The organism is Sphingobium chlorophenolicum (assembly GCF_000722875.1).
Taxonomy (GTDB): Bacteria; Pseudomonadota; Alphaproteobacteria; order Sphingomonadales; family Sphingomonadaceae; genus Sphingobium; species Sphingobium chlorophenolicum.
Genome location: NZ_JFHR01000009.1, coordinates 55,290 through 145,111 on the forward strand (window position 1 = coordinate 55,290; position 89,822 = coordinate 145,111).

Annotated in this window: 85 protein-coding genes, 1 tRNA gene and 1 riboswitch (1 of these 87 only partly in view); of the genes, 31 read left to right on the forward strand and 55 right to left on the reverse strand. The window is 65.6% G+C overall.

Annotated elements, in window-relative coordinates; all coding sequences use genetic code 11:
- The 4 genes in view from BV95_RS05450 to paoA are tightly spaced (at most 52 nt apart) and all read right to left on the reverse strand, a layout consistent with a single transcriptional unit that may run on beyond the window.
- Positions 1-690, reverse strand: the beginning of a protein-coding gene (locus BV95_RS05450) for a TonB-dependent receptor plug domain-containing protein (protein WP_037448445.1). It extends 1,344 nt beyond the left edge of the window; 690 of the gene's 2,034 nt are visible here — the first part of the coding sequence; it begins with the start codon at positions 688-690; its stop codon lies off the left edge, out of view.
- Positions 691-742: 52 nt separating this feature from the next.
- A complete protein-coding gene (gene paoC / locus BV95_RS05455; protein ID WP_037448448.1) occupies positions 743-2,950 on the reverse strand; it encodes an aldehyde oxidoreductase molybdenum-binding subunit PaoC in 2,208 nt (735 codons plus the stop codon).
- Positions 2,951-2,953: 3 nt separating this feature from the next.
- Positions 2,954-3,901, reverse strand: a complete 948-nt coding sequence (locus BV95_RS05460) for an FAD binding domain-containing protein (protein WP_037448451.1) — start codon at positions 3,899-3,901, stop codon at positions 2,954-2,956.
- A complete protein-coding gene (paoA, locus tag BV95_RS05465; protein ID WP_037448454.1) occupies positions 3,898-4,536 on the reverse strand; it encodes an aldehyde dehydrogenase iron-sulfur subunit PaoA in 639 nt (212 codons plus the stop codon). Before paoA ends, BV95_RS05460 begins: the two co-directional genes overlap by 4 nt.
- A 246-nt stretch (positions 4,537-4,782) precedes the next feature.
- Between paoA and BV95_RS05470 the strand changes: the two genes are divergently transcribed.
- Positions 4,783-4,857, forward strand: a tRNA-Gly gene (locus BV95_RS05470).
- A gap of 156 nt (positions 4,858-5,013) precedes the next feature.
- Here BV95_RS05470 and thiC read toward each other — a convergent pair.
- Positions 5,014-6,882: a phosphomethylpyrimidine synthase ThiC gene (gene thiC / locus BV95_RS05475; RefSeq protein WP_037448458.1), complete on the reverse strand. Its 1,869-nt coding sequence runs from the start codon at positions 6,880-6,882 to the stop codon at positions 5,014-5,016.
- Positions 6,883-6,893: 11 nt separating this feature from the next.
- The gene (locus BV95_RS05480; RefSeq protein WP_037448461.1) at positions 6,894-7,301 is read right to left on the reverse strand and encodes a DUF2065 domain-containing protein; all 408 of its coding nucleotides are present in this window, start codon (positions 7,299-7,301) and stop codon (positions 6,894-6,896) included.
- A 56-nt stretch (positions 7,302-7,357) separates the two neighbouring features.
- A riboswitch (TPP riboswitch) is annotated at positions 7,358-7,468 on the reverse strand.
- Between the two features lie 84 nt (positions 7,469-7,552).
- Here BV95_RS05480 and BV95_RS05485 point away from each other — a divergent pair.
- Complete coding sequence (locus BV95_RS05485; protein ID WP_037448464.1) at positions 7,553-7,849, forward strand: hypothetical protein; 297 nt, start codon at positions 7,553-7,555, stop codon at positions 7,847-7,849.
- Between the two features lie 169 nt (positions 7,850-8,018).
- Here BV95_RS05485 and BV95_RS05490 read toward each other — a convergent pair whose 3' ends face one another.
- Positions 8,019-9,389 (reverse strand): cytochrome P450, encoded by a 1,371-nt coding sequence (locus BV95_RS05490; protein ID WP_037448467.1) that lies wholly within the window; start codon positions 9,387-9,389, stop codon positions 8,019-8,021.
- Positions 9,386-10,513: a hypothetical protein gene (locus BV95_RS05495; RefSeq protein ID WP_037448470.1), complete on the reverse strand. Its 1,128-nt coding sequence runs from the start codon at positions 10,511-10,513 to the stop codon at positions 9,386-9,388. The genes BV95_RS05490 and BV95_RS05495 overlap by 4 nt, the downstream gene beginning before the upstream one ends.
- A 22-nt stretch (positions 10,514-10,535) precedes the next feature.
- On the opposite strand from BV95_RS05495, the gene BV95_RS05500 reads away from it, so the two are divergent.
- Both BV95_RS05500 and kdsA read left to right on the forward strand, forming a co-directional pair.
- On the forward strand, positions 10,536-10,829 hold the full coding sequence (locus tag BV95_RS05500; protein ID WP_037448473.1) for a hypothetical protein: 294 nt from the start codon (positions 10,536-10,538) through the stop codon (positions 10,827-10,829).
- Between the two features lie 5 nt (positions 10,830-10,834).
- Complete coding sequence (gene kdsA / locus BV95_RS05505; protein ID WP_037448657.1) at positions 10,835-11,656, forward strand: 3-deoxy-8-phosphooctulonate synthase; 822 nt, start codon at positions 10,835-10,837, stop codon at positions 11,654-11,656.
- A gap of 111 nt (positions 11,657-11,767) precedes the next feature.
- Here kdsA and BV95_RS05510 read toward each other — a convergent pair whose 3' ends face one another.
- The 3 genes from BV95_RS05510 to BV95_RS05520 all read right to left on the reverse strand — a co-directional run bounded on the left by BV95_RS05510 (position 11,768) and on the right by BV95_RS05520 (position 16,426).
- Positions 11,768-13,033 carry a glutamate-5-semialdehyde dehydrogenase gene (locus BV95_RS05510; RefSeq protein ID WP_037448475.1) on the reverse strand — a complete coding sequence of 422 codons (1,266 nt, stop codon included), beginning with the start codon at positions 13,031-13,033 and terminating at the stop codon, positions 11,768-11,770.
- A 263-nt stretch (positions 13,034-13,296) separates the two neighbouring features.
- Positions 13,297-13,941, reverse strand: coding sequence for a class I SAM-dependent methyltransferase (locus BV95_RS05515; RefSeq protein WP_037448478.1), 645 nt, complete (start codon positions 13,939-13,941; stop codon positions 13,297-13,299).
- Between the two features lie 193 nt (positions 13,942-14,134).
- A complete protein-coding gene (locus BV95_RS05520) occupies positions 14,135-16,426 on the reverse strand; it encodes a CDC48 family AAA ATPase (RefSeq protein WP_037448482.1) in 2,292 nt (763 codons plus the stop codon).
- Between the two features lie 337 nt (positions 16,427-16,763).
- Here BV95_RS05520 and BV95_RS05525 point away from each other — a divergent pair, with 337 nt between their 5' ends.
- A complete protein-coding gene (locus BV95_RS05525; RefSeq protein ID WP_037448486.1) occupies positions 16,764-17,645 on the forward strand; it encodes a LysR substrate-binding domain-containing protein in 882 nt (293 codons plus the stop codon).
- Between the two features lie 77 nt (positions 17,646-17,722).
- Positions 17,723-18,886 (forward strand): GGDEF domain-containing protein, encoded by a 1,164-nt coding sequence (locus BV95_RS05530; protein ID WP_037448489.1) that lies wholly within the window; start codon positions 17,723-17,725, stop codon positions 18,884-18,886.
- A gap of 43 nt (positions 18,887-18,929) precedes the next feature.
- Here the strand turns inward: BV95_RS05530 and BV95_RS05535 are convergent, their stop codons facing one another.
- Complete coding sequence (locus tag BV95_RS05535) at positions 18,930-19,601, reverse strand: glutathione S-transferase family protein (RefSeq protein ID WP_037448492.1); 672 nt, start codon at positions 19,599-19,601, stop codon at positions 18,930-18,932.
- Between the two features lie 182 nt (positions 19,602-19,783).
- Between BV95_RS05535 and acs the strand changes: the two genes are divergently transcribed.
- Complete coding sequence (gene acs, locus BV95_RS05540; protein WP_037448495.1) at positions 19,784-21,727, forward strand: acetate--CoA ligase; 1,944 nt, start codon at positions 19,784-19,786, stop codon at positions 21,725-21,727.
- 47 nt (positions 21,728-21,774) lie between these two features.
- On the opposite strand, the gene BV95_RS05545 is transcribed toward acs, so the two are convergent.
- On the reverse strand, positions 21,775-22,983 hold the full coding sequence (locus BV95_RS05545) for a UbiH/UbiF/VisC/COQ6 family ubiquinone biosynthesis hydroxylase (RefSeq protein WP_037448498.1): 1,209 nt from the start codon (positions 22,981-22,983) through the stop codon (positions 21,775-21,777).
- 162 nt (positions 22,984-23,145) lie between these two features.
- Positions 23,146-24,237: a branched-chain amino acid aminotransferase gene (locus tag BV95_RS05550; RefSeq protein WP_037448501.1), complete on the reverse strand. Its 1,092-nt coding sequence runs from the start codon at positions 24,235-24,237 to the stop codon at positions 23,146-23,148.
- Between the two features lie 155 nt (positions 24,238-24,392).
- On the opposite strand from BV95_RS05550, the gene BV95_RS05555 reads away from it, so the two are divergent.
- Both BV95_RS05555 and BV95_RS05560 read left to right on the forward strand, forming a co-directional pair.
- Positions 24,393-25,409 carry a threonine aldolase family protein gene (locus BV95_RS05555; RefSeq protein WP_037448504.1) on the forward strand — a complete coding sequence of 339 codons (1,017 nt, stop codon included), beginning with the start codon at positions 24,393-24,395 and terminating at the stop codon, positions 25,407-25,409.
- Positions 25,406-26,290: a DMT family transporter gene (locus BV95_RS05560; RefSeq protein WP_037448507.1), complete on the forward strand. Its 885-nt coding sequence runs from the start codon at positions 25,406-25,408 to the stop codon at positions 26,288-26,290. The genes BV95_RS05555 and BV95_RS05560 overlap by 4 nt, the downstream gene beginning before the upstream one ends.
- 98 nt (positions 26,291-26,388) lie before the next feature.
- On the opposite strand, the gene BV95_RS24260 is transcribed toward BV95_RS05560, so the two are convergent.
- The 12 genes from BV95_RS24260 to BV95_RS05615 all read right to left on the reverse strand — a co-directional run bounded on the left by BV95_RS24260 (position 26,389) and on the right by BV95_RS05615 (position 34,805).
- The gene (locus BV95_RS24260; RefSeq protein WP_169804650.1) at positions 26,389-26,544 is read right to left on the reverse strand and encodes a hypothetical protein; all 156 of its coding nucleotides are present in this window, start codon (positions 26,542-26,544) and stop codon (positions 26,389-26,391) included.
- Between the two features lie 90 nt (positions 26,545-26,634).
- Positions 26,635-27,432, reverse strand: coding sequence for a Rossmann-fold NAD(P)-binding domain-containing protein (locus BV95_RS05565; protein ID WP_037448509.1), 798 nt, complete (start codon positions 27,430-27,432; stop codon positions 26,635-26,637).
- A gap of 13 nt (positions 27,433-27,445) precedes the next feature.
- Positions 27,446-27,805: a HesB/IscA family protein gene (locus BV95_RS05570; protein ID WP_037448511.1), complete on the reverse strand. Its 360-nt coding sequence runs from the start codon at positions 27,803-27,805 to the stop codon at positions 27,446-27,448.
- Positions 27,805-28,257, reverse strand: coding sequence for an SUF system Fe-S cluster assembly protein (locus BV95_RS05575; RefSeq protein ID WP_037448513.1), 453 nt, complete (start codon positions 28,255-28,257; stop codon positions 27,805-27,807). Before BV95_RS05575 ends, BV95_RS05570 begins: the two co-directional genes overlap by 1 nt.
- Positions 28,254-29,468, reverse strand: coding sequence for an aminotransferase class V-fold PLP-dependent enzyme (locus tag BV95_RS05580; RefSeq protein WP_037448515.1), 1,215 nt, complete (start codon positions 29,466-29,468; stop codon positions 28,254-28,256). Before BV95_RS05580 ends, BV95_RS05575 begins: the two co-directional genes overlap by 4 nt.
- The gene (locus tag BV95_RS05585) at positions 29,465-30,217 is read right to left on the reverse strand and encodes a SufD family Fe-S cluster assembly protein (protein WP_037448517.1); all 753 of its coding nucleotides are present in this window, start codon (positions 30,215-30,217) and stop codon (positions 29,465-29,467) included. Before BV95_RS05585 ends, BV95_RS05580 begins: the two co-directional genes overlap by 4 nt.
- The gene (gene sufC / locus BV95_RS05590; RefSeq protein ID WP_037448520.1) at positions 30,214-30,960 is read right to left on the reverse strand and encodes a Fe-S cluster assembly ATPase SufC; all 747 of its coding nucleotides are present in this window, start codon (positions 30,958-30,960) and stop codon (positions 30,214-30,216) included. The genes BV95_RS05585 and sufC overlap by 4 nt, the downstream gene beginning before the upstream one ends.
- A 16-nt stretch (positions 30,961-30,976) precedes the next feature.
- A complete protein-coding gene (locus tag BV95_RS05595) occupies positions 30,977-31,432 on the reverse strand; it encodes a hypothetical protein (protein WP_037448521.1) in 456 nt (151 codons plus the stop codon).
- Positions 31,429-31,824 carry an endonuclease domain-containing protein gene (locus BV95_RS05600; protein WP_255265406.1) on the reverse strand — a complete coding sequence of 132 codons (396 nt, stop codon included), beginning with the start codon at positions 31,822-31,824 and terminating at the stop codon, positions 31,429-31,431. The genes BV95_RS05595 and BV95_RS05600 overlap by 4 nt, the downstream gene beginning before the upstream one ends.
- 98 nt (positions 31,825-31,922) lie before the next feature.
- Positions 31,923-33,407: a Fe-S cluster assembly protein SufB gene (sufB, locus tag BV95_RS05605; protein WP_037448526.1), complete on the reverse strand. Its 1,485-nt coding sequence runs from the start codon at positions 33,405-33,407 to the stop codon at positions 31,923-31,925.
- On the reverse strand, positions 33,404-33,868 hold the full coding sequence (locus tag BV95_RS05610) for an RrF2 family transcriptional regulator (protein WP_037448528.1): 465 nt from the start codon (positions 33,866-33,868) through the stop codon (positions 33,404-33,406). Before BV95_RS05610 ends, sufB begins: the two co-directional genes overlap by 4 nt.
- A gap of 106 nt (positions 33,869-33,974) precedes the next feature.
- Complete coding sequence (locus tag BV95_RS05615) at positions 33,975-34,805, reverse strand: helix-turn-helix domain-containing protein (RefSeq protein ID WP_037448660.1); 831 nt, start codon at positions 34,803-34,805, stop codon at positions 33,975-33,977.
- A gap of 477 nt (positions 34,806-35,282) precedes the next feature.
- On the opposite strand from BV95_RS05615, the gene BV95_RS05620 reads away from it, so the two are divergent.
- A complete protein-coding gene (locus BV95_RS05620; protein WP_037448663.1) occupies positions 35,283-36,332 on the forward strand; it encodes a quinone-dependent dihydroorotate dehydrogenase in 1,050 nt (349 codons plus the stop codon).
- 48 nt (positions 36,333-36,380) lie between these two features.
- A complete protein-coding gene (gene ggt / locus BV95_RS05625) occupies positions 36,381-38,081 on the forward strand; it encodes a gamma-glutamyltransferase (protein ID WP_037448530.1) in 1,701 nt (566 codons plus the stop codon).
- 117 nt (positions 38,082-38,198) lie between these two features.
- Here the strand turns inward: ggt and BV95_RS05630 are convergent, their stop codons facing one another.
- The 8 genes from BV95_RS05630 to BV95_RS24265 form a co-directional block, all read right to left on the reverse strand.
- Complete coding sequence (locus BV95_RS05630) at positions 38,199-38,693, reverse strand: hypothetical protein (protein WP_037448533.1); 495 nt, start codon at positions 38,691-38,693, stop codon at positions 38,199-38,201.
- A gap of 64 nt (positions 38,694-38,757) precedes the next feature.
- Positions 38,758-39,180, reverse strand: coding sequence for a SufE family protein (locus BV95_RS05635; RefSeq protein WP_409372078.1), 423 nt, complete (start codon positions 39,178-39,180; stop codon positions 38,758-38,760).
- Positions 39,181-39,303: 123 nt separating this feature from the next.
- Positions 39,304-39,537, reverse strand: coding sequence for a hypothetical protein (locus tag BV95_RS05640; RefSeq protein ID WP_037448535.1), 234 nt, complete (start codon positions 39,535-39,537; stop codon positions 39,304-39,306).
- 31 nt (positions 39,538-39,568) lie between these two features.
- A complete protein-coding gene (locus tag BV95_RS05645; protein ID WP_037448538.1) occupies positions 39,569-39,820 on the reverse strand; it encodes a hypothetical protein in 252 nt (83 codons plus the stop codon).
- Between the two features lie 136 nt (positions 39,821-39,956).
- The gene (pspC, locus tag BV95_RS05650; protein WP_013847961.1) at positions 39,957-40,331 is read right to left on the reverse strand and encodes an envelope stress response membrane protein PspC; all 375 of its coding nucleotides are present in this window, start codon (positions 40,329-40,331) and stop codon (positions 39,957-39,959) included.
- Position 40,332: 1 nt separating this feature from the next.
- Positions 40,333-40,599, reverse strand: a complete 267-nt coding sequence (pspB, locus tag BV95_RS05655; RefSeq protein WP_037448541.1) for an envelope stress response membrane protein PspB — start codon at positions 40,597-40,599, stop codon at positions 40,333-40,335.
- 3 nt (positions 40,600-40,602) lie between these two features.
- The gene (pspA, locus tag BV95_RS05660) at positions 40,603-41,271 is read right to left on the reverse strand and encodes a phage shock protein PspA (RefSeq protein ID WP_037448544.1); all 669 of its coding nucleotides are present in this window, start codon (positions 41,269-41,271) and stop codon (positions 40,603-40,605) included.
- Positions 41,272-41,309: 38 nt separating this feature from the next.
- Entirely contained in the window at positions 41,310-41,474 is a 165-nt protein-coding gene (locus BV95_RS24265) for a hypothetical protein (protein ID WP_169804649.1), read from the reverse strand.
- A 174-nt stretch (positions 41,475-41,648) separates the two neighbouring features.
- On the opposite strand from BV95_RS24265, the gene pspF reads away from it, so the two are divergent.
- Complete coding sequence (pspF, locus tag BV95_RS05670; protein ID WP_037448548.1) at positions 41,649-42,665, forward strand: phage shock protein operon transcriptional activator; 1,017 nt, start codon at positions 41,649-41,651, stop codon at positions 42,663-42,665.
- 103 nt (positions 42,666-42,768) lie between these two features.
- On the opposite strand, the gene BV95_RS05675 is transcribed toward pspF, so the two are convergent.
- Entirely contained in the window at positions 42,769-43,647 is an 879-nt protein-coding gene (locus BV95_RS05675; RefSeq protein ID WP_037448550.1) for a 3-hydroxybutyryl-CoA dehydrogenase, read from the reverse strand.
- 182 nt (positions 43,648-43,829) lie between these two features.
- Here BV95_RS05675 and BV95_RS05680 point away from each other — a divergent pair, with 182 nt between their 5' ends.
- The 6 genes from BV95_RS05680 to pal all read left to right on the forward strand — a co-directional run bounded on the left by BV95_RS05680 (position 43,830) and on the right by pal (position 48,594).
- Positions 43,830-44,300, forward strand: a complete 471-nt coding sequence (locus BV95_RS05680) for a YbgC/FadM family acyl-CoA thioesterase (protein WP_037448669.1) — start codon at positions 43,830-43,832, stop codon at positions 44,298-44,300.
- Positions 44,297-45,016, forward strand: coding sequence for a protein TolQ (gene tolQ, locus BV95_RS05685; protein WP_037448553.1), 720 nt, complete (start codon positions 44,297-44,299; stop codon positions 45,014-45,016). The genes BV95_RS05680 and tolQ overlap by 4 nt, the downstream gene beginning before the upstream one ends.
- A 112-nt stretch (positions 45,017-45,128) precedes the next feature.
- A complete protein-coding gene (gene tolR, locus BV95_RS05690; protein ID WP_037448556.1) occupies positions 45,129-45,590 on the forward strand; it encodes a protein TolR in 462 nt (153 codons plus the stop codon).
- A gap of 18 nt (positions 45,591-45,608) precedes the next feature.
- Complete coding sequence (locus BV95_RS05695; protein WP_037448559.1) at positions 45,609-46,523, forward strand: cell envelope integrity/translocation protein TolA; 915 nt, start codon at positions 45,609-45,611, stop codon at positions 46,521-46,523.
- Positions 46,520-47,869 (forward strand): Tol-Pal system beta propeller repeat protein TolB, encoded by a 1,350-nt coding sequence (gene tolB / locus BV95_RS05700; protein WP_051749625.1) that lies wholly within the window; start codon positions 46,520-46,522, stop codon positions 47,867-47,869. Before BV95_RS05695 ends, tolB begins: the two co-directional genes overlap by 4 nt.
- 215 nt (positions 47,870-48,084) lie before the next feature.
- Positions 48,085-48,594 carry a peptidoglycan-associated lipoprotein Pal gene (gene pal, locus BV95_RS05705; RefSeq protein WP_013847972.1) on the forward strand — a complete coding sequence of 170 codons (510 nt, stop codon included), beginning with the start codon at positions 48,085-48,087 and terminating at the stop codon, positions 48,592-48,594.
- 180 nt (positions 48,595-48,774) lie between these two features.
- On the opposite strand, the gene BV95_RS05710 is transcribed toward pal, so the two are convergent.
- The 7 genes from BV95_RS05710 to BV95_RS05740 all read right to left on the reverse strand — a co-directional run bounded on the left by BV95_RS05710 (position 48,775) and on the right by BV95_RS05740 (position 57,272).
- Entirely contained in the window at positions 48,775-50,148 is a 1,374-nt protein-coding gene (locus BV95_RS05710; RefSeq protein WP_081873287.1) for an efflux transporter outer membrane subunit, read from the reverse strand.
- A gap of 70 nt (positions 50,149-50,218) precedes the next feature.
- A complete protein-coding gene (locus tag BV95_RS05715) occupies positions 50,219-51,121 on the reverse strand; it encodes an efflux RND transporter periplasmic adaptor subunit (protein ID WP_037448565.1) in 903 nt (300 codons plus the stop codon).
- Complete coding sequence (locus tag BV95_RS05720) at positions 51,118-51,333, reverse strand: DUF1656 domain-containing protein (RefSeq protein ID WP_037448568.1); 216 nt, start codon at positions 51,331-51,333, stop codon at positions 51,118-51,120. The genes BV95_RS05715 and BV95_RS05720 overlap by 4 nt, the downstream gene beginning before the upstream one ends.
- Entirely contained in the window at positions 51,330-53,390 is a 2,061-nt protein-coding gene (locus BV95_RS05725) for an FUSC family protein (RefSeq protein ID WP_037448571.1), read from the reverse strand. The genes BV95_RS05720 and BV95_RS05725 overlap by 4 nt, the downstream gene beginning before the upstream one ends.
- 1 nt (position 53,391) lies before the next feature.
- Positions 53,392-53,841: a MarR family winged helix-turn-helix transcriptional regulator gene (locus BV95_RS05730; protein WP_037448573.1), complete on the reverse strand. Its 450-nt coding sequence runs from the start codon at positions 53,839-53,841 to the stop codon at positions 53,392-53,394.
- A gap of 234 nt (positions 53,842-54,075) precedes the next feature.
- Complete coding sequence (locus BV95_RS05735) at positions 54,076-54,378, reverse strand: hypothetical protein (protein WP_037448576.1); 303 nt, start codon at positions 54,376-54,378, stop codon at positions 54,076-54,078.
- Between the two features lie 23 nt (positions 54,379-54,401).
- Positions 54,402-57,272, reverse strand: coding sequence for a M16 family metallopeptidase (locus BV95_RS05740; protein ID WP_037448579.1), 2,871 nt, complete (start codon positions 57,270-57,272; stop codon positions 54,402-54,404).
- Positions 57,273-57,534: 262 nt separating this feature from the next.
- Here BV95_RS05740 and BV95_RS05745 point away from each other — a divergent pair, with 262 nt between their 5' ends.
- Positions 57,535-59,169: a M28 family metallopeptidase gene (locus BV95_RS05745; RefSeq protein WP_037448582.1), complete on the forward strand. Its 1,635-nt coding sequence runs from the start codon at positions 57,535-57,537 to the stop codon at positions 59,167-59,169.
- 103 nt (positions 59,170-59,272) lie between these two features.
- The gene (gene clpB / locus BV95_RS05750; protein ID WP_037448585.1) at positions 59,273-61,852 is read left to right on the forward strand and encodes an ATP-dependent chaperone ClpB; all 2,580 of its coding nucleotides are present in this window, start codon (positions 59,273-59,275) and stop codon (positions 61,850-61,852) included.
- Between the two features lie 104 nt (positions 61,853-61,956).
- Here the strand turns inward: clpB and BV95_RS05755 are convergent, their stop codons facing one another.
- From BV95_RS05755 to xseA, 4 genes are all read right to left on the reverse strand, one after another.
- Positions 61,957-65,241 carry a TonB-dependent receptor gene (locus BV95_RS05755; RefSeq protein WP_156028577.1) on the reverse strand — a complete coding sequence of 1,095 codons (3,285 nt, stop codon included), beginning with the start codon at positions 65,239-65,241 and terminating at the stop codon, positions 61,957-61,959.
- 136 nt (positions 65,242-65,377) lie between these two features.
- On the reverse strand, positions 65,378-66,205 hold the full coding sequence (locus tag BV95_RS05760) for a M23 family metallopeptidase (RefSeq protein ID WP_037448590.1): 828 nt from the start codon (positions 66,203-66,205) through the stop codon (positions 65,378-65,380).
- Positions 66,206-66,220: 15 nt separating this feature from the next.
- The gene (locus tag BV95_RS05765; protein ID WP_037448592.1) at positions 66,221-66,430 is read right to left on the reverse strand and encodes a DUF2093 domain-containing protein; all 210 of its coding nucleotides are present in this window, start codon (positions 66,428-66,430) and stop codon (positions 66,221-66,223) included.
- Between the two features lie 31 nt (positions 66,431-66,461).
- Positions 66,462-67,961 (reverse strand): exodeoxyribonuclease VII large subunit, encoded by a 1,500-nt coding sequence (gene xseA / locus BV95_RS05770; protein WP_037448594.1) that lies wholly within the window; start codon positions 67,959-67,961, stop codon positions 66,462-66,464.
- Positions 67,962-67,968: 7 nt separating this feature from the next.
- Here xseA and purD point away from each other — a divergent pair, with 7 nt between their 5' ends.
- Together purD and BV95_RS05780 are read left to right on the forward strand one after the other, a co-directional pair.
- Entirely contained in the window at positions 67,969-69,252 is a 1,284-nt protein-coding gene (gene purD, locus BV95_RS05775) for a phosphoribosylamine--glycine ligase (protein ID WP_037448596.1), read from the forward strand.
- Between the two features lie 64 nt (positions 69,253-69,316).
- On the forward strand, positions 69,317-69,805 hold the full coding sequence (locus BV95_RS05780; RefSeq protein ID WP_037448597.1) for a hypothetical protein: 489 nt from the start codon (positions 69,317-69,319) through the stop codon (positions 69,803-69,805).
- 135 nt (positions 69,806-69,940) lie between these two features.
- Here BV95_RS05780 and BV95_RS05785 read toward each other — a convergent pair whose 3' ends face one another.
- Genes BV95_RS05785 through BV95_RS05800 form a run of 4 tightly spaced genes read right to left on the reverse strand, consistent with a single transcriptional unit; the run spans position 69,941 to position 74,102 of the window.
- Entirely contained in the window at positions 69,941-70,738 is a 798-nt protein-coding gene (locus tag BV95_RS05785; protein WP_013848001.1) for an inositol monophosphatase family protein, read from the reverse strand.
- Positions 70,725-72,071 (reverse strand): TldD/PmbA family protein, encoded by a 1,347-nt coding sequence (locus BV95_RS05790; RefSeq protein ID WP_037448598.1) that lies wholly within the window; start codon positions 72,069-72,071, stop codon positions 70,725-70,727. Before BV95_RS05790 ends, BV95_RS05785 begins: the two co-directional genes overlap by 14 nt.
- Positions 72,072-72,118: 47 nt before the next feature.
- Positions 72,119-73,045, reverse strand: a complete 927-nt coding sequence (gene nudC / locus BV95_RS05795) for an NAD(+) diphosphatase (RefSeq protein WP_037448600.1) — start codon at positions 73,043-73,045, stop codon at positions 72,119-72,121.
- Positions 73,032-74,102: an A/G-specific adenine glycosylase gene (locus BV95_RS05800; RefSeq protein ID WP_037448603.1), complete on the reverse strand. Its 1,071-nt coding sequence runs from the start codon at positions 74,100-74,102 to the stop codon at positions 73,032-73,034. Before BV95_RS05800 ends, nudC begins: the two co-directional genes overlap by 14 nt.
- 26 nt (positions 74,103-74,128) lie before the next feature.
- Between BV95_RS05800 and BV95_RS05805 the strand changes: the two genes are divergently transcribed.
- From BV95_RS05805 to smc, 4 genes are all read left to right on the forward strand, one after another.
- Positions 74,129-74,671, forward strand: coding sequence for a DUF721 domain-containing protein (locus BV95_RS05805; RefSeq protein WP_037448605.1), 543 nt, complete (start codon positions 74,129-74,131; stop codon positions 74,669-74,671).
- Between the two features lie 262 nt (positions 74,672-74,933).
- Positions 74,934-75,593, forward strand: coding sequence for a DsbA family protein (locus tag BV95_RS05810; protein WP_037448608.1), 660 nt, complete (start codon positions 74,934-74,936; stop codon positions 75,591-75,593).
- 46 nt (positions 75,594-75,639) lie between these two features.
- Positions 75,640-76,374: a thioredoxin domain-containing protein gene (locus BV95_RS05815; protein ID WP_037448613.1), complete on the forward strand. Its 735-nt coding sequence runs from the start codon at positions 75,640-75,642 to the stop codon at positions 76,372-76,374.
- A gap of 84 nt (positions 76,375-76,458) precedes the next feature.
- Positions 76,459-79,902 carry a chromosome segregation protein SMC gene (gene smc, locus BV95_RS05820; RefSeq protein WP_037448616.1) on the forward strand — a complete coding sequence of 1,148 codons (3,444 nt, stop codon included), beginning with the start codon at positions 76,459-76,461 and terminating at the stop codon, positions 79,900-79,902.
- A gap of 92 nt (positions 79,903-79,994) precedes the next feature.
- Here the strand turns inward: smc and BV95_RS05825 are convergent, their stop codons facing one another.
- A complete protein-coding gene (locus BV95_RS05825) occupies positions 79,995-81,452 on the reverse strand; it encodes a phospholipase D-like domain-containing protein (RefSeq protein WP_037448619.1) in 1,458 nt (485 codons plus the stop codon).
- The gene (ubiA, locus tag BV95_RS05830; protein WP_037448623.1) at positions 81,449-82,351 is read right to left on the reverse strand and encodes a 4-hydroxybenzoate octaprenyltransferase; all 903 of its coding nucleotides are present in this window, start codon (positions 82,349-82,351) and stop codon (positions 81,449-81,451) included. The genes BV95_RS05825 and ubiA overlap by 4 nt, the downstream gene beginning before the upstream one ends.
- A 100-nt stretch (positions 82,352-82,451) precedes the next feature.
- On the opposite strand from ubiA, the gene BV95_RS05835 reads away from it, so the two are divergent.
- Positions 82,452-83,198: a 16S rRNA (uracil(1498)-N(3))-methyltransferase gene (locus tag BV95_RS05835; RefSeq protein ID WP_037448675.1), complete on the forward strand. Its 747-nt coding sequence runs from the start codon at positions 82,452-82,454 to the stop codon at positions 83,196-83,198.
- Positions 83,199-83,303: 105 nt separating this feature from the next.
- On the forward strand, positions 83,304-84,677 hold the full coding sequence (locus BV95_RS05840; protein WP_037448627.1) for a glutamate--cysteine ligase: 1,374 nt from the start codon (positions 83,304-83,306) through the stop codon (positions 84,675-84,677).
- Between the two features lie 39 nt (positions 84,678-84,716).
- On the opposite strand, the gene BV95_RS05845 is transcribed toward BV95_RS05840, so the two are convergent.
- The 3 genes from BV95_RS05845 to BV95_RS05855 form a co-directional block, all read right to left on the reverse strand.
- On the reverse strand, positions 84,717-86,003 hold the full coding sequence (locus BV95_RS05845; RefSeq protein WP_037448630.1) for a methyltransferase family protein: 1,287 nt from the start codon (positions 86,001-86,003) through the stop codon (positions 84,717-84,719).
- Between the two features lie 207 nt (positions 86,004-86,210).
- Complete coding sequence (locus tag BV95_RS05850; RefSeq protein ID WP_037448633.1) at positions 86,211-86,837, reverse strand: DUF1345 domain-containing protein; 627 nt, start codon at positions 86,835-86,837, stop codon at positions 86,211-86,213.
- Between the two features lie 42 nt (positions 86,838-86,879).
- A complete protein-coding gene (locus BV95_RS05855; protein WP_037448636.1) occupies positions 86,880-87,455 on the reverse strand; it encodes a peptidase S14 in 576 nt (191 codons plus the stop codon).
- Positions 87,456-87,595: 140 nt separating this feature from the next.
- On the opposite strand from BV95_RS05855, the gene ruvA reads away from it, so the two are divergent.
- From ruvA to ruvB, 3 genes are all read left to right on the forward strand, one after another.
- The gene (gene ruvA, locus BV95_RS05860) at positions 87,596-88,204 is read left to right on the forward strand and encodes a Holliday junction branch migration protein RuvA (RefSeq protein ID WP_037448638.1); all 609 of its coding nucleotides are present in this window, start codon (positions 87,596-87,598) and stop codon (positions 88,202-88,204) included.
- A 78-nt stretch (positions 88,205-88,282) separates the two neighbouring features.
- Positions 88,283-88,609, forward strand: coding sequence for a GIY-YIG nuclease family protein (locus tag BV95_RS05865; protein WP_037448678.1), 327 nt, complete (start codon positions 88,283-88,285; stop codon positions 88,607-88,609).
- A gap of 37 nt (positions 88,610-88,646) precedes the next feature.
- Entirely contained in the window at positions 88,647-89,666 is a 1,020-nt protein-coding gene (ruvB, locus tag BV95_RS05870; RefSeq protein WP_037448640.1) for a Holliday junction branch migration DNA helicase RuvB, read from the forward strand.
- Positions 89,667-89,822: the final 156 nt, after the last annotated feature.

The window sequence follows — 89,822 nt, forward strand, 5'->3', positions numbered from 1 at the left end:
CAAATTGGTGGACCAGCCGTCATAGGCGGCAGGCGCGGTGGCGGCGACCCGCTGGTCCTTCGGCGTGGTCTGGAAACCGTCGCCCCGGTCCCAGCGGCCTGAAAGCGAAACATAGCCGCCGCCAAGGTCCGGGGTCAGGCTGGCGGACAGTTCGGTAGCATCCCTGCTGCCGTAGAAGGCGCTGGCGGCGAAGGCCGGAAGCTGGTCGCGGGTGGCGCTGGCCAGTTCGATGGTCCCCGCCACCGCGCCCGCGCCGAACGCCCCTATCCCGCCGCCGCGCGTCACACGCACCACCGACAGGCGATCGGGCACCAGTGCGCTGAAGGGGATATAGCCGAAAAAGGGATCGGCCATCGGCACGCCGTCGAGCAGCACCAGCGTCCGGCTCGACGCATTGCCGCCCAGCGCGCGCAGCGTGGCCCCCTGCGCCGAAGGATTGGCGGATCGGCTGTCGGAGCGGCGAAACTGCTGGAATCCCGCCATGTCGCCCAGCACGCTTTCGATCCGGCCCGATGCGCTGTTGGTCAGCCGATCCCGGTCGATGATCACCGATCCATAGGCCGGGGTGCCCGGAGGCAGGGAAAGCCCCTCCCCCGTCACGACGATGCGGGCCGGGTCGGGCGCTTCCGCCTCGGCGGCGGCGACCGTCGGCAGCGCAGCCAGAACCAGTGACAGCGGAAGATATTTCATGACGCCCTTTCCCTATCTTTGGGAGAGGGACTAGGGACGCCGCCTGAGAAGTTCAAGCGACCCTTTGCGCCGCCAATATCTTGTCGATGGTCAGGGGATAATCGCGCAGCCGCACCCCCGTCGCGTTGTAGATCGCGTTGGCGACTGCCGCCCCCGCCCCGCAAATGCCCAGTTCGCCGACGCCCTTCGCCTTCATGGGCGAGCTTTTGTCGTCCAGTTCGTCGATGAACAGCACGTCCTGCTGCGGGATGTCGGCATGCACCGGCACCAGATATTCGGCCATGTCGTGATTGACGAAGAAACCGAAACGGGTGTCGACGCTCAGTTCCTCCATCAGCGCCGCGCCCACGCCCATGGTCATCGCGCCGATTACCTGGCTGCGCGCCGATTTGGGGTTGAGGATGCGCCCGGCGGCAAAGGCCCCGCCCATGCGGCGAACGCGCACCTCCGCGGTGTCGATGTCCACGCCCACTTCGCAGAAATGCGCGCCGAAGGTCGCCTGCGCATAGCGTTTGTCGAGGTCGCCAAATTCCATGCTGTCCTCCGCCCACAGGCCCTCCCGACCCGCCAGCGTAGCCAGCGGCTGGGACTGGTTGCCCAGGCGTATCAGCCCATCCTCGAACAGCGCCTTGTCCGCCGGGAAGCCCGCCTTTTCCGCCAGTTTGGCGCGCAGGGCCATGGCGGCGGCATAGACGCCCGCCGTGGAACTGTTCGCGCCCCACTGGCCGCCCGACCCGGCGGATACGGGGAAGCGGCTATCGCCCAGACGCACGGTCACGGCCTCCAGCGGAACGCCCATCATTTCCGCCGCGGTCTGGGCGATGATGGTGTAGCTGCCGGTGCCGATGTCGGTCATGTCGGTTTCGACGATGACATGCCCCTCGGCATCAACGCCGATGCGCGCGCCCGATTTGCCCACCAGATTGTTGCGGAAGGCGGACGCCACGCCCATGCCGACCAGCCAGCGCCCGTCGCGCACCTGCCCCGGCTTGGGATTACGGCGGTTCCAGCCGAAACGTTCCGCGCCTTCACGCAGGCATTCGATCAGCTTGCGGCTGGAAAAGGGGCGCTGCGGTCCGGCTTCCGGGTCATATTGCACATCGTTGCGGATGCGCAGTTCGACCGGATCGACGCCGCAGGCCTCCGCCAGTTCGTCCATCGCGACTTCCAGCGCGAGCAGGCCCACCGCCTCCCCAGGGGCGCGCATGGCGTTGCCCTCCGGCAGGTCGAGCGTCGACAGGCGGTGCGTCGTCAGCCTGTTCGGCCCCCGATAGAGCAGGCGCGTCTGCTGCGCCGCCGTTTCCGCGCCGCCGCCGGGCAAGTCGCCCGACCAGACCTCATGGGCGATGGCGTCGATCACGCCCTGCTTGTCGGCGCCGATGCGGATGCGCTGGATGGTGGCGGGCCGATGGACGGTGTTGTTGGGGATTTGCGGCCGGGCGATGGCGACCTTGACCGGGCGGCCGATCATGCGCGAACCCAGCGCCGCCAGCAGCGCGTCGGCGCGCACCCACAGCTTCGCGCCGAAGCCGCCGCCGATATAGGGCGAGACGAGGCGGATATTTTCCGGCGGGATTTTCAGCGTCTTCGCCATCTCGCCCACGCTCCAGGCGATCATCTGGTTCGATGTCCACAGCGTGAGCTTGTCGCCGTTCCAGGCGGCGGTGGTCGCATGCGGCTCCATCATCGCATGGCTCTGGTCGGGCGTGGTGTAGCTTTGGTCGATCTTCACCGCCGCCTTGGCGAAACCGGCCTCGAAATCGCCGGTCTTGGTGTCGGCGGGGCCGCCGAAGCCGGGCGGGGGCGGAACGCCCTTGTCCCGCTCCGCCGCCAGGTCGAAGCGGCCCTGTTCGGGCGCATAGTCGATGCGGACCAGCCGGGCGGCGTCGCGGGCGTTTTCCAGCGTGTCCGCGATCACCAGCGCCACCGCCTGCTCATAATGTTCGATCTGCGGGCCGCCGAGCAGATGGGCGGTGTTGAAATTGCCCTTGCCGAGCGGTCCCGCATTCTGGTGCGTGACGATGCCCAGAACGCCGGGCGCGGCCTCGGCGGCGCGCAGATCGATGGCGCCGATCCGCCCCTTGGCGATGGCCGATCCCACGATCCAGCCATAGGCGGCGTTGGGCGCGGCGTCGTGCCGTTCATAGGCATAGGGGGCGGTGCCGGTGACCTTGGCGGGGCCGTCGATCCGGTCATGGGGAATGCCGATGACGCGGCCCCGGTCGATGGGATTAGTGGTGGCTGGCGTGTCGAACTTCATGGCTCAGGCCCCCTTCTGACGGTAGAGCGAGGCGAGGGTGCGGGCGGTCAATTGCTGCTTGAACGCGTTTTGCGCGGTGGGCCGCGCGCCGCTCAGCGCCGCCTCCGCAACCGCCGCAGCGCCGGAGGGAGCCGCCGCGTCGGCGGCATCGGTGCGCCATGGCTTGGCCCCTATGCCGCCGAAAGCGAAGCGCGACCGGCCATCCTTTCCGAACACCGCCGCGACGGACACCAGCGCGAAGGCATAGGAGGCCCGGTCGCGCACCTTGCGATAGACATGGGTGCCGCCCAACGGCTTGGGCAGGGTGACGGAGGTGATGAGTTCGCCGGGTTTCAGCGCATTTTCGATATGCGGAGTCTCGCCGGGCAGCAGGTGGAAGTCCGCGATCGGGATGGACCGGCGGCCTCCGTCGGCGCCCACCGCGTCGACCTGCGCGTCCAGCAGGCGAAGCGCCACCGCCATGTCGGACGGGTGCTGCGCGATGCAGGCGTCGCTGGTGCCCAGGATCGCCAGGCTGCGGCTCATGCCCTTGATCGCGCCGCAGCCGCTGCCGGGTTGGCGCTTGTTGCAGGGCATGCGCGTGTCGTAGAAATAGGGGCAACGAGTGCGCTGGAGCAGGTTGCCGCCCGTCGTCGCCTTGTTGCGAAGCTGTCCCGAAGCGCCCGCCAGCAAGGCGCGGCTCAGCACCGCATAATCGCGGCGCACGGTCTTGTCGGCGGCCAGATCGGTATTGCGGACCATCGCCCCGATTTTCAGGCCGCCTTCCGCGGTCGGCTCGATACGGTCGAGGCCGAGATGATTGACGTCGATCAGATGGGTCGGCGTCTCGATCTGGAGCTTCATCAGGTCGAGCAGATTGGTGCCGCCCGCGATGAAGCGCGCGCCCTGGGTGGCGGCGGTCTTCGCCGCCTCCTCGACGCTGGCGGCGCGGCTGTAGGTGAAGGGCCTCATGCCTTATCCTCCCCTGCAACCTCGCGGATCGCCGCGACGATGTTGGGATAGGCGGCGCAGCGGCAGATATTGCCGCTCATCCGCTCGCGCACCTCACTGTCCGAAAAGGCGACGCGGTCGAGATCTTCGGTGGCATGGCTGGGGATGCCCGCCTCAATCTCCTCCAGAACCGCCACCGCCGAGCAGATCTGGCCCGGCGTGCAATAGCCGCATTGATAGCCGTCATGGGTGATGAAGGCGCGCTGCATCGGATGGAGCTTTTCGGGCGTGCCGAGTCCCTCGATAGTGGTCACATGATCGCCTTCATGCATAACGGCCAGGGTGAGGCAGCTATTGATCCGCCGTCCCTCCACGATCACCGTGCAGGCGCCGCACTGGCCATGGTCGCAGCCTTTCTTGGTGCCGGTCAGGTGCAGATGCTCGCGCAGGGCATCGAGCAGGGTGGTGCGGGGGTCGAGTTGCAGATGCACCTCGCGGCCATTCACGGTCAGTCCTACGGCGTTCATCCGGGCCTGTTCCTTCTGGCGTCCCGGACGGCCGGGGGCGGCGGCCTGCGCCTCGCCCAGCACGGGAATGGCGACGGCGGCAGCGGCGCTGCCCTGCAAAAGGCCGCGACGCGACAACGGTTCCGGCATGCGATGCTACTCCTTTGCCCCTCCGAACGAAGTGGAGGCGATGACATCCATCGTTGCATAGATCTGATCGGCGAAAGAGTAGCAGATGGCCACGCCAAGCCAAGATGCAAGATTGCGCGCCCTTCTTACGCAAAAAGGGATCAGGCGGAAAAAAATGATTTTGTGCAAATTCTCCCTTGCCGAGGTAGGAAGCCGCTGCTAGTTGCCCCCCACCCGCCGAGAGGGACACTTCCTCCGGCCGCCAGAGCGGGCGTAGCTCAGGGGTAGAGCACAACCTTGCCAAGGTTGGGGTCGAGGGTTCGAATCCCTTCGCCCGCTCCAGATTTCCAGAAATCAGCAGAAAAATAGCCCTGAGGGGCCGCGATGCGTCGGACCGATGGTCCTGATGCCAGCCGCCGACAGGCTCTGTGACCGACGCAGCGCGTGGCGGGAGCCGGATGGCCCCCGCCACGCGTCGGACATTATTGGACGGTCGCCTCAATCATGTTCGCGGTCGCCAGCTCCCATATAAAGTTCACGACCGGTTTGATGATAGAGGGCGCTCATTTCGGCCATGCCCTTTTCCGCTTCCTCTTCGGTCGTGGCCGCGATGAAGCTATCCGCAGGCTGGTTCTGCTTCGCCGCGAAGTCGCGCACCTCCTGCGTGATCTTCATCGAGCAGAATTTCGGACCGCACATGGAGCAGAAATGCGCGCTCTTCGCGCCCTCCGCCGGGAGCGTCTGGTCGTGATATTTCTCCGCCGTGTCGGGGTCGAGCGACAGGTTGAACTGGTCGCGCCAGCGGAATTCGAAACGGGCGCGGGATAGCGCATCGTCGCGGACCTTGGCGGCGGGATGGCCTTTCGCCAGATCGGCGGCGTGGGCGGCGAGCTTGTAGGTCACCACGCCCACCTTCACGTCGTCGCGGTCGGGCAGGCCCAGATGCTCCTTGGGCGTGACGTAGCAAAGCATCGCCGTGCCGTACCAGCCGATCATCGCCGCGCCGATGCCGGACGTGATATGGTCATAGCCCGGTGCGATGTCGGTGGTGAGCGGCCCAAGCGTGTAGAAGGGCGCTTCGCCGCAGGCCTCAAGCTGCTTGTCCATATTCTGCTTGATCTTGTGCATGGGCACATGGCCCGGCCCTTCGATCATCACCTGCACATCCTGATCCCAGGCGCGCTTGGTGAGTTCGCCCAGCGTGTAGAGTTCGGCGAACTGCGCCTCGTCATTGGCGTCGGCGATGGAGCCGGGACGCAAGCCGTCGCCCAGCGAATAGGCGATGTCATAGGCCTTCATGATCTCGGTGATCTCGTCGAAATGCTCGTAGAGGAAGCTTTCCTTGTGGTGCGCGAGGCACCATTTCGCCATGATCGACCCGCCGCGCGAGACGATGCCGGTGACGCGCTTGGCCGTCATCGGGATATAGGGCAGGCGCACGCCCGCATGGATGGTGAAATAGTCGACGCCCTGCTCGGCCTGCTCGATCAGCGTGTCGCGGAAGATTTCCCAGGTCAGTTCCTCGGCAATGCCGCCGACCTTCTCCAGCGCCTGATAGATAGGCACGGTGCCGATGGGCACGGGCGAGTTGCGCATGATCCATTCGCGGGTGTCGTGGATGTTGCGGCCGGTGGACAGGTCCATGACCGTGTCGGCGCCCCAGCGGATCGACCAGACCAGCTTGTCGACTTCGGACGCCACGTCGGAGGCGACGGCGCTGTTGCCGATATTGGCGTTGATCTTCACCAGGAAATTGCGGCCGATGGCCATCGGCTCCGATTCCGGGTGGTTGATGTTGGACGGGATGATGGCCCGGCCACGTGCCACTTCCTCGCGGACGAATTCGGGCGTCACATAGTCGGGGATTTCCGCGCCCCAGTCATGGCCGTCGCGGACATATTCGGCCAGACGGGCGCGGCCGAGATTCTCGCGCTCCGCCACATATTCCATCTCCGGCGTGATGATGCCGCGGCGGGCATAGTGCATCTGGCTGACATTGGCCCCCGCCTTGGCGCGGAGGGGCCGCTTGATGGTGTTGGGGAAGGGCTGGACGCCGCCGCTGCGGTCGGGGCCTTTCAGCCCATTATCCTCCGGCTGGATGGCGCGGGCGTCATATTCCTCCACATCGCCCCGGCCGATAATCCAGTCCCGGCGCAGCGCGGGCAGGCCCGCCATGATGTCGATGCGGGCGTTGGGATCGGTGTAGGGACCGGATGTGTCGTAGACGCGGACCGGCGCTTCGCCGCTGCCGGGTTCCAGATCGATCTCGCGCATGGCGACCTTGAGCGGGCCGACATGGATCTTGCGGCTGCCCCGGATGGGGCCGGTGGTGACGCGCATTTCGGTGCGAGCTGGGACGTCGGCCATTTGGGTTCCTTTCAGGCGATGACGGTGGCGCGGCCCGTAAGGCCGGCGAGGAAGAGGAGGATGCCGAGGACGATGCTGAGGATCGCCCAGGCGCGGGTGAAGTTGAGGGACCAGCGGCCGATCCGGAGAAGCGGACCGGGAATGGCGAGCAGCAGCGCGCCTTCGATCAGCGCTACATAGCCGATGGCCGAAATGATGATGGACAGCGGATCGCGCCAGATGCTGTGGATCAGCACCAATGCCGCGCCGACCGCGAAAACCGGGAAGCCCAGCGCCATGACCTGCCCCGGCGAGCGGTCCAGATCGTCCATCATCTGCCGCCAGCGCTGCGGCGCGGTGAGGCCGCCTATGCCGACGACGATCATATAGAGGCCGATGGCTTCGGCCAGACGCAGGGTCAGAACGGAGATCGTGTCCATGTCGTGCCGTCCTTCTCTTGCGCTCTGGGGCGGAGGACGGGCCCGGGCTGCCGAATGCGAACAGGCCGTTCCCTCCCTACGCCGGTCTTATCCGGATCAGGTTCAGCGGGTCGCGGCCACGTCAGCCGCCTCTCAACCGTCTGTGGACGGTCCCCCGGGGATGGCTTTGCGTGTAGCCGATGCCGGGCGCGAGCGGAAGCCCCGTTGTCGCGCTGGACAGTTGGCGGGCTTTTCCGCTTTAGTGGCATGCGATGAAGCATCCCGATCTGTCGACGAAGGAAGGGCGCAAGGCGCACCGGCATGAGATGCGCATGGTGGCGGTCAGGCCGCGCCGCTGGGGATTGTGGCTGCTGACGGCCGGGTTTCTGCTGCTGCTGACGCCCTCCGCGCTAAATGTGCATAGCCTGTTCGGGCTTTGGCCGCCGATGCTGGGAGCGCTGTGCATCATCGTGGGCGTGCCGCTGCTGGTGATGAGTGTGGTGCTGAAGCGGCGCTATCTGCGACAGAGGGTGGCGGGGCAAGCCATGGTGGGGCGGATCAAGGGGTGAGAGGCTTGGAAATCCTCCCTACGCGAAGCGTGGGGAGGGGGACCGCTCGCGAAGCGAGTGGTGGAGGGGAAGATTCGGAGGTCGTGCCCCATTCCCCTCCACCAGCCTTCGGCCGGTCCCCCTCCCCATCTCTCGATGGGGAGGAATAGGAGAGGTTCGCCTCACCCTTTCAGCCCACCGCCTCGAACATCAGCTTCATCCCCGTCCTCGGCCGGATCGTCAGGCGGCTGATCGGTTCCGGCTTGAACCTCTCCGGCACCGACAGGCGATAGCGGCGGACCACCGAGGCGATCACCGTCATCACCTCCTGCTGCGCGAAGCCCGCCCCCACGCACACGCGCGGCCCGCGGCCGAAGGGGAACCAGGCCTGCTTCACCATCTCCGCATTGGCGGGGTCTTCGAAGCGGGCGGGGTCGAAGCTGTGCGGGCAGGCCCAGTTGTCTTTGTTGCGCTGGGTGAGCCACGGCGCGACGACCAGCATCGCGCCTTCCTCCAACTGCTTGTCGCGCATCGGCATCGGGCAGGTCACTTCGCGGGGGAAGAAGGCGACCGGCGGGTAGAGGCGCAACGTCTCGCGGAAGATGTTGCGGATCGCGCCCATATCCTTGAGCATCGACGCGGCGAGCGGCGCATCCCCGGCGATTTGCGACACTTCGGCGCGGGCGGCGCTCTGGATATGGCTGCATTCCGCCAGCATGTAGAGCGCCCAGGTCATGGTGCTGGCCGACGTCTCATGACCGGCGAGGAAGACGGTCGAGACCTGATCCATCACCTGTTGCAGGGTGAAGGGATCGCCGGTTTCCGGATGCTTCGCCTCGATCAGCGACTGGAGTATGTCGCGATGCGGGGCTTCGCCGCGTTGATGGAAGCCCTCATAACGGGTCTCGACAATGGGGCGGAAGACATCGTGGATCGCCTTGGCAGGATTGAGCGACCGCTTCTCGAACCAGCGCGCCGGAAAGCCATAGAGGCGCAGCATCGAGGCGCTGTGAGCGAGCCGCTGGAACTTGCCGAAGGCGGTGTGAATGATGTTGGAACGGCGTTCGTCCAGCGCTTCGGAGAAGAGCGTGCGGAAGATGATGTCGGCGGCGACATGGGTCATCATCGGGTCGATATCGACCGGCTTGCCCCTGTCCGCCGCATCGAGCCGGGCGAGCAGGTCGTCGGCGGCGGCCACCATCAGCGGCATGGAGCGGTTGAGCGCGGTATGGGCGAAGGCCGGGTTCACCATGGCGCGCTGGCTTTCCCAATCCTCCCCATTGGCGGAAAAGACCGAGTTGCCGATCAGCGGCGACAGGTTGCGGACCAGCTCGCGATGCTTGGGATAGGCCGTGCCGCCGCGCAATATCTGGTCCACCAGCGGCAGTTCGTTGGCGATATACATGGTCTGGCCGGGCATGCGGATTTCGCCCAGCTTCATCGTATAGCTTTTCTCGAACAGCACATGAATCCAGCTATGCCAGCCGCGCAGGAAGCGCTTCATCAGGCCGCGCTTGGTCCGGGGCGGTTCGGGATAAGGGGGGGTGAAGGGCTGCGTCACGGGATCGTCCTGAACTGCGCTATGGCTTCGTCTATGGTGCGGCGGCCTGCGGTCAGGCTGACATAATCCACCGGCGAGAGGCGGTCGCCCACGCGCAGATAGTCGAAATGCGCCTCATATTTGTTCGACCAGCCGCCATGATAATTTTCCGGATCGTAGAAGAGGTGGAAGCGCGGCGAGAGCAGGTCCACACGGGCTACGCATCGGTCCGAGACGAGGTGGACCGGATGCACGCCATGATAGGCCGCGCCGTCCGGCGGTGCGGAAAAGTCGACCAGGCGGAAGGGCTTGTCGTCCAGCGCCTTTAGGTCCGCATGATACCAGCGGGCGTCCTTGCGCAGCGCGATGACGGGAACCACCTGGCCCAGCGTCAGGACGGTGAAATTGGCAGGCAAAGGCCTGTTCCCGCGCAGTTCGAGGATGCGGCGCAGCACGCTCATCGCATAGATGGTGCCGTTGCTGTGGGAGGCGAAGATCAACTCGTCCCAGGAGCCGTCCATTTCCTTCACGATGCGGGCGGCGAACTGGTCGAGGCGGGCCTCCATCTCCGCGCCGGGGCCGTCGGCGGCGACGCTGTGGTTATATGCCATGAAGCGCAGCAGCCAGGGCACGATCAGCTTGTCGAGCAGGCGGCCGGAGAAAAGCGCGCTGATGCCGATGCCGATCAGCGCCGCAGCCCAGAAAGGCATCAGCGGCGAGAGCGTCAGCGCGGGGATCAGCGCCAGAAGCAGCGGGATCAGCACCGCCAGCACGGGCGGATAGAGGATGGTGATGACCGGCCCCGGACGCAGTTTGCGCATCCGCAGAAACTGCATGTGCCGGGCATGGGCGCTGTAGGTGGCGATGGAGCGCCACGCCAGCAGCAGCGGATTGCGAATCCAGACCTTGCCGACCAGATCCTCCCAGCGGAGGAATTCATAGTCGGTCTCCACCCCGGCACTGTGGTTGGTGACGGTCCAGCGGGCGGACGAGGCCGGGCCGGAGCGGCGGGCGCTCACCTCCACCCGTTCGCCCGACAGCCGCGTGTAGCTTTCCGCCTGCTCGCGATACATCTGGTGGTAGAAACGCACCCCGCGCGGGTCGAATCCGCCGAGATAGAAGAGTTTGCGCTTGAACTTTTCCATGGCCCCTGTTCCACATCGGGCCATGACGACACCCGAACGCGACTACTGCTATTTCATAGACCACCGCAAATACAACCGAAACATCGGCTGTCGGCGCCATGACAATGCCTATGGCATCAATGGCGGCGGCAGCGAGCGGGACCGGTGGCGGGCGGACCTGGCCTTTTATCGCCATATGAAGGGGGAAGGCGATCCGATGGCCCTGCCTTCGCTGCTGGCCTGCCTGTGTTTCGGGTGGTTCTGCTGGAATTATCACCCCGGCAAGGGGCTGTGGCGGGGGCAGCTCTTGCGCCGCTTCGTGAAAGCGCCGAAGTGAACAGCATGACCAGACATGTTTCCATCGGGCCGGTTACGGTGGGCAACGATTTGCCCTTCGTCCTGATCTCCGGCCCATGCCAGATCGAGAGCCGCGATCACGCGATGATGATGGCGGAAAAGCTGTCCGGCGCGGCGGCGAAGGCCGGGGTGCCGTTCATCTTCAAATCCTCCTTCGACAAGGCGAACCGGACCTCCGTATCGGGCCAGCGGGGCGTGGGGATCGATGCGGGACTGGCGGTATTGGCGGAGGTGAAGGCGGCGTTCGGCTGCCCGGTGCTGACCGACGTGCATGAGGCCGGGCAGGTCGAGGCGGCGGCAGAAGCTGTCGATATCCTGCAGATTCCCGCCTTTCTGTGCCGCCAGACCGATCTGCTGCTGGCGGCGGGGCGGACCGGCGCGGTGGTCAATGTGAAGAAGGGGCAGTTTCTGGCCCCTTGGGACATGGCGGCGGTGGCGCAGAAGGTCGCGTCGACCGGCAATGAGCGGATATTGCTGACGGAGCGCGGGGCGAGCTTCGGCTATAATACGCTGGTCAGCGACATGCGGGCGCTGCCGGTGATGGCGCAGACCGGCTATCCGGTGGTGTTCGACGCCACCCATTCGGTACAGCAGCCGGGCGGGTTGGGATCGGCTTCGGGCGGGCAACGGGAATTCGCGCCGGTGCTGGCGCGAAGCGCCGTTGCGGCGGGCGTGGCGGCGGTGTTTGCCGAGGCGCATGACGATCCGGACAACGCGCCCTCGGACGGACCGGTGATGCTGCCCATCGAATGGGTCGGGCCGCTGCTGGAGAAGCTGAAGACCATCGATGAGGTGGTGAAGGGGTAAGCGAGCCAATCCCCTCCCCGTTCGGGCTGAGCCTGTCGAAGCCCTTTTCTTCTTGAAGAGAAGAGCAGCCCTTCGACAAGCTCAGGGCGAACGGAGGTGGGGTTGGGCCGGTTAAGGCCGCGCTTGGCCCGTTCCGCGTACCAGCCATTTGTAGGTGGTGAGGCCTTCCAGCGCCACCGGTCCCCGCGCATGAAGGCGTCCCGTCGAAATGCCGATCTCCGCGCCCAGTCCGAACTCGCCACCGTCCGCGAATTGGGTGGAGGCGTTCCACATCACGATGGCGCTGTCGACCGCGTTCAGGAAACGCCCCGCCCGCTCGGCATCCTCGGTGATGATCGCATCGGTATGGTGGCTGGCATGGGCGGCGATATGGGCGAGCGCTTCGTCCAGCCCATCCACGATCCGCACCGATACGATGGCGTCGAGATATTCGGTATCCCAATCCTCGTCCGACGCGGCCACGACGCGGCCGTCCAATGCCTGCACAGCTTCATCGCCGCGCACTTCGCATTTTGCGTCGAGCAGCGCCTTCACGATGGCGGGCGCCTGCGCGAAGCCCTTGTCGATCAGCACCGTCTCGGTCGCGCCGCAAATGCCGGTGCGGCGCATCTTGGCGTTCACCACCAGCTTCTGCGCCATGTCCGGATCGGCCGCGCCGTCGACATAGCTGTGGTTGATGCCGTCCAGATGGGCGAGCACGGGCACCCGCGCCTCTTCCTGCACGCGGGCGACCAGGCTCTTGCCGCCGCGGGGCACGATCAGGTCGATGAACTCGGCGGCTTTCAGCAGCGCGCCCACGGCGGCGCGGTCCGTGGTGGGGACCAGTTGCACCGCGTCGGCGGGCAGGCCGGCAGCGGCGATGCCCTCCGCCATGGCGGCGTGGATGGCGCGGTTGCTTTCCTTCGCCTCGCTGCCGCCGCGCAGGATCACGGCGTTCCCGGCGCGCAGGCAGAGCGCAGCCGCATCGGCGGTCACATTGGGGCGGCTTTCATAGATGATGCCGATCACGCCCAGCGGCACGCGGACGCGGGAAAGCTCCATGCCGTTGGGGCGGACCAACCTGTCGATCACGCTGCCCAGCGGATTGACGAGGGTCGCCACCTGATCGACGCCAGCCGCAGTCGCGAGGACGCGGTCCTCGTCCAGCTTCAGCCGGTCGAGCATCGCGGGCGACAGGCCGTTGGCGGCGGCATTTTCCATGTCGCGGGCATTGGCGGCGATGATCTGCGGCGCCTGATCCCGCAACGCCTGCGCGGCGCGGCGCAGCCCGTCGATCTTCTGCGCGTCGCTGGCGGTGGAAAGCTGCGCCGCCGCGGCGCGGGCGCGCGCGCCCATGGTCGCGATCAGCATTTCAGGAGTCTGGGTCAGGTCGTTCATCAACTATCTCGCCGTGTTTCGCGCCGGGGCTTATCATGAAGCGGGTCAAAGCGAAACCGTCGTTGCGGATGCGACAGGACGGATGCCGACAACCGGGCCATGGGTCGCAATATGGCCCGGCTGCCAGCAGGCAGAAGGAACTGCCTATTCCGAACGCCTAGCGACCCGCCCAGGCCGACGCATACCCCAAACAGGGTATAGGCGCGCCAAAGCCGTAAAAAATTCCCATAAAATATAGTTAATTCAAAGGTTAAGAGAAACGATCAGGCCGCTTGGGCCAGGATTTGCCGCTTCATCGCGACGAACATCCGGCAGGGCGGAATATTGCGCCATTCGACCCGCTCCCTGATCTCCTCGAACAGGGGGGAGAGCAGGCGGCGCATATAGCCGGAATATTGATAGACTAGGAAAGCCCCGCCATCCTTCAGGACCGAGCGGGTTTCGGCACAGATCGCCTCCCCCACGCCATCGGGCAGGGTGGAGAAGGGTATGCCGGACAGGACATAATCCGCCTGGGCATAGCCCGATTCCTTGATGAAACGGCGGACGTCGGCGGCGGAACCGTGGACGATGCGCAGCCGGGGATCGGCGATCTCCGCCTCCAGATAGGCGACGAAATCGAGATTGAGGTCGATCGCGAGCAGGGTCGCGTCAGGATGCAGCCGGTCGAGAATAGGCCGCGTGAAAGTACCGACGCCCGGCCCATATTCCACGAACAGCCGGGTCCGCTGCCAATCCACGCCGTCCAGCATGCTGTCGACGAGCTTTTGGGAGGACGGGATGACCGACCCGATCATGCCCGGATGCTTGATGAACTGCCGGAGGAACATGCTCCACTGGCCCAGGAAAGTGGTGGACCGTTTTCCGGGGTGGACCCGATTTTTCTTCTTCAAAGGAATGGAGGCCATTCATTCTCGCCTGTCTGCCTTGCCCGTCGACTCGCAAAAATCGCACGGGCATGCAAGCGCCTTCGCGGTGGAGGGGTGAAATCGATGGAGTTAAGCGCCACGTGTTCCTGTGAAGGCAGGAACCTAGCTCCAACGTCGGAACTGGGTTCCTGCCTTCGCAGGAACACTGTGCGCGGGGGGAGGGACCGTCGGATCAATCCTTACCGCGCGCCCGCAACATGCCGGGCGCGACGAAGCCGATAGGATCGACCTGCATCACGCTCTGCTTCAGCGTCGCCTGGATCTGCTCATATTCGCGCTCCATTTCCGGCGTGACGGAGGCGCGGGTGTCCTCCAGCGCGGCTTCGAAATGGGCCTGCGTCACCTTGTCCACCGACAGCGACTGGCGCAGGGCGATCAGACCGGCGCGCCGAACCAGATCCTCCAGATCGGCGCCGGTGAAACGCTCGGTGCGCTCCGCCAGCAGGTCCAGATCAACATCGTCGGCCAGCGGCATCTTGCCGGTATGGATGGACAATATGCGCCTGCGCCCGGCCTGATCGGGCACCGGGACATAGATCAGCTCATCGAACCGCCCCGGCCGCAGCAGCGCCGGATCGATCAGCGTCGGCCGGTTGGTCGCGCCGATGACGACGACTGACTGCAATTCCTCCAGCCCGTCCATCTCGGCCAGGATGGTGTTCACCACCCGCTCCGTCACCTGCGGCTCGCCAAGGCCCCCGCCGCGCGCCGGAACCAGACTGTCCAGTTCGTCGATGAAGATGACCGTCGGCGCCACCTGCCTTGCGCGGGCGAAGAGGCGGGCGATCTGCTGTTCGCTTTCCCCATACCATTTGCTGAGCAGGTCGGATGATTTGGTAGCGATGAAATTGGCCTGCGCCTCCCGCGCCACGGCCTTGGCCAGCAAGGTCTTGCCGGTGCCGGGCGGGCCGTAGAGCAGGAAGCCCTTGGCCGGGCGGATGCCGATGCGGCGGAAGGCGTCCGGGTCTTTGAGCGGCAGTTCCACCCCTTCCTTCAAACGCATCTGCGCGTCGTCCAGCCCGCCGATATCGGCCCAGCCGATGTTCGGCGCCTGCACCATCACCTCGCGCATGGCGGAGGGCTGGACGCGCTTGATCGCGGCCATGAAATCCTCCCGCGTGACGGACAGTTCCTCCAGCACGTCGGGCGGAATCGTCCCTTCCTCCAGATTGAGGCGCGGCATGAAGCGGCGCACCGCCTCTATCGCCGCCTCGCGGGTCAGCGCGGCAAGATCGGCACCGACGAAACCATAGGTCATGCGGGCGAGTTCGCTCAGGTCCACCTTGTCGCCGGTGGGCATGCCGCGAGTGTGGATGCCCAATATCTCACGCCGCCCGCGCTCGTCGGGCACGCCGACGATGATCTCCCGGTCGAACCGGCCGGGACGGCGCAGCGCCTCGTCAATCGCTTCCGGACGGTTGGTGGCCGCGATGACGACCAAATTGGTGCGCGGTTCCAGCCCGTCCATCAGCGTCAGCAACTGCGCGACCAGACGCTTTTCCGTCTCGCCGGTCACATTGCCGCGCTTGGGCGCGATGGAATCGATTTCGTCGATGAAGAGGATCGACGGGGCAGCCTTGGCGGCGGCTTCGAAAATCTCGCGCAGCTGCTTTTCCGACTCGCCATAGGCCGAACCCATGATCTCCGGCCCGTTGATCAGGAAGAATTCCGCTTCAGATTCATTGGCGACGGCGCGGGCCAGCCGGGTCTTGCCGGTGCCGGGCGAACCGTGGAGCAGCACGCCCTTGGGCGGATCGACGCCCAGCCGTTCGAACAGTTCAGGATAGCGCAGCGGCAGTTCCACCATCTCCCGCAATTGGTCGATGGCGTCGGCCATGCCGCCGACATCGTCATAGGTGACGTCGGCCCGGCGCGATTCACGCGGCTCCTCATATTCAGCGCGCAGTTCGACTTCGGTATCGGCGTCGATATGGACAACGCCCTTCGGCACGGTCGACACTACCACCAGCCGGATTTCCTGCAACGCATAGGCGGGCGCGGCCAGCATCTGGCGCAATTGTGGCGGCATGTCGCCGGGGGGAACCTGCTGCTGCCCGGACGTGGCGACGATATCGCCGGATGCCAGCGGCCGCTGGAAGAAGACGCGCTTCAACGCTTCGGGATTGCCCTGCAGCCGCAGATTATTTTGTGCAGGCGCGAAGACGACGCGCTGAGCGGGGCGGGGATCGACCTTCCGAATCGCCACGAAGTCGCCCGATCCGACCCCGGCATTGGCGCGCTGAAGCCCGTCGAGGCGCAGGACGTCCAGCCCCTCATCCTCCTTATAGGGCCGCACCACGCGGGCGGGGGTGGAGCGCTTTCCAACGATCTCTATCACATCGCCTTCGACCAGATGGAGTTCCGCCATCACCGCCAGCGGCAGCCGCGCAAGGCCGCGCCCCGCATCCTCCGGCCGGGCGTTGGCCACCTGTATCCTGCGTCCTGCGGTTTCTTCTTCGGCCACTTCGCCTTCCCCGTTCTTGTCGCTGCGTAACGAGATAGGGAACGTCCGGGCCGAACGAAAGGGGCCAAAGGGAAGCCCGGACCGAATAAAAAAAGGGCCGACCCGAAGGCCAGCCCGAAAGTTTTAGGAGAGGATGCCTGAAAGGCCTTTCCTATGTGCAGTGCGGCATGTATTTTCGCAAGTGCGAAAAGAATCGAGGAGTTGCAATTTTTGCATCTTGCCAACCGCCCCTTTTTACTGCTCAGTGGAACAAGGATGCTTGAAAGCGGGGTTGCGCGGCGTTTTGAGAAGAAGCAATGACGCGTCGCGGCGGTCCGGCCAGATGAATTGACGATTTATGCGTAGATTGCCGCCCCTTACGGCCCTGGAGGCCTTTGTGCAGGTTGCGCGCCTTGGATCGGTCAAGGCGGCTGCGGAGGAACTTGCGCTCTCGACTCCGGCGCTCAGCCGCCGGGTGCAGGCGCTGGAGCGGTTCATCGGCCGCCCCCTGTTCGACCGCAAGCATCAGGCGTTGGAGATCAACGCCGACGGGCAGCGATTGCTGGACGACATCGCCCCGGCGCTGGATTCGCTGAGCCAGGCGCTGGAGAATATCCAGAGCGGCGGCAACCAGTTGCGCCTGCGGCTGGCGGTCATGCCGCTGTTCGCGACGCAGCGGCTGTTCCCCCATCTGGGGGCGCTGCGCCAGCGGCATCCGCAGCTTCATATCGATATCGAAACAACCCCTTATGCCGTGGCGCGGCTGGGCGAAGGTCTAGACGCCGCCATCGTGCTGGCGAAGGATATCGACCCGGCGCTCTACGCCCATGAACTGGACCGCGACGAGGTCTATCTGATCGGACGCAAGGCGTTGCTGGAGGCGCCAAACGCGCTGACGTCGCCGCAGGAACTGGCCAATCACACCATATTGCTCCATCGCGACATGGCGCTGGCCTTCGAAGCGTGGAAGGAAGCGGCGGGCCTGCCCGACCTGCAACCGCTGGCGATCGACAATTATGATTCGGGCCAATTGATGCTGGAGGCGGCGGCCCAGGGGCTGGGCGTCGCCATATTGCATGCCAGCCATTATAATGAGGCACAGGATTCCCGCCTGGTCCGGCTGTTTCCGGAAAGCCGCGTCGAAAGCCCCTATCGCTATTATTTCGTTTGCCGCCCCCGCGCATTGCAGACCCGCGCCGTGCGCATCTTCCGCGACTGGCTGATCGGCGCGGATATATAATAGTGTCCGATCAACGCCTTGGCGCTTTTCGTTCGGCCCTTTCTTAACCTTGTTTCGCAGCCGTCGTTATAGCGGACATGACTGGGGCAACATCTTCCGCAAACGCGCAACATGGTCTGACCGACCGCCTGGCCCGCTGGGCCCGCGGCTTTTCGGGCAAGGCCGATCATGAGGACATGGACGAACCGGAGCAGCAGCAGCGCGCCCGCGCGGGCAGCGCGGCCAACCGGGAAATCGTCCGGCGGCGCAAGCTGTACGAGGATATCGGCGATTTCCTCTTCGCCCATGATCTGGACCTGACGCCGCTCAATTTCGGCGTGGCCCATGATTATCTGACCGGATCGCATATCGGCGTGGAAAAGGCCGTGAAGGCGGTGCTGGCGGAACGTGGCAAGATCACCAACGGCTGGATCGAAAATGTCGCCGCCGACCAGCGCAATGATGAGGTCACGCCCGAAGCGCTCGCCTCCATGCTCGACAAGGTCGAGGAGAATCTGTCGCAATTCACCGGCCTGATGACGGAATCGCGCAATTCGGCCAAGGATTATGGCGCGGCGTTGCAGGAAGAGGTGAAGGGGCTGGCCGCCAGCGCGGAAAATCAGCCGGTACTGGCGCGCCTGGTCTCGCTGACCCGATCGATGGTGGAAAAGACCCGCCAGGTCGAAGGCCAGCTACGCGACAATCAGAAGCAGACGCAATTGCTGAAATCCAACCTGGAAAGCGCGCGCCGCGCCGCCGAGCACGACCATCTGACCGGCCTGCCCAATCGCCGCGCCTTCGAAGGCACACTGCGCGAGGAACTGGAAATGGCGCATAAGGAAGGGCAGTCGCTGGCCGTAGCCTTTTGCGACATCGATCATTTCAAGGTGATCAACGATACCCACGGCCATGATACCGGCGACCGGGTGCTGAAATTCGTCGCCGGGCTGCTGGCCAAGGCGAGCAACGACCAATGCCATGTCGCCCGCCACGGCGGCGAGGAATTCGTCATGCTGTTCCGCGGCAAGACGGCGGCGGAGGCCTGCGAGGCGGTCGACAGCGTGCGGCAGGACCTGTCCACCCGCAGCCTGGTCAACCGGTCCAACGGGGAACGGATGGAGCGGGTGAGCTTTTCCGCCGGGGTCGCCAATGTGCTGGCCTATGAAGACCCCCGCGCCGCGTTGAAGGCGGCGGACCGGGCGCTCTATCTGGCCAAGGAACATGGCCGCAACCGGGTCTATCTGGCGGCCGAACTGGATTGAACCCTCACCTCCCCCTCCCGCTTGCGGGAGGGGGATTATCGTTTCAAAAATCCGGCTTTTCATAATGGGGCGGCGGGGTGATCACCTCCATCCGCTCCGACAGCAGGGGCCGGAAGGACGGGCGCGACTTGAAGCCCGCATACCAGCGCTTCACCGTCTCATGCCCGGCCCAGTCGATGCCGCCCAGATAGTCGGCCACCGACAGATGCGCCGCCGCCGCTATGTCGGCCAGACTAAGCGTCGGCCCCGCCATCCAGCTACGATGATCCAGCAGATAGTCCATATAATCCATATGGACGTTGGCCCGCTTCATCGCTTCCCGCAGCACGCGGGCATCCGGCGGCGCGCGCTCTATCAGGCGCTTCTTCATCCGCTCGTGCAGCAACGGGCCGACGACGTCGCCATAAAAATTCTGGTCGAAAAAGGCGGTCAGCCGCCGCACCTCCGCCCGACCCGCCGCCGTGCCGGAGATCAGCGGGAATTTCTCCACCGTCTCCTCGAAATATTCGCAGATCGCCTGACTGTCGATCAGGGTGTTGCCCTTTTCCTCATCCACCATCACCGGCGTCGTGCCGGCGGGGTTGAGGTCCAGAAATTCGTCCCGCGCCTCCCACGGCGATTCGCGCACCAGATCATAGCCCACGCCCTTTTCACCGAGCAGCAGACGAACCTTGCGCGAAAAGGGACAGAGCGGAAATTGGAAAAGTTGCCACATATTCCTTCCCTGTTAGGGCCAGCATGGCCATGCGAAAAGCGGCAAATGGCATGATCCCGCTTAATTCCGGGCCGATGATGGCGGAAACCCGGACGGAGCAGGAACGATCCCATCTTCCGGTCGCCGCTCCTTGGTTCTAGGAAGACTGGCAGGCGAGGATTTCGCACAGGAAAGGATGCCGCATGTCTGACGATTTTTTCCCGGTTCCTGGGGAATGGGCGGCATCCGCCCTGTTCGACCGGGATGGGCGCGCGGCAGATTATGAGCGATCGATCCGGAACGCCGACGCCTATTGGCTGGAACAGGCGAAGCGGCTCGACTGGGTGAATTTTCCGAGCCGAACCAATGAAAGCAGCTTCCACGAAGCCGATTTCGGGGTGAAATGGTTCGCCGACGGCGTGCTGAACGTCAGCGCCAACTGCATCGACCGACATCTGGCGACAAGGGGCGACCAGACGGCGATCCTCTGGGAACCCGACGCGCCGGAGGAAGAACCGCGCCGCTACAGCTATGCAGAGGTGCATGAGCAGGTCTGCCGCTTCGCCAATGTGCTGAAGGGCGCGGGCGCGAAGAAGGGCGACCGCATCACTGTCTACATGCCGATGATTCCGGAGGCCGCCTTTGCCCTGCTCGCCTGCGCGCGGATCGGGGCGATCCACAGCGTCGTGTTCGGCGGCTTTTCGCCCGAAGCGCTGGCGGGGCGGATCGTCGACTGCGATTCGACGCTGGTGATCACCGCCGATGAGGGCCGCCGCGCCGGCAAGAAGGTGCCGCTGAAGGCCAATGTCGACGCGGCGCTGAAGGAATGTCCCAGCGTCCGCAAGGTCGTCGTCGTCCAGGCGACCGGCGGCGCCATCGCGATGGAGGAAGGCCGCGACCTGTGGCTGCATGAGGAAGCGGCCGGGGTTTCAGCCGACTGTCCGCCCGAACCGATGAACGCGGAAGACCCGCTGTTCATCCTCTACACGTCCGGTTCGACCGGCAAGCCCAAGGGCGTGCTGCACACGACCGGCGGCTATCTGCTCTGGGCCAGCCTGACGCATGAGCTTTGCTTCGATTACCGGCCGGGCGACATCTACTGGTGCGCGGCGGATATCGGCTGGGTCACGGGGCATAGCTATATCGTCTACGGGCCGCTGGCGAACGGCGCGACCACATTGATGTATGAGGGCGTGCCCAACTATCCGACGCCCAGCCGCATCTGGGAAGTGGTGGACCGGCATCAGGTGCAGACCATCTTCACCGCCCCCACCGCATTGCGTGCACTGATGAAGGAAGGGGACGATTTCGTGACCCGCACCAGCCGCAAATCGCTGCGCCTGCTGGGCACGGTGGGCGAGCCGATCAATCCGGAGGCATGGCGCTGGTATCATCATGTCGTCGGCGAGGATCGCTGCCCGATCATCGACACCTGGTGGCAGACGGAAACGGGCGCGGCGATGATCGCGCCCATGCCGGGCGCGACCGACCTCAAGCCCGGCTCCGCCACCCTGCCGATGCCCGGCGTGGTGCCGCAGATCGTGGATGCGGAGGGCAAGGTGCTGGACGGCGCGGCGGAGGGCAATCTGGTCATCGCGCAAAGCTGGCCGGGGCAGATGCGCACCGTCTGGGGCGATCATGAGCGTTTCTTCCAGACCTATTTCACCACCTTCCCCGGCAAATACACCACCGGTGACGGGGCGCGGCGGGATGCGGACGGCTATTATTGGATCACGGGCCGCGTCGACGACGTCATCAACGTGTCCGGCCACCGCATGGGCACAGCGGAGGTCGAAAGCGCGCTGGTGCTGCATGAGGCGGTGGCGGAGGCGGCGGTGGTCGGCTTCCCGCACGACATCAAGGGGCAGGGCATCTACGCCTATGTGACTCTGAACAGCGGCGAGGAACCGAGCGAAGACTTGCGCAAGGCGCTGGTCGCCTGGGTGCGCGGCGAAATCGGGCCGATCGCGACGCCCGATGTCATCCAGTTCGCGCCCGGCCTGCCCAAGACCCGCTCCGGCAAGATCATGCGCCGCATCCTGCGCAAAATCGCGGAGGGCGAGGTGTCGGCCCAGGCGCTGGGCGATACCAGCACCCTTGCCGATCCGTCGGTGGTGGATAATCTGGTCGCCAATCGTCAGGGGTGAGGGCATTTCCCCCTCCCGCCTGCGGGAGGGGAATGGCTTGGATCGGCCTAAACCATTTCACCCATCAGCAAGCGCGGCAGCGCGCCGGATTGTCCCCGCGCCTCCGCCATGAAGCGGTTCTTGAGCAGCGACGTGCGCTGCACCGCCGCCAGCCCGGCGCGTCGGACCAGCGAAGGAATGCGTCCCGGCACGTCGAACAGCCGGACCAGCCCGTCCATCGCCACGCTGGTCATCATCGCGTCCAGCCCGCGCCAGCGCTGATAGCGCGCCAGCAACTGCGCATCGCCCGGATCGAGACCGAGCCGCATGCCCTCCACCAGCACCTCCACCAGCGCGGCGACATCGCGGAAACCAAGGTTGAGGCCCTGCCCGGCAATCGGATGGATCGCATGGGCGCTGTCCCCGACCAGCGCGAGCCGCGTGTCGGTGATCCGCGCCGCATGGTGGAAACCGAGCGGATAGCTGGAGCGCGGCCCGGCCAGCGCGATCTCGCCCAGGAAGCCGCCCATGCGCTTCTGCGCCTCCGCCAGCCAGGCGCGTTCGGACAGTTTGAGCATCGCCGGGGCCTGCTCCGTCGGCACGGTCCAGACGATGGCCGAACGGGTGCCCGGCAGCATCGGCAGCAGCGCGAAGGGGCCGCCGGGGTAGAATATCTCATAGGCCGTATTGGCGTGCGGCACTTCATGGTCGATGGCCGTCACCATCGCGACATGCTTGTAGTTCCAGCGCGTGGTGCGGATGCCCGCCGCTTCGCGGGTCGGGCTGTTGCGGCCCTCCGCCGCGATCAGCAGCGCGCCGTGGATCGTCTCCCCGCTGGCCAGGGTCAGCGTCACGCCGCCGGCGTGGCGGTCCACATGCAGCGCCCGGTCAGGCTGGAAACGGGTGAGATTCTCCGCCTTTTCCGCCGTCTGCGCCAAAGCGACGCGCAGGTCGCGATTGGGGAACATGATCCCCATCACACCGTCGTCCGCGTCCGGCGCGAAGTCGAGCGCGCCCGGTTCCAGCCCGTCGCTGACCCAGATGCGGTCGATGGGGCAACCCTTGCCGTCCAGATGGTCGGCCACGCCTATCGCCGACAGCATGGCGTGGCTGGTCGAACTGATGGCCGAAACCCGCCCGTCGAAACCGGCGGCAGTAGTCTCCACCGGATTGGCAGGATCGATCACGGCGCAGCGCACGCCATGGCCGGAAAGCGCGATGCCAAGGGTCAGACCGACCAGGCCAGCACCCAAAATGACGACGTCGAAGCGTTGCATGGCGGCGGTTCTAGGCGCTCACGAGGAGATTGGGAAGGGTATCCCATCCCCGTTCGCCCTGAGCTTGTCGAAGGGCTTTACTTCTTTTCTCAGCGCAACGCTTGAAAAGAAAAGTAATGGGTTTCGACAAGCTCAACCCGAACGGGGGAGAGGGCGCGATTATTAAATTTTCCGCACCCAGTTCGCCGGATCGGCCACCGTGCCGCGCTGGATGCCGGTCAGGTCGGCGCGCAGCCCTTCGGTCACAATGCCGCCGTCGCCATTGCCGATGGTGAAGTCGCCATTGACGCTCTTCACCGTGCCGATGGCGGTCACGACCGCCGCCGTGCCGCAGGCGAAGGCTTCGCGCAGCTTGCCGCTGGCGGCGTCGGCGCGCCACTGGGCGAAGCTGTACAGTTCCTCGCGCACCTCATGCCCCTTGGCGCGGGCGAGCGAGATGATGCTGTTGCGGGTGATGCCCGGCAGGATCGTGCCGGACAACGGCGGGGTAACGATCGACCCGTCGTCCATCACGAAGAAGACGTTCATGCCGCCCAGTTCCTCGACCCACTTGTTCTCGGCAGCATCAAGGAAGACGACCTGATCGCAACCATGCTGGATCGCTTCCTTCTGCGCCACCAGCGAAGCCGCATAGTTGCCGCCGCACTTGGCCGCGCCGGTGCCGCCCCGCGCGGCGCGGGTGAAATGTTCCGACACCCAGAGCGTGACCGCCTTCTTGCCGCCCTTGAAATAAGCGCCCGCAGGCGAAGCGATGACGCAGAAAATATATTCGTTCGCCGGACGCACGCCCAGGAAGGTCTCACTCGCGAACATGAAGGGGCGCAGATAGAGGCTGCCCTCGCCGCCCGGAATCCAGTCGGCATCGGTATTCACCAGCAATTCGACCGCTTCCAGGAACAACTCTTCGGGCAGGACAGGCATCGCCATGCGCTCGGCCGATTCGGCGAAGCGACGGGCATTTTCCTCCGGCCGGAACATGGCGATGCTGCCGTCCCCCAGTCGATAGGCCTTCATGCCTTCGAAGATTTCCTGCGCATAATGCAGCACGGCGCAGGCGGGATCGAGCTGGAACGGTTCGCGGGGACCGATGGCGTGGCTGTGCCAGCCCTGCCCCTCCGTATAGCGAATCGTCACCATATGGTCGGTGAAGAGCTTTCCGAAGCCGGGGTCCGCCAGCAACACGGCGCGCTGGTCAGCCGGTACGGCCTTGCCGCTGCGGGTGACGGTGAAGCGCGATGTCTGCTGGACGTCCATGACGAAAAACTCCTTTGGGTTGGACGGGGCCGCCTATGTCACAGTTGGCGGCGCGAAACAATCGGTCAATATTACTGACCCATATGCATTGCCATAGCCGATCCGATCCGGGTGGCATCTTGGCGCTGGAATGCGGCGCGGCTATCCTCTGTTCCATGCACTTTTTTTCCGACAATGCGACGCCGGTCTGCCCGGAGGTCATGGCCGCGATCATGGCCGCCGACCGGGCCGACCATGGCTATGACGGCGATGACTGGAGCGCCCGGCTGAACGGGGCCTTTTCCGACCTGTTCGGGACGGACGCGACAGCGCTGTGGATCGCGACCGGGACAGCGGCGAACAGCATCGCGCTGGCCTGCCTCTGCCCGCCCTATGGCGGCGTGATCTGCCATGAGGAGGCGCATATCGTCGTCGACGAATGCGGCGCGCCGGGCTTCTACACCCATGGCGCGAGCCTGATGGCGCTGCCCGGAGCAGGCGCGAAACTTTCACCCGACGCCGTGACCGAACGGCTGAAGGCGATACGCCCCGATGTGCATCAGGTGCCGGCGCGGGCGATCAGCATCACCCAGGCGACCGAATATGGGCTGGCCTACACCCCCGGCGAGGTGGCGGCGCTGGGCGCCGTTGCGCGGGAGCATGGGTTGGGTTTCCATATGGACGGGGCGCGCTTCGCCAATGCGGTAGCGCATCTGGGCTGCCATCCGGGCGACGTGACCTGGCGGGCGGGGGTCGACATCCTCTCCTTCGGCTGCGTCAAGAATGGCGGGATGATCGGGGAGGCGCTGGTCTTCTTCGGCGACCGGGCGGAGGCGCGGGCGGCGGAGGCGGCTCGCTGGCGCAAGCGGGCCGGGCATCTCTTTTCCAAGGGGCGCTATCTGGCGGCGCAGTTGCTGGCGATGATGGAGGGCGACCTCTGGCTGCGCAATGCGCGGGCGGCCAATGCGGCGGCGCAGGCGCTCGCGGAGGGAGCGGCGAGGCGGTTGCTGCATCCGGTCGAGGCCAATGAGCTGTTCCTGCGGCTGAGCGAAGCGGAAAGGGCGCGGTTGCGGGCGCAGGGCTTCGATTTCTACGACTGGGGCACGGATGCGGCGCGGCTAGTCACCAACTGGTCGCAGGATGCCGCCAGCGTGCAGCCCCTGGCCGACGCGCTGAGGGCGTTGGAGAAATGAGCGAGGGCAAGGGCGTCGTCCTGCCCTTCATCCTCGTCACGCTGATCTGGAGTTCGACCTGGATCGTCATCCGCGATCAGTTGGGCAGCGTGCCGCCAAGCTGGTCGGTCTGCTACCGCTTCCTGCTGGCGGGGGTGGCCATGGCGATCTTCGCCAAGGCACGCCGCGTGCCGTTGAACATCGGTGGCCGGGGGCTGGTCTTTGCCGGGCTGCTGGGGGTGGCGCAGTTCGTGATGAACTTCAACTTCGTCTATCGCGCAGAGCATTTTCTGACATCCGGCGTGGTGGCGGTGGTCTATGCGATGCTGCTGATCCCCAACAGCATCCTCGCCTATCTCTTCTTCCGCCAACCGGTGGGCCGGGCGTTCGTCGCGGGGTCGGTGGTGGCGGTCGCGGGAATCGCGCTGATGCTGGCGCATGAGGCGGCGAGCGTGCGGTCGGACGGTGTGCTGCTAGGCGCGGCCTTGGCAGTCGCCGGGCTGTTGAGCGCGTCGGTCGCCAATGTGATGCAGGGGATGGAGATCGCCCGGCGGCTGCCGATGGTGGCGGTGCTCGCATGGGCGATGCTGATCGGCGCGGCGGTGGATGGGCTGTTCGCCTGGGTCACGGTCGGGCCGCCGGTAGTGGAGGCGCGGTGGAGCTATCTGGCCGGGATCGCATGGCTGGGGCTGGCGGGTTCGGTCGTGACCTTCCCGCTTTATTTCCGGCTGATCCAGAGGATGGGCGCGGGACGGGCGGCCTATACCAGCGTGCTGATCCCGGTGATCGCGATGCTGATCTCCACGCTGGCGGAGGGTTATCGCTGGACCGCGCTGGCGGGTGCCGGTGCGCTGCTGGCGATGGCAGGGATGGTCGTGGCGCTGCGGACCAAGCAGGTTTAGGCGCGACGTGCTCCTGCAAAGGCAGGAGCCCAGTTCAGACGGCGGGACTGGGCTCCTGCCTTCGCAGGAGCACGGTATCTATTGGTGCGGGATAATCCTTAACGGCGCATGCCCTGCTGGTAGAGGCGCTTCGCCGCATTCACCCGGTCGATCAGGCTGGCGAGCGGGACCGGGGCGGAGACGGCGCGTTCGGGCAGGGTCAGACCGTTGATGCGCTGACCCAAGACGGTGAAGGCGTGATCGAAACGGTCCATCTCTTTAGTCCCCGAAAGCTGACAGGACAGCCATCGGACAGGGATGGTTAAGAAGACGTTAGCGATATCCTGGCTTTGCGGCAGGCCGAGTCAGAGGCAGGCGGGCAACCCCTCGCGATAGGTTGGATATCGGGGGGACCAGCCCAGCAAGCGCTTGGCCCGACCGTTCGCGACGCGCCGGTTTTCTGCATAGAAGGACTGCGCCATGGGCGTGAGCTGCGCCTCTTCAAGCGTCAGGAGCGGCGGCAGGGGCATGCCGAGCATGGCGCTGGCGGCTTCGATCAGCCGGTTCTGCGCGCAGGGCAGATCGTCCGAAAGATTGTAGATGCCCGGCGGTCCCTGGTAGAGAGAGGCGGCGATGCCCGCGACGATGTCGTCGACATGGGCACGGCTGAACACCTGGTCGGGCAGGTCGATGCGATGCGCCCTCCCCTGCCGCACGCGGTCCAGCACCGAGCGTCCAGGGCCGTAGATGCCCGGCAGGCGGAAGCGCCGCATGTCGGCGCGCAGTTCGCCCCAATCGGCATCGGCTTGCGCCCTGACGGCGCGGCGGCCCCGGCGGAGAGGAGTGGCTTCATCCACCCATGCGCCCGCCGCATCGCCATAGACGCCGGTGGAGGAGAGATAGCCGGTCCAGATTGCAGGCGCGGCGGCGATGGCCGCGCCGTAGCGGGTGAGGACGGGGTCTGCATCGCCTTCGGGCGGGACGGAGGAGAGGATATGGCTGGCCTGCGCGATGGCAACGCGGACGGCGTTTTCGTCATCGAAGGCCAGCGCTTCGGCATCGGCGGTGCGGCGGACGCCGGTGATGCGCCAACCTTCTTCGCGAAGGCGCACAGCCAAGCGGGAAGCGGTGTAGCCCTGCCCCAGAATGAGCATATGCGGCATGAACCGCTATCCCTCAGACCGTGAAGCTCTCGCCGCAGCCGCAACTGCCCTTGGCATTGGGGTTGCTGAAGACGAAGCCCGCGGTGAAATCGTCCTCCACCCAGTCCATGGTCGAACCGACCAGATAGAGCACCGACGCGCCGTCGATATAGAAGGTGCCGCCGGGGGTTTCGATCTTCTCGTCGAACTTGGCTTCCTCGCTCACATAGTCGACCGAATAGGCGAGGCCCGAACAGCCCCGGCGCGGCGTCGACAGCTTGACCCCGATGGTGCCTTCGGGCGCCTGCGCCATCAGGTCGGCGATGCGCTGCTCGGCGGCTGGCGTCAGGATGACGGCAGCGGGGCGGGCGCGGATTTTCGTCTCAACAGTCATCAGAGCATTCCCAGTTCGAGCTTGGCTTCGTCCGACATTTTCTGCGGATCCCATGGCGGATCCCAGACGAGGTTCACCTGCGCATCGCCCACGCCCGGCACCGCACCGACGCGCAGTTCGACTTCGCCGGGCATGGATTCAGCGACGGGGCAGTGCGGCGTGGTCAGCGTCATGGTGACGACCGCATGGCCATCCTCCGTCACGTCGACGCCGTAGACGAGGCCCAGATCATAGATGTTGACCGGAATTTCCGGGTCGTAAATTTCCTTGAGCGCGTCGATGATCGCATCGTACAGGCTGCCGCCGGGTTCGCCGACGGGCGTTTCGGCGGGTTTCTGTGCGAGGAAGCCATCCAGATAATCGCGCTGGCGGGGTTCCTCTTCGACACGCACCTTGGGCGGGGTTTCGACCGCCTCGACCTCTTCCACCATTATCTTCCGCTCTTCGCTCATCCGAAGATTTTCCTTACCCGTTCAATGCCTTTGACCAGCGCATCCACATCGCTTTCGTCGCTGTAGATGCCGAAGCTGGCCCGTGCGGTCGCCTCAACGCCGAGATGGCGCATCAGCGGCTGCGCGCAATGATGCCCCGCCCTTATGGCAACGCCCGTTTCGTCCAATATGGTGCCTACATCGTGCGGATGCACCCCCTCGACCTCGAAAGAGAGAATTCCGGCGCTGTCCTCCGGCCCGAAGACGCGGACGCTGTTCAGGCTTTCCAGCGCGGCCCGCGCTTTCCCGACCAGCGCGCATTCATGGGCGTGGATCGCGTCCAGGCCGATGGCCTGCACATAATCGATCGCCGCCAACAGGCCGACGACGCCGGTGATGTGCGGCGTTCCCGCCTCGAACCGGGTGGGAGGAGGGGCGTAGGTGGTTTTTTCGAACGTCACCTTGTCGATCATCGACCCGCCGCCCTGATAGGGGGGCATGGCGTCCAGCAATTCCTTCCGTCCCCAGAGCGCGCCTATGCCGGTCGGGCCATAAAGCTTGTGCGCGGAAAAGACGTAGAAGTCGCAGTCCAGCGCCTGCACGTCGACAGCGAGGCGCGGCACGGCCTGACAGCCGTCGATCAGGATTTTCGCGCCGACGCTGTGCGCGATGTCGGCGGCGCGGCGGACGTCGAGCACGCTGCCCAGCACGTTCGACACATGGGCCAGCGCGACCATCTTGTGCGCGGGGGTGATCATGGCGGCCATGGCGTCAAGGTCGATCTTGCCGTCCGGGGTGAGCAGCACCACGTCGATCTGCGCGCCGACTTTCTCCGCCGCGATCTGCCAGGGGACGATGTTGCTGTGATGCTCCAGCATCGAAAGCAGGATGCGGTCGCCGCCCTTGAGCTGCGTGCCAGCCCAGCATTGGGCGACGAGGTTGATGCCCTCCGTCGCGCCGCGGACATAGACGATCTCGCTGTCCGACGCCGCGCCGATGAACTGCGCGACCTTGCGGCGGGCGGCTTCATAGGCCAGCGTCATGTTGGCGGAGCGTTCATAGACGCCGCGATGGACCGTCGCATAGTCCGGGCCATAGGCGCGGGCGATGGCGTCGATCACCGCGTTGGGCTTCTGCGCGGTGGCGGCGCTGTCCAGATAGTGCCAGTCGCCGACGCCGGGGAAATCATCCCTGAGCCGCAAACCTCCGTTCCTGGTGGCAGGCTCCGTCATACCAGCGTCTCCAGCTTGGCGAGGGCGGCGGCTTCGAGGCTGCCCTTGACGGCTTCGTCGGCCACATCGTCGAAAACGCCAGCGACGAAGGCCTTCAGCAGCAGCGTCTTGGCCGTCGCCGGGTCCATGCCCCGGCTGGCCATGTAGAAGAGGGCCTGTTTATCCAGTTCGCCCACGGTCGCGCCATGGGCGCATTTCACGTCGTCGGCGTAGATTTCCAATTCCGGCTTGGCATTGGCCGTTGCGGTGCGGTCGAGCAGCATCGCCTTCACCGACTGGAAGGCGTCGGTGCGCTGCGCGTCGCGGGCGACGTTGATGCTGCCCAGATAGCTGCCGGTGGCATGCTGGCCCAGGATGGAGCGGATCGTCTGGCCGCTGGTCGCGTCCGGCTGCGCATGGGTGACGGAGGTGATGATCTCCAGCACCTGATCGCCGCCGCCGATGATCGCGCCGTTCAGTTCGAAATGGGAACCCTTGCCCAGCGTGACGGCGAAGGTTACGCGGCCCAGCTTTCCGCCGATATTGAGGACGTGGAAGTCGCAGCGCGCGCCGTCCGCGATGGTGATCGCATAATCATGCACCGCCGCCGCGCCGTCCGCCGCGTCCTGCAACAGATGATGGCGCACGCTTTCCCCGGCGGCGACATCGATGCGCGTCGGGGCGGGCGTCGGCCAGACGGTCGCGAGCGCGTCGAGGTCGCTGTAGCGCCATTCCTCGGCCTTGCGCGTGGGAAGGGTGAGCGTGGTCACGCCGCCGCCACCTCCGCATAGCCTTCGCGTTCCAGTTCCAACGCCAGTTCAGGGCCGCCCGACTTCACGATCCGTCCCCCGGCGAGCACATGGACAAAGTCCGGCTTCACATAGTCGAGCAGGCGCTGATAGTGGGTGATCAGCAGCACCGCCTTGTCGGGCTTGCGCATGATGGCGTTTATGCCCGCGCCCACGATCTTGAGCGCGTCGATGTCGAGGCCGGAGTCGGTCTCGTCCAATATCGCCAGCTTCGGGTCGAGAATGCCCATCTGCACCATTTCGGCGCGCTTCTTCTCGCCGCCGGAAAAGCCGACATTCACCGGACGCTTCAGCATCTCCATGTCGAGGCCGAGCAGGGCCGCCTTCTCCTTGGCGAGCTTGATGAATTCGCCGCCCGACAGCGGTTCCTCGCCCCGCGCCTTGCGCTGGCTGTTCAGGCTCTCGCGCAGGAATTGCAGGTTGGAGACGCCGGGGATTTCGACCGGATATTGGAAGCCCAGGAACAAGCCCGCGGCGGCGCGCTCGTGCGGCTCCAAGCTGAACAAGTTCACACCGTTAAACGAGGCATCGCCGCCGGTAACCTGATACCCTGGACGACCGCCCAGCGTATAGGCCAGCGTCGACTTACCCGCGCCGTTCGGACCCATGATCGCGTGGATTTCGCCCGCCTTGATGGAGAGCGACAGGCCCTTCAGGATCGCCTTGCCGTCGATTTCGTTGGCGAGATTGTCGATCGTCAGCATCACTTATCCCCAAAACTCACTTAGCGTGCGCGCGCTGGAGCGTCCGCGCTGTCCAGAAGGCCATGTCCCGCACATCGCCGGGCGCGGGGAACAGCGTGTCGATATGGCGCTTGATCGGCATATAGGGCCACCAGTCGGCGCCCGGTTCGGGCGCGCCCTTTTCCAGCACGCCGGTCACGAATTCGGTCACCGGACCCATGCGGGCGAGGTTGGGGGCCTTCGCCTTGTGGAAGGCCTTGTCGGATTTCAGCTTCTCCGTGAAGGCGGCGTCGCCCTTGTCCAGCGCGTCCCGGCATTCGGCCTGATAAGCATCCAGATCGCCGAAATCCTTGACGGCGCGGGCCTGGAGTTCGCCATCCTCCAGATCATAATCCTCTGTCAGGATGCGGATCGCGGCGGTCCATGCCTGGCCATTGCCGACATCCTCCGCGAAATCGGCGAGGGCGTCTTGGATATCGTCTTCGTCGCTCAAGAGTCTTGGTCCTCTAAAAGCCCCTTCCCTTCAGGGGAGGGGTTGGGGTGGGGGCTGGCCCAACGATCCGGCGCCTGTTGGAGCGCGCTGAGGATCGTTTCGCAGACCCCATCGATGTTATGCATCACCTCAAGATTGGTGCCGCGGATGATCTGGTAGCCCATATCGCTGAGCGCTGCGTCGCGCCGATCGTCGGAATGCGCGATGTGGGTATCGCCGTCGACCTCAACAATCAGCGCCCTTTGCGGGCAGAGGAAGTCCGCGATGAACGGGCCGATTACGGACTGGCGGCGGAATTTATAGCCGCCGAGTTGCGAGCGCGAGAGCTTGGCCCAGAGGCGCTTTTCCGGTTCCGTCGGCTCATGGCGCATTTCGCGGGCGAAGCCTGTCAATTGAGCCAGGCGACCAGCGGAGAGCCCCCACCCCCGACCCCTCCCCTGAAGGGGAGGGGAGTTTAGGCGGGTAGCTTGATCGAGAGGGTTTAGACTTCTCAACCGACCGATCCTTCCAGCGAAATGCCGAGCAGCTTCTGCGCCTCTACCGCGAACTCCATGGGGAGTTGTTGCAGCACTTCGCGCGCGAAGCCGTTGACGATCAGGCTGACGGCCGCCTCCTGATCCAGGCCGCGTTGCAGCGCGTAGAAAAGCTGGTCGTCGCTGATCTTGCTGGTCGTCGCTTCATGCTCGATCTGCGCGCTGGGGTTGCGCACCTCGATATAGGGCACGGTGTGCGCGCCGCACTGGTCGCCCAGCAGCAGGCTGTCGCATTGGGTGAAGTTGCGCACGCCCTCCGCGCCCGGCGCGACGCGGACGAGGCCGCGATAGGTGTTGTTGCTGCGGCCCGCCGAAATGCCCTTCGACACGATGGTCGAGCGCGACCCCTTGCCGTTGTGGATCATCTTGGTGCCGGTGTCGGCCTGTTGCAGATTGTTGGTGAGCGCCACCGAATAGAATTCGCCCACGCTATTCTCGCCGTTCAGCACGCAGCTTGGATATTTCCAGGTGATGGCGGAGCCGGTTTCGACCTGGGTCCAGCTTACCTTGCTGTTGCGTCCCTGGCAGAGCGCCCGCTTGGTCACGAAATTATAGATGCCGCCCTTGCCGTTCTCATCGCCGGGATACCAGTTCTGGACGGTCGAATATTTGATCTCCGCATCGTCCAGCGCGACCAGTTCGACGACCGCCGCGTGAAGCTGGTTCTCGTCGCGCATCGGGGCGGTGCAGCCTTCGAGATAGCTAACATAGCTGCCCTCGTCCGCGACGATCAGCGTGCGTTCGAACTGGCCCGTATTCTCGGCATTGATGCGGAAATAGGTGCTGAGTTCCATCGGGCAGCGTACGCCCTTCGGGATGTAGACGAAGGTGCCGTCGGAAAAGACCGCGCAATTGAGCGTGGCGAAATAATTGTCGTGCATCGGCACGACCTTGCCCAGCCACTTCTTCACCAGGTCGGGATATTCACGCACCGCCTCACTGATGGAGCGGAAGATGACGCCCGCTTCCTCCAGTTCCTTGCGGAAGGTGGTGGCGACGGACACGCTGTCGAACACCGCGTCGACCGCCACCTTGCGGCTGTTCTTCACCCCGGCCAGCACTTCCTGTTCGGCGATGGGGATGCCCAGCTTTTCATAGGTGGCGCGGATTTCCGGGTCGAGTTCGTCCAGCGACTCCAGTTCCGCCTTCTTCTTCGGCTCGGCGTAATAATAAGCGTCCTGGTAGTCGATGGGCGGGATGTTGAGCTTGGCCCAGTCCGGCGACTCCATCTTCTGCCACATGGCGAACGCCTTCAGCCTCCATTCCAGCAGCCATTCCGGTTCGTTCTTCTTGGCCGAGATGAAGCGGACCGTATCCTCATTCAGCCCCTTGGGCGCGAAATCCTGCTCGATGGCGGAAGACCAGCCATGTTCGTACGCGGAGGCGCGCTCGGCGGCCTCATGCGCTTCGACGTTGCGAACGGTGGTGGCTTCTTCAGTCATAGCGTCTGCTCTGCAACTCGTTGCTCGACTTCGCCCGAAACGAACGGAGCCGGGGTTACTTCTCTGGCAAGGCTGGCGATGGTGACGCCCGCAAGCGCCGACCGGATCGCATTGTTCGCCACATTCATATGCGGGCGGATGCGGCATTCCTGCTCCAGAGAGCAGTCATGCGCGCCCATTTCGCTGCAGGCGGTCATGGCGATGGGGCCTTCCACCGCCTCCACCACATCGGCGAGCGTGATCGCGGCGGGCGGGCGGCTGAGGCGGACGCCGCCGCCCGTCCCACGACTCGATTCGAGCAGGCCAGCGGCGGACAGGCGGCTCACCAGCTTCTGCGCGGTGGGCAGGGGAATGCCGGTTTCGGCGGAAAGCGTGGTCGCGTTCATCTTCGTCGCTCCACAGTGGCGGGCGGCGGCGGACATCAGCACCACGGCATAATCTGCGAAACTCGAAAGCCTCATGACCCTATGTCTTGCGAACCGTTCTCAAATCGGATCGAATCAATCCGATTGCGCATGTGGTCCCGCCTACGGATGGAATCAAGGCATTTTTGTTCGGGAGGAAGGCTTAGCTGAAGCGGTTGATCACAGCCACGTCTCCGCCCAGCGAGCGGCGCAGCAGGGTAAGCTGGGCCACGGCGCTGGGTTCGGTCTGCAACTGGTGCGGGGTCAGGCCGATGAAATGCTTGATCTCCCGAATGAAATGCGACTGGTCGTAGAAGCGCCCGTCGTCGCACAGCGCCTGCCAGCTTTCATGGTCGAGCGCGATCCTGGCGCTGCACCGCAACGCACGATATTTGCGCGCCAGCAGCTTGGGCGGGCAGCCATAATATTTGTTGGTGAGGCGAGCGAGCTGGCGCGGGGAGAGGCCGGTGATGTCGGCCAGCGTCTCGATCCGCGGGGAGCCTTCCCCCATCAGCCAGCCGTCCACCGCCTCCAGCAGCCGCCATGTCGATTCGGGCAGCGGGACCAGCTTTTCGGCGAGGAAGGCCCAGCAAAGCGCCGCCATCTCCTCCGCATCGGCGGCGGCGCGCAGCCTTTCCAGCAAGGCGCGATATTCCGGAAGATGCCCCATATCCTTGACCCGGTCGGTCAACGTGCTGGCGTCGCCGCCATGCAGGGCGATCCATCCCGCCGGCAGCAGGGAAATGCCGACCACCCGGCCGGGACCGTCCAGTTCGAACCGGGTCGCGCCCAGCGTCGGCCCCAGCAGGCAGATTTCGGGGGTCCGGGCGATCGTTCCGTCATGGAAATGATAGTCGCCGCTATTTTCCAGCATGAAGCGAAGTTGCGGCACGTCGGCGCGGGTCACATCGGAATATTGACCGGCGGTTTCGGTAAAGATGTAGAGCGATCCGAAATAGGCGTTCAGTTGTTCCGGCAACGCGAAGTAGCGCAAACGTACCGGTCCCTGCGCGGCATCGACCGTATAGGACAATGGCGCCTGCCCGTCTCTTGCAGTGATATTTGGCGCCCCCCCGGGCGCTTCGCTATTATGCGACCGCATATCTCACCCCAAGGCGCAATATGCGCCATCGCGGTCAAGGTGCAAGGGCTATGCTTAACGGGATATCACTTTCCGTCTTGTCCGGAGACGATGAACGGCCCCTCTCCATAAAAATGACCCGGCGGTTTTCACCGCCGGGTCAGGAAAAGGTCTCGTCAGCCATAGGGCCTAGAGCCTTCGGGTCGCAGGACTCTCTTACGTCCGAATCGGGGAAATTTTATTGGATGGATCGGACATTAGCCGGACCAAAACGGGACGAATCCCAATGAATCTTGTTAAGAAATGTCGTTCCTATCCTACTGTTGCTGCATTGCCACAGCCGACTCGACGCGCGCCTTCCGCGCTGGCATAGCGCGGCCCATGTCTTACATGCCATATAAGCTGGTCCGCCCCCTCTTCTTCGCGCTGGACGCGGAGCGCGCCCATCATCTGTCCGTCAAATTGCTGCGCCTGATGCCGACGCCCCCGGCGCTGGAACCCGATTCGATGCTGGCGCAGACGGTGGCGGGCATCGCCTTTCCCAATCCGGTGGGCCTGGCGGCGGGCTATGACAAGGAGGGGCTGGTCGCGCACAAGATGCATGGGCTGGGCTTCGGTTTCGCCGAATTGGGGACGCTGACCCCTTTGCCGCAGGCCGGCAATCCGCTGCCCCGGCTGTTCCGGCTGGTGGAAGACCGGGCGGTGATCAACCGCATGGGGTTCAACAATGGCGGTCAGGCGGCGGCGGCAGAGCGGATTGCGAAGCGCAGGCGGCCCGCCGGGAGCGGGCAAGGTCCGGTAATCGGCATCAACATCGGCGCGAACAAGGATGCGGCCGACCGAATCGCCGATTATGCGACCGGCGTCACCTGCATGGCGCCGCTGGCCGATTATCTGACGGTCAACATCTCCTCCCCCAATACGCCGGGGCTGCGGGCGCTGCAGGACCGGGCGGCGCTGGATGAGTTGCTGAGCGCGGTGATGGCGGCGCGGGGAAGTGACAAGACGCCGATTTTCCTGAAGGTCGCGCCCGATCTGGAACCGGCGGACGTCGAGGATATCGCAGCCGCCTGCATCGATCACCGGATCGACGCGCTGATCGTGTCGAACACCACCATATCCCGGCCTGCGTTGCGGTCGGCGCTGGCCGGTGAGGCGGGCGGCCTGTCGGGCGCGCCGCTGCACGATCCGGCGCTGCAAAGGTTGCGCGATTTCCGCAAGGCGCTGGGCACGCGGCTGCCGCTGATCGGTGTGGGCGGGATCGCGAACGCGGAACAGGCCTATGCCCGCATCCGCGCCGGGGCCAGCCTGATCCAGCTTTACAGTGCGCTGGTCTATGAAGGCCCCTATCTGGCCAAACGGATCAATGCGGGGCTGAAAAGGCTGATGGCCCGCGACGGGGTGAAGAATATCAGCGAGATAGTGGGTATCGACGCCTGATCCGTCATATGGGTTGCAGGACGCAACGCAGCGATTAGGGTGCCGGACATGATTTCTCGCCTTTCCGGCCTGTTGGCTCCCCTCGCCCTTTACGCCCTCCTTCCCGCCCCGCTCGCGGCGCGGGAGCCGGTTTCGGTCAACGCGACCGTTTCCGCCGCCGATCCCCGCGCCGCCGAGGCGGGGCAGGAGATATTGCGCAAGGGCGGCAGCGCCACCGACGCCGCCATCGCCATGATGCTGACGCTAAACGTCGTGGAGCCGCATAATAGCGGCATCGGCGGCGGCGGATTCCTGATGCACCATGACGGGCGGACCGGCGCGCTGGAGTCGATCGACGGGCGGGAGGCGGCTCCGGCGGCGGCGCGGCCCGACCGCTTCATCGGGGCGGACAGCCAGCCTTTGCCCTTCCGTCAGGCGTGGCCGGGCGGCTATTCGGTCGGCGTGCCGGGCAATTTGCGGCTGGCCTGGGACGCGCACCGCAAATGGGGGAAGCTGCCCTGGGCCGATCTGTTCCAGCCTGCGATCCGCTATGCCGAGCAGGGGTTCGAGGTGCGGCAAAGGCTCGACACAGCGATGAAGGCGGTGGCTCCGATCTGGAGCGATTTTCCTGAAATCCAGAAATTTTTCTGGATCGACGGGAAGCCCGCACCGATGGGGACAATCGTCAAAAACCCGCCGCTCGCCGCCCTGTTCAAGCGGATCGCGGCGGAGGGGCCGGACGCCTTCTATTTGGGCGAAAATGCCCGGATGATCGCGGAAACCGTCACCAACGCGCCGAAAAATCCGGTGCCGATGACGGAGGCCGATCTGGCGGGCTATCAGGCCAAGGTGCGCAAGCCGGTCTGCGGCCCTTATCGCGTCTATACGGTCTGCGGCATGGGACCGGCTTCGGCCGGCGGGATCACGGTGTTGCAGGTGCTGGGCATGGTCGAGCGATTCCCGCTGGCGCAGTGGGGCAAGGACGATCCCCGGTCCTGGCATGTCATCGGGGAGGCGATGCGGCTCGCCTATGCCGACCGCGACACCTGGCTGGGCGATCCGGAATTTGTGCAGGTGCCGATCAGCGGGCTGATCGATCCGGGCTATCTCAAGCAGCGGTCGGCGCTGATTTCCATGGGGCGGGCGCTGGGCGCCTATCGGCCCGGCATACCGCCGGGGGCGGAGAAGCGCACCGCCGCCCTGCCCCGGCCCGAATCGGGCACCAGCCATTTCGTCGCGGTGGACCGCAATGGCGACATCGCCGCCTGGACATCCACCATAGAGAGTTTCTTCGGCAGCCAGTTGATCGCCAATGGGGTGATATTGAACAATGAACTGACCGATTTCAGCTTTACCCCCGAAAAGGACGGCGCGCCGGTCGCCAACCGGGTGGAGCCGGGCAAGCGGCCGCTATCGTCCATGTCGCCCACCATCGTCTATGACGCGGCGGGGACGCCGGTCTTCACGGTCGGCGCGGCTGGGGGGAAGACCATCATCATGCAGGTGGCGAAGGCGCTGATCGCCCATTTCGACTGGGGGCTTTCGGCGCAGGATTCGATCGCGCTGGGGTTCCAGTTTTTCGACAAGGACGGGCTGGTGCTGGAACAGGGCACCTCGCTGGAGGTGATGAAGGCGCCGTTGGAGAAGCTGGGGCATAAAGTGTCGGTCGGGCGCTTCGGATTGAAGGCCAATGCGGCGGAGCGGAAGGCGGACGGGCATTGGGTCGGCGGCGCCGATCCGCGCAGTCCGGGGGTTTCGTTGCAGGAATAAGAAAACACCGTCATCCCCGCAGAGGCGGGGATCCATCTCCCATAAGAAGCCCCAAGCCGGACGGTCGGGAGATGGGTTCCCGCCTGCGCGGGAACGACGGGCGGTTTTTATGGGGAATCACCCCTTCAAATCCAGCCCGGCGACGTTGAATATGAAGGGAAATGCCTTGTCCTTCGGACCTACCACCAGGTTCACCTTGATCGTCTTGCTGTCCTTGATCGCGTCATAGGCCTTGGCGGCGGGCAGGACTTCGATACCGTCCTTATTCTCCGTCATCCGGCCTTTCCATTCGTGGGTCTTGCCGTCCTGCGTGATCGCTGTGACCTTGCAGTCCGACAGATCGCAGGTGAAGGGCGCGCCCACCAATTTGACGGTGACGTCGACCTCTCCCTTCTCCAGCGGCTGGACCAGCAGGACGGAGAAAGTGTCGGCCGCCGTCATGGTCTGCACGCTGTTGGCGCTGCCGATATAGGCGACCTTCGCCTTGCCGTCCGCGCCGCCCTCATATTTCCAGACCTGTCCGATCTGGTCGCGTTGGGTCGGCCCCTTGTCCTCCGGGGAGGAGCAGGCCGCGACCAGTCCCATGGCGGCCAATGCCCAAAGGGTGCGCATTTCTTCTCTCCTTGCCCGTCATTACGGGAGGAGAACGCATCGGCGCGGCGGGGTTTCCCTCCATTCAGCGATAGCGCGAGGCGGTTTCCCGGATCAGCGCGATCATATTGGGGATGCCCTGCGTCCGGTTGGAGCTGAGCTGGTTGCGCAGGTCGAAAGGCGCCAGCGCGGATTCGATGTCGGTCGCGGCGATGGCGGCGGGCGGCTGGTCCTGCACGGTCAGCAGCACCAGGGCGATGATCCCCTTGGTGATCGCGGCGTTGCTGTCAGCCAGGAAATGGAGGCGTCCGTCCTCCAATACGGTGGGATAGACCCATACCGCCGCCGAACAGCCGCGCACCAGCGTCGCATCGGTCTTGAGCGCGTCGGGCATGGGTTCCAGCGCCTTGCCCAGATCGATCAGCAGACGGTAGCGGTCGTCGGCGTCGAGAAATTCATATTCTTCGACCAGGTCGGCGAGGGCGGGCGATTGGGTCATGGCCGCCATATAGGGGTAAAATCGGAGTGGGGAAGCACTATCGCGTCGGATGGGTGCTCCCCGGACAGGGCGGATGGCTCGCTGCGCTCGCGCCCACCCCCTGGCCCCCTCCCGCCTGCGGGAGGGGGATATTCAGAGATCGACGCCTGCCGCTATGGCTTCCAGTTTGCGGATGCGCTCCTTGAGGTCCGCCACCTCGATCCGGGTCGCGGTGGAGGGCGGCGCGCTTTCGTCCGTCCGCCGCGCCAGTTCGGCGCGTTTCAGGTCCAGCCAGCCGTTCCAGCCGCGCAGGGCCGTGACGGCGACGATGGCGAGTCCCGACAAACCCGCTACCGCCAATGTGAGATAAATGAGGGGGTCCTGCATATCGTCCTCCCTGTCCCTTTTTCAGGCTGCGTCAGTCGCGGTCCCGCAGCTTGTCGAATTCCCGCTCCAGCGCGGTGGAGCCATCGGTCGCCAGCCGTTCCAGCACGGCGACGCGATCCTTGAGCGCCTTCACCTCCGCGCGCAGCCGTTCCGCTTCGGGATCGGGCCCGCGTTGAATATATTCCTCGCCCTTGTGGCGGCGCACGATGCCATATTTGGCGCGGACCACGCTGGCGATGGCGGCGATCGCGACGATGGCGACGACCATTTCGAACGGATTCATCTGTCTTCTCCCTTGCTCCGCATCGGTCACGGCAGCGACCGGCGCGGAATCTCAGCTTTTCGTTTTGACATGCCCTGCGCAGCCCGCTTTTCGACCGGCGCCGCTATCGTTCGATGAACGGCGTTCCCGGCGCCGATCAGCGCAGGCTGTCGATCTCATCCGCCAGGCGGGTGTTGCGGCTGGTATAATAGGTTTCGATGTCGGCCAGGCGGCGGTCGATATCGCGGAACTTGGACCGCACGTCGCGGGTGGAGCGCGCCGGATTGGCCCGCACGCCCTGCCAGAATTTCTGGTCGTCCCGGTCGGCATAGAGGCCCGACGGCTTGTTGTCCGCGATCACGCCGATGGCGAAATAGGCGAGCAGCGTCCAGCCGATGATGAAGAAGGACAGGAACATCGCGACCCTGACCCAGACCACGTCGATCCCTGTATAGTCGGCGATCCCGGCGCAAACGCCCATGAACTTACCGTTCTGCTTGTCGAGGTAGAATTTGGTGCGGCGGGCGCTCATGTCAGTTCCTCCGGTCGAAGCTGTAATCGTCCGTCTCCTGCGGACGCGAGGGGCGGAAATCGGGGTTGTCGGCGGCGACGATCCGTTCGACCGTCATCAGCCGCTCCTCCAGCCGCCGGGCGAGCAGGTGAAGCTCGTCCAGCAGCCGCTCATCCTCATCGGTGATCTTGGGGGCCTGCTTCCACTTGGTGACATAGTGGAAGATCAGCCAGGGCATGCCGATGAACAGCATGCCGCAGATCATGATGGGCAGGAACACTTCTTCCATGCGTCACTCTCCCTTCTGCATGCTGGCCTTCAGAGCCGCCAGTTCGGCGTCGACCTTGTCGGACGCCCTGAGTTCCGCGATCTCTTCCTCCAGCGTCTTGGGCTGCTGGCCCAGGGTCGCGGCATCGGCGCGGCCTTCGGCCATGTCCACCCGGCGTTCCAGCATGTCGAAGCGGGCGAAGGCGTCGTTCACCTTCTCTCCGGCATAGGCTTCGCGGACGCGGAGGCGATTCTGGGCGCTTTCCATCCGGGTCACAAGGCTGTTCTGGCGGGCGCGAGCCTCGCGCAGCTTGGCCTGGAGCTTGGCGATATCCTCCTCGGAGGCGCGCAGCGCTTCGTCCAGCACCTCGATCTCGTGGGAGAGATGTTCGGCCATGTCGGTCGCCTTCTGCTTTTCCACCAGCGCGGCCTTGGCCAGATCCTCGCGGTCCTTGCTGAGCGCGAGCTGGGCCTTTTCCGTCCAGCTATTTTGCAGGCCCTCCAGCTTGGCGATGTGGCGGCGCATTTCCTTCTGGTCGGCGATGGTGCGGGCGGCGGAGGCGCGCACCTCGACCAGCGTCTCCTCCATTTCGAGGATGATCATGCGGATCATCTTCGCCGGGTCTTCCGCCCGGTCGAGCAGGTCGGTGACATTGGCGGCGATGATGTCGCGGGTGCGGGAGAAAATACCCATTTGAACTTCACTCCTGGTACGAACTTCGGGACGCGGCCTTACGCGAGATAGTGCAGGGCCGCGGGGCAATCATGGGCGGCCACTTCGCTCGCCCGCGCCGGGCCGACCGCCGAAAGGATCAGGGTCGATCCGAACAGGACGGAGACGATGGCGACGGACAGGAACTGGCCGATTTCGCGAACGTGGTTGCTTTGCTTTTCCATGATGAACTCCTGAACCTTGGCCTTCATTGATGTGCCGCTTGATGGTCAGCGGCTTCGGCATTCGATATTGCAGATGCCGTGCCAATTTCTGGAAATGGCGGAATTTCGCGATTTTTTACGGTCGTTCAAGAATAAGCCTTGCCGAAAGGTGGGAAATTTCACCATAAGTTGGGTATGGAGAAAAATACCCAGTTCGTCGGCCAGTCGCTGGCCTTTCTGGACGCGGTCGAGCAGGCCGGGCGCGCCGCAGAGCTCAACCGGCCGATATTGGTCATCGGAGAGCGCGGGACAGGCAAGGAACTGATCGCCGAGCGCCTTCATCGCCTGTCGCCGCGTTGGGGCGAACCGCTGATCGTCATGAACTGCGCGGCACTGCCCGAAACGCTGATCGAGGCGGAACTGTTCGGCCATGAGCAGGGCGCGTTCACCGGCGCGGCGCGGGCGCGGGCGGGACGGTTCGAGGAAGCCGACGGCGGCACATTGTTCCTGGACGAACTGGGCACGCTGTCCATGGCGGCGCAGGAGCGGCTGCTGCGCGTGATCGAATATGGGGAGGTGACGCGGATCGGCGCGTCGAAGCCCATGACCGTCGATGTGCGCATCGTTGCGGCCACCAATGAGGATCTGCCCGCCGCCGCCGATGCCGGGCGGTTCCGGCCCGACCTGCTGGACCGGCTGAGTTTCGAGGTGATCACCCTGCCCCCGCTGCGGGCGCGGGAGGGGGATGTGGCGGTGCTGGCGGATCATTTCGGGCGGCGGATGGCGGCGGAGATCGGCTGGCCGCAGTGGCCGGGCTTTTCCGCCGCCTGCATGGCCGAACTGGAGGCGCATGACTGGCCCGGCAATGTGCGCGAACTGCGCAATGTGGTGGAGCGGGCGGTCTATCGCTGGAACGAGCCGGGGCGGCCGGTCGCGGCGATCCTGTTCGATCCCTTCGCTTCGCCGTGGAAGCCCAGGGGGTCGATGGGGGCGAAGGTCGAGGTGGCTCCGGCGCCTTCATTGGTGGCGGCGGCGAACGGGCATGAGGCTGTCACCGATCTCAAATCCGCCGTCGACGCGCATGAGGCCGCCATTGTGCGGGCGGCATTGGAGCGGTTTCGCTACAATCAGCGGGCCACCGCCAAGGGATTGGGGCTGACCTATGACCAGCTTCGCCATTGCATGAAGAAGCATGGGTTGAGCGCTAGTTAGGAGACGGACCAGCGGCAGTTTGCAGCCGGTAGCGCAGAAGCTCGCTGCGCTCGCGCCCACCCCCTACCCCCTCCCGCCTGCGGGAGGGGGGACTATTGTATGCTTATCGGGTGGGAACGGGTTCCGCGCCGGAATAGTCGTAGAAGCCCTTGCCCGTCTTGCGGCCGAGCCAGCCTGCCTCGACATATTTCACCAGCAGCGGCGCGGGGCGATATTTGGGGTCGCCGGTCGTGCTCTGAAGCACCTTGCAAATCTCCAGACAGGTATCCAGGCCCACGAAATCCGCCAGCGTCAGCGGACCCATGGGATGGTTGAGGCCCAGCATCACGCCCTTGTCGATGTCCACGACGCTGCCCACGCCCTCGCCCAGCGCGAAGATCGCTTCGTTCAGCATCGGCAGCAGGATGCGGTTCACCACGAAGCCCGGCGCGTCGAAGGCGTGGACCACCTGCTTGCCCAGGCTGGCGGCGAAGCCTTCCACCGCCGTCACGGTTTCGGGACTGGTGGCGAGGCCGCGAATGACCTCCACCAGCGCCATCACCGGCACCGGGTTGAAGAAATGGACGCCCACGAAACGGCCCGCATCCGGCGCGGCCTGCGCCAGCCGGGTGATCGGGATGGAGGAGGTGTTGGACGCCAAAATCGCGTCATCGGCCAGCAGCGCGCCGACATTGGCGAAGATGGTGCGCTTGATCTCTTCCCGCTCGGTCGCGGCCTCGATCACCAACTGGCAGGCGGCCAGCGGGGCGACTTCGCCCACCGGCGTGATCCGGGCGATGGCGGCGTCGGCGTCGGCCTGCGCCAGCTTGCCCTTCTCCACCGCCTTGGCGAGCAGGCGGATGATGCCGTCGCGGCCCTTTTGCGCGCGGGGCAGGTCGACGTCCGACAGGATCACCTCATAACCCGCCTGCGCCGCCACCTGCGCGATGCCCGCGCCCATCTGGCCAGCGCCGATCACGCCCACGGTCCGAATATCCGTCATTGCTGAAACACTCCCTGCGCTGAATCGCTCTTCGTCCGCCCCCGTAGCGCCATGTCAGGCGGGCCGCCAGAGCTTCCGGACGCGGCGAAAGCGGACGGAAAGCCCCGGACGGTCGGCGGGTGCTGTCATTTCCGCTATTTCCGGCTTTGCGCCGCGCCTGCTTGATGGTTAAAAGCCCCGGCATGTCCGTTTCAGACCTGCTGCCCGCGCCGGCAACCGGAAGGTTCATCGCCGCCGAGCATCACTTCCCGCTGCGCGTCTATTTCGAGGACACCGATCTGTCCGGCCTGGTCTATCACGCCAATTATTTGCGCTATATGGAGCGGGCGCGGTCGGACATGCTGCGCATCGCCGGGATCGACCAGCGCGGCAATCTGGAGGGGGGAGAGGGCGTCTATGCCGTCACCGACCTGCAATTGCACTATCGCCGCCCGGCGAAGCTGGACGATGACCTGATGGTGGTGAGCCGCGTCCTGAAAGTGGGCGCTGCTTCATGTTCCATTCATCAGAGGGTCATGCGCGGTGAGGAATTACTGACGGAAGGCGATGTTTCCGTCGCCTTCCTGACGCCCCAGGGCCGCCCGCGCCGGCAACCCAAGCCCTGGATCGACATTTTCAGCCGTTTGATGAGAGGGGAAGACATCCACCCATGAGCCTTTCGATGCCCGACGTTGGCCTTGCAGTCGGCAGTGCCGCGCAAGCCGCCACCATTTCGCCGCTGGCCCTGTTCCTTCAGGCCGACATCGTCGTGAAGGTGGTGATGCTGGGCCTGCTGCTGGCCAGCATCTGGACCTGGGCGATGATCATCGGCTTCAGCTTCACGCTGCGCAAGGCGAGCAGGCTGAGCCGCGCCTTCGAACAGGATTTCTGGAAGGCGGAGGATATCGACCGCTTCTACGAGGCGCGGGGCAAGTCCGAATTCCCCGCCGCCAGGGTGATGGCCGCGGGCGTCACGGAATGGCGCCGTTCCACCGCGCAGAAGGTGATCGACCGGGAGGGCACCCGCGACCGGCTGTCGACCGCCATGTCCAGCACCATCGCGGCGGAGGTCGACCGGCTGTCGGATCGCCTCAACATCCTGGCCACCATCGGGTCGGTCGCGCCCTTCGTCGGACTGTTCGGCACGGTCTGGGGCATCATGCGCGCCTTCACCAGCATCGCGGCGGAGCAGAATAGTTCGCTCGCGGTCGTGGCGCCGGGGATTGCGGAGGCGCTGTTCGCCACCGCCATCGGCCTGTTCGCGGCCATCCCTGCGGTGATCGCCTACAACCGGTTCAGCCATGGCATCAACCGGATGGAATCGGGGCTGACGCGCTTTGCCGACAATTTCTATTCGACGTTGAGCCGGGAGTTAGAGGCGCAGCGGTGACGGTGTTCGCAAACACCGTCATCCCAGCGGAAGCTGGGATCGCAGGCCGGATAGGGTGGCGCTTGGGGCACGAGATCCCAGCTTTCGCTGGGATGACGAGAGGTATGATGTAATGGCCATGTCCGGACCTCCTTCCGCCCGTCGCGGGCGGGGCCGTGCGCCGATGGCGGACATCAACGTCACGCCGCTGGTCGACGTGATGCTGGTGCTGCTGATCATCTTCATGGTGACCGCGCCCTTGCTGGTGACCGGCGTGCCGGTGAACCTGCCCGAAACCCGCGCCAAGGGGCTGGACCAGGACCAGAAGCCGACGGTCGTTTCCATCGACCGCGACGGCGGCGTCTTCATCGACGACGCGCAGATCAGCGACGCCGAACTGCCCGGCCGCCTGGCAGAGATCATGTCCGCCAACGCAGGCAAGGCCGATCCGCCGCAGATATTCCTGCGCGCCGACAAGGGGCTGGATTATGGCCGGGTGATGCTGGTCATGGGCGAGTTGAACCGGGCGGGCCTGAACAAGGTCGCGCTGGTCAGCACCGGATCTGACGCCGCCGCAAGCAGCGGTTCAGAATAGGGGCCATAGATTTTGGCAATGGATCGCGCGGAGAAAATCGGACTGGGCGTGGCGACGGCGGGACATGTCCTGCTGTTCGGCCTGCTGTCGTCCGGTTTTCTGGCCACTCCCAATCCGCTCAAGCTCAATTCGCCGCCGATGGACGTCAGCCTGGTGGACGAGGTAGCGCTGAAATCGACCGCGCCGCAAGTGTCGACCCAGCCCCCGCCGCCCAGCGTCGCGCCGGAGCAAGGCCCGACCGAGGACGCCGCGCCCGCGCCGGAGCCTGAACCCGCGCCCAGGCCGACGCCCGCCCCGCCCGCGCCCAAGCCCGCTCCGCCCAAGCCGGCGGCGAAGCCTGCGCCCGCCAAGCCGACGCCCGCGCCGCCGAAAAAGGACGTGCCCGCCGCCAGGCCGAAGTCCAAGCCCGCGCCGGAGAAGCCCAAGCCCGCCGCCGCCGCGCCCGTGAAAGCGTCGCAAAAACCCGCGACCAAGCCCAATGCCCCTGCCCGCGCTTCGGGGCAGGGCAAGGCGGAAAAGCCCAGGGGTTCGCTGCTGGGCAAGGATTTCCTGAAAGGCATCGATGCGGAGGCCGACGCGCCGCGCAAACCCGCGCCGCCGCCCGCCGCCGCCATGGGACCGGCGCAGAAGGCCGCGCTGGACGCGGAAATCCGCCGCCAGGTCAAACCCCATTGGAAATCGCCGAGCGGCGCGGATATCGAGCAGCTTCGCACTTTCGTCGACGTGCAGCTTTCCCGCGACGGCTCGATCGTCGGGCAGCCGGAGGTCTTCAACACCACCGGCATCACCGCCAGCAACCGGTCGCAGGTGACGCTGCACCAGGAATTGGCGGTCAAGGCGATCCGGCTCGCCGCGCCCTTCAAGCTTCCGCCCGATCTTTACGACGGCTGGAAATCCCTCCGCATCTCCTTCGACAAGAGGCTATCGCAATGACCCCATCGTTCAGGACTGGAAAGGCCCGATCCGTATTGGGTGCCGTGCTGGGGGCGCTGCTGCTGGCGCTCGCGCCTGCCGCTTCGGCGCAGCTCAGCGTCGACGTGACGGACGAATCCTCCTCCAACCTCAAGATCGTCGTCCCCGCGCTTCCGGCGCAGGCGGAGGTTTCCACCCCCGCCGGTTCCTCGACCGAATTGGGGCGCAAGATCGCGGAGGTCATCGCCGCCGACCTCAAAGGATCGGGCCTGTTCGACCCATCCGGGCCGAACGGCATCCCGACCATCGCCTTCCCCGAAGTGACCAGCCCCGCCTATGACAAATGGGGCGCCTATCAGGCGCTGGTGCAGGGTTTCGTGCGCACCACGGGGGGCGAGGCGGACATCACCGTCGGCTGCTATCTCTATGACGTGGCGTTGAAGCAGGAACTGACGCGGCAGGGCTATGTCGTCAGCCCACGCGACTGGCGGCGGGCCGCGCATAAATGCGCCGACGCCATCTATGCGCGCCTGTCGGGCGAAAGCCCCTTCTTCGACAGCCGCATCGCCTATATCGCGGAGAGCGGACCCAAGGGGAACCGCACCAAGCGCCTGGCCATCATGGATTCGGACGGCGCCAACCACCGCTTCATCACCAATGGCCAGTCGATCGCGCTGACGCCGCGTTTCTCGCCGGATTACAAGTCGATCGTCTATGTGAGCTACCTGAACAACCGGGTGCGCATCTACATCTACGACATCGGCACGGGCAAGCAGCGGCTGGTGACGGAGAGCAGCAATGCGACCTTCGCGCCGCGCTGGTCGCCCGATGGCCGCAACATCCTCTTTTCCATGGCGGTCGCGGGCAATACCGACGTCTATCGCGTCTCCGCCACCGGCGGCGCGCCGCAACGCCTGACCACCGCGCCGGGTATCGACGTCGGCGGCAGCTATTCGCCGGACGGCCGCCAGATCGTGTTCGAAAGCGACCGGTCGGGCAGCCAGCAGGTTTATGTCATGAACGCCGACGGTTCGGGCCAGCGCCGGATCAGCCATGGCGGCGGCCGCTATGCGACGCCGGAATGGAGCCCACGCGGCGACCTGATCGCCTTCACCAAGATTTCGGGTGACTTCAAGATCGCGGTGATGACCCCCAGCGGCGATAATGAGCGCATCCTGACCAATGGCTGGCAGGACGAGCAGCCAAGCTGGTCGCCCAATGGCCGGGTGCTGCAATTCTTCCGCACCACGCCGGGCCGCGAGGGCAGCAGCCAGGTGTGGCAGGTCGACCTGACCGGCGTGAACGAACGGCGGATTCCGACGCCGCTGAGCGGTTCCGATCCGGCCTGGGGTCCATTGCTGCCCTAGGATGCGCGGCCATCCAACTCAGGGCGGGCTGCAAATGGCGGCTTTCTGCGCTTCCGGTGCTCACGTACTGAAGTACGCTGCGCGCCGGTTCTCGAATTCCACCATTTTCGCTCCACCCTGAGCTGGATGCCCACACATCCTGATCTACATTATATCGGAACCGAATCGTCCCGACTGCGTAACGACTTCAAGAATATATGTTGAGGAGCAACCCGATGAAGATTTCCCGTACCCTGCTGGTGGCGACGGCCATCGTCGCCCTCGCCGCCTGCTCCAAGAAGGCGCCGAAGGAACTGCCGCCGCCGCCCGCCGACACGTCCACCCAGACCACCGGCCCCGCCACGCCGTCCGGCCCGGTAAAAGGCAGCCAGGAGGATTTCGTCGCGTCGGTTTCGTCCGACCGCATCCTGTTCGACACCGACCAATATGATGTCGACGCGCAGGACCAGCAGATATTGCAGAGCCAGGCCGCCTGGTTGCAGCAGAACCCCAATGTCCGCGTGACCATAGAGGGCCATGCCGACGAACGCGGCACCCGCGACTACAATATCGCGCTGGGCGAGCGCCGCGCCAATGCGGCGAAAAATTATCTCGCCTCGCTGGGCATCGACGCGGGCCGCATCACCACCGTCAGCTATGGCAAGGAACGCCCGGCAGCGCTGGGTTCGGACGAAGCGGCTTGGGCGCAGAACCGCCGCGCAGTGACGGTCACCGTCCAATATTGACGGCCGACTGAAACCTTTTGGGTCGCGCCAGCTTCATGACCCGCCGGTCCCTGGGATCGGCGGGTTTCTTTTTGGCCGTGCGAGCGATGTTCGATCGGGGCCTGTACTGGCGAAATCCGTTCGTGGGGAGAAATGGATGCTGAAACGAGTTCAGCATGACGAAGAGGATAAGGGGCCAGACTAGGACCAACCGCCGCCCAGCGCGAGGAAGATCGCGATCTGGTCCTGCACCAGTTGCACCCGCGCCGCCGCCGCTGAAGCCTCCGCATTGGCGAGTGAGCGTTGCGCGTCCAGCAAGGACAGGAAATCGCCCCGTCCGAAGCGGAACAGCTTGCCCGCCTGCGCCGCCGATACGCCCGCGCTATCCCGCGCCCGGTCGAGCGCCGCGGTCTGATCGGCATGGCGGCGGTAGCTTTCCAGCGCGGTTTCCGTCTGGCGCAACGCCTCCAGCACCGTGCCGTCGAAGCGGGCCAGGTCAGCCTGCACCTGCGCGTCGGCCTGCGCGATCCGCGCCTTGACGACCGGGCGGTTGGGGAAACTCCAGCTCAGCAGCGGCCCCAGGCTCATGCCGAAGCTGGCGCCGGACCCGAAGCTGTTGAGCGGTCCGCCGAGGCCTAGCGATCCTCCGATGCCGATTTGCGGATAGAGGTCGGCCGTCGCCACGCCGACGCGAGCGGTATCGGCGGCGATGCCGCGTTCAGCCTGTCGGATGTCGGGCCGCCGCCGGATCAATGCCGCGCCGTCGCCTAGGGGCATGGCCGCGTGCAGCATCGGCAGGGCCGCGCAATCCTCCACATCCCTGGGATAATCCGCCGGGGCGCGCCCCAGCAGGGTCGCCAGCAAATATAGTCCGGCCTGCCGCTGCGCCGCGAAGGCGGGCAGGCCAGCCTCGCTGACGTCGACCGCCGCCTGCGCGCGGCTGACGTCGAAGGCGGTGCCGCGTCCGCCCTTGAACAGCCGCTGGGTGGCGTTGAGAGTTTCCCGTTGCAGGGCCACAACGCGGCGGTTGACGACCAGCGAATAGTTGGCGGCGCAGACTTGCGCATAAGCCCTGGCCGTCGCCGCCGCGACGCTTACGCGCACATAGTCGCGTGCGGCCGCCACCGTTTCGACATCGGCGGCGCTCGCCTCGATCGCCCGCCTGATCCGGCCGTTCAGGTCGAGCGGATAGGAGGCGGAAAGGCCCAGATCATAGCCGACCACGCCCGGCAGACTCTCCGCCGTGCCGGAGGGCCGCGCCAGAGTGGCTCCGCCGCTGAGGGTGGTGCCGATGGTCCGCCCTGCCTCCGCCTCGCGCAGCACGGCCTGCGCCGCGCTCAGGTTCGCGTCGGCCACGCGCAGGTCGGTGTTGGCGGCGAGCGCCTGTTCGACCAGCGCGTCCAGACGGGGATCGTCATAGAGCCGCCACCAGTGATCGGGCAGTTCGGCATTGCTGAAGCTGGGGTTCTGCGCCGACAGGAAAGCGCCCTGCGCGGCGGGGGCGGTTGCCGCGGACTTTTCCGGCGGGCGATAGTCCGGGCCTGCCGTGGCGCAGGCGGACAACGCGAAGGCCAAAAGGGGCGCCCATATCTTTGCCCTTCCCCTCCGTCCGAACGGGGACGAAGGAGTGCCAGAAGGCAGGAGGTTATGCATGGCGGCACTGTCCCGGCTTTGCATCCGCCCGCACCGGTTCGATCGTCACCGTGGCGGTGCGCCCGGTGATCAGCTTCACCTCCGGCGGAACCTTGGTCAGCTTCACCCGCACCGGAATGCGTTGGGCCAGGCGCACCCAGGAGAATGTCGGCTCGACCGTCGGCAGCAGGTTGCCCGAATCCGAACGGCTGCTGTCGTTGATGCCATAGGCGATGCTGTCGACCCGTCCGTGCAGATCCTGCGCCTCGCCCATCAGCCGCACCGTCACGGGCGCGCCGATGCAGACCAAAGGCAGCTTGGTTTCCTCGAAATAACCCTCGACGCGCAGGCTGTCGCGGTCGACCAGCGCCATGGCCTGTTGGCCAGCAGCGACGAAATCGCCCGGATGCAGGTCCAGGTTCGTGACCACGCCGTTGACCGACGCCACCACCTGCGTCCGTTTCAGGTTCAGCGCGGCGGCGTCCCGCGCGCTCATCGCCTCGGCCAGCGCGGCCTGCGCCGTCGCGACGCGCGCCACATTCTGCTCATGCGCTTCCTTGGCCACCAGGTCGCCAAGCGCGATGTCGCGGGTCGCCTCCCGCCGGGCCTGGCCCAATGTCGCCTTCGCGCTGGCGATCCGCGCCTCCGCCTGTTCCACCGCCAGCGCATAGCGGGGCCGGTCGATCACGAACAGCAGGTCGCCCGCCTTCACCGCCTGATTGTCATGCACGGCTACGGACGTCACCAGCCCGCCAATGTCGGGCGTCACCCGCACCACATCGGCGCGCACCCGCCCGTCGCGGGTCCAGGGGCTGCGCTCATAATGGTTCCACATCCACACCGCCGCCAGAATGGCGGCGATGACGATGACGATGGTGGCGGCGCTGCGGGTCAGCGTGGCGGCAAGACGGTTCATAGGCGGATTCCAAGGGTGGGAATGAGGATGGCGAGCGCGACCAGCATCAGCACGAAGATGCTGAGGTCGACCGCCGCCCGATAGGCGAGGAAGCGATAGAGGCCGAAGGCGGCGATCAGCCGGGTCACGCCCCAGCTCAGGATCAGCGCCGCCAGCGCCAATATCAAAAGGGTCGGCACATAGACGCCGACCAGGGCGATCTCTCCGGTCATGCAGCGGCTCTCCGATAGCCTTCGCTCTCCGGGAAAAGGTTGCGGCGCAGGCTGACCAGCGCGAGTATGGCCTGCCGCCGGATCGCGGCGCTGTGGTTGAGCGACAGGTCGCCGATCGCATGGTCGATGTCGGCCAGAAGCGCCGGGCGGGCGGGTGCGGGCGCATCCGGGTCCAGCCCGCGATAATGCGCGCCCACCCCCGTCAGCACATCGGCTAGCGGCGCGGCTTCATCGGCAGGCAGGTCCAGCCGCAATTGCCGCAATTCGCCGATGGCAACGCCCGTCCGCAGATCGCGCAGCGCATCGTAAAGCGGTTGCCCGCTGTCCGACCGCGTCGCCGCCAGACGCGGGGCGAGCAGCGCGATGCGGTCCAGCATCCGGTTGATCCAGCCCCGAACGTCGGGCGGCGTCATCAGCGTGGCGCGATTGGCGATGTCGTTCCAGCCCGCCCGCACCGTGCGTCTGATCGCCCGTTCGACGCCCGCCGACTGCAACAGCCCGGCCATGATGATCGCGAACCACAGGCCGACCAACTGCGCCACCGTGCCGTTGGCATAGACGGCGAAGGCGTCCCGGTACCGATCCGACAGCAGCACCGGGCTGCCCAGCCCCAGCAATGTCGGCAGCGCGATGCCCAGCCAGCGCGGCGACGCCATCATCGTGCCCAACAGCAGCAGCATAGGCGCATAGGCGGCGGCCAGCATGGCGAACCCGTCCAGGCGCGGCATGATGACATAGCCATAGATCGCGCCCAACAGGGATGCGGCGATGGTGCCGATCATGAAGCCCTTGAGCGGCGCGAGCGGATTGTCCGACCCGGCGAACAGGGAAAGAAACACGCCCGCCAGCATCACCGCCGTGCCGCCGTCCTTCCACCCGCTGCCGATCCACAGCGCGCAACCCAATGCGATGGTGACGAAGGCGCCGAAGGCTCCACGCGCCGCCCCGGCATAATCCTTGTGCAGTTCGCGGTTGCGCCGCCCCTCCAGCAATTCGCCGACGCGGGGACTCACCGCCTCGCGCCTGTGCGTTACCATCTGGTCGTAAAGGTCGCGGCAATCGCGATGCGCCGCGATCAGGGTGGCCAGCCGCGCAAACAGGCTGAGGCGCATCATCTCCGCCCAGCCCATCTCCTCTCGCGCCGCAGGCTCCAGCGCGGCGCAGCGGGCGATCAGCGCGTCCGCCGCCGCCGTGCGGGCGGCGATATCGTCGCCGGGGTTGACGATCCAGGCGCGGATGTCGGCTATCAGCTTGCGGACCGGCTGCGGCACCTTTCCGCCGCTGGCCGCCTTCAGCATCGCCAGCCGGTCCTCCACCGCCGCGCCCAGCGGCAGCAGCAGGGAAAGCTGGTCCTGCATCGCCCGCACCGTGCGCACGCGGGGGGCCAGGCGGCTGATGTCGAAGGGCAGGTGCACCGACATCTGGTGCAGTTCGGTGATGTCCTGCGCCAGGCGGCGGCGCTCCTGCGCCAGCCCCTCCACCGGCTCCAGCGCGATGGCGTCATGGGACCAGCGTTCCGCGTCGCGCAGCATCGCCTGCACCCGCGCCAACAGCAGGTCGGTGATGGAGCCGGGGAAGACGACGCCATGGACCAGGCTGCCGCACAAGATGCCCAGGGTGATTTCCTGCAGGCGCAACGAGGCTACTGTGAAGATGGCCTGGGGCGTGTCGACGTCGGGAAAGACGATCAGGCAGGCGCTGTAGCCAGCCAGCACGAACATATAGGATCGCGGCGTCCGGTCGAGCAGGGAGATATAGACGCAGAGCGCCACCCATGACGCCATGGCCAGCGACAGCAATTCGGGGGAATTGACCAGCGGTGGCACGATGGCGACCGAAAAGACAGCGCCGGTCAGCGTGCCGATGGTGCGAAACACCGCCTTGGAAATCACCGCGCCTGCCAGCGGCTGGGCGACGATATAGCTGGTGAGGAAGGCCCAATAGGGCCGCTCCAGCCCGATGCTGAGCGCCGCATAGAGCGCCAGCATCGCTGCCGCGAAACATTTCAGCGAGAAGAGCGCGGTCGGCCAGCCGATGCGCTCGCCAAAGGCCATCATGTCAGCACTGCCCCCGCTGTTCGGCCATGCGCCGTTCCAGCAGGCCCAGCAGGTTGACGAGGATTTCGATCGCGGTGTCGGGTACGCCGTCCAGCAGCTCGCGCCGCAAATTCGCCAGCTTGGCTTCGATCTGCCCCACCAGTTCCTTCCCTTCCGGCGTGAAGGCGACCCGGTTCGAGCGGCGATCGTCGGGGTTGGGAACGCGCTCGACAAGGCCCGCCGCCTGCAACTGGTCCAGCGTCCGCACCAGTGACGGCTGGGTGATGCCCAATTCCTCCGCCAAATCGGCCTGCCGCGCATCCGGGCCGAGCCGGTCGAGATAGATCAGGCACCAGCCCGCGCTGTTGGACACGCCGAATTCCGCCAGCGCCAGATCGGCCAATTGCCGCCACTGGCGCGCCACCTGAGGCAGTTTATGCGCTAGGATGCGCTTCAGTTCGGATCGCGACATTTTTCTTAGATAGCTAACTAATAGCTTTCGTCAAGGTCCATTTCATTCCTCCCCATCGGGAGATGGGAAGGGGACCAGCCGAAGGCTGGTGGAGGGGAAGGTGGCACGACCTGCGTATTTCCCCTCCACCATTCGCTTCGCGAACGGTCCCCCTCCCCACGCTGCGCGTAGGGAGGAATAGGGAAGGGGCGGGGAACTGCTGTTCCCCGCCCCTTCCCTGTCGCTATCGAATCGTCAGCCCCGGCGCGTGCCCGAAAAGCCCGCCGCGCCGAACGCGCCAAGCTGCATCGTGCCGGTGATGCTGTCGCCGTTCACCTCCGCCTCGCATTCCAGCGTCATCGGCATGGGGATGGTCATGTTCATCTTCCAGATCAGCTTGTTGCCGTCGACCTTGCCATCCGCCACGTCGAGCGAGCCCATCATGCCCGCGAAAGTGCCGTGAAAACTGTCCCCGGAACTGATCACGGTCAGCACGCCGTTCTGGTCGCCCATCGGGGTCTTCGCCACGCAATCATAGGCGCCGTCCACTGCTGCCATAGCTCTTCTCCTTTACGTTAACGTCAATCTGCCAATGTGCCCATTTCTACTGGAAGGCCAACCGCGTCAAGCTGTGGTTTCACCAGCTTCGCATCGCCGACCACGACCCAGATCAGCCGGTCGGGATCGATCGCCTCCCGCGCTGCCTTGTCCAGGTCCGCCGCCGTCATGGCGCGATAGACGCCCGGCAGGCTGGCATAATAATCGTCCGGGCGCCCCAGCATCCGGTTGCGCATCATCGCGGCCAGCAGGTCGGACGAGGTTTCGAAACTGCCGGGCAGCGACAATATCTGGCTGTTGATCGTCTGGTTCCGCTCCGCCTCCGTCGTGCCCTTGGCGGTCAGGAAGTCGCCGATGTCCTTGCGCGCCGCGACGATGGATTCGCCGGTCTTGTCGGTCTGCACCGGGGCATAGACCAGCAGCGGGATCGTTTCCTTGACGCCCGGCAGGGCGCTTCCGGCATAATAGGCCCAGCCCTTCGTCTCCCGCAGGTCCATGATCAGGCGGGAGGTGGAACTGCCGCCCAGAACCTCATTGGCGGTCAGCAGCGTCACCGGATTGTCGGTGCCCGCCTTGTTGGTCAGCACACCGGCGAGGATCATCGACTGCGGGCTTTGCGGCTTGTCGACCAGGATGATGCGGGAGGGCCGCATCATGCGGTCCATGCGGAAGAGCTTTGCGCCCTTCGCCGCCTTGGGTGCTTTCCAGTCGCCGAAGCGCTTTTCGAGCAGCGGCATCACATCGGCCAGCGTGGTATCGCCAGTCACGAAGATGGTCGCATTGTCAGGCCGCAGCCATTTGTCGTGGAAGGCGACCAGATCGGCCCGCGTCACCGCCTTGACGCCGCTTTCCGTACCGGAGCCGGTGAAGGGAATGCCGTAAGGATGCGCCTGCCCGTAGAGCAAAGGCGGCAGCAGGCGCTGCGCGATCGGCATGGGTTCGGTCTTTTCCGCCTTGATGCGGGTCAGCACCTGACCGCGCAGGCGTTCCACCTCGACCGGCGCGAAGGCGGGGTTGCGTATCACGTCGGCCAGCAGGCCGAGCGAGGCGTCCAGATTGGGCTTCAGCGCATAAAGGCCGACATTGGTGGCGTCCATGCCGTTGCCCGCGCTGATCGAGGCGCCCAGCCGTTCCTGCTCCTCCGCGATCTGGATGGAACTGCGCGTCGTCGTGCCCTCGTCGAGCAGGGCAGCGGTCAGCCCGGCCGTGCCCAGCTTCGCCTTGTCGTCGGCGGCGTTGCCCGCGTCGAAGGACACGGACACCCGCACCACCGGCACCGTGGCGCGGCGGGCGAAGACGATGGGGATGCCGTTTTTGAGCTTCGCATGTTCGACCGCGGGGAATTCCAGATCCTTGACCGGCTCTATGCCCGGCTCGGCGACCTTGGTCGGCGGCGGCGGGGTGGCGGCCACGGGAGCAGGCTTCTTGGGGTCGCGGAAATAGGCCGGATGATGGGTGGCGTTGCCTGCCAGCGCATTATCCTCCGCCGAACGCTCGCCCGGCGCGACGGTCAGGCGGAACACCGGCCGCGACAGCCATTTGCGGGCCGCCTCGCTCACCGATTGCGGCGTCGCGGCGGCATAGGCGGCCAGATCCTTCTTATATTTGGCCGGATCGTCGGAATAGACCGCCCCTTCGGCCAGCGTCACCGCCTTGCCGCTGAAACCGCCCACCTTCTCCAGCCCGCCGATGGTGCCGGAAAGCTGCGCCGTGGCGGCGCGCTGCACCTCGTCCGCGCTCGGCCCCTTGGCGAGATAGTCGGCCAGAAGCTGGTCCAGCCGCTTGCCCACCGCCACCGGGTCCTGCCCCGGCTTCACGTCCACGGTGATCTCCGCGATGCTGAGCTTTTCGAAGGGCTGGATGCTGGCCTTGGCCGCCACCGCGACCTTCTCGCCGCGCACTAATATATTGTCGAGCCGCGACGACCCCAGCCCGCCGAACACCGCCATGGCGAGGTCGAGCTGCGTCAGATCGTCCGAATTGACCCCCGGCACGATCCAGTTGCGGTAGAGCCGGGTGGCGGCGACATTGTCGTGCATCACCTTCTCGACATCCTTGTCGAGCGTCGGGACGGTCGCGTCCACATCCTGGGGCGCGGGACCGGCGGGGATATTGCCGAACCATTTTTCGACCTTCGCCTTCGCGGTCGGCGCGTCGATGTCGCCCGCCAACACCAGCACGGCGTTGTTCGGGCCATAATGGGTCTTGAACCATGTCTGCACGTCGGCAAGACTGGCGGCGTTCAGGTCGGCCATCGATCCGATGGTGGAGTGGCGATAGGGGTGCCCCTCCGGCAGCATGGCAGCCAATTGCGCATATTCGACCAGGCCATAGGGTTCGTTCTCGCCCATGCGCTTTTCATTTTGGACGACGCCGCGCTGGGTATCCAGCTTGGTCTGGGTGACCGCGCCCAGCAGATGGCCCATGCGGTCTGATTCCAGGAACAGCGCCCGGTCGAGCGCGCCGGTCGGCACCGTCTCGAAATAATTGGTGCGGTCGAACCAGGTCGTGCCGTTCCAGTCGGTCGCGCCGATATCCTCCAGCCGTCCGAAGAAGGGGCCGTCCGCATTTTCGGAGCCGTAGAACATCAGATGTTCGAACAGATGGGCGAAGCCGGTCTTGCCCGCCGGTTCGAAGCGCGAGCCCACATGATACCAGATCGACACGCCGACCACGGGGGCCTTGCGGTCGGTGTGGACGATGACGCGCAGGCCGTTCTTCAGCGTGAATTGCTCATAGGGGATGTCCACCGCCGACACGAGGCTGGAGAGCGGCGCGGGCGCGGCTGCGCTGGCCGCCCTGGGCGCGGCGACGGCCTGCATCGTGGGCGCGAGCGCGAGCGAGGACAGGCCGAGCGTCAGGGCCAAGCGGCGGGAATGGCGGGAGAAGGTCATGAGCGCCTCATGATGGTCATGGATTGGCGGGCAGCATAGCGGGGCGTTTTAGCCGTGCAATACGCATGTGGGAGAGATGCCCCATCCTCCAGGCGTCATGCTGAACTTGTTTCAGCATCCATCAAGCCTCCTGGACCTGAGCTGGAGGCGAAATGGATGCTGAAACAAGTTCAGCATGACGGTAAAGGCGAGAGGTCGCTGGACAGATGGAACCAGCGCGCTAGGCTCCTCTTCCAACCATAAAATAGAGGTTTCGCACCCGATGCGCCTTCGTTCCTTCGCCTTCGCTGCCACCTTTGCCCTTGCCCTCGCCGCCCCCGGCCTCGCCTCCGCCGAAGCCGCCCCCGCCATTACCGGGGAAGCCATTCGCGCCGACATCGGCTTTCTGGCCGACGACCTGCTGGAGGGCCGCGATGCGGGCACGCGGGGTTATGACATCGCAGCCCGCTATGTCGCTGCGCGGTTCGAGACGTTGGGCCTGAGGCAGGCCGTGCAGGATAGCTGGTATCAGCCGGTGACGCTGGCTGTCGCGCAACTCGACAAGGCATCCGCCCCCTCCATGATCATCGGCGGAAGGCGCTTCACCAATGGCGATGACGTCGCGATCGGCGCCTTCGGCCGCGAGCCGAAGCAGAGCCTGGAGGCGCAGGCGGTTTTCGTCGGCTATGGCCTGAAATCGGCCCGCCAGAAGATCGACGACTATGCCGGACTGGACCTGAAGGGCAAGTTCGCGGTCGCGCTTTCCGGCTCGCCGGTCGGCATGCCGAGCGAGATCGGCGCGCATCTGGCCGCCGAAAAGTCATTCGCCGCGCAGCAGGCGGGCGCCATCGGCCTGATCACCATTCCCACCGCCGCCACGCTGGCCCGGACGCCCTGGGACAATCTGCGCGCAAGGGCGCAGAATCCGATGGTGAGCTGGATCGACAAGGACGGCCACCCCTATGTCCGCACCCCGGGCATTCGCGGCACCGGCACCGTGCACGGCGCGGCCGCGGACGCGCTGTTCGCCGGGTCGGGCAAGACCGTCGCCGCGATCCGCGCCCAGGCGGAGAAGAAGGGTGCGCGGCCCAAAGGCTTTGCGCTGAAGCCCGGCGTCCGCATCGACCGCGCCAGCAGCGTGGAGACTGCGCCCAGCCGCAACGTGCTGGCGGTGCTGCCCGGTTCCGACCCGGCGCTTTCCCATGAATATGTGCTGCTGATGGCGCATCTCGACCATCTGGGCATCAGGGAAAGCGCCAAGGGACCGGACAAGGTCTATAATGGCGCGATGGACAATGCCTCTGGCGTAGCGACGATGCTGGCGGTGGCGAAGGCCTTTATCGAGAGCGGCGAGCGGCCGAAACGATCCATCCTGTTCGCGGCGGTCACGGGGGAAGAGGACGGGCTGCTCGGCTCGCAATATCTGGCCCGCAATTCGGTGTTGCCCGCTGGCGGCAAGCTGGTGGGCGTGGTCAATCTCGACATGCCGATCCTGACTTATGATTTTCAGGATGTGATCGCCTTCGGGGCCGATCATTCGACCCTGGGGCCGATCGTGGAGAAGGCGGCGAAGGCCGAAGGCGTTTCGCTCTCGCCCGATCCGCTGCCGTCCGAGGGGCTGTTCACCCGGTCCGACCATTATCGCTTCGTGCAGGAGGGGATTCCCGCCGTGTTCCTGATGACGGGGTTCGCCGGGCCGGGGAAAGAGGCGTTCGAACATTTCCTGAAGACTGACTATCACCAGCCGTCCGATCAGATGAGCCTGCCCTTCCACTGGGAGGCGGCGGCGAAGTTCGCCAAGGTGAACTATGCCATCGCCCGCGAAATCGCGGACGAGCCGCAGGCGCCGCTCTGGTACAAGGGGGATTTTTTTGGGGATGCCTTCGCGCCGGATGCGCCCAAGGCGGTGAAACCATGAATGATGTGGTGAATTGAAGCGGGATAAGGATATTTGCGTAGGGCCTCTTGTGTGGCTTTTATGCAACATTACATCGTGATCCAGCTTCACGAAGGGGAACATGATGAACCTCGAAAAATTCACTGACCGCGCCAAGGGTTTCCTACAGTCGGCGCAGACCGTCGCGATCCGGATGAGCCATCAGCGCATCGGCCCGGAGCATCTGTTGAAAGCGCTGCTGGAGGACCAGCAGGGCATGGCGTCCGGCCTGATCAAGGCGGCGGGCGGCGATGCGGGCATGGCGCTGCGCGAAACCGATGCGGCGCTGGCCAAGGTGCCCGCGGTATCGGGCAGCGGGGCGCAGCAGACGCCGGGGCTGGACAATGATGCGGTGCGGGTGCTGGATTCTGCCGAGCAGGTCGCGGCCAAGGCGGGGGACAGCTTCGTCACGGTCGAGCGGCTGCTGCTGGCGCTGACCCTTGCCACCACCACGGCGGCGGGCAAGGCTTTGGCGGCGGCCGGGGTGAAGGCGGAGGGGCTGAACACCGCGATCAACGCTCTGCGCGGCGGGCGCACCGCCGATACGGCGGGGGCGGAGGATCGGTACGACGCGCTCAAGAAATTCGCCCGCGACCTGACCGAAGCGGCGCGCATGGGCAAGCTGGACCCCGTCATCGGCCGCGACGAGGAAATTCGGCGGACGATCCAGATTCTCGCGCGGCGGACCAAGAATAATCCCGTGCTGATCGGCGATCCCGGCGTCGGCAAGACCGCCATCGCCGAAGGGCTGGCGCTGCGCATCGCCAATGGCGACGTGCCCGATACGTTGAAGGACCGCACGCTGATGGCGCTCGACATGGGGTCGCTGATCGCGGGCGCGAAGTATCGCGGCGAGTTTGAGGAGCGGTTGAAGGGCGTTCTGGACGAGGTGAAGGGCGCGGAGGGGCAGATCGTCCTCTTCATCGACGAGATGCACACGCTGATCGGCGCGGGCAAGTCCGAGGGCGCGATGGATGCCGGCAATCTGTTGAAGCCTGCGCTGGCGCGGGGCGAGTTGCATTGCATCGGCGCGACGACGCTCGACGAATATCGCAAATATGTCGAGAAAGACCCGGCGTTGCAGCGGCGGTTCCAGCCCGTCTTCGTGGGCGAGCCGACGGTGGAGGACACTATCTCCATCCTGCGCGGGTTGAAGGAGAAGTACGAACTGCACCATGGGGTGCGGATCACCGACGGCGCGATCGTGTCGGCGGCGACGCTCGGCAATCGTTACATCACCGACCGTTTCCTGCCGGACAAGGCCATCGACCTGATGGACGAGGCCGCCAGCCGCCTGCGCATGGAGGTGGAGAGCAAGCCGGAGGAGATCGAGACGCTCGACCGGCGGATCATCCAGTTGAAGATCGAGCGGGAGGCGCTGAAGAAGGAGACGGACAAGGCTTCGCAGGATCGTCTGGCGGCGCTGGAGGAAGACCTTGCCAATCTGGAGCAGCAGTCAGCCGAACTTACCCAGCGCTGGCAGGCGGAGAAGGACAAGATTGCGGGCGAGAGCAAGCTGAAGGAACAGTTGGACGCCGCGAGGGTCGAACTGGACCAGGCGCAGCGGGCTGGCGATCTGGCGAAGGCGGGGGAGCTGGCTTACGGGCGGATTCCGGAGCTGGAGCGCAAGCTGGAGGAGGCGCAGAACGTCACCCAGGGCGCGATGCTGCGCGAGGAAGTGACGCCGGAGGATATTGCTTCGGTGGTCAGCCGCTGGACCGGCATTCCCGTCGACAAGATGATGGAGGGCGAGCGGGAGAAGCTGCTCGCCATGGAGGCGGAACTGGGCAAGCGCGTGATCGGGCAGGCCGATGCGGTGAAGGCCGTGTCGACCGCCGTGCGCCGGTCGCGGGCGGGTTTGCAGGACCCGAACCGGCCGCTGGGGTCGTTCCTGTTCCTGGGGCCTACGGGCGTCGGCAAGACGGAGTTGACCAAGGCGCTCGCCGGATTCCTGTTCGACGACGACAGCGCGATGGTGCGCATCGACATGAGCGAGTTCATGGAGAAGCATTCGGTCGCCCGGCTGATCGGCGCGCCTCCGGGCTATGTCGGTTATGAGGAAGGCGGCGTTCTGACCGAGGCGGTGCGGCGGCGGCCCTATCAGGTCGTGCTGTTCGACGAGGTGGAGAAGGCGCATGGCGACGTGTTCAACGTGCTGTTGCAGGTGCTGGACGACGGGCGGCTGACTGATGGCCAGGGTCGCACGGTGGACTTCACCAACACGATCATCGTGCTGACGTCGAACCTGGGCAGCCAGTTCATCGCGTCGCTGGCCGATGACGAGCCGGTGGAGAAGGTCGAGGATCAGGTGATGGATATCGTCCGGGCGCATTTCCGGCCGGAATTCCTGAACCGGCTGGACGAGGTGATCCTGTTCCACCGCCTGGGCGCGAGCCATATGGCGCCGATCGTGGATATTCAGGTGGCGCGGATCGGGAAGCTGTTGAAGGACCGGAAGGTCACGCTGGACCTGACCGACGGGGCGCGGGCGTGGTTGGGGCGGGTCGGTTATGACCCGGTCTATGGCGCGAGGCCATTGAAGCGGGCGGTGCAGCGTTATTTGCAGGATCCGCTGGCGGATTTGATTTTGCGCGGGGAGGTGCCGGATGGAACGACCGTGCGGGTTGATGAGGGGGATGGGGGGTTGGAATTGAGTTTGGGGTAAAGCGCAATCGCGCTCCGACAAAAGGCTAGAGCGCTTTGTGCCGGAAAGAAAAAGGGCCGCTTCCTTGCGGAAGCGCCCCTTCTTTTTGCAGTTGGAACGTTGGATCAGAATTCCAGCGAAGCGCCGAGGCGCACATAGCGCGGAGTCTGATAGGCGCTGACCTTGCCATAGTTCGGATCAGCCGTGCCGCCGTCAGTTTCGCCAACTTCGCGGAAGTCGACCTTCGATTTGAAGTTGAAGACGTTGAAGACGTCAGCGCGCAGCGTCAGGCCGCCCATGACCGGCAGCTTGTAGACCAGGTTAAGGTCGATCTGCTTGCGCCAGTCGCTCTTGAACGCATTACCACGGCCGATCAGCGACGTCGGGAACTGGCCCTCGAGCACGCCGCCCTGCGAAACGCCCTGGGCGTTCGTCGTCGCGGGAGCAACCTGCGTGCGGCAATACCAGGAACCAGCAAGGCTGGTGATGGCACGGCCCGCGCCACCCACGGCCGGATCATAGACACCGATACAGCCATAGCGACGGGGCGACTGGAGGAAGCCGAACACGCCAACGGTGAAGTTGTCGGACACCGCATAGGAGCCATAAACCTTGAAAGTATGGCGGCGATCGTTCGGCAGATAGCCGTTCGCGCCGTCCATCCAGCCGGGTTCATCGAAGTCAGTCGTCAGTCCGGTATCATCCTGCCCATTATCCGACTTCACTCCGCCTTCATAATTGCCGCGCGACTTGGCCCAGACATAGGAGCCAGCCAGCGAGAAGCGACCATCCCATGCGCGATCGAAGGTGAATTCGACCGCATCATATTTACGCTTGGCCTTCGGATAGCCGCTCAGCGCGGCCGGAATGGTGATCTCGGTCAGGTTGCCGTCGCCGACCAGGTCAACATAGGTCACGATATCGCGCCCCGGGTTGATCAACACATAATCGCCACCGCCGCCGATTGCAGCCGGGGTCTCACCCGGGCGACAACCATCGACGTTTTGCGTGTCGCAGAAGGCCGCGATGTTCCAGGACAAATCAGCGTCTTCCAGCACCGACTTCAGCCGTTTGCGGATATAGTTGACGCCAAAGGTCCAGCGATCGCCCACGCGCTGCTTCACGCCGACGATGATTTCATCTTGATATTGCGGCTTCAGATTTTGTGAGGTCAGAACCCGCGCGTCCGCTTCATCCGCGTTACTGCTGGACAACACATCGAAGCGTACCGACTGGCCGAGGATCGGCAGACCGGTGTTGGGATCGATACCGTTCAGGTAGAAATATTCCTGCGTGAAGGTTTCGTTGCCACCCAGACGGATGTTGGTGTTGGCTGCAACAGGCAGATAATAACGGCCGAAGAAGGCGTTGAAGATCGTCCGCCCGTCACCGAACGCGTCATAGGTCGCGCTGAGACGCGGCGCGATATTGTCGGACAGCTTCGTGAAGGACTTGCCGTTTCCGGCAAAGTTCTGGAAGGTTTCGGACCGAACGCCCAGACCCAAGTTAAGACGATCGGTGATGTCCCAACTGTCCTGAATATAGAAGGCGGTGTTCTTCGATTTGAACGAACCATTAGCGAAGCGGAAACGCTCGCGAACATAAGGCTGGCCAGCGGGGATCAGCCCCCCCAGAGCACCAGCAGCGCCCGGCGTCGGGTAGAGCAGATAATAAGCGCCGCCCGAATAGAATTCATTGGCTTCCGCATAGAGCCGTTCCTGGTCGAAACCAGCCCTGACATTATGCTCACCCAGAGCCGAGAAGCGAACGTCGGCGTCGATTCGGAACAGCTTGCGCTTATCCTTGGCAGTTTCGACCGTACCGTCAGGATGTCCAGAAACCTGGACCGCCGTACCGCTGCGCTGATCGACAATATAGGGCCGAGCACCGGAGCTGGAACGCTTATAGTCCGTGACGCCATAAAGGGCGCTAACCGTCAGCCAGTCCGTCAGTTCGCCCGTATATTTGCCGATGATGTTCTGACCGCCATACCGACTGACGAAAGGCGTTGCCGAAGCGGCAGGCGCACCGGGCGTACCGCCTGCTGGCGTATTGGTCACGAAGGAGGTGAAAGTGCCCCGCTCAGTCTCGTTATTCTTGAAATAGGTCAGTTCGAGATGGTGACCATCCACCGGAATGAAGTCCAGCTTCCCGCCGAAGAATGGCTCGCTGTTCTTCGAGTATATCTGCGACTGCGCCGTGGTAGTCGAACCGTCAGGATTGAGGCTGGTCACAGCCGTCGTGCGGTCGAACCGGCTACGGAAGCGCGGATTGAAGAAGCCGAAGAAGAAGAGGCGGTCCTTGATGATCGGACCAGATGCCCAGATATTGCCCTCGTAATTCTGGCGTTCATCATCCTGGTTCAACGCGGCATAGGTATTGGGCGCATTGTCGCGCAGGAAGCTAGGCTCCCAGTAAATGCTCATGCCGCCCTTCATCTCGTTCGAACCCGAACGGGTCGTGGCGATGACGGCGCCGCCGGTGGCGCGACCATATTCGGCTTGATAGCCGCCGGTCTTGATCTGGACTTGATCGTAAAATTCGAACGGCACCGTGCCGCCGCCAACACCCGTCCGGAAGTTGGTGACGTTCATGCCATTGATGTAGAAGATGTTTTCGGCAACCGAGCCGCCGCCAATGGAGACGTTGGAAGGCGAAGTGTTGTTGTCGAACGCCGTGTCACCATAGCCGGACTGAGGCGCGAGCAACTGGATGCCCGTGATCGACCGCTGCACCGGGATGCGCGCGAAGGTTTCCTGCACATTGAACACCGAGCCCGTGGCGGCCCGCGACACGTCGACCTGGATCGCGCGGGCGCCCGTTACGACGATGGTCGATTCAGTGCCGGTGGGATAGAGGCGAAAACTGAAGCCAGAGCCGCCAAGGCTGACCTGAATCGGGCTGCTCTGGATCGATTCGAAGCCATCTTTGGTCACGCTGACGTCATAGGCGCCGAGCGGCAACACGGAAATCGACGCACGGCCGTTCGCGTCCGTCGTGACCTGACGATTATAGCCTTGCCCGGAAGTCACCGTAACGGTGGCGTTCGGAACAGGCTTGCCGTCCTGATCGACGATGGTCGTATCCAAGCTGCCCGAAGTCAGGCCCTGCGCGGATGCAGGAGCGCTATGCATTCCCACGGCGACGACGCCTGCCCCCAGCAGGGCAAACGCCTGCAACGCCGCGCTTCCGCGCAGCAACGCATTCTTCGATGATATCTTCACTATCCAGTCCCTTGCTCTGGAGGTTCGCGGATTGACCCGCGCGCTCTTTTTTGACGCGTGAAGAGGGCGAAAAGAGCCCGACAGCAAACCCTCTTCACACGTGCTGCGCGATACTCTGCGCAGTCGTTTTATAAGTGTAAAGCAGAGGTGAGGGGCGAAATCCGCATTTGGCGGAAACTGTAGCAAATATGCCACAATCGCATAGAATGGCCGTTGAACGGACGTATAACAACTTTGTTATAGGCCTGTGTTTCCGGGGAAAATATTTGCATTCGGCGGGCCGCAACGAACGAAGAAAATTATAGTTCCGTGAAATATTAATTCAATTCGCTGGCATCGGTCCCGCCAGGAGGAGCGGGTCGATCCGCGCATCGTTCCACTTCATTCCCCAGTGGAGATGCGGTCCCGTGGCTCGACCGGTCGCGCCGATGGTGCCGATGCGTTGCCCCTGAATCACATGCTGGCCCTGAATCACGTCTATGCGCGAGAGATGCAGGAAGGCGCTGTTGAGGCCGTGGCCGTGGTCGATCATCAGCAGGTTGCCCTCCAGCGTGAAGGGGTGGGCGGCGGCCAGGATCACGACGCCGTCGGCGGGCGCGACGACGGGGTCACCTGGCGCGCCCGCGACGTCGACGCCGCCATGATAGGCGCCGGGCTGGCCTTGATAGATGCGCTGCGATCCGAACAGGCCGGAGATGCGGCCGGTGCGGGGCCAGATGAAGCGCTGGCGCCAGCCCTGGGCGTCCGTTACGACATTGCGCGCAGCGGCGATCTGTTCCAGTTCCGGCTTGCGTAGCGCGAGGAAGGCTTCGGTGCTTTTGGTGGGGCGCAGCGGGGCGTTCACCTGCTCTATTCGCCAGTCGCGGGGCGCGACGGTGAGGGAGCGGTCGAGCGGCGTGCCGTCGGCTAGGCGTCCGGTCAGGCGGGCCTGCGGTTGCGCGTCGCGGTCGAAGGCGATCAGGAAACGGCCGTCGGCATCGACCGGCACTGGCTGCCCGTCGAAGCGTAGTTCGGCGGTTCCCTTGGGCGCGGTGCCCAGCAGGGTGCCGCCCTGGACGGGCTGGCCGGTCAGCATCGGTTGCGCGGGCGGGGAAGCTCCAGCCGCCATGCCGGTCATCGCCAGCGCGGCGGCGGCGATCCAGCCCTTCATGGACGAACCGGCATCTTACAGGCCACGGGCCTTCAATTCGGCCTGGGCGGAGATTTCGGCGCTGGCATAGGGTTCCTGCCGGGCGATGCTCCAGTAGCGCAGGTCGTCCAGCGGGATTTTCCGGCCACTGACGGCGCAGACGACATGGTCGCCGGTTTGCAGCACGCGGAAGCTGTAGGCCATATAGTGCAGCCGGGCCGGGCGGTTGCGGTTGGACATCAGCATGGGATCACTCGGCCTTTCTTGCGCAACGGGGTCATCTGGAAAACAGGTCCTGCTGGCCGGTTTCCTTGCCCTCGCGGGGTTTGCGCGGGGGGCGTGATGGGTTCGATATAGCTTCGGCTGGCGGCTTCTCAAGGGGCGCGGCGCCTTCGATGGTCGCGCCGACCGCGCCGTCGCGGAAGTGCAGGCTGACCGCGCCCGCCGCCTGCGCGTCCGCCACGGATTTCACCAGCCGGTCGCCCGCCATCACCCGCGCAAAGCCGCGTTGCAGCGGCAGGTCGGGATTGACCGAGGTGAAGAGCCGCGACAGCCGGTCGAAGGCGGTCGCCCGGTCCCGATAGACGCGCTCCAGATAATCGGGGCGTAGTTGCAGCCGGGCCACGCGCTCGGCGGCGCGGCTGACATATTGGCGCAGCAGCGCGGGGCGCAGCGCGCCGCTCGCCTGGCCCAGATGCGCGCGGGCATCGGCGATGCGGTGCCGCAGGGCGCTGGCAAGGCCGTCCGACAATTGGTCGAGCCGCTGGCGCTGGGGCGCAAGCAGCGTGTCGGGCGTCGGCATCAGCCGCGCCTGCATGTCCAGCCGTTCGCGGGCCTGCGCCGCGCCGCGCCGCACGGCCCGGTCCATTCGCAAGCCTTGTTCGGTCAGCATCGCCAGCAGCTCCGCCCGCACCGGCACGGCCATCTCCGCCGCTGCGGTGGGCGTGGGGGCGCGCATGTCGGCGGCATAGTCGCACAGCGTCGTGTCCGTTTCATGCCCCACGGCGGAGATGATCGGGATCGAGCATTCGGCCACGGCGCGGACGACGATTTCCTCGTTGAAGCTCCACAAATCCTCTATCGATCCGCCGCCCCGCGCCACGATCACCAGATCGGGCCGGGGGATGGGGCCGCCGGGCTGCATCGCGCTGAAGCCGCGCACCGCCCGCGCCACCTGTTCCGCCGCGCCCTGCCCCTGCACCAGCACCGGCCAGAGCAGCACCTGCGTCGGGCAGCGATCCGCCAGCCGGTGCAATATGTCCCGGATCACCGCGCCCGTGGGCGACGTCACGACGCCGATCACCCGTGGCATGAAGGGCAGGCGGCGCTTGCGGTCGCGGTCGAACAGTCCTTCGGCGGCGAGTTTCTGCTTGAGCTTTTCCAGTAGCGCCATCAGCGCGCCTTCGCCCGCCAGTTCCATCCGATCGATCACGATCTGATATTTGGAACGACCCGGATAGGTGGTGAGCTTGCCGGTGGCGATCACCTCTACCCCGTCCTGCGGCGCGAAGGGCAGGCGTGCCGCCCCGCCCTTCCACATCACGCCGTCGATCACGGCATTGTCGTCCTTCAGGCAGAGATAGATATGGCCCGACCCCGCCCGCTTGAAGCCGGAAATCTCGCCGCGCAGGCGGACATGACCGAAACGGTCCTCCATCGCGCGCTTCAGCAGGGCCGACAATTCGCTCACCGAAAGCGGCGGCGCGTTGTCCCCTGAGCGTTCCTCGGCTAACAGGCGCCCCGAGACATCATATCCAGCTTCATATTCCGGGGACATGGGCGAAATGAACATCCTTCTGTTGGGCGGCGGCGGCCGCGAACATGCTCTGGCGTGGAAGCTGGCGCAATCGCCCGCCCTTTCCACCCTTTATGCCGCGCCTGGCAACCCCGGCATAGCCCAGCATGCGACATTGGTCGACCTGGATGCCACGGATCATCGCGCCGTCGTGGATTTCTGCCTGCGCCATTCGATCAGACTGGTGGTGATCGGGCCGGAAGCGCCGCTGGTCGACGGGCTGGCCGACAATCTGCGGGTCAAGGGATATCCGGTGTTCGGTCCCGGCAAGAAGGCGGCGCAACTGGAAGGGTCGAAGGGCTTTACCAAGGATTTGTGCAAGCGGGCGGGCATCCCCACCGCCGCCTATGAGCGCGTCACCAGCAAGGACGGCGCGATCGCCGCGTTGGACGATTTCGCGCTGCCGGTGGTGATCAAGGCCGACGGGCTGGCGGCGGGCAAGGGCGTCATCATCGCGGAAACGCGGGAACAGGCGGTCGAGGCGATTGAGGACATGTTTTCCGGCGCGTTCGGTTCGGCGGGCGCGGAAGTGGTGCTGGAAGAGTTCATGACCGGGGAGGAAGCCAGCTTCTTCGCCCTGACGGACGGCAGCGCGATCCTGCCCTTCGGATCGGCGCAGGACCACAAGAGGGTCGGCGACGGCGACACTGGTCCCAATACCGGCGGCATGGGTGCTTACAGCCCGGCGCGGGTGCTGACTCCGGAACTGGAGGCGGAGGTGATCGAGAAGATCGTCCGTCCGACGGTCGACACGCTGGCGGCGGAGGGGACGCCCTATAGCGGCGTGCTCTATGCGGGGCTGATGCTGACCGGGGAAGGGCCGAAGCTGATCGAATATAATGCCCGTTTCGGCGATCCTGAATGTCAGGTGCTGATGATGCGTTTCGACGGCGATCTGGTCGAATTGCTGCTGGCGGTGGCGGAGGGGCGGCTGGCCGAACAGGGGCCGGTGCAACTGGCGGATCGCACTGCGCTGACCATCGTCATGGCCGCGAACGGCTATCCGGGCACGCCGGAAAAAGGCGGCGCGATCAGCGGCATCGATGCGGCGGAAGCCAGCGGGGCGCGGGTGTTCCACGCGGGCACGGCGGACAAGGATGGCGCGATCGTCGCCAATGGCGGCCGCGTGCTGAACGTCACCGCGACCGGCGAAACGGTGAAGACGGCGCAGGAGGCGGCCTATCGGGCGGTGGACGCCATCGGCTTCCCGACCGGCTTCTGCCGCCGGGATATCGGCTGGCGGGAAGTCGCGCGGGAGGAAGCAGCGCGCTGATCCTCTTGCGGCGCGCCCTCAACCGCCCTTAAATAGGCCAAATTCAGTCAGGGAGGGACGAGCGATGCAGGAATTTTTCATGGACTATGGCCTGTGGCTGCTGATCGCGCTGTTGGTCATTATCGGCGTCGTCTTCCTGCTGTCCGGACGCAATCGGCCGAGCGAGCCTGTTGTGCCTGCGGAGGTGAAGAAGGCGGCCGCGCCTGCTCCCGTCGCCTTCGAGCCGGTCGCGCCGGAACCTGTCGCCGCTCCGGCTGAACCCGCCGCGCCGCAGCCGATCCCGGTCTCGCCCGCCGTCACTACCCTTTCCAGCGGTGCGGACGACCTGCTGAAGCTGAAGGGCGTCGGCCCCAAGCTGAATACGCTGCTGATCGAACTGGGCGTCACCCGCTATGCGCAGATCGCCGGGTGGAGCGACAGCGACATCGCCGCCATCGATGCGAAGCTGGGCAATTTCAAAGGCCGCCCGGTGCGCGACCAGTGGATCGACCAAGCGAAATATCTCGCCGCTGGCGATACCGCCGGGTTCGAAGCCAAATATGGGAAGATTTGAGCGATCAGGCGGGTAAGGGCGCTTTCAGCAGCGTGGGAGAAGGCGGCTAGTGTTCCGCGTCTTTTCGCCCTCACCCTTCCGCCGTGCTGTGCACGGCTCCCTCCCTCTCCCGCTGGGAGAGGGAATATTATGGGCTTAGGCTCGCCCTAATATTTCCTGGGCGCGGGGGGCCAGCCGTTCCGTCGCTGCGGCGTGGACGCCCGGCGCGGCGCATAGCAGGCCGAAGGCGGTCGGCTGCGGTCGGTTGAAGGAAAAGGGGTTGCCGAGCGCGTCGGTGACGATGGCCCCCGCCTCCTGCGCGATCAGCGCGGCGGCGGCGACGTCCCATTCATTGCCCCAGCGCACCGTGGCGACCAGATCGGCCTCGTCCGCCGCCACCATCGCCATGCGCAGCGCGATGCTGTTGGGCTTGTGCACGGTGACGAGATCGCGGTCGTAGCGGGGAAGCTGGTCGGCGGGCACGCGCGAACCGGGAAGGACCGCCCGCGATCCGGCCTGCAAGGTTCGTCCGTTGCGGGTCGCGCCTGCGCCGGACTGAGCGATCCACAATTCGTTGCGGGCGGGCGCGGCCAATATGCCGAAGCGCACCGCGCCATGTTCCACCAGCGCCACCGACACGGCCCAGCCGGGCCGCCCGCGCAGATAGTCCCGCGTGCCGTCGATGGGATCGACCACCCAGACGCGGGGCAGGCCGAGCCGGTGGACGGTATCCGCCGTCTCCTCCGACAGCCAGCCCGCCGACGGATCGATGGCGTAGAGCCGTTCGCGCAGCATCGCGTCCAGTTCCAGATCGGCCTCGCACACCGGATGGCCGGGCACCTTTTCCCACTGGCGCACGCGGGTCTCGCCGCCCGCCCAGAGCGTCAGGGCGCGGTCGGCGGCGTCGGAAACGGCCGCCACCACGTCGCGCAGGGGGATGTCAGCCGCCGGCAACGGTCATCCCGTCGACGCGGATGGTCGGCACGTTCATGCCATAGCGGAAGGCGAGGTCGTTGGCGGGGACCAGCGCCCGGAACATGTCATTCAAATTGCTGGCGATGGTGATTTCCGACACCGGCTGGCCCAGTTCGCCATTTTCGATCAGGAAGCCCGCCGCGCCCCGGCTATAGTCGCCGGTCACGCCGTTGACGCCCATGCCGATCAGTTCGGTGATGTACAGGCCGCGCTTCACGCCCGCCATCAATTCGCCCGGCGACAGCGCGCCCGGCTCCATATGGACGTTGGTGACGCCCGCGCCCGGCGCGCCGCTGCCGCCGCGGCTGGCGTGGCCGGTCGGTTCCAGCCCCAGTTGCCGCGCCGAGGCGCTGTCCATCAGCCAGCCGGTCAGCACGCCCCGGTCGATCAATGCGCGGCGTTCCACGGGGAGTCCCTCGCCGTCGAAGGGGCGCGAGCGCAGGCCGCGCAGGCGCAGCGGATCGTCGATGATCGTGATGGCCGAATCGAACAGCGCCTCGCCCAGCGATTCCAGCAGGAAGCTCGACCGGCGGGCGATGGCGGGGCCGACCATGCCGCCGATCAGATGGCCGACCAGGCTGGAGCCGATGCGCGGGTCGAAGATCAGCGGCATCACGCCGCTGCCGACCTTCACCGGGTTCAGTCGCGCCACGGCCCGCTGCCCGGCGCGGGTTCCGACTGCGTCGGCTTCGTCCAGATCGGCGATGTGGCGGACGCTGTGGCTGGCATGGTCGCGCTGCATGTCCGCGCCTGTTCCGGCCAGCACGCTGGCCCAGGTGGAATGGCTGGTCCCGGCATAGGCCCCGGCGAAGCCATGACTGGTCGCGAGCGCCATCTGGCTGCGCCCGGTGGCCGCGCCGCCGCCCTCGCTGTTGGTGACGCCGGGCACGGCCCGCGCCGCTTCCTCGGCCAGCAGGGCGCGGGCGCGCAGCTCGGCCGGTTCCGGCTCGAACGGGTCGGTCAGGTCCAGTTCGGGCAACGCGCCCTTCAGCAGCCGGTCTTCGGGGGCGAGGCCCGCATAGGGGTCTTCGGGCGCCTGCCCCGCCATGGCGATGCAGCGGTCGACCAGGGTCGCCAATGTCGCGGGGTTCATGTCCGACGCCGAGATGCTGGCGGAGCGGCTGCCGATGAAGACGCGCAGGCCGATCTCCTCACCCTCCGACCGTTCGACATCCTCCAGCGCGCCGAGCCGCACCGACACGTTGGTCGAGGCGTTGCAGGCATAGATGGCGTCGGCCGCATCCGCCCCCGCCCGGCGCGCCGCCGTCACCAGATCTTGGGCGCGGGACTGGGCTTCTTCTAGGCTGAGCATGGGCTTGGTCGATTCCTGTGACGGGGGTGCGGGGCGAAGGAGCGGCCTTACGCGCTTGGGTCGTGGTGGGCAACCTGCGCGCGCTCGTCTAGCCAGTGCCGCAGCAGGTGCCAGGCGACCGCCATCGGCGGCGGGGCGAGGAAGGGTGCGCCCTCCTCCCCGGCCATGGCGGCGCGAACGCCCTCCTCATCGCACCAGAAGGCATGTTCGATCTCATTTTCGTCGATCTTCAGCGCGTCGTCGTCCGCCTGCGCGGTGCAGGCGATCATCAGCGAGGAGGGGAAGGGCCAGGGCTGGCTGGTCACATAGCGTATATCATGGGTGGCGACGCCCGCCTCCTCCCTGATTTCGCGGACGACCGCTTCCTCCAGCGTCTCGCCCGGCTCCACGAAACCGGCCAGCGCCGAATAGCGCCCGGCGGGCCAGCCATGCTGCCGCCCCAGCAACACCCGGCCGCGATGTTCGGCCAGCATGATCACGACCGGATCGACGCGGGGAAAATGTTCCGCCTTGCACGACCCGCATTGGCGCGACCAGCCCGCCTTGGCGGGGGCGCTGCGCTGTCCGCACACCGAACAGAAGCGATGCCGCGCATGCCAGGCCAGCAGGCTGCGCGCCGCGCCGTAGAGGGCGACCTCATGCCCCGGCACATCGCCCGGCAAGGTCCGGCTGCGCGGCGTGGCGACCAGGCTGTGCGGCGCGTCCGCCAGCAGTTCGGCGAAGATCGGCCGTTGCTGCTCGTCCACGCCGAGCAGGGCATGATGTTCGATCCAGGCGTCGGCGGGCAGCGCTTCCATGGCCAGATGGCCGTCCTCGACCACTGGCTCCAGCCCGTCCAGCACCAGCCGCCGGGCCAGCGGGGAGGCGAAGGCCTCCGCCAGCAGCGTGGGATTGCTGCGGACATGGTCGACGCGGTCCAGCCGTCCCCCGCCAAAGGCCACCACCGGCGATTCCGGAATATCAGAGCCGTGCATCGTCATTTCTCTCCTTCATCGCCAATTCGGCGGCGCGGGCGAACAGGGTCGGCAGGCCCGCCTTCCCGATTTCGGCCACCGGCCACCACTCGCCCTCACCCGGCGGCGTCACATCCGGCCCCACATGGGCATGGTGCACCGTCAATGCGAGGGAGAAATGCGTAAAAACATGGCGCACCGGCTCCGCCAGCCGCCGCCATGGCGCGGACAGAGGCGGGGTCGCGTCGGGCGCGCCGTTCCATTCCGATGTGGGCAGCGCCCGCATGCCGCCCAGCATGCCCTTGCCGGGCCGCCGCACCAGCCATACATGGCCGTCCGGCCGCTCTATCCACCAGCCATGGCCCAGCCGGTGCGGCTTTGCCTTTTTCGCCGCCTTGACCGGGAAGGCGGCCGGATCGGCGGTCAGGACGGCCGCGCAATCCTGCCGCAGGGGGCAGATGCCGCAGGCGGGGTTGCGCGCCGTGCAGATGGTCGCGCCCAGATCCATCATCGCCTGCGCGAAGTCCCCGGCGCGGACATCCGGCGTGATCGCGTCGGTCGCCCCGCGAATTTCCGGACGCGCAGCAGGCAGGGGCGTGGCGATGGCGAAAAGGCGGGCGACGACGCGCTCGACATTGGCGTCGACCACCACGGCGCGTCGCCCGAAGGCGATCGCCGCCACCGCCGCCGCCGTATAGGCCCCGACGCCCGGCAGGGCGCGCAGCCCATCCTCCGTATCGGGAAAGACGCCGCCATGGTCGCCCGCCACGGCGCGCGCGCAGGCCAGCAGGTTGCGGGCGCGGGCATAATAGCCAAGGCCCGCCCAGGCGGCCATGACCTCCGCATCCTCCTCCGCCGCCAGCGCGGTTACGTCGGGCCAGCGCTGGGTGAATTTCGCGAAATAGGGGCCGACCGCCGCGACCGTCGTCTGCTGGAGCATCACCTCCGACAGCCAGACGCGGTAAGGATCGGCGGCGTTGGCGCCCGGCGGGGCGCGCCAAGGCAGCCTGCGCGCATGGACGTCATAATGGGCGAGCAGATCGGATGCTATTTTTGGGATGTTGCCCTCGACGCGCATGGCGACCCTATGCCATTAAGAAGCCCATGACGGAACGCCCCGCGCAACCTAAAATGAAAAGCCGCAAGGGTGAGGCGGAGGAACGGCCGCGCATCGGCGCGCCGCGCCGGATCGCGGACCTCATGCCCGCCATCGGCGACGCCGCCTTCCGCAAGTTCGGTTTCGTCCAGTCCAGCATCGTCACCCGCTGGGCGGAGATTGTCGGGCCGCATTATGCCGGGATCAGCGAGCCGGAATCGATCCGCTTCCCGGCGGGGAAGAAGGCGGGCGGCACGCTGCAACTGACCGTCATGAGCGGCCATGCGCCGATGATCCAGCATGTGCTGCCCGACATTATCGACCGGGTGAACCGATTCTTCGGCTATGCCGCCGTCGCCAAGGTGGCGATGAGGCAGGGGATGGTTCAGCCGAAGGAGCCGGAACGCCGTCCGCCGCCGCGCAACCTGAAACCCGTTCCGGTGGAGCTGGGGGATTCGCTGCGCGATATTGGCGACCCGGAATTGCGGGCGGTGCTGGAATCGCTGGCGCAGGGGCTGGCGAATAGCGGGGGTTTGCCCAAGATTGGGTAGGGTGTTTGCGGACCTATCCTGTTCCTCCCCATCGGGAGATGGGGAGGTGGCGGCGCGTAGCGTCGACGGAGGGGAATGGGGCACGACCTGCGAATTTCCCCTCCACCACCGCCTTTGGCGGCGGTCCCCCTCCCCACGCTTCGCGTAGGGAGGAATTAGTCCATTTCCTGCCTTTGCGGGAGCATGTTGCGCTTGGGGACAAGAAGTATACATCATAGCCATTCTCAGCCGTGACAGGGGCGGCGCATCAACGGACTACCGCATGACCAAAATCCGCCTGGCTTTCCTCGCCCTGCTCGCCATTCCGGCGGGCCTTATCGCCGCCCCCGCCGCCAACTGGCTTAGCCGGGTGGCTCCATCCCCCATTGGCGGGCATGTGCTGGGCAATCCGGCCGCGTCGACCAAATTGGTCGAATATGTGAGCTACACATGCTCCCACTGCGCCCATTTCGTGAGGGAGGCGAGCGAACCGTTGCGCGCCAAATATGTGAGGGGCGGCAAGGTCAGCGTCGAGGTGCGCAACGCGGTGCGCGACAAATATGACCTGGCCGCCGCCCTGCTTGCCCGCTGCGGCGGGCCGGGCCGCTTCTTCGGCAATCATGAGGCGCTGTTCGCCAATCAGGACGCCTGGATGGAAAAGCTGATCGCCTATGACAAGGACGCGACCAAGCCGACCGAGGAAAAGGCCGCGCTGCGCGACATCGGGCAGAAGACCGGCCTCTACGCCCTGATGGGGAAGCGCGGGTTCAAGCCTGCGCAACTGGATGCCTGCATCAACGACCCCGCATCGATGAAGCAGATCCTGGCCATGACCGACGAGGCGTGGAACAAGCTGCGGATCGGCGGCACGCCTGCCTTCACGCTGAACGGCACGCTGGTTCAGGGGTCCGACTGGACGCGGTTGCAGGCGGCATTGCACTGATCTAAACCCGGATGGAATAACGCCCGACAAACGGAGCCAGATTGACGTGAAAGCCCTTTCCGGACTTGCCCTTATCGCCCTTTCGCTGACCATGGCCGCCTGCGGCGAGAAGGAGGGGGGCGGCGCGACTTCGGCCGAGCCGGTCGCCGCCGTCGCCGCGCCCGCGGGCACGAAATGGTCCGAAACCATCGCGACCACGCCCGACGGCCATTTCGTCATGGGCAACCCGCAAGCGAAGGTGAAGCTGATCGAATATGGTTCCTACACCTGTTCGCACTGCCGCGATTTCGCCGCTGAATCGGCGGAGGAGATCAAGCAGATCGTCGACAGCGGCAAGATGAGCTTCGAATTCCGAAACTTCGTCCGCGATCCCATCGACATTTCGACGGCGCTGCTGGCCCGTTGCGGCGGCAAGGACATATTCTATCCCCTGTCCGACCAGTTCTTCGCCAACCAGAACGCCATGTTCGAAAAGGCGCAGGCGCTGGGCGACGAGAAGTACAAGGCGCTGATGAGCGCCCCCCCGGCGGAGCGTTTCGGCCAGCTTGCCCAGGCGATCGGCCTGGTCGACTTCGCCAAGCAGCGCGGCATTGCGGAGGATCAGGCGAAACAGTGCCTGGCCGACACCGCCGCCGCCGAGAAGCTGGCCAAGGGCGTGGAAGAGGCGAACCAGCAATATAAGATCGAGGGCACGCCCAGCTTCATCCTGAACGGCGTGATGGTGGAGAATACCGCCGCATGGCCGGCGTTGCGGGCCAAGCTCAAGGAAGCGGGACTCTAGGCGATTGGACAAGAGGGGGCTGACATCATCGATGTGGCTGTCGGTTGCGGGCAGGGCGGATTTCCGCCGCCCTGATCTTGCGCCATGCAGATAAAGCGCCTCAAACTTTCCGGCTTCAAGAGCTTCGTCGATCCGACGGAGTTGCGCATCGAACCCGGCCTGACCGGCATTGTCGGGCCGAACGGCTGCGGCAAGTCGAACCTGCTGGAGGCGATCCGCTGGGTCATGGGTGAATCCAGCGCCAAGTCGATGCGCGGCGGCGGCATGGAGGATGTGATCTTCGCGGGCACCGCGTCCCGCCCGCAGCGCGATTTCGCCGAAGTCTCTCTGATGACCGTGCAGGAACAGGGGGAGTTGTTCAACGCGGTCGAGGTCGCCGCCGACGGCGAACTGGAAGTCACCCGCCGCATCGAGCGCGGGGCGGGCAGCGCCTATCGCGCCAATGGCCGCGACGTCCGCGCCAAGGACGTGGCGCTGATCTTCGCGGATGCCGCCACCGGGCCGCATAGTCCAGCCTTGGTCAGTCAGGGTCGCATCGCAGCCGTGATCGCCGCCCGGCCGCAGGAACGGCGCGCCATGCTGGAGGAAGCGGCGGGCATTTCCGGCCTGCACGTCCGCCGCAAGGATGCCGAGCAGAAGCTGCGCGCCGCCGAAGCGAACCTGATGCGGCTGGACGAAATCCTGTCCGACATGGAGGCGCGGGCCAACAGCCTGCGCCGTCAGGCCAAGGCGGCGGAGCGCTATATCCGCCTGTCGGAGCAGATTCGCATTGCCGAGGGTCGCACGATCTTCGCCCGCTGGCGGGAGGCCGCCGCCAGCGCCGAGGCGGCCCGTGCGGAGGCGAAGCAGGCCGAAAGTGCCGTCGCCGCCGCACAGGAAGCGCAGCAGGCCGCCGCTGTTTACGCGAATGCCGCTGTCGAGGCGCTGGCCGCGAAACGGGCGGCCGCGCAGAGCGCCCGTGACGCAGCCAGCGAGGCGGGGCACAGGCTGACGGCCCTGCGCACCGAACGCGATGGGGTGGTGCGGCGTCTGCATGATCTGGCGCAGCAGGCCGCCCGGCTGGAAGAGGATCGGGAGCGCGAAGGGACGCTGGCCAATGATGCGGCGGAGGCGATTGCGCGGCTGACCGACGAAATCGCCGCGCTTAAGGGCCGCATCGCCGAGACGGAGGCCATGCGCCCCGATTTCGCGGGCCGCATCGCCCGCGCCGAGGATGCGGCGCGGGATGCGGAACTCGATCTGGCCAAGGCGATGGCCAAGCAGGCGGGCGAGCAGGCCGAATTGCGTGTGGCCGAAGCCGCCCTCGCCGCCGCCCGCAGCCGGTTGGATCGGGCAAGTCGGGAGGCGCAACGGCTGGAAGCCGAAGCGGCCGCCCTTCCCGATGCCGCCCCGCTGGAAGCGCAGCGCGCCGAAGCGCTGGGCGCGCAGCAGCAGGCCAGCGCTGATCGAGACGCTGCCGAGGCCGCGATACGCGACGCCGAAGCGGCCCGCGCCGAAGCCGCCGAGGCCCGCGCTGCCGCCGAGGCTGCGCTTTCCTCCGCCCGCGCCGCGCTCGCCGCGCTGGACAGTGAAGCCGCCGCGCTGCAACGCGCTGTCGATGGCGGCGCGAATAATCGTAGCCGAGCGCTCGACCGGTTGAAGGCGGCGCCTGGCTATGAACGCGCCCTTGCCGCTGCCTTGGGCGATGATCTGGAAGCGCCGATTGCCGCAGAGGGCAAGCGCCGGTGGGCGGGCGCGGCGGCTCTGGATAGTGATCCTTCATTGCCGGAAGGCTGTTCGGCGCTTTCGGTGCATGTCACGGCTCCGGCTGAGCTGGCCCGTCGTCTGGCGCAGGTTGCTGTGGCGGAGAAGGATGACGGCCAGCCCCTCGCGGTCGGGCAGCGGCTTGTCACCAAGGATGGCCAGCTTCGCCGCTGGGATGGCTATGTCGCCAGCGAGGGGGGTGCAGCGGCGGCGGAGCGTTTGATCCGCCTCAACCGGCTGGAGGCTATCGCCGCCGTCCGCCCCGGTGCCGAGGCTGAGGTCGAAACCGCCCGCGCCGCGCAGGATGCCGCCGCCGCGCAGGAACGCGATGCCGTCCAGACGCTGGCCACCGGACGCACGCAGCTATCCCATGCCGACCAGCGGCTCCGCACGGCGCTGCGTGCCGCTGACGAAGCCGCCACTGCGCTGGAGCGGCTGGCGGGCCGCCGCGAAGCCATGGAGGAACGGCTGGAGGAGGCCCGCGCCGACCTTGGCTCCGCGCAGGGGGAGCATGACAAGGCGCAGGCTGCCCGGACCGCCATGCCGGACGGCGAGGAAACCCGCACGCTCGTCGCCACGCTGCAACAGGCGAGCGAGAAGGCCCGGCAGGCGGTCAGCCAGTTGCAGGCCGATCAGGCGCTGGCGGACCGCGCCCTGGGCAGCGACCGCGAACGCATGGCCGCCGCCGACGCCGAGGCGAAGGGCTGGCGCGCCCGTGCGGGCGAGGCGGCCAAGCGCATCGCCGCCATGGTCGAGCGGGGCGAGGCCATAGCGCAGGAGCGCGGCGAAATCGCGGACCAGCCGGATCGACTCGCCGCCGCCATCGCCGGGTTGAGCGAGCAGGGGGACGCGCTGACCCAGGCCGCCGACGCCGCCCGCCGCGAGGAGGCCGAGGCCGAAGCCGCGCTGCGCGCCGCCGAACAGCGCGCGTCCGAGGCGGGCGAAACGCTGGCCAGCGCCCGCGAAGCCCGCGCCACCGCCGCCGCTCGCGCCGAAGCGGCCGATGAAAAGCGCGTCGAGACCAACCGCCTTTCGGGCGAGCGTTTCGAATGTCCGCCGCCCGTGCTGCCGGAAAAGCTGGGCTTTGCCAGCGCGGAAATCCGCATCGCGCAGACCGAACAGGCCGAGCATGACCGGTTGGTGACGGAGCGCGAGCGGATCGGGCCGGTCAATCTGGTCGCTGCGCAGGAATTGGAGGAATTGGAAGCCACCCAAGCCAGCAGCCGCGCCGAAAGCGAGGAACTGACGCAGGCCATCAACCGCCTGCGCGGGTCCATCGGCAGCCTCAACCGGGAGGGCCGCCAAAGGCTGCTCGCCGCGTTCGAGGCGGTGGACGGGCATTTCCGGCGGCTGTTCACCACCCTGTTCAATGGCGGTCAGGCGCATCTGGAACTGATCGAAAGCGACGATCCGCTGGAGGCGGGGCTGGAGATCATGGCGCAGCCGCCGGGCAAGAAGCTGGCCGCGCTGACGCTGCTTTCCGGCGGGGAGCAGGCGTTGACGGCGGTGGCGCTGATCTTTGGGCTGTTCCTGACCAATCCCGCGCCGATCTGCGTGCTGGACGAGGTGGACGCGCCGCTGGACGACGCCAATGTGGAGCGTTTCTGCGACCTGCTGGACGCGATGGTGGGGCAGACGGATACGCGCTACCTGATCGTCAGCCATAATGCCGTGACCATGGCGCGGATGCACCGGCTGTTCGGCGTGACGATGGTGGAGCGCGGGGTGAGCCGTCTGGTGTCGGTCAATCTGGGTGGCGCGGAGGCTTTGCTGGCGGCGGAGTAAATCGACCTCCGTTCGTTTCGAGCGAAGTCGAGAAACGGCAAGCGCATCCATCTCGTTTCTCGACTTCGCTCGAAACGAACGGAGGCGGGACTTTAACCCCGCTCTATCCAGCCGCGCATTCGGCGGAACAGGCCGCGCTCCGTTATCGGCTCCAGCATCTCGCCGGGGCCTTCCGGGTCCAGCACCTCATTATCCGCCAACCACGCCTGCACATCGTTCAGGTCCGGCGTCACATAGGGCCGCAAGGTCCGCCCGGCCTTGTCCCGCAACTGATCGATTGCGGCGATCAGGCCGCGCTCGGCGATCACCGCCGCCACGCGCTCGACCGGCAGGTCGAAATGCTCCGCGATCAGATCGTCGCGAATGTTGCGGATGACCTCTTCCCGTCCGGCGTTGGCGGGCAGCGTCGCGTCGATGGTCACGTCGCATTCGGTGTCCAGCCGCATCGATCGGTTGTTCATATTGGATGAGCCGACCCGCAGCACCCGATCGTCGACGATCAATATCTTGGCATGGACATAGATGGGCGTCCCCCGCGCGGTGAAGGGGTGGTAGAGGCGGAAGCGGCCATGGGTGTCGCGCGCCTTCAACGCCTCGAACAGGCGGGCGCGGGCGGTGTCCATCGCCTGCTGTTCCAGCCAGCCGTCGGCCTGCTCCGGATTGATGACGACGATTTCCGGCCCGTCTTTTTCGCCGAGGCGCGCCGCGATGGCCTCGGCAATGCGGCGGGAGGCGAAATATTGGCTCTCCGCATAAATGGTGCGCCGGGCCGAGGCGATCTGGTTCACGAAAAGCCGCTCTATCTCGATGAGGGGTTCCTGATCCTCCATCTCCGGGGCGGAGCGGGAAATGGCGACGTCCACATCCTGAAACTGCACCGGCAGGGTATCGGGCCAGCAATCCTCCACGCCCTCGACCGGCTCCAGCGCATCCCCGCCGGCTCCTTTCCACCGGTTCCGCGCATGTTCGCCCAAGGCCGCCGCCACCGGACCCTGCAGGGCCGTCGTCGCGTCATGCCATGGTCCATAGGCCGATCCGTCCGGATGCCGCCGCCCCGGATCGTCGTCGCGATGATGCCGCGTGTCCCACCGGTCCGCCGTCATGTCGATGCCGCCGCAAAAGGCGAAGCAATCGTCGATCACCACGATCTTCTGATGGTGGGAGGCGGCGGTGGGATGATGGCTGTCCAGCTTCACCGTGATGCGCGAATGGGCCATCCAGCGGACCGTGGTGAACAGGTTCGACGGCTGCACCATCGACTTCATCGCGCCCACGTCCCAGCGCAGCAGGTAGATTTCCAGTTCCGGCGTCCGATCCACCAGCCAGCTTATGAAATCGCCGATCACCACGGGCGCGCCATCGTCCGCCTCATCCTCCCGGATCAGGCTGATCGCGGCGTCGAAGTCCCAGCCGATCAGCATGATCCGCTTCTTCGCCTTCATCATCGCGGCGCGGGCATGTTGGAAATAGGCGTCCGCATCGACGATCATGCTGGCCTTCAGGGCGCATTCGACGCGCCAGCAATCCTCGCCCTCGCGCGGGCCGCTCATGCGCTGCCCACCACCAGACAGCCCAGGAACATGAGCAGTCCGGCAAAGCGGTTGGAGCGGAATTTCGTCAAGGGATCGACGCCATCCTCCTTCAAGGTCGCCACCTGCCAGCCCAGATGCACCGCCATCGGCAGCAGCGCCGCCAGCGCCAGAGCCTGCGGCCGGACCTGCCAGATCGCCGCCGCCCATAGGGCAAGCGCCAGCGCGTAGCAGAGCGTCACCCCGCCGCGCACGTGCCGTCCCATGGACAGGGCGCTGGACCCTATGCCGATCAGCGCGTCATCCTCCCGGTCCTGCAAGGCGTAGATGGTGTCGTAGCCCACCACCCAGAAGATGCAGCCGCCATAGAGCAGTAGGCCCGGTAGGGCGAGCGAGCCTGCCACTTCGCTCCACCCGACCAGCGCGGCCCAGGAAAAGACCAGACCCAGCCAGATTTGCGGCCAGCCGGTGATCCGCTTCATGAAGGGGTAAGCGGCCACCAGCGCCAGCGAACCCAGCGACACGGCCTGCGCGTAGAGGTGCAGTTGCAGCAGAACCACTAGTCCGATCAGGCAGAGGGCGAGCAGCCAGACCCATGCGGTCTTCACTGAGACAGCGCCGCTTGCCAGGGGTCGCGATGCCGTCCGCGCCACCTGCCGGTCCAGGTCGCGGTCGACGATATCGTTGAACACGCATCCCGCCCCGCGCATGGCGACGCTGCCCAGCAGCAGCCACAGGATCAGCGGCCAGTGCTGCCCTGCCCCGCCCGCCAGCGCCACTGCCCAGGCGCCCGGCCAGAACAGCAGCCACCAGCCGATCGGCCGGTCGAATCGCGCCAGCAAAGCCAGGGCACGCGGGACATCCGGCAGGCGCGCGACCAATCCACGTGCTTCGCTGTCGGGGACGATGCTACTTGTCACGCTTACTCCGTTCGTCCTGAGCTTGTCGAAGGACCGTTCTTCTCTAGAAGGAAAAAAAGGGCTTCGACAGGCTCAGCCCGAACGGATGATGGATTTTTTTATGACCGCAACCCCCGCCTGGCCGCCGCAAAGCGCGCCGCGCCTGCATGTCGAGACCCTGCTGGGCGAGGGCGTCGCCGTTCCTGTCGACGGCAATCCGGCGCATTATCTGATCAGCGTCATGCGGGTAAAGCCCGACGATATCGTCCTGCTGTTCGATGGCCGTTCCGGCGAGTGGGCCGCGAAAGCCCGCGACATCCGCAAGCGCGATCTGGTGCTGGAGGTCGTCAGCCAGACCAAAGCGCCGGAGAACGTGCCCGATTTCTGGCTCTGCTGCGCGCCGATCAAGAAGGGGCGGATCGACCTGATCGCGGAAAAGGCCTGTGAACTGGGCGTGGCGAAGCTCCAGCCCGTGCTCACCCGCCGCGCCGTGGTGGACAAGCTGAATTTCGACCGGCTGCATGCCCATCTGGTCGAGGCCGCCGAACAATGCGGGCGCACCGCGCTGCCCGAATTGGGCGACATGGTGAAGCTGGACGCGCTGATCCGGGAGTGGCCGGATGATCGCTGGCTTTTCTTTGCGGATGAGACGGGCGGAGAGCCGCTGGCGGATACGCTGAAGGCCCATCCCGGCACCGCGGCTTTCCTGATCGGTCCCGAAGGCGGCTTCGACCCCGCCGAACGCGAGGCCATTCGCGGGGTGGCAAAGGCCGTCCCCGTTTCGCTGGGGCCGCGCATTTTACGCGCCGAAACCGCCGCCATCGCCGCGACGACCGCGTGGATGACGATCAACGGGGATTGGCGCTGAATATCGTTTCATTCCGCAATGGGATTGAAGCTGTCATCAACGCAGCTTATTTGAGCGCCGAACGTTGCGCCTTTGACGCGACCGGGGGAAAGATTAAGGCGGGGCATGAGCACCAGAACCGATTCAGAGGGCAACGATCCCATCATCGAGAGCCGCGAGCAGTTGATCGCGGCCTTCGCCAAGGGCGCCAAGCCCAAGGACCGCTGGCGCATCGGCACCGAGCATGAGAAATTCGTCTACAGCCGGAAGGATTACCACGCCCCCAGCTATGACGAGCGGGGCGGCATCCACACGCTGCTGATCGGGCTGACCCGCTATGGCTGGAATCCGGTGTTCGAGGGGGAGAATATCATCGCCCTGTCCGGCGCCGACGGCACGATCAGCCTGGAACCGGCCGGGCAGTTGGAACTGTCCGGCGCGCCGCTGGAAAATCTGCACCAGACCTGCGCGGAGACCAGCCGCCATCTGGAACAGGTGAAATATGTCGGCGACATGCTGGGGCTGGGCTTTCTGGGCCTGGGCATGTGGCCGGACAAGAGCCGCGAAGAACTGCCCATCATGCCCAAGGGCCGCTACGACATCATGTTGCGGCACATGCCGCGCGTGGGGTCGCTGGGCCTCGACATGATGCTGCGCACCTGCACCATCCAGACCAATCTGGACTATGGCAGCGAGGCGGACATGGTGAAGAAGTTTCGCGTGTCGCTCGCATTGCAGCCGCTGGCGACGGCGCTGTTCGCCAATTCGCCCTTCACGGAGGGCAAGCCCAACGGCTTCCTGTCCTATCGCAGCCATATCTGGTCGGACACCGACCCCGGCCGCACCGGCATGCTGCCCTTCGTGTTCGAGGACGGCTTCGGCTATGAACGCTATGCCGACTATGCGCTCGATGTGCCGATGTATTTCGTCTATCGCGACGGCCGCTATATCGACGCGGCGGGGCAGAGCTTCCGCGATTTCCTGAAGGGCGAACTCCCTGCCCTGCCCGGCGAGAAGCCGACGGAGAAGGATTGGGAGGATCATCTGTCCACCGCCTTCCCCGAAGTGCGGATGAAGAGCTTTCTGGAGATGCGCGGCGCGGACGGCGGGCCGTGGAACCGCATCTGCGCGCTTCCGGCGTTGTGGGTCGGGCTGCTCTATGACGAGGGTGCGCTGGATGCCGCATGGGATGTGGTGAAGGGCTGGAGCATGGAGGAACGGCAGCTTCTGCGCGATTCCGTGCCGAAGCTGGCGCTGGACGCGCCCATCGCGGGCAACCGCAAGCTGCGCGACATTGCGGGGGAGGTGCTGGATATCGCTCGCAGCGGTTTGTCCGCCCGCGCCCGGCTCAATGCGTCGGGCGATAATGAAAGCGGCTATCTCGCTCCGCTGGACGAGATCGTGGCTTCAGGCCGGACGCATGCCGAACGCCTGCTCGCCCGCTATCATGGGGAGTGGAAGGGCGATCTCAGCCAGATCTATGCCGAGGAAAGTTTTTGATCGGGTTCCTTCCTCCGTCTGGCGGGGGAAGGGAAATCCCTACTCGGCGGGCTGCGCCGCGCCCGCCGACGTCCGCCCCGCGACCCGCCTGAAGAAGCGCGGCACCATGCCGTTCCGCTCCATCCAGTCGCTATAGGCGCGATAATCCGCATCCGTGCCCAGATGCGCCTCCTCCGTCTTGGCGCGCCAATAATAGACCGCGTTGGTCACGCCGAGCAGCGCGCAGTTGCGCACCATGTCGGTCAGGCTGCCCGATAGGCTGAGGAAGGGCAGCGCGGAGAACCACCAGAAGAGATTCTTCGACAGATAGGCGGGGTGCCGCGTCCAGCGATAGGGACCGTGGGTCAAAATCCCCCGGTGCGTCAGGTTGGAAAAGCGCAGGCCGAAGGCGACGGTGGCCCAGGCGTAGATGCCGGTCAGCAGCACCAGCCAGCCGCCCAGCAGCCATTGCAGGACGCCATGGCCCTGCGTCCAGACATCCCATTCGGCCCCGCCCGCATGATAATCGAGCGGCCCGCCATTGCCCATCAGCACGAAGGGCGGATAGCAGATCAGCGCCGCCACCCATCCCGCCAGCAGCGGATTGGCCGTGCGGATATGCGAATCCAGCGGTTTCATCGTCAGCATATAGCCGACGGTCGCCATGCAGACGTCGATCATGAACATGATCGCGATCAGGAAGCTGGCCAGCGCCACCGGATGGCTGAAGGCATCCTCCACCCGCCATGCCACCACGCCGGCGAAATTGCCCGGCACGATCGACACCATGAAGGCCAGGAAAAAGCCCTTTACCGCCCAGGCTCGCGCATGATGGGCGACCTCCGTGCGGTCCGCATTGCCGCCGATCACCCATTGGCCGAAGGCGTAGCTGGCGTCCCTGGGTTCGATCAGGCGGCGGTCCAGCCAGATCACATAGGGCACCGACGCCGCCACCAGCCAAGGCGCGGCGCCCATGAACAGGTTCATGGAAAAGCGATAGTCGCCGCTCCAATACCAGCGGGCGATGCAATAGAAGACCGCTATGGCGAGCCATGTCGCCCAAAGCCCTGCTATCTTGACGAGGCTGACGTCCAGGACCGTTCGCCAGGGTCGAGGCGGGGCGTTCCAATCGATTCCGGTCGATGCGTTGCGATGCACCCTGTCGACCAGCAGCGACCACAGCAGCATCGGCACGCCGCAGGCCACCACGGCGGCGAAGCCCGCATTGGGGCCGTCCATCCCATAATGGCGCGCCACCAGCGTCCAAAGCCCCAGTCCCGCAAGCCCCGCCAGACCGACGCCATGGCTGACGGCGGATTTGGGACAGGGATCGGCAGGGTTGCTCATGCCGTGGCCCTAGCGGGAAATGGTAAACAACCCGCGAAGGGGATGGGGGTAGCGGCTATCCTATTCCTCCCCATCGATAGATGGGGAGGGGGACCGCGCGAAGCGTGGTGGAGGGGAATGGGGCACGACCTCCGAATTTCCCCTCCACCACCGCTTTCAGCGGCGGTCCCCCTCCCCACGCTACGCGTAGGGAGGATTAAATTGCGCTTATCCGCCACCCAGCACGTTGATGGTGAAGGCCAATATTCCCAGGTTGAACACGAAAGCCGCAAGGCAATGGAACAGGGCTGTCTGCCGCATGTCTCCATTCGTCACGGCCACGTCGGACGTTTGGAACGTCATTCCCAACGTGAAGGCGAAATAGAGGAAATCCCAATAGCCCGGCTCCCGCGTGTCGGGGAAATCCAGCCCGCCGCTGTCGCCGCCTCCTTCCCCGGCTAGATAGAAGATATGGGCATAATGCATCGCATAGACGAGGTTGGAAAACAGCCAGGCCAAAGTCAGTGTCGCCAGCAGCAGCGCGATCGCCGCCACGCTTGGCCCGCCATGCTGGCTGACGGCGACGCCCACGGCGATCAGCACCACCGCGGAGACGATGGCGGTCAGCAGCAGCATCAGCCCCCGGTTCGCGTCATTGTTCGCCGCCGTGCGCCGCATCGCGTCCGGATCGGCGTCCAGCAGCGGCCAGACCGACAGGATGAACGCCAGCGCCGCGAGGTCGAAACCGGCCATCACCGCCTCATGCCAGGGCAGCAGGAGCGCGAAGAGGGCCATGCTCGCCAGCAGAGCCAGAAACATGCCGTAGCGCCAGGGGAATATCTGCGACCGGGTCATGCCGCCTATCAAAGGCATAATCGGCGCCGCGCACAAGCCGCTTTATATCACCGCTGCGATCAGCCCCAGCGCCTGCGCTTCGTTCGCCTCCAGATACCAGTTTTCCGGGGCGCGGCGCAGCAGCTCCTCCATCGATACCTGCGATCCCAGGATCAGGTTGGCGAAACCTTCATTCTGGATCGCGATCGACGCCTCTATCTCATGCAGCGTGGCCTTGAGCGAGGCGATGCAGGTCGACAGCGGCCCTTCCAGATGAATGTCCCGCGTGATGATCCGTTCATGGATCATCAGCCGCGTGCCCCGCGCCAGATAGCGGTTTTCCGCCGCGAAGAAGCCCATGAAGGTCGCGCCCGCCGAATAGACCGCCGTCTTGCCCAGGAACACCAGCCGGCGCTCCGGATAGAGGTCGGAATGGAAGCGTATATCCTCCCCCATCATGCGCGCGATTTCCGGATCGCCGCCCAATGTGGCGATCTCCACCACCACCAGCCCCTGTTGCGGCGCGGAGGACAGGCAGTTGCGGAAATGCAGGTACATGCCATGGTCGACAAAGCCCGACAGCATGATCGCGGGATATTCGAAATCCTTGGGGCCCAGCAGCGGCGCCAGCATCGACATGAAAAACGGCTCCTTTCCTTGCCCTCGCCCGCTGCTCTACGCGTGGCGGGGCAAATGGTGCCTTTCGGCCCGTCGGTTTTTAGCTGGCGCCCCGCCGGAGACGCCCCTAAAGAACAGATCATGACCAAAGGGCGGGGCGCATGATCGCGAAACTCAAAGGGCGGCTGGACAGCACGGGGCTGGACCATGCCATCATCGATGTGGGCGGGGTCGGCTATCTGGTCGGCGCTTCTTCCCGTACGCTGGCGGCATTGGGGCCGGTGGGGGAAGCGGTGACGGTCCACACCGAAATGCTGGTGTCGGAGGATTCGATCCGCCTGGTCGGCTTCGCACGAGCAGAGGAACGCGACTGGTTCCGCCTGCTGACCAGCGTGCAGGGCGTGGGATCGCGGGTGGCGCTGGCCATCCTGTCCGCGCTGGAACCGGCGGAACTGCACCGATCCGTGGCGACCGGCGACAAGGCGATGATCGCCCGCGCCAATGGCGTCGGCCCCAAGCTCGCCCAGCGCATCGCCAATGAGTTGAAGGACAAGATCGGCGCGGTGCCGACGCCTGCGGGCGGAGTTGGCGGGGGTTTTGCGGTGGTATCGGGCGGCGGTCAGAGCGCCGACGCGATTTCCGCGCTGCAGAATCTGGGCTTCAAGCCTGCTGAGGCCAGCACCGCCGTCGCCGCCGCTGAAGAGGAACTGGGCGAGGGGGCGTCGCTGGATGCGCTGGTGCGGCTGGCCTTGCGAAAGGCGGCGAAATAATGCGCATCGCCCTCCCCACCCGTCATGCTGAACTTGTTTCAGCATCCATTCCGCCTCTCGCGCCGAAGGGAGGGAATGATGAAAGAACCGTGCGTCTATATCCTCGCAAGCCAGCCCTATGGTACGATTTACATCGGGGTGACGTCGAACCTGCTCGGACGCTTGCAACAGCATCGGGCGAACAGTTTGCCCGGCTTCACCGAGAAATATGCCGTTCACAATCTCGTCCGTTTCGAAATGTGCGAGACGATGGAACAGGCCATCAGCCGGGAAAAGCAGCTCAAGCGTTGGCGGCGGCAGTGGAAGATCAATCTGATCGAATCCGAGAATCCGACGTGGGTCGATCTGGCGGTTGGGTTGGGTTTGCCGCCTCTGGACCTGAGCCAGCGGCCCGATGGATGCTGAAACAAGTTCAGCATGACGATTGGGGTGGGGGTCGCGCATGAGCGAGGATCGGCTGATCTCCTCCACACGGCGCGTCGAGGATGTCGACGCTGCGCTGCGGCCCAAATCGCTTGCCGAATTTATCGGGCAGCAGGCGGCGCGGGAAAATCTGCGCATCTTCATCGAGGCCGCCAAGGGGCGCGGCGAGGCGTTGGACCATGTGCTCTTCTTCGGTCCGCCGGGGCTGGGCAAGACGACGCTGGCGCAGATCGTCGCCCGCGAGATGGGCGTGGGGTTCCGCGCCACGTCCGGACCGGTGATCGCCAAGTCGGGCGATCTGGCCGCGCTGCTCACCAATCTGGATGAGGGCGACGTGCTGTTCGTCGACGAGATTCATCGACTGAATCCGGCTGTCGAGGAAGTGCTGTATCCCGCCATGGAGGACAGGGCGCTGGACCTGATGATCGGTGAAGGCCCCTCCGCCCGGTCGGTACGGATCGACCTGCCGCCCTTCACGCTGGTCGGCGCGACCACGCGGCAGGGACTGCTGACCACGCCGCTGCGGGACCGTTTCGGCATTCCGGTGCGGCTGCAATTCTACACCGTCGATGAGCTGGAGCTGGTGGTGCGGCGCGCCGCGCGGCTGCTGGACCTGGCCATCACGTCCGACGGCGCGGTGGAGATCGCGCGGCGGTCGCGGGGGACGCCGCGCATCGCCGGGAGGCTGCTGCGGCGGGTGCGCGACTTCGCCAATGTGGCGGGCGCGCCGGCGGTGGAAGCGAAGGTGGCCGATGCCGCGCTGACGCGGCTGGAGGTGGATCATCTGGGGCTGGACCTGATGGACCGGCGCTATCTGATGATGATCGCGGATATTTATCGCGGCGGGCCGGTGGGGGTCGAGACGCTGGCGGCGGGGCTTTCGGAAGCGCGGGATACGATCGAGGAAGTGATCGAGCCTTATCTGATCCAGCTTGGATTGATCGCTCGTACGGCGCGGGGGCGTTGTCTCAACGGGCCGGGGTGGAAGCATCTGGGGCTGAACCCGCCGTCCAATGTTCAGGATGGGTTGTTCGATTAGGATTGGGTTGGTTGGGAATTGGCCATGAGAGGACGTTAATGCTTCCCCTCCCCTTCAGGGGAGGGGACTGAGGGGTGGGGGCGTGCCCCACGGGAAAGTTGTCCTGTAACGGCACTCCCCCCCCCCCCCCCCCCCCCCCTAGGGGGGGGGGGGGCG

What these genes read in the sequence shown, in the direction of transcription:
- paoC (WP_037448448.1), bottom strand. Translation starts at nt 2,950, where the DNA reads ATGAAGTTCGACACGCCAGCCACCACTAATCCCATCGACCGGGGCCGC.
- BV95_RS05460 (WP_037448451.1), bottom strand. Translation starts at nt 3,901, where the DNA reads ATGAGGCCCTTCACCTACAGCCGCGCCGCCAGCGTCGAGGAGGCGGCG.
- paoA (WP_037448454.1), bottom strand. Translation starts at nt 4,536, where the DNA reads ATGCCGGAACCGTTGTCGCGTCGCGGCCTTTTGCAGGGCAGCGCCGCT.
- thiC (WP_037448458.1), bottom strand. Translation starts at nt 6,882, where the DNA reads ATGGCCGACGTCCCAGCTCGCACCGAAATGCGCGTCACCACCGGCCCC.
- BV95_RS05480 (WP_037448461.1), bottom strand. Translation starts at nt 7,301, where the DNA reads ATGGACACGATCTCCGTTCTGACCCTGCGTCTGGCCGAAGCCATCGGC.
- BV95_RS05485 (WP_037448464.1), top strand. Translation starts at nt 7,553, where the DNA reads ATGAAGCATCCCGATCTGTCGACGAAGGAAGGGCGCAAGGCGCACCGG.
- BV95_RS05495 (WP_037448470.1), bottom strand. Translation starts at nt 10,513, where the DNA reads ATGGAAAAGTTCAAGCGCAAACTCTTCTATCTCGGCGGATTCGACCCG.
- BV95_RS05500 (WP_037448473.1), top strand. Translation starts at nt 10,536, where the DNA reads ATGACGACACCCGAACGCGACTACTGCTATTTCATAGACCACCGCAAA.
- kdsA (WP_037448657.1), top strand. Translation starts at nt 10,835, where the DNA reads ATGACCAGACATGTTTCCATCGGGCCGGTTACGGTGGGCAACGATTTG.
- BV95_RS05510 (WP_037448475.1), bottom strand. Translation starts at nt 13,033, where the DNA reads ATGAACGACCTGACCCAGACTCCTGAAATGCTGATCGCGACCATGGGC.
- BV95_RS05515 (WP_037448478.1), bottom strand. Translation starts at nt 13,941, where the DNA reads ATGGCCTCCATTCCTTTGAAGAAGAAAAATCGGGTCCACCCCGGAAAA.
- BV95_RS05525 (WP_037448486.1), top strand. Translation starts at nt 16,764, where the DNA reads ATGCGTAGATTGCCGCCCCTTACGGCCCTGGAGGCCTTTGTGCAGGTT.
- BV95_RS05530 (WP_037448489.1), top strand. Translation starts at nt 17,723, where the DNA reads ATGACTGGGGCAACATCTTCCGCAAACGCGCAACATGGTCTGACCGAC.
- BV95_RS05535 (WP_037448492.1), bottom strand. Translation starts at nt 19,601, where the DNA reads ATGTGGCAACTTTTCCAATTTCCGCTCTGTCCCTTTTCGCGCAAGGTT.
- acs (WP_037448495.1), top strand. Translation starts at nt 19,784, where the DNA reads ATGTCTGACGATTTTTTCCCGGTTCCTGGGGAATGGGCGGCATCCGCC.
- BV95_RS05545 (WP_037448498.1), bottom strand. Translation starts at nt 22,983, where the DNA reads ATGCAACGCTTCGACGTCGTCATTTTGGGTGCTGGCCTGGTCGGTCTG.
- BV95_RS05550 (WP_037448501.1), bottom strand. Translation starts at nt 24,237, where the DNA reads ATGGACGTCCAGCAGACATCGCGCTTCACCGTCACCCGCAGCGGCAAG.
- BV95_RS05555 (WP_037448504.1), top strand. Translation starts at nt 24,393, where the DNA reads ATGCACTTTTTTTCCGACAATGCGACGCCGGTCTGCCCGGAGGTCATG.
- BV95_RS05560 (WP_037448507.1), top strand. Translation starts at nt 25,406, where the DNA reads ATGAGCGAGGGCAAGGGCGTCGTCCTGCCCTTCATCCTCGTCACGCTG.
- BV95_RS24260 (WP_169804650.1), bottom strand. Translation starts at nt 26,544, where the DNA reads ATGGACCGTTTCGATCACGCCTTCACCGTCTTGGGTCAGCGCATCAAC.
- BV95_RS05565 (WP_037448509.1), bottom strand. Translation starts at nt 27,432, where the DNA reads ATGCCGCATATGCTCATTCTGGGGCAGGGCTACACCGCTTCCCGCTTG.
- BV95_RS05570 (WP_037448511.1), bottom strand. Translation starts at nt 27,805, where the DNA reads ATGACTGTTGAGACGAAAATCCGCGCCCGCCCCGCTGCCGTCATCCTG.
- BV95_RS05575 (WP_037448513.1), bottom strand. Translation starts at nt 28,257, where the DNA reads ATGAGCGAAGAGCGGAAGATAATGGTGGAAGAGGTCGAGGCGGTCGAA.
- BV95_RS05580 (WP_037448515.1), bottom strand. Translation starts at nt 29,468, where the DNA reads ATGACGGAGCCTGCCACCAGGAACGGAGGTTTGCGGCTCAGGGATGAT.
- sufC (WP_037448520.1), bottom strand. Translation starts at nt 30,960, where the DNA reads ATGCTGACGATCGACAATCTCGCCAACGAAATCGACGGCAAGGCGATC.
- sufB (WP_037448526.1), bottom strand. Translation starts at nt 33,407, where the DNA reads ATGACTGAAGAAGCCACCACCGTTCGCAACGTCGAAGCGCATGAGGCC.
- BV95_RS05610 (WP_037448528.1), bottom strand. Translation starts at nt 33,868, where the DNA reads ATGAGGCTTTCGAGTTTCGCAGATTATGCCGTGGTGCTGATGTCCGCC.
- BV95_RS05620 (WP_037448663.1), top strand. Translation starts at nt 35,283, where the DNA reads ATGCCATATAAGCTGGTCCGCCCCCTCTTCTTCGCGCTGGACGCGGAG.
- ggt (WP_037448530.1), top strand. Translation starts at nt 36,381, where the DNA reads ATGATTTCTCGCCTTTCCGGCCTGTTGGCTCCCCTCGCCCTTTACGCC.
- BV95_RS05630 (WP_037448533.1), bottom strand. Translation starts at nt 38,693, where the DNA reads ATGCGCACCCTTTGGGCATTGGCCGCCATGGGACTGGTCGCGGCCTGC.
- BV95_RS05635 (WP_409372078.1), bottom strand. Translation starts at nt 39,180, where the DNA reads ATGGCGGCCATGACCCAATCGCCCGCCCTCGCCGACCTGGTCGAAGAA.
- BV95_RS05640 (WP_037448535.1), bottom strand. Translation starts at nt 39,537, where the DNA reads ATGCAGGACCCCCTCATTTATCTCACATTGGCGGTAGCGGGTTTGTCG.
- BV95_RS05645 (WP_037448538.1), bottom strand. Translation starts at nt 39,820, where the DNA reads ATGAATCCGTTCGAAATGGTCGTCGCCATCGTCGCGATCGCCGCCATC.
- pspC (WP_013847961.1), bottom strand. Translation starts at nt 40,331, where the DNA reads ATGAGCGCCCGCCGCACCAAATTCTACCTCGACAAGCAGAACGGTAAG.
- pspB (WP_037448541.1), bottom strand. Translation starts at nt 40,599, where the DNA reads ATGGAAGAAGTGTTCCTGCCCATCATGATCTGCGGCATGCTGTTCATC.
- pspA (WP_037448544.1), bottom strand. Translation starts at nt 41,271, where the DNA reads ATGGGTATTTTCTCCCGCACCCGCGACATCATCGCCGCCAATGTCACC.
- BV95_RS24265 (WP_169804649.1), bottom strand. Translation starts at nt 41,474, where the DNA reads ATGGAAAAGCAAAGCAACCACGTTCGCGAAATCGGCCAGTTCCTGTCC.
- pspF (WP_037448548.1), top strand. Translation starts at nt 41,649, where the DNA reads ATGGAGAAAAATACCCAGTTCGTCGGCCAGTCGCTGGCCTTTCTGGAC.
- BV95_RS05675 (WP_037448550.1), bottom strand. Translation starts at nt 43,647, where the DNA reads ATGACGGATATTCGGACCGTGGGCGTGATCGGCGCTGGCCAGATGGGC.
- BV95_RS05680 (WP_037448669.1), top strand. Translation starts at nt 43,830, where the DNA reads ATGTCCGTTTCAGACCTGCTGCCCGCGCCGGCAACCGGAAGGTTCATC.
- tolQ (WP_037448553.1), top strand. Translation starts at nt 44,297, where the DNA reads ATGAGCCTTTCGATGCCCGACGTTGGCCTTGCAGTCGGCAGTGCCGCG.
- tolR (WP_037448556.1), top strand. Translation starts at nt 45,129, where the DNA reads ATGGCCATGTCCGGACCTCCTTCCGCCCGTCGCGGGCGGGGCCGTGCG.
- BV95_RS05695 (WP_037448559.1), top strand. Translation starts at nt 45,609, where the DNA reads ATGGATCGCGCGGAGAAAATCGGACTGGGCGTGGCGACGGCGGGACAT.
- tolB (WP_051749625.1), top strand. Translation starts at nt 46,520, where the DNA reads ATGACCCCATCGTTCAGGACTGGAAAGGCCCGATCCGTATTGGGTGCC.
- pal (WP_013847972.1), top strand. Translation starts at nt 48,085, where the DNA reads ATGAAGATTTCCCGTACCCTGCTGGTGGCGACGGCCATCGTCGCCCTC.
- BV95_RS05715 (WP_037448565.1), bottom strand. Translation starts at nt 51,121, where the DNA reads ATGAACCGTCTTGCCGCCACGCTGACCCGCAGCGCCGCCACCATCGTC.
- BV95_RS05720 (WP_037448568.1), bottom strand. Translation starts at nt 51,333, where the DNA reads ATGACCGGAGAGATCGCCCTGGTCGGCGTCTATGTGCCGACCCTTTTG.
- BV95_RS05725 (WP_037448571.1), bottom strand. Translation starts at nt 53,390, where the DNA reads ATGATGGCCTTTGGCGAGCGCATCGGCTGGCCGACCGCGCTCTTCTCG.
- BV95_RS05730 (WP_037448573.1), bottom strand. Translation starts at nt 53,841, where the DNA reads ATGTCGCGATCCGAACTGAAGCGCATCCTAGCGCATAAACTGCCTCAG.
- BV95_RS05735 (WP_037448576.1), bottom strand. Translation starts at nt 54,378, where the DNA reads ATGGCAGCAGTGGACGGCGCCTATGATTGCGTGGCGAAGACCCCGATG.
- BV95_RS05740 (WP_037448579.1), bottom strand. Translation starts at nt 57,272, where the DNA reads ATGACCTTCTCCCGCCATTCCCGCCGCTTGGCCCTGACGCTCGGCCTG.
- BV95_RS05745 (WP_037448582.1), top strand. Translation starts at nt 57,535, where the DNA reads ATGCGCCTTCGTTCCTTCGCCTTCGCTGCCACCTTTGCCCTTGCCCTC.
- clpB (WP_037448585.1), top strand. Translation starts at nt 59,273, where the DNA reads ATGAACCTCGAAAAATTCACTGACCGCGCCAAGGGTTTCCTACAGTCG.
- BV95_RS05760 (WP_037448590.1), bottom strand. Translation starts at nt 66,205, where the DNA reads ATGAAGGGCTGGATCGCCGCCGCCGCGCTGGCGATGACCGGCATGGCG.
- BV95_RS05765 (WP_037448592.1), bottom strand. Translation starts at nt 66,430, where the DNA reads ATGCTGATGTCCAACCGCAACCGCCCGGCCCGGCTGCACTATATGGCC.
- xseA (WP_037448594.1), bottom strand. Translation starts at nt 67,961, where the DNA reads ATGTCCCCGGAATATGAAGCTGGATATGATGTCTCGGGGCGCCTGTTA.
- purD (WP_037448596.1), top strand. Translation starts at nt 67,969, where the DNA reads ATGAACATCCTTCTGTTGGGCGGCGGCGGCCGCGAACATGCTCTGGCG.
- BV95_RS05780 (WP_037448597.1), top strand. Translation starts at nt 69,317, where the DNA reads ATGCAGGAATTTTTCATGGACTATGGCCTGTGGCTGCTGATCGCGCTG.
- BV95_RS05790 (WP_037448598.1), bottom strand. Translation starts at nt 72,071, where the DNA reads ATGCTCAGCCTAGAAGAAGCCCAGTCCCGCGCCCAAGATCTGGTGACG.
- nudC (WP_037448600.1), bottom strand. Translation starts at nt 73,045, where the DNA reads ATGCACGGCTCTGATATTCCGGAATCGCCGGTGGTGGCCTTTGGCGGG.
- BV95_RS05800 (WP_037448603.1), bottom strand. Translation starts at nt 74,102, where the DNA reads ATGCGCGTCGAGGGCAACATCCCAAAAATAGCATCCGATCTGCTCGCC.
- BV95_RS05805 (WP_037448605.1), top strand. Translation starts at nt 74,129, where the DNA reads ATGACGGAACGCCCCGCGCAACCTAAAATGAAAAGCCGCAAGGGTGAG.
- BV95_RS05810 (WP_037448608.1), top strand. Translation starts at nt 74,934, where the DNA reads ATGACCAAAATCCGCCTGGCTTTCCTCGCCCTGCTCGCCATTCCGGCG.
- smc (WP_037448616.1), top strand. Translation starts at nt 76,459, where the DNA reads ATGCAGATAAAGCGCCTCAAACTTTCCGGCTTCAAGAGCTTCGTCGAT.
- BV95_RS05825 (WP_037448619.1), bottom strand. Translation starts at nt 81,452, where the DNA reads ATGAGCGGCCCGCGCGAGGGCGAGGATTGCTGGCGCGTCGAATGCGCC.
- BV95_RS05835 (WP_037448675.1), top strand. Translation starts at nt 82,452, where the DNA reads ATGACCGCAACCCCCGCCTGGCCGCCGCAAAGCGCGCCGCGCCTGCAT.
- BV95_RS05840 (WP_037448627.1), top strand. Translation starts at nt 83,304, where the DNA reads ATGAGCACCAGAACCGATTCAGAGGGCAACGATCCCATCATCGAGAGC.
- BV95_RS05845 (WP_037448630.1), bottom strand. Translation starts at nt 86,003, where the DNA reads ATGAGCAACCCTGCCGATCCCTGTCCCAAATCCGCCGTCAGCCATGGC.
- BV95_RS05850 (WP_037448633.1), bottom strand. Translation starts at nt 86,837, where the DNA reads ATGACCCGGTCGCAGATATTCCCCTGGCGCTACGGCATGTTTCTGGCT.
- BV95_RS05855 (WP_037448636.1), bottom strand. Translation starts at nt 87,455, where the DNA reads ATGTCGATGCTGGCGCCGCTGCTGGGCCCCAAGGATTTCGAATATCCC.
- ruvA (WP_037448638.1), top strand. Translation starts at nt 87,596, where the DNA reads ATGATCGCGAAACTCAAAGGGCGGCTGGACAGCACGGGGCTGGACCAT.
- BV95_RS05865 (WP_037448678.1), top strand. Translation starts at nt 88,283, where the DNA reads ATGAAAGAACCGTGCGTCTATATCCTCGCAAGCCAGCCCTATGGTACG.
- ruvB (WP_037448640.1), top strand. Translation starts at nt 88,647, where the DNA reads ATGAGCGAGGATCGGCTGATCTCCTCCACACGGCGCGTCGAGGATGTC.